The organism is Corynebacterium argentoratense DSM 44202, from assembly GCF_000590555.1.
Classification (GTDB): Bacteria; Actinomycetota; Actinomycetes; order Mycobacteriales; family Mycobacteriaceae; genus Corynebacterium; species Corynebacterium argentoratense.
On sequence record NC_022198.1, the window covers coordinates 861,889 to 977,231 of the forward strand.

Annotated in this window: 96 protein-coding genes, 1 tRNA gene, 3 rRNA genes and 5 pseudogenes (2 of these 105 only partly in view); 57 read left to right on the forward strand and 48 right to left on the reverse strand. The window is 59.0% G+C overall.

Features of this window, described 5'->3' with window-relative positions; genetic code table 11:
- The 10 genes from pheS to CARG_RS04255 form a co-directional block, all read left to right on the forward strand.
- On the forward strand, positions 1-340 hold the end of the coding sequence (gene pheS / locus CARG_RS04210) for a phenylalanine--tRNA ligase subunit alpha (protein WP_020976162.1). The gene continues 707 nt to the left of window position 1, outside the view; the window shows 340 of its 1,047 coding nt (coding positions 708-1,047); its start codon lies off the left edge, out of view; it ends in the stop codon at positions 338-340.
- 39 nt (positions 341-379) lie between these two features.
- A complete protein-coding gene (gene pheT / locus CARG_RS04215; protein WP_020976163.1) occupies positions 380-2,887 on the forward strand; it encodes a phenylalanine--tRNA ligase subunit beta in 2,508 nt (835 codons plus the stop codon).
- Between the two features lie 269 nt (positions 2,888-3,156).
- On the forward strand, positions 3,157-3,378 hold the full coding sequence (locus tag CARG_RS04220; RefSeq protein WP_020976164.1) for a hypothetical protein: 222 nt from the start codon (positions 3,157-3,159) through the stop codon (positions 3,376-3,378).
- 58 nt (positions 3,379-3,436) lie between these two features.
- Positions 3,437-4,507 carry an N-acetyl-gamma-glutamyl-phosphate reductase gene (gene argC / locus CARG_RS04225; RefSeq protein WP_041746975.1) on the forward strand — a complete coding sequence of 357 codons (1,071 nt, stop codon included), beginning with the start codon at positions 3,437-3,439 and terminating at the stop codon, positions 4,505-4,507.
- Between the two features lie 49 nt (positions 4,508-4,556).
- Entirely contained in the window at positions 4,557-5,741 is a 1,185-nt protein-coding gene (gene argJ / locus CARG_RS04230) for a bifunctional glutamate N-acetyltransferase/amino-acid acetyltransferase ArgJ (RefSeq protein WP_020976166.1), read from the forward strand.
- 72 nt (positions 5,742-5,813) lie between these two features.
- On the forward strand, positions 5,814-6,731 hold the full coding sequence (argB, locus tag CARG_RS04235; protein ID WP_020976167.1) for an acetylglutamate kinase: 918 nt from the start codon (positions 5,814-5,816) through the stop codon (positions 6,729-6,731).
- Complete coding sequence (locus CARG_RS04240) at positions 6,724-7,902, forward strand: acetylornithine transaminase (RefSeq protein WP_020976168.1); 1,179 nt, start codon at positions 6,724-6,726, stop codon at positions 7,900-7,902. The genes argB and CARG_RS04240 overlap by 8 nt, the downstream gene beginning before the upstream one ends.
- A gap of 10 nt (positions 7,903-7,912) precedes the next feature.
- Entirely contained in the window at positions 7,913-8,872 is a 960-nt protein-coding gene (argF, locus tag CARG_RS04245) for an ornithine carbamoyltransferase (RefSeq protein ID WP_020976169.1), read from the forward strand.
- Positions 8,869-9,354, forward strand: a complete 486-nt coding sequence (gene argR, locus CARG_RS04250) for an arginine repressor (RefSeq protein WP_020976170.1) — start codon at positions 8,869-8,871, stop codon at positions 9,352-9,354. The genes argF and argR overlap by 4 nt, the downstream gene beginning before the upstream one ends.
- 25 nt (positions 9,355-9,379) lie before the next feature.
- The gene (locus CARG_RS04255; RefSeq protein WP_020976171.1) at positions 9,380-9,682 is read left to right on the forward strand and encodes a putative quinol monooxygenase; all 303 of its coding nucleotides are present in this window, start codon (positions 9,380-9,382) and stop codon (positions 9,680-9,682) included.
- Between the two features lie 253 nt (positions 9,683-9,935).
- Here CARG_RS04255 and CARG_RS04260 read toward each other — a convergent pair whose 3' ends face one another.
- On the reverse strand, positions 9,936-11,099 hold the full coding sequence (locus tag CARG_RS04260; RefSeq protein ID WP_041746977.1) for a multidrug effflux MFS transporter: 1,164 nt from the start codon (positions 11,097-11,099) through the stop codon (positions 9,936-9,938).
- A gap of 294 nt (positions 11,100-11,393) precedes the next feature.
- Between CARG_RS04260 and CARG_RS04265 the strand changes: the two genes are divergently transcribed.
- Positions 11,394-12,590, forward strand: coding sequence for an argininosuccinate synthase (locus CARG_RS04265; RefSeq protein WP_020976173.1), 1,197 nt, complete (start codon positions 11,394-11,396; stop codon positions 12,588-12,590).
- A gap of 19 nt (positions 12,591-12,609) precedes the next feature.
- Complete coding sequence (argH, locus tag CARG_RS04270; RefSeq protein WP_020976174.1) at positions 12,610-14,067, forward strand: argininosuccinate lyase; 1,458 nt, start codon at positions 12,610-12,612, stop codon at positions 14,065-14,067.
- A 73-nt stretch (positions 14,068-14,140) separates the two neighbouring features.
- Here argH and CARG_RS04275 read toward each other — a convergent pair whose 3' ends face one another.
- Positions 14,141-15,307 (reverse strand): pyridoxal phosphate-dependent aminotransferase, encoded by a 1,167-nt coding sequence (locus tag CARG_RS04275; RefSeq protein ID WP_020976175.1) that lies wholly within the window; start codon positions 15,305-15,307, stop codon positions 14,141-14,143.
- An 81-nt stretch (positions 15,308-15,388) separates the two neighbouring features.
- Positions 15,389-15,736 carry a thiamine pyrophosphate-dependent enzyme gene (locus tag CARG_RS10445; RefSeq protein ID WP_020976176.1) on the reverse strand — a complete coding sequence of 116 codons (348 nt, stop codon included), beginning with the start codon at positions 15,734-15,736 and terminating at the stop codon, positions 15,389-15,391.
- On the opposite strand from CARG_RS10445, the pseudogene CARG_RS10725 reads away from it, so the two are divergent.
- The 26 genes and pseudogenes from CARG_RS10725 to CARG_RS04410 all read left to right on the forward strand — a co-directional run.
- Positions 15,702-15,863, forward strand: a pseudogene (locus CARG_RS10725) (arginase family protein); the annotation flags it as partial. The gene CARG_RS10445 and the pseudogene CARG_RS10725 sit on opposite strands and share 35 nt — an antisense overlap.
- The gene (locus tag CARG_RS04285; protein WP_081761601.1) at positions 15,820-16,398 is read left to right on the forward strand and encodes an aminotransferase class I/II-fold pyridoxal phosphate-dependent enzyme; all 579 of its coding nucleotides are present in this window, start codon (positions 15,820-15,822) and stop codon (positions 16,396-16,398) included. The pseudogene CARG_RS10725 and the gene CARG_RS04285, both read left to right, overlap by 44 nt.
- 32 nt (positions 16,399-16,430) lie before the next feature.
- Entirely contained in the window at positions 16,431-16,610 is a 180-nt protein-coding gene (locus CARG_RS04290) for a Trm112 family protein (RefSeq protein WP_020976178.1), read from the forward strand.
- A 37-nt stretch (positions 16,611-16,647) separates the two neighbouring features.
- Complete coding sequence (gene tyrS, locus CARG_RS04295) at positions 16,648-17,952, forward strand: tyrosine--tRNA ligase (RefSeq protein ID WP_020976179.1); 1,305 nt, start codon at positions 16,648-16,650, stop codon at positions 17,950-17,952.
- Positions 17,953-18,445: 493 nt separating this feature from the next.
- Positions 18,446-19,967, forward strand: a 16S ribosomal RNA gene (locus CARG_RS04300).
- Positions 19,968-20,296: 329 nt separating this feature from the next.
- Positions 20,297-23,387, forward strand: a 23S ribosomal RNA gene (locus tag CARG_RS04310).
- A 124-nt stretch (positions 23,388-23,511) separates the two neighbouring features.
- Positions 23,512-23,629: ribosomal RNA gene (gene rrf, locus CARG_RS04315) — 5S ribosomal RNA — on the forward strand.
- The 16S, 23S and 5S rRNA genes sit together here, the layout of an rRNA operon.
- Positions 23,630-23,832: 203 nt before the next feature.
- Positions 23,833-24,834, forward strand: coding sequence for a tetratricopeptide repeat protein (locus CARG_RS04325; RefSeq protein ID WP_407637011.1), 1,002 nt, complete (start codon positions 23,833-23,835; stop codon positions 24,832-24,834).
- A gap of 32 nt (positions 24,835-24,866) precedes the next feature.
- On the forward strand, positions 24,867-25,937 hold the full coding sequence (locus CARG_RS04330; RefSeq protein ID WP_020976183.1) for an HAD hydrolase-like protein: 1,071 nt from the start codon (positions 24,867-24,869) through the stop codon (positions 25,935-25,937).
- Positions 25,928-26,089: a hypothetical protein gene (locus tag CARG_RS10230; protein ID WP_020976184.1), complete on the forward strand. Its 162-nt coding sequence runs from the start codon at positions 25,928-25,930 to the stop codon at positions 26,087-26,089. Before CARG_RS04330 ends, CARG_RS10230 begins: the two co-directional genes overlap by 10 nt.
- Positions 26,073-26,885, forward strand: coding sequence for a TlyA family RNA methyltransferase (locus CARG_RS04335; RefSeq protein ID WP_020976185.1), 813 nt, complete (start codon positions 26,073-26,075; stop codon positions 26,883-26,885). Before CARG_RS10230 ends, CARG_RS04335 begins: the two co-directional genes overlap by 17 nt.
- Position 26,886: 1 nt before the next feature.
- On the forward strand, positions 26,887-27,804 hold the full coding sequence (locus CARG_RS04340) for an NAD kinase (RefSeq protein WP_020976186.1): 918 nt from the start codon (positions 26,887-26,889) through the stop codon (positions 27,802-27,804).
- A gap of 23 nt (positions 27,805-27,827) precedes the next feature.
- Positions 27,828-29,540: a DNA repair protein RecN gene (recN, locus tag CARG_RS04345; protein ID WP_041747409.1), complete on the forward strand. Its 1,713-nt coding sequence runs from the start codon at positions 27,828-27,830 to the stop codon at positions 29,538-29,540.
- Positions 29,541-29,578: 38 nt separating this feature from the next.
- The gene (gene steA, locus CARG_RS04350; RefSeq protein ID WP_144198661.1) at positions 29,579-30,787 is read left to right on the forward strand and encodes a putative cytokinetic ring protein SteA; all 1,209 of its coding nucleotides are present in this window, start codon (positions 29,579-29,581) and stop codon (positions 30,785-30,787) included.
- Between the two features lie 15 nt (positions 30,788-30,802).
- Positions 30,803-31,771: a copper transporter gene (locus tag CARG_RS04355; protein ID WP_020976189.1), complete on the forward strand. Its 969-nt coding sequence runs from the start codon at positions 30,803-30,805 to the stop codon at positions 31,769-31,771.
- A gap of 205 nt (positions 31,772-31,976) precedes the next feature.
- Positions 31,977-32,666, forward strand: a complete 690-nt coding sequence (locus CARG_RS04360) for an NUDIX domain-containing protein (RefSeq protein ID WP_020976190.1) — start codon at positions 31,977-31,979, stop codon at positions 32,664-32,666.
- A complete protein-coding gene (locus tag CARG_RS04365; protein WP_020976191.1) occupies positions 32,653-33,582 on the forward strand; it encodes a site-specific tyrosine recombinase XerD in 930 nt (309 codons plus the stop codon). Before CARG_RS04360 ends, CARG_RS04365 begins: the two co-directional genes overlap by 14 nt.
- 76 nt (positions 33,583-33,658) lie before the next feature.
- Positions 33,659-34,525, forward strand: coding sequence for a ParA family protein (locus CARG_RS04370; RefSeq protein WP_041747411.1), 867 nt, complete (start codon positions 33,659-33,661; stop codon positions 34,523-34,525).
- Positions 34,522-35,373, forward strand: coding sequence for a segregation and condensation protein A (locus CARG_RS04375; RefSeq protein ID WP_020976193.1), 852 nt, complete (start codon positions 34,522-34,524; stop codon positions 35,371-35,373). Before CARG_RS04370 ends, CARG_RS04375 begins: the two co-directional genes overlap by 4 nt.
- A 45-nt stretch (positions 35,374-35,418) precedes the next feature.
- Positions 35,419-36,339 (forward strand): sulfurtransferase, encoded by a 921-nt coding sequence (locus CARG_RS04380; RefSeq protein ID WP_020976194.1) that lies wholly within the window; start codon positions 35,419-35,421, stop codon positions 36,337-36,339.
- Positions 36,340-36,354: 15 nt separating this feature from the next.
- Positions 36,355-36,936: an SMC-Scp complex subunit ScpB gene (scpB, locus tag CARG_RS04385; RefSeq protein WP_020976195.1), complete on the forward strand. Its 582-nt coding sequence runs from the start codon at positions 36,355-36,357 to the stop codon at positions 36,934-36,936.
- A gap of 2 nt (positions 36,937-36,938) precedes the next feature.
- Positions 36,939-38,264, forward strand: a complete 1,326-nt coding sequence (locus CARG_RS04390) for an adenosylmethionine--8-amino-7-oxononanoate transaminase (RefSeq protein WP_020976196.1) — start codon at positions 36,939-36,941, stop codon at positions 38,262-38,264.
- Positions 38,265-38,266: 2 nt separating this feature from the next.
- Entirely contained in the window at positions 38,267-38,953 is a 687-nt protein-coding gene (bioD, locus tag CARG_RS04395; protein ID WP_020976197.1) for a dethiobiotin synthase, read from the forward strand.
- A 65-nt stretch (positions 38,954-39,018) separates the two neighbouring features.
- Positions 39,019-39,888 (forward strand): pseudouridine synthase, encoded by an 870-nt coding sequence (locus CARG_RS04400; RefSeq protein ID WP_020976198.1) that lies wholly within the window; start codon positions 39,019-39,021, stop codon positions 39,886-39,888.
- An 11-nt stretch (positions 39,889-39,899) separates the two neighbouring features.
- Positions 39,900-42,044, forward strand: coding sequence for a bifunctional cytidylate kinase/GTPase Der (der, locus tag CARG_RS04405; RefSeq protein ID WP_081761704.1), 2,145 nt, complete (start codon positions 39,900-39,902; stop codon positions 42,042-42,044).
- Between the two features lie 111 nt (positions 42,045-42,155).
- Positions 42,156-42,353: a hypothetical protein gene (locus tag CARG_RS04410; protein ID WP_144198550.1), complete on the forward strand. Its 198-nt coding sequence runs from the start codon at positions 42,156-42,158 to the stop codon at positions 42,351-42,353.
- 52 nt (positions 42,354-42,405) lie between these two features.
- On the opposite strand, the gene CARG_RS04415 is transcribed toward CARG_RS04410, so the two are convergent.
- Both CARG_RS04415 and CARG_RS04420 read right to left on the reverse strand, forming a co-directional pair.
- Positions 42,406-42,479 (reverse strand) — tRNA-Pro (locus CARG_RS04415).
- A gap of 83 nt (positions 42,480-42,562) precedes the next feature.
- Positions 42,563-43,348 (reverse strand): annotated as a pseudogene (locus CARG_RS04420) (alpha/beta hydrolase family protein); the annotation flags it as partial.
- A gap of 80 nt (positions 43,349-43,428) precedes the next feature.
- Here CARG_RS04420 and secA2 point away from each other — a divergent pair.
- The 4 genes from secA2 to CARG_RS04440 all read left to right on the forward strand — a co-directional run bounded on the left by secA2 (position 43,429) and on the right by CARG_RS04440 (position 47,686).
- The gene (gene secA2, locus CARG_RS04425) at positions 43,429-45,717 is read left to right on the forward strand and encodes an accessory Sec system translocase SecA2 (RefSeq protein WP_020976202.1); all 2,289 of its coding nucleotides are present in this window, start codon (positions 43,429-43,431) and stop codon (positions 45,715-45,717) included.
- Between the two features lie 120 nt (positions 45,718-45,837).
- Positions 45,838-46,254, forward strand: a complete 417-nt coding sequence (odhI, locus tag CARG_RS04430; RefSeq protein WP_020976203.1) for an oxoglutarate dehydrogenase inhibitor Odhl — start codon at positions 45,838-45,840, stop codon at positions 46,252-46,254.
- A gap of 4 nt (positions 46,255-46,258) precedes the next feature.
- Positions 46,259-46,999: a transcriptional regulator FtsR gene (ftsR, locus tag CARG_RS04435; protein ID WP_020976204.1), complete on the forward strand. Its 741-nt coding sequence runs from the start codon at positions 46,259-46,261 to the stop codon at positions 46,997-46,999.
- Between the two features lie 105 nt (positions 47,000-47,104).
- Positions 47,105-47,686, forward strand: coding sequence for a MerR family transcriptional regulator (locus tag CARG_RS04440; protein WP_390885321.1), 582 nt, complete (start codon positions 47,105-47,107; stop codon positions 47,684-47,686).
- Between the two features lie 90 nt (positions 47,687-47,776).
- Here CARG_RS04440 and CARG_RS04445 read toward each other — a convergent pair whose 3' ends face one another.
- The 6 genes from CARG_RS04445 to gndA are packed head-to-tail and all read right to left on the reverse strand — an operon-like array spanning position 47,777 to position 55,371.
- Positions 47,777-49,198 (reverse strand): hypothetical protein, encoded by a 1,422-nt coding sequence (locus CARG_RS04445; RefSeq protein WP_020976206.1) that lies wholly within the window; start codon positions 49,196-49,198, stop codon positions 47,777-47,779.
- A gap of 14 nt (positions 49,199-49,212) precedes the next feature.
- Positions 49,213-50,121, reverse strand: a complete 909-nt coding sequence (locus tag CARG_RS04450; RefSeq protein WP_052331898.1) for a hypothetical protein — start codon at positions 50,119-50,121, stop codon at positions 49,213-49,215.
- A 28-nt stretch (positions 50,122-50,149) separates the two neighbouring features.
- Positions 50,150-51,187 carry a hemolysin family protein gene (locus CARG_RS04455; protein ID WP_020976208.1) on the reverse strand — a complete coding sequence of 346 codons (1,038 nt, stop codon included), beginning with the start codon at positions 51,185-51,187 and terminating at the stop codon, positions 50,150-50,152.
- On the reverse strand, positions 51,184-52,575 hold the full coding sequence (locus tag CARG_RS04460; protein ID WP_020976209.1) for a hemolysin family protein: 1,392 nt from the start codon (positions 52,573-52,575) through the stop codon (positions 51,184-51,186). The genes CARG_RS04455 and CARG_RS04460 overlap by 4 nt, the downstream gene beginning before the upstream one ends.
- A gap of 46 nt (positions 52,576-52,621) precedes the next feature.
- The gene (locus tag CARG_RS04465) at positions 52,622-53,926 is read right to left on the reverse strand and encodes a DEAD/DEAH box helicase (protein ID WP_020976210.1); all 1,305 of its coding nucleotides are present in this window, start codon (positions 53,924-53,926) and stop codon (positions 52,622-52,624) included.
- The gene (gndA, locus tag CARG_RS04470) at positions 53,926-55,371 is read right to left on the reverse strand and encodes an NADP-dependent phosphogluconate dehydrogenase (RefSeq protein ID WP_020976211.1); all 1,446 of its coding nucleotides are present in this window, start codon (positions 55,369-55,371) and stop codon (positions 53,926-53,928) included. The genes CARG_RS04465 and gndA overlap by 1 nt, the downstream gene beginning before the upstream one ends.
- A 26-nt stretch (positions 55,372-55,397) precedes the next feature.
- On the opposite strand from gndA, the gene CARG_RS04475 reads away from it, so the two are divergent.
- Positions 55,398-55,913 (forward strand): PaaI family thioesterase, encoded by a 516-nt coding sequence (locus tag CARG_RS04475; RefSeq protein ID WP_020976212.1) that lies wholly within the window; start codon positions 55,398-55,400, stop codon positions 55,911-55,913.
- Here the strand turns inward: CARG_RS04475 and CARG_RS10065 are convergent.
- The 8 genes and pseudogenes from CARG_RS10065 to CARG_RS04510 form a co-directional block, all read right to left on the reverse strand.
- Complete coding sequence (locus tag CARG_RS10065; protein ID WP_268750376.1) at positions 55,910-56,644, reverse strand: YggS family pyridoxal phosphate-dependent enzyme; 735 nt, start codon at positions 56,642-56,644, stop codon at positions 55,910-55,912. The genes CARG_RS04475 and CARG_RS10065 overlap by 4 nt on opposite strands.
- A pseudogene (locus CARG_RS10455) lies at positions 56,618-57,250 on the reverse strand (thiamine phosphate synthase); the annotation flags it as partial. The gene CARG_RS10065 and the pseudogene CARG_RS10455, both read right to left, overlap by 27 nt.
- Positions 57,251-57,299: 49 nt before the next feature.
- A complete protein-coding gene (locus tag CARG_RS04485) occupies positions 57,300-58,043 on the reverse strand; it encodes a HesA/MoeB/ThiF family protein (RefSeq protein WP_020976214.1) in 744 nt (247 codons plus the stop codon).
- Positions 58,040-58,813 carry a thiazole synthase gene (locus tag CARG_RS04490; RefSeq protein ID WP_236620178.1) on the reverse strand — a complete coding sequence of 258 codons (774 nt, stop codon included), beginning with the start codon at positions 58,811-58,813 and terminating at the stop codon, positions 58,040-58,042. The genes CARG_RS04485 and CARG_RS04490 overlap by 4 nt, the downstream gene beginning before the upstream one ends.
- A gap of 44 nt (positions 58,814-58,857) precedes the next feature.
- Complete coding sequence (gene thiS / locus CARG_RS04495; RefSeq protein WP_020976216.1) at positions 58,858-59,085, reverse strand: sulfur carrier protein ThiS; 228 nt, start codon at positions 59,083-59,085, stop codon at positions 58,858-58,860.
- A 5-nt stretch (positions 59,086-59,090) separates the two neighbouring features.
- Positions 59,091-60,191, reverse strand: coding sequence for a glycine oxidase ThiO (thiO, locus tag CARG_RS04500; RefSeq protein ID WP_020976217.1), 1,101 nt, complete (start codon positions 60,189-60,191; stop codon positions 59,091-59,093).
- 2 nt (positions 60,192-60,193) lie between these two features.
- Complete coding sequence (locus tag CARG_RS04505; protein ID WP_020976218.1) at positions 60,194-61,807, reverse strand: bifunctional hydroxymethylpyrimidine kinase/phosphomethylpyrimidine kinase; 1,614 nt, start codon at positions 61,805-61,807, stop codon at positions 60,194-60,196.
- A gap of 112 nt (positions 61,808-61,919) precedes the next feature.
- Positions 61,920-63,356 carry an NAD(P)/FAD-dependent oxidoreductase gene (locus CARG_RS04510; protein WP_020976219.1) on the reverse strand — a complete coding sequence of 479 codons (1,437 nt, stop codon included), beginning with the start codon at positions 63,354-63,356 and terminating at the stop codon, positions 61,920-61,922.
- A 181-nt stretch (positions 63,357-63,537) separates the two neighbouring features.
- Here CARG_RS04510 and CARG_RS04515 point away from each other — a divergent pair, with 181 nt between their 5' ends.
- Positions 63,538-64,866, forward strand: a complete 1,329-nt coding sequence (locus tag CARG_RS04515) for a class I SAM-dependent methyltransferase (protein ID WP_041746981.1) — start codon at positions 63,538-63,540, stop codon at positions 64,864-64,866.
- On the opposite strand, the gene CARG_RS09840 is transcribed toward CARG_RS04515, so the two are convergent.
- The 5 genes from CARG_RS09840 to CARG_RS04540 form a co-directional block, all read right to left on the reverse strand.
- Positions 64,779-65,429, reverse strand: a complete 651-nt coding sequence (locus CARG_RS09840) for a DedA family protein (protein WP_081761606.1) — start codon at positions 65,427-65,429, stop codon at positions 64,779-64,781. The two genes, CARG_RS04515 and CARG_RS09840, sit on opposite strands and share 88 nt — an antisense overlap.
- Positions 65,430-65,443: 14 nt before the next feature.
- Entirely contained in the window at positions 65,444-68,386 is a 2,943-nt protein-coding gene (locus CARG_RS04525; protein ID WP_020976222.1) for an FAD-binding and (Fe-S)-binding domain-containing protein, read from the reverse strand.
- Between the two features lie 69 nt (positions 68,387-68,455).
- The gene (locus CARG_RS04530) at positions 68,456-69,853 is read right to left on the reverse strand and encodes an MFS transporter (RefSeq protein ID WP_020976223.1); all 1,398 of its coding nucleotides are present in this window, start codon (positions 69,851-69,853) and stop codon (positions 68,456-68,458) included.
- 253 nt (positions 69,854-70,106) lie between these two features.
- Complete coding sequence (locus CARG_RS04535) at positions 70,107-70,802, reverse strand: YceI family protein (RefSeq protein WP_020976224.1); 696 nt, start codon at positions 70,800-70,802, stop codon at positions 70,107-70,109.
- Positions 70,803-70,846: 44 nt separating this feature from the next.
- Positions 70,847-71,320 (reverse strand): hypothetical protein, encoded by a 474-nt coding sequence (locus CARG_RS04540; RefSeq protein WP_020976225.1) that lies wholly within the window; start codon positions 71,318-71,320, stop codon positions 70,847-70,849.
- 59 nt (positions 71,321-71,379) lie between these two features.
- Between CARG_RS04540 and CARG_RS04545 the strand changes: the two genes are divergently transcribed.
- Entirely contained in the window at positions 71,380-71,778 is a 399-nt protein-coding gene (locus CARG_RS04545) for an RNA polymerase-binding protein RbpA (RefSeq protein ID WP_020976226.1), read from the forward strand.
- A gap of 87 nt (positions 71,779-71,865) precedes the next feature.
- Here CARG_RS04545 and CARG_RS04550 read toward each other — a convergent pair whose 3' ends face one another.
- From CARG_RS04550 to cobN, 4 genes are all read right to left on the reverse strand, one after another.
- Positions 71,866-72,654, reverse strand: coding sequence for a polyprenol monophosphomannose synthase (locus CARG_RS04550; protein ID WP_020976227.1), 789 nt, complete (start codon positions 72,652-72,654; stop codon positions 71,866-71,868).
- Positions 72,655-72,749: 95 nt separating this feature from the next.
- Positions 72,750-74,342 (reverse strand): apolipoprotein N-acyltransferase, encoded by a 1,593-nt coding sequence (gene lnt, locus CARG_RS04555; protein ID WP_020976228.1) that lies wholly within the window; start codon positions 74,340-74,342, stop codon positions 72,750-72,752.
- On the reverse strand, positions 74,342-74,884 hold the full coding sequence (locus tag CARG_RS04560; RefSeq protein ID WP_020976229.1) for an FxsA family protein: 543 nt from the start codon (positions 74,882-74,884) through the stop codon (positions 74,342-74,344). Before CARG_RS04560 ends, lnt begins: the two co-directional genes overlap by 1 nt.
- A 57-nt stretch (positions 74,885-74,941) precedes the next feature.
- Positions 74,942-78,595, reverse strand: coding sequence for a cobaltochelatase subunit CobN (gene cobN / locus CARG_RS04565; protein WP_020976230.1), 3,654 nt, complete (start codon positions 78,593-78,595; stop codon positions 74,942-74,944).
- A 232-nt stretch (positions 78,596-78,827) separates the two neighbouring features.
- On the opposite strand from cobN, the gene CARG_RS04570 reads away from it, so the two are divergent.
- The 4 genes from CARG_RS04570 (at position 78,828) to CARG_RS04585 (ending at position 82,831) form a co-directional block, all read left to right on the forward strand.
- The gene (locus CARG_RS04570; RefSeq protein WP_020976231.1) at positions 78,828-80,102 is read left to right on the forward strand and encodes a nitrite/sulfite reductase; all 1,275 of its coding nucleotides are present in this window, start codon (positions 78,828-78,830) and stop codon (positions 80,100-80,102) included.
- A gap of 11 nt (positions 80,103-80,113) precedes the next feature.
- Entirely contained in the window at positions 80,114-80,800 is a 687-nt protein-coding gene (locus tag CARG_RS04575) for a precorrin-8X methylmutase (protein WP_020976232.1), read from the forward strand.
- A complete protein-coding gene (gene cobJ / locus CARG_RS04580; protein ID WP_020976233.1) occupies positions 80,801-82,420 on the forward strand; it encodes a precorrin-3B C(17)-methyltransferase in 1,620 nt (539 codons plus the stop codon). It abuts the gene before it with no gap.
- Between the two features lie 141 nt (positions 82,421-82,561).
- Positions 82,562-82,831, forward strand: coding sequence for a hypothetical protein (locus CARG_RS04585; RefSeq protein WP_020976234.1), 270 nt, complete (start codon positions 82,562-82,564; stop codon positions 82,829-82,831).
- A gap of 9 nt (positions 82,832-82,840) precedes the next feature.
- Here the strand turns inward: CARG_RS04585 and CARG_RS04590 are convergent, their stop codons facing one another.
- From CARG_RS04590 to CARG_RS04630, 10 genes and pseudogenes are all read right to left on the reverse strand, one after another.
- Positions 82,841-83,578, reverse strand: a complete 738-nt coding sequence (locus CARG_RS04590) for a cobalt-precorrin-6A reductase (RefSeq protein WP_041746983.1) — start codon at positions 83,576-83,578, stop codon at positions 82,841-82,843.
- 41 nt (positions 83,579-83,619) lie between these two features.
- A complete protein-coding gene (gene cobM, locus CARG_RS04595) occupies positions 83,620-84,393 on the reverse strand; it encodes a precorrin-4 C(11)-methyltransferase (protein WP_020976236.1) in 774 nt (257 codons plus the stop codon).
- Positions 84,394-84,423: 30 nt separating this feature from the next.
- The gene (cbiE, locus tag CARG_RS10730) at positions 84,424-85,755 is read right to left on the reverse strand and encodes a precorrin-6y C5,15-methyltransferase (decarboxylating) subunit CbiE (protein WP_407637015.1); all 1,332 of its coding nucleotides are present in this window, start codon (positions 85,753-85,755) and stop codon (positions 84,424-84,426) included.
- Positions 85,753-86,910, reverse strand: a pseudogene (locus tag CARG_RS10735) (M24 family metallopeptidase); the annotation flags it as partial. The gene cbiE and the pseudogene CARG_RS10735, both read right to left, overlap by 3 nt.
- Positions 86,911-86,938: 28 nt before the next feature.
- A complete protein-coding gene (locus CARG_RS04605) occupies positions 86,939-89,668 on the reverse strand; it encodes a DEAD/DEAH box helicase (protein WP_020976238.1) in 2,730 nt (909 codons plus the stop codon).
- Between the two features lie 5 nt (positions 89,669-89,673).
- Positions 89,674-90,540: a twin-arginine translocase subunit TatC gene (gene tatC / locus CARG_RS04610; protein WP_020976239.1), complete on the reverse strand. Its 867-nt coding sequence runs from the start codon at positions 90,538-90,540 to the stop codon at positions 89,674-89,676.
- Positions 90,541-90,558: 18 nt separating this feature from the next.
- On the reverse strand, positions 90,559-90,873 hold the full coding sequence (tatA, locus tag CARG_RS04615; RefSeq protein WP_020976240.1) for a Sec-independent protein translocase subunit TatA: 315 nt from the start codon (positions 90,871-90,873) through the stop codon (positions 90,559-90,561).
- 29 nt (positions 90,874-90,902) lie between these two features.
- Positions 90,903-92,984, reverse strand: a complete 2,082-nt coding sequence (locus CARG_RS09630; RefSeq protein WP_020976241.1) for a helix-turn-helix transcriptional regulator — start codon at positions 92,982-92,984, stop codon at positions 90,903-90,905.
- Entirely contained in the window at positions 92,977-94,386 is a 1,410-nt protein-coding gene (gene pafA / locus CARG_RS04625) for a Pup--protein ligase (RefSeq protein ID WP_020976242.1), read from the reverse strand. The genes CARG_RS09630 and pafA overlap by 8 nt, the downstream gene beginning before the upstream one ends.
- A 2-nt stretch (positions 94,387-94,388) precedes the next feature.
- Entirely contained in the window at positions 94,389-94,574 is a 186-nt protein-coding gene (locus CARG_RS04630; RefSeq protein WP_020976243.1) for a ubiquitin-like protein Pup, read from the reverse strand.
- Positions 94,575-94,687: 113 nt separating this feature from the next.
- On the opposite strand from CARG_RS04630, the gene CARG_RS04635 reads away from it, so the two are divergent.
- Positions 94,688-96,826: an HtaA domain-containing protein gene (locus tag CARG_RS04635; protein ID WP_020976244.1), complete on the forward strand. Its 2,139-nt coding sequence runs from the start codon at positions 94,688-94,690 to the stop codon at positions 96,824-96,826.
- Between the two features lie 75 nt (positions 96,827-96,901).
- Here CARG_RS04635 and dop read toward each other — a convergent pair whose 3' ends face one another.
- Both dop and arc read right to left on the reverse strand, forming a co-directional pair.
- On the reverse strand, positions 96,902-98,476 hold the full coding sequence (dop, locus tag CARG_RS04640) for a depupylase/deamidase Dop (RefSeq protein ID WP_020976245.1): 1,575 nt from the start codon (positions 98,474-98,476) through the stop codon (positions 96,902-96,904).
- 5 nt (positions 98,477-98,481) lie between these two features.
- Entirely contained in the window at positions 98,482-100,050 is a 1,569-nt protein-coding gene (arc, locus tag CARG_RS04645; RefSeq protein WP_041747440.1) for a proteasome ATPase, read from the reverse strand.
- 628 nt (positions 100,051-100,678) lie between these two features.
- On the opposite strand from arc, the gene CARG_RS04655 reads away from it, so the two are divergent.
- From CARG_RS04655 to CARG_RS04680, 6 genes are all read left to right on the forward strand, one after another.
- The gene (locus CARG_RS04655) at positions 100,679-101,959 is read left to right on the forward strand and encodes a glycerate kinase (protein ID WP_081761707.1); all 1,281 of its coding nucleotides are present in this window, start codon (positions 100,679-100,681) and stop codon (positions 101,957-101,959) included.
- Between the two features lie 90 nt (positions 101,960-102,049).
- Positions 102,050-103,153 (forward strand): Fe2+-enterobactin ABC transporter substrate-binding protein, encoded by a 1,104-nt coding sequence (gene fepB / locus CARG_RS04660; RefSeq protein ID WP_081761607.1) that lies wholly within the window; start codon positions 102,050-102,052, stop codon positions 103,151-103,153.
- A gap of 34 nt (positions 103,154-103,187) precedes the next feature.
- Positions 103,188-104,150, forward strand: a complete 963-nt coding sequence (locus CARG_RS04665) for a FecCD family ABC transporter permease (RefSeq protein ID WP_020976250.1) — start codon at positions 103,188-103,190, stop codon at positions 104,148-104,150.
- On the forward strand, positions 104,143-105,195 hold the full coding sequence (locus tag CARG_RS04670) for a FecCD family ABC transporter permease (RefSeq protein ID WP_020976251.1): 1,053 nt from the start codon (positions 104,143-104,145) through the stop codon (positions 105,193-105,195). The genes CARG_RS04665 and CARG_RS04670 overlap by 8 nt, the downstream gene beginning before the upstream one ends.
- Positions 105,192-105,995 (forward strand): ABC transporter ATP-binding protein, encoded by an 804-nt coding sequence (locus tag CARG_RS04675; protein ID WP_020976252.1) that lies wholly within the window; start codon positions 105,192-105,194, stop codon positions 105,993-105,995. Before CARG_RS04670 ends, CARG_RS04675 begins: the two co-directional genes overlap by 4 nt.
- Positions 105,992-107,254, forward strand: a complete 1,263-nt coding sequence (locus tag CARG_RS04680; protein WP_020976253.1) for an enterochelin esterase domain-containing protein — start codon at positions 105,992-105,994, stop codon at positions 107,252-107,254. Before CARG_RS04675 ends, CARG_RS04680 begins: the two co-directional genes overlap by 4 nt.
- Positions 107,255-107,305: 51 nt before the next feature.
- On the opposite strand, the gene CARG_RS04685 is transcribed toward CARG_RS04680, so the two are convergent.
- The 3 genes and pseudogenes from CARG_RS04685 to CARG_RS10235 all read right to left on the reverse strand — a co-directional run.
- The gene (locus tag CARG_RS04685) at positions 107,306-108,145 is read right to left on the reverse strand and encodes a tRNA (adenine-N1)-methyltransferase (protein WP_020976254.1); all 840 of its coding nucleotides are present in this window, start codon (positions 108,143-108,145) and stop codon (positions 107,306-107,308) included.
- A 6-nt stretch (positions 108,146-108,151) separates the two neighbouring features.
- Entirely contained in the window at positions 108,152-109,396 is a 1,245-nt protein-coding gene (locus CARG_RS04690; protein WP_020976255.1) for a M18 family aminopeptidase, read from the reverse strand.
- 355 nt (positions 109,397-109,751) lie between these two features.
- Positions 109,752-109,910: pseudogene (locus CARG_RS10235) on the reverse strand (DUF6161 domain-containing protein); the annotation flags it as partial.
- 90 nt (positions 109,911-110,000) lie between these two features.
- Here CARG_RS10235 and CARG_RS04695 point away from each other — a divergent pair.
- Positions 110,001-110,861 carry a RecB family exonuclease gene (locus tag CARG_RS04695; RefSeq protein WP_020976257.1) on the forward strand — a complete coding sequence of 287 codons (861 nt, stop codon included), beginning with the start codon at positions 110,001-110,003 and terminating at the stop codon, positions 110,859-110,861.
- Here CARG_RS04695 and CARG_RS04700 read toward each other — a convergent pair.
- The 5 genes from CARG_RS04700 to CARG_RS04720 all read right to left on the reverse strand — a co-directional run.
- Positions 110,858-112,168, reverse strand: coding sequence for an anaerobic C4-dicarboxylate transporter (locus CARG_RS04700; RefSeq protein ID WP_020976258.1), 1,311 nt, complete (start codon positions 112,166-112,168; stop codon positions 110,858-110,860). The genes CARG_RS04695 and CARG_RS04700 overlap by 4 nt on opposite strands.
- Positions 112,169-112,329: 161 nt before the next feature.
- The gene (aspA, locus tag CARG_RS04705) at positions 112,330-113,895 is read right to left on the reverse strand and encodes an aspartate ammonia-lyase (RefSeq protein WP_020976259.1); all 1,566 of its coding nucleotides are present in this window, start codon (positions 113,893-113,895) and stop codon (positions 112,330-112,332) included.
- Positions 113,896-114,059: 164 nt separating this feature from the next.
- The gene (hisG, locus tag CARG_RS04710) at positions 114,060-114,911 is read right to left on the reverse strand and encodes an ATP phosphoribosyltransferase (RefSeq protein ID WP_041747446.1); all 852 of its coding nucleotides are present in this window, start codon (positions 114,909-114,911) and stop codon (positions 114,060-114,062) included.
- Positions 114,912-115,021: 110 nt separating this feature from the next.
- Entirely contained in the window at positions 115,022-115,285 is a 264-nt protein-coding gene (locus tag CARG_RS04715) for a phosphoribosyl-ATP diphosphatase (RefSeq protein WP_020976261.1), read from the reverse strand.
- A 10-nt stretch (positions 115,286-115,295) separates the two neighbouring features.
- Positions 115,296-115,343, reverse strand: the 3' end of a protein-coding gene (locus CARG_RS04720; RefSeq protein WP_268750375.1) for an HAD family hydrolase. Its footprint extends 630 nt past the window's final position; the window shows 48 of its 678 coding nt (coding positions 631-678); the start codon falls outside the window, past its right edge; it ends in the stop codon at positions 115,296-115,298.

Sequence of the window (115,343 nt, forward strand, 5' to 3'; positions counted from 1 at the left end):
CCTGCGAGGCACCCTCGATCACCTAGCGAAGACCCTCTTTGGGCCCGATACCCACACCCGCATGCGCGCCAACTATTTCCCCTTCACCGAGCCTTCCGCTGAGGTTGACGTGTGGTTCCCGAACAAAAAAGGCGGCGCGGGATGGATTGAATGGGGCGGTTGTGGCATGGTCAACCCCAACGTTCTGCGCGCCGCAGGCATAGACCCAGAGGTGTACACCGGCTTCGCTTTCGGAATGGGACTCGAACGCACCCTCCAGTTCTGCAACGGACTGTCCGACATGCGCGACATGGTCGAAGGCGACGTCCGATTCACCCTTCCCTTCGGCATCCAGGCCTAGTAACAAGCCTTAACAACTCATCCCCACAAAGGAACCAACATGCTTATTTCTCGCCAATGGGTGCAGCGACTTCTGGACCGCACCAACCCCACGTGGACCGTCACCGACGAAGAACTTGACGCAGGGTACGTGCGTGTCGGATTTGAAACCGAAGGCTACGCCCCAATCGAAGAAACCACGGGGCCGCTTGTGATCGGCCGCATCGAGTCGATCGAAGAACTCACCGGCTTCAAAAAGCCCATTCGTCACTGCATGGTTAACGTCGGCGATGCCAACGGCACTGGCGAACTGCAGTCTATTGTGTGCGGTGCCCGAAACTTTGCTGAAGGTGATTTGGTCGTCGTCAGCCTGCCAGGTGCAGTCCTGCCCGGTAACTTCGCGATCGCTGCTCGGGAAACCTATGGTCGCATGTCCGCAGGCATGATTTGCTCGGCCGCAGAACTTGGCTTAACTGACAAGCAGACCAAGGGGATCATCACTTTGCCCGAGGGCATCGCCGACCCGGGGACGGATGCCAGGGAGATCGTGGGGCTTGAGGACACAGTTTTTGATGTCAACATCACCCCGGACCGTGGCTACGCGCTGTCGGCTCGTGGCTTGACCCGCGAGATCGCATCCGCCTTCGACCTTGTCTACAAGGATCCTGCGCAGGATGCACTCGAACTGTTTGACCTGCAGGCCCCGGAGGTCGATGGGGCCTTGGACCGAACGGTGAACGTACAGCCCGAAACGAAGGCACGGCGCTTTGGACTCCGTGCCGTGCGTGGGATCGACCCCAGTAAAGAATCGCCGCTGTGGATGCAACGCGAACTGCTGCTGTGTGGCCAGCGCCCGGTCAACGCCGCCACCGATGTCACGAACTACGTTATGTTGCTTCTGGGGCAACCGATGCACGCATTCGATGGTGACAAGATCAACGGCGATTTGAGCGTCCGGCTCGCACAAGAAGGGGAGAAGCTTCGCACTCTCGATGACGTTGAGCGCGAGCTTCACAGCGAGGACGTCGTGATTTGCGACGATTCAGGTATTCAGTCGCTCGCAGGTGTCATGGGAGGTTCCACCTCTGAGATCAGTGACACGACCTCGGCCGTGTACTTCGAGGCTGCGAACTGGGATCCAATTACCGTGGCGCGTACCTCGCGTCGTCACAAGCTCAGCTCTGAAGCATCACGGCGTTTCGAACGCGGAGTGGATCCGGCACTAATTGAGGTCGCACTGGATCTGGCCTGCGCCCTGCTGCTCGATATCGCCGGTGGCAGTGTTGACCGCGGTCGCCTCATCGTCGGGGACACTCCCGCTATGCCTAACATCAGCATGTCCGCCCAGCGCCCTGGTCAGATCGCTGGCGTTGACTACAGTGATGCGACCGTAGTGAGCCGTTTGGAAGAGGTCGGTTGCGCAGTCGAGGCATCTGACGGAATGCTCTCTGTCACTCCGCCGACCTGGCGACCGGACCTTAGGATGCCCGCAGATCTCGTCGAAGAGGTCGTGCGCCTTGAGGGGCTAGAGGATATTCCTTCGATCGTCCCCACTGCGCCTGCAGGGCGCGGCTTGTCAGCTTCTCAGCGTCGCCGCCGTGCTATCGGCCATGCTCTGGCCTACAACGGTTATGTCGAGGTGTTGCCCACCCCATTTATCGCCAATGACGTTTTTGATGTGTGGGGCCTGGATGCCGACGACGAACGGCGCAAGACGGTTCGGGTGCAAAACCCCCTGGATGCCGACTATGCGGTTCTGGGTACCACGCTGTTGCCGTCGTTGCTCGACGCTATCAAGCGCAATGTGGCGCGCGGGGAAAAAGACGTCACCCTGTTCGGGATCGAGCAGGTCACGATCGCGCGAGGTGAAGGCCGTTCGCCGATGCCTTCGACTGCTCAGCGTCCCTCCGATGAGGAGGTGGAGAACCTGCTGAACTCTTTGCCGCTGCAGCCTTTGCACGTCGCAACTGTGGCTTGTGGTTTGATCGACCATCATGGGCCGTGGGGCGAGGGGCGCGCCTACACTTATGCCGATGCTATCGAGTCTGCGCAGGTTGTAGCGCGAGCCTCTGATGTTCAGCTTGATGTGGTTGCTGCGGAGCAGCTGCCCTGGCACCCGGGTCGTTGTGCTGCGTTGAAGGTGGGCGATCAGGTGGTCGGCTATGCCGGCGAGCTGCATCCCCAGGTGCTTGAGCGTGCGGGCTTGCCGCAGCGTACCTGCGCGATGGAGCTTAATATTTCGGCCCTTCCTTTTGCTCCCTCGGCTCCGGCTCCGGTTTTGAGCGCTTTCCCGCTGTTGTTGCAAGACGTTGCTCTGGTGGTCGACGAGGACGTGCCGTCCGAGAAGGTGCGCCGTGTCTTGGAGGAGCACGCCGGCGAGTTGCTTGAAAAGGTCGAGCTGTTCGACGTGTATCGTTCCGAGTCTCTGGGTGAGGACAAGAAGTCCTTGGCTTTCGCTTTATCCTTTAGGGCTACCGATCGCACCCTCACTGATGACGAGTGCACCGAGGCGAAGATGGCTGCTGTCGAGGCCGCGCAAAAGGCGGTGGGTGCGCAGCTTCGCGCATAGTTTTTTAATGACGTCGCGGGGCGTGCTGTGGTGTTGAAAAGCGCTGCGCACGCCCCCTGGCGTCTTGAAGGGGGTGTGGTGCGGGGTGATACGTGGGGGTGTTGAATATGAAGATATTTTCAAAAACACTTTCTTTGCGGAGAGAATGTTGCTCCGGTAGCTAGCACTACTAGTGAACAGCTGTCACTTTGGTTAACAGCTGTAACTCTCTGAAAGGATTTTTTATCCGTACCTCCCGCACATTCCGTCGCACGATTGCCCTTGGTGGCATGAGCCTGCTCCTTGCGGGTTCTCTTGTGGCCTGTGGTGACAAGGATGCCGACAAGCCTGCGGATAAGCCTGCGGATAAGCCTGCTGATAAGCCCGCTGATAAGCCCGCTGAGGGGGGCGACGCTGGCCAGGGTGAGGGTGACAAGAAGCCTGTTGAAGGTGACAGTCCAGCTGAGGGGAAGCCGGAGGTTCCTGCAGAGGGAGCTAAGCCGGCCGAGTAAGGGGGGGGCAACGCCGACGATCGCTGCATAATTTGCAGAGCCGTGCATATTTGTTAGTATGGTGGGCATGATTACAGTAAGCGTCGTCGGCGTCACCGGATATGCAGGCGCAGAAATTCTGCGCCTTCTTCTATCTCACCCGCGCTACACCAGCGGCGAACTCACAATCGGGGCTCTCACCGCAGGATCAAACGCCGGCACCCCGTTGTCGGACCACCTGCCGCACCTGCCGCAGCTCGCAGACCGCATGGTCGAAGAAACATCCCCTGACGCCCTCGCCGACAGTGACGTCGTCTTTCTCGCCCTACCGCATGGGCACTCCGCAGCTATCGCCCGCGCACTCGGGCCAGAAACCATCGTGATCGACTGCGCTGCGGATCACCGCTTAAAAAATAAAACAGACTGGGATTCTTTTTACGGCGGGGCATACGCAGGCAGCGCGCCCTACGGAATCCCGGAAATGCCCGGGCATCGCGAAGACATCTCCAACGCGCGAGTTATTGCTGTCCCCGGATGCTTCCCCACAGGGGCCACACTCGCGGCACTACCCGCAGTAGCCGAACGCATCATCACCCCGGACATCCGCGTTGTGTCAATCACCGGAACCTCCGGCGGGGGCAAGAAACCCAACGTGGGTCTCCTGGGCGCCGAAACAATGAGCAACCTCAAGGCCTACAACACTGCGGGCAAGCACCGGCACAACCCCGAAATCATCCAAAACCTCTCAGAAGTCGCCGAAGAGCCCGTCACCTGCAGCTTTACGCCGGTGCTGGCGCCCCTGCCCCGAGGAATCCTCACCACGGTCACCGCCTCAGTGCATCCCCGGCTTGCCTACGGAGACTCCCACGACGTCATCAAGCAAGCACGCGCAGCTTACGAGAAACACTACGGGGCAGAACCCTTTGTCCACTTGCTGCCCGAAGGACAACAACCCCAAACACAAGCAGTGCAAGGGGCAAACACCTGCCACGTACAGGTCGAATACGACCCTGCGGCAGGGGTGGTCTTGATGACCTCCGCCATCGACAACCTCACCAAGGGAACTGCGGGGGCAGCAGTGCAATGCATGAACCTCGCCCTCGGATTCGAAGAAACCGCAGGGCTACCCATCAGCGGTCTGGCCCCCTAACCCCAACCGAACCCCTCAGCACCCAACGCGCAATACCAAGGAACACGGCATGAGCACACCCCAAGGCTTCTCTACATACGCGACCACCGCCGGCATCAAAGCCAGCGGCAACCCCGACATGGCCCTCATTATCAACAACGGTCCACGCTACGACGCAGCCGCAGTATTCAGCCGCAACAAAGTCGTCGCCTCACCGCTTAAACTCACCCGGAAACACGTAGCCGATGGTGTGCTTCGCGCGGTCTTGTTCAACTCCGGAAACGCCAACGCCTGCAACGGCGCACAAGGAGACGTCGATGCCGTCGCCTCAGTTGAGGCCGTCGCGCAGCAACTAGGGTGCGCAACCACCGACGTTGCCGCATGCTCCACGGGCCTCATCGGCGACGTCCTGCCCATGGATACCATCCACGCTGGCATCGACGCGATGTGCGCCGCAGCAACCGCAACTACGCCGACCGCAGGCGCCCAGTTGCACGTCAACGAAGGTCAAGACGCCGCAGCTCAAGCCATCATGACAACCGACACCGTGCCAAAACAAGCGCACAGTGACGGCGCGGGATTTCGAGTCTCAGGCATCGGCAAGGGGGTCGGCATGATGGCCCCGAGCCTCGCGACCATGCTGGTGACCGTCATGACCGACGCCGTGGCAACACCCGAGGCGCTGAGCAACGCGCTCAACAGCGCAGCCTTCACCACCTTCAACACCCTCGACATCGACGGCGCCACCAGCACCAACGACACCGTCATCGTCATGGCCTCCGGAGCTTCCGGGGTAGAGCCCAGCCAAGAAGAGCTCAACCGGACCATCCACGCAGTGTGCGCATCACTTGCCGATCAGATGCAGGCTGATGCTGAGGGAGTCACCAAGCGGGTGCGTGTAGAGGTCACTGGAACAACCACCGACGACATGGCAGTGGAAGCAGCCCGCACCGTCGCGCGCGACAACCTGTTCAAATGTGCAATGTTTGGTTCAGACCCCAACTGGGGTCGTGTGCTGGCAGCTGTTGGGATGGCGCCGGCTGACATGGACCCAGACAACATCAGCGTCAGCTTCAACGGTCATACCGTGTGTCGACATACCACCGGAACCCCCGACGCACGCGCCGTCGACCTGAGCGGTACCGACATCAGTGTCGTCATCGATCTTGGAACCGGTGGCAGCGGGCGGGGCTTCGTCCGCACTACCGACCTGTCCCACTCTTACGTGGAAATCAATTCGGCCTACTCGACCTAAACGTTCCAAACCCACACAGCAACCCAGGCTAGCGTATCTTCGCAGGCACAAGAGAAAGAACATCGCACACTAATGACTGACCTACCAGAAGCCCTCACCCCGCACATGCGGGCGACCGTCCTTGCGGAGGCGCTACCGTGGCTGCAACACCTGCGCGACAAAATCGTCGTCGTTAAGTACGGCGGCAACGCCATGGTCGATGAAGACCTCAAAGCAGCCTTCGCTGCAGACATGGTTTTTCTGCGCACCGTTGGGGCAAAGCCCGTGGTCGTGCATGGGGGAGGGCCTCAGATTTCCAGCATGCTTGAACGCGTGGGTCTCAAGGGCGAGTTCCTCGGAGGTTTCCGGGTAACCACCCCAGAGGTGATGGAAATCGTGCGCATGGTTTTGTTCGGCCAGGTCAACCGAGAACTCGTCGGCTTGATCAACTCGCACGGCCCCTACGCTGTAGGAACCAGCGGTGAAGACGCCGGCCTGTTTACTGCCACCAAACGGTTGGTGGAGGTCGAAGGCGAACTCACCGATATCGGCTTGGTTGGCGACATCGCCCACGTGGACGCAACCGCGCTCATGGACCTCATCGACGCTGGCCGGATCCCGGTGGTCTCGACTATCGCCCCGGATAATGCAGGCCAGGTGTACAACATCAACGCCGACACCGCGGCGGGTGCTCTAGCTGCTGCGATCGGTGCGGAGCGTTTGATCATCCTCACCAACGTCGAGGGGCTCTACACTGACTGGCCCGATAAATCCTCTCTGGTGTCCGAGCTGGACACCGCGCAGCTGGCCTCTATTCTTCCTAGCCTGGATTCCGGCATGATCCCGAAGATGGAGTCGTGCCTCGATGCTGTCAACGCAGGTGTTAAAGGTGCGCATGTTATCGACGGGCGTGTCGCTCACTCCGTGCTTCTTGAATTGTTGACGTCGGGCGGCATCGGCACCATGGTAACCCCCGCACCCCAAGGACAAAAGGACAACAACAATGCTTGATTCAACCGTGTGGCCCGACCATTTGATGAACAACTATGGCACCCCGCCCATCACCATCGACCACGGTGAGGGCTGCTACCTCGTCGACAGCAAAGGTCGTCGACACATCGACATGTTGGCAGGGATCGCAGTCAACGCCCTGGGGTACGGACACCCCGCCATTGTTGACGCCGTGAGCGCTCAGCTCGCACGCGGCAGCCATGTGTCCAATCTTTTCGCATCCGAACCACCTCTGGCACTCGCTAGCAAGCTGCGGGAGATCGTCGGCGAGGATTCTTCCCGTGTGTTCTTCTGCAACTCCGGCACCGAAGCGAACGAGGCCGCCTTTAAGCTAGCCAGGCTCACCGGAAGGCCTACGATTCTTGCCGCCGAGCACGGTTTTCACGGCCGCACCATGGGCTCGCTGGCACTGACGGGGCAGCCGGCAAAGCAAGCTCCCTTCGCGCCACTGCCCGGGGGCGTGGAGTACTACCCCTACGGCGACATAGACGCCCTTCGTCAGCGTGCGGACCTTGACCAGGTGGCCGCCATTTTCCTCGAACCCATTCAGGGTGAAACCGGCGTCATCCCAGCACCCGACGGTTTCCTCAAAGCCGTGCGCGAGCTCTGTGACGAGCACGGAATCCTCATGGTGTGCGATGAAGTGCAGACTGGCGTGGGGCGCACCGGAACATTCTTTGCCTACCAGCACGAACGCGGCGTCATTCCCGATATCATCACCATGGCCAAAGGTCTGGGCGGTGGACTACCCATCGGTGCAGTCATCGCCAGGGGAGCAGCAGCCGAACTATTCACCCCCGGCATCCATGGCACAACATTCGGCGGAAACCTTGCCGTCTGCGCCGCAGCACTTGTGGTCCTTGACGTGGTCAACACGCCAGAGTTCCTGGAATCCGTTCGCGACAAAGAACAACACCTACGCACTGCGCTGGAAGCCCTCGACGGCGTCGACCACGTGCGCGGCCGTGGACTCATGCTAGGAGTCGTGCTGAAGCAACCCTGCGCCAAGGAAGCAGTGACCGAAGGATTCAACCACGGAGTTATCCTCAACGCCCCCGCGGACAATGTCCTGCGACTCACACCCCCGCTGATCATCGATCAGCAACAGTGCGACGCAGCCATCGACGCAATCAGCACAACGCTGCAGACCGTGCAGTCAGCAACCAACTAGGAGAACAGCAGTGAGCACCTACAGCAACCTCCGGCACTTCCTCACGGACGATGACCTCACCCCACAAGAACAAACTGAGGTTCTGACCCTCGCGCGAGAACTCAAACAAGCCCCACTGTCCGCGCGCCCCTTGGAAGGCGGCCGAACAGTTGCCGTGCTATTCGACAAAACCTCCACCCGCACCCGCTTCAGCTTCGCCACCGCAATCTCCCACATGGGTGGCAGCGACATCACGGTAGACACCAGTGCTAGCCAAATGGGAAAAGGCGAAACCTACCAAGACACCGGGGCGGTGCTGTCCCGCTTCGTTGAAGCCATCGTCTGGCGTACCTACGCCCAAAGCAACCTAGAAGAGATGGCAGAAACCGCCACCGTACCCATCGTCAACGCGCTCACCGATGACTTCCACCCCTGCCAAATCCTCGCCGACCTGCAGACCTGCATTGAACACCTCTGCCCAGAACAAGGACCGGAAGGGCTGCGAGGACTCAAAGCTGTCTACCTCGGGGACGGAAACAACAACATGGCGAACAGCTATATGCTGGGCTTCGCCACAGCGGGAATGGACATCACCATTTGTGCACCCGAAGAATTCCAGCCGCAACAGCAATTCATCGACCGTGCACGGCAACGCGCCCAAGAAACCGGGGCTACTGTCACCGTGAGTGCAGATGTCGCCCAATCCGTAGCAGACGCACACGTCGTCATCACTGACACATGGGTATCAATGGGGATGGAAAACGATGGACTGGATCGCACCACCCCCTTCAAGCCCTACCAAGTCAACAGTGCCGTCATGGCGCAGGCCGACCCACAGGCGATCTTCCTGCACTGTTTGCCTGCATACCGTGGCAGCGAGGTAAGCGCCGATGTGATCGACGGGGACCAATCAGTTGTGTTTGATGAGGCTGAAAATCGCCTACATGCCCAGAAAGCCCTGTTGGTGTGGCTCATGGAGAAATCCCGATGAGCTCCAGTAGGGCTGCACGGCATCAGCACATCCTGAATCTGCTGGAACACCACGTTGTGCACAACCAGCAGCAACTGCAGTCATTGCTCGACGAAGCAGGGATGGCTGTCACTCAAGCGACTCTGTCCCGAGATCTCGACGAGCTGGGGATAATCAAAGTCAAACCCAGCGACGGCTCGGGTGCACGCTATGCCGTGCCACACAGTGATGCTCCCATAACTGAAGGCAGCAGCGGGCCCCGTGACAAGCTCCGTAAAGTTCTCGATGATCTACTGGTCAGTGCGGACTTCTCCGGAACTATGGCAGTGCTCAAGACCCCAGCCGGGGCCGCGCAATTCCTGGCCAGCTTCATCGACCGCGCTGCACTACATAACGCAGTGGGATGTATCGCAGGTGACGACACCATTTTTGTGCTAGCCCGCAGCCCCTATACAGGGGAGCAACTAGCTGAACAGCTGCGCACCGGTGAAGGACTCGAATAACCCCGACCGTGCTAGTGTGAGTTCTATGACAGTACGCGAAGTTGCTCAGTTCTTTATCAAAGAGGGATCCGAAGAAGACTTCAAGCAGGGGTGGGAGCGCGGCATCGTGCACATCCTCGAGTCCGAAGGTGTACACCGCGCTGAACTAACCCAGGGTGTAGAGACACCCACCTGGTTTGTCCTGCTTATCGAATGGGAGTCCCTCGACGCTCACCAAAAGTTCCGCGACTCCGAGAAGCTTGGGAAATGGCGCGGCGAAATCACCGAATACTTCGCCAAGCCCCCGCATGTGGAGCACGTGGTGCAGGTCGCAACACGCACTCCCTAAGCGCTATTCACCTTTAGGTTTTAGTTTTAATCGCCTCGAGGACCACTTCGCCGCCGCGTACGTTAACCCCCTGAGCCAAGTGCGGATTGGCATCAAGCGCGGCATCAACACCACCACATGTGCCGGCTCCACTCCGGCGATCCCGCCAAGTAGGACGCCGCGGGTCTGCAACAAGATTTGTGAGGCATGCTAAACAGACAAACGTCCAGCGATCTCACTCATTGGAGTGAGCAAAGGCAGGCCACCCACGACCTCAAGCAGTGCTGCGCCGGCAACCCAGCCAGGAACCACAAGCGACGATACAAGCACATGCCGAAGCGCATGCCCCCATGGCAACCGCGGCTGAAGAACCAACAGTGGTCAAGGGACTGACCAGGCCAGCGACCATGAACTGAGCAAAGCCCATCAATGCAGCTCCAGCTCCTGTACGCGGCGCGGCAGCGCTCTGGCCCAGGGCGGCGGAATTACCAAGAATGAAGCCCAACGTAGTGACCACGATGAATACCGTAGGAGCCAGAGTCCATAGCGAAGGCTGTGCGAGCGCGCAGCACAGAAGCAGCACACTGGCCGCCACCAACACCAATGAGGCGCGAAGCAAGAGCTGCTGGGGGCTGTGGGCTCGCAGCAGCCGGGCATTGAGGCCTGAACCGATGACTAAGCCAAAAGAATTCACGCCGAACAACAAGGAATAGGCCAGCTGGCTCATGCCTAACTGATCTTGAAAGACAAAGGGCGAGGCGCTGATGTAGGAAAATAAAGTGCCTAGACCGAAAGCGAAACTCAAGGTAACGGTGGTGAAAGCGGGAATCTTAAGCAAACCAACCATGCGGGTAATCGTCGTAGTTATTGGTTCTTGTTCCCTGCGTTCGGGCGTCAAAGTTTCTGGTACGAACAGTATTGCCGCCAACAGTTGAAGCGCATTGATAAAAGTCAACGCTATGAAAACTCCACGCCATCCCCCATGTGTGGCTAGTAGTCCGCCGGCCACGGGGGCGATGACGGGGGCGAGCCCCTGAATAGTCATCATGATGGAAAATGCGCGGGCGGCTTCGCTTCCATGGGTGATATCAGCAATCACGGATCGGGCGATGACAACGCATGCGCCGCTGCCGATGCCGAGTAAGATGCGGCCGCCGATGAGAACGGTAATAGTCGGAGCGAGCGCACAGAGAATCGAGGCGAAGACGGACAGGGCAGCACCCGACAGCAGTAGTGTTCGCCTTCCCAAACGGTCGGACAAGGGGCCGATGAATAGCTGCCCGAACCCCATCGCCATCATGAAACCACTGAGCGTGTAGGGCACCGCGGTGGTGCGGAGATCATCCGCGATGGCCGGGAACGTCGGCAAGTACATGTCGATCGCAAACGGTCCAGTGGCTGCTAGCAATGTCAAGCTGAGCAACATCGATCTGCTCATGCCACCTGGATGGGGTTGGCTGCTGTTGTGTGCTGTGGTGTTCGAGTCGTCTGTCACTACTGCCTCAAGGATCGGGAGTGATAAAAACCTGCGGGCTTTCTTGGAAGTGCTCACACATTAGCACGCGTGCGGTGGGAGTAGCGGCGAACAAGCTAAATGTATAATTTGCACTTACGTAAATATATGCGTTATTGTTCTGGGGGTAGATCGGCGGTAGCATGACTACCTAGCCGCAGCACGTGCAAACCCGCACAAACCTGCGTGAACAACTAATAAAAACTAGAGGAGCATCCCTTGAGCGCACGCGTCGTACTCGCATATTCCGGTGGCCTTGACACCTCCGTCGCCATCCCATACCTCGCCAAGATGACGGGCGGTGAGGTTATCGCCGTGTCTCTTGACCTTGGTCAGGGCGGCGAGGACATGGAGAGCGTTCGCCAGCGTGCCCTCGACTGTGGTGCAGTCGAATCCATCGTGATCGACGCCAAGGACGAATTCGCCAACGAATACTGCTTGCCGACCATCAAAGCGAACGGCATGTACATGAAGCAGTATCCCTTGGTTTCTGCAATTTCTCGCCCGCTCATTGTCAAGCACCTCGTGGAAGCAGCCAAGGAATTTGGCGGCACCCACGTCTCCCATGGCTGCACCGGAAAGGGCAATGACCAGGTGCGCTTCGAGGTTGGTTTCATGGACACCCATCCTGATCTCGAAATTATTGCTCCGGCTCGTGACTACGCCTGGACCCGCGACAAGGCCATCGCTTTCGCGGAAGAAATCAACCTCCCGATCGAGCAGTCTAAGAAGTCTCCGTTCTCCATTGACCAAAACGTGTGGGGTCGTGCAATCGAGACTGGCTTCCTTGAAGATCTCTGGAACCCCCCGACCAAGGATCTCTACGCTTACACCGAGGAGCCGACGCTGGGCAATGCCCCGGATGAGCTTGTCATCAGCTTCAAGGGCGGTAAGCCGGTTGCAATCGATAGCCGACCGGTAACGGTTCTGGAAGCAATCGAAGAGCTCAACCGCCGTGGTGGTGCCCAGGGCGTCGGTCGACTCGACATGGTCGAGGACCGCCTTGTCGGCATCAAGTCCCGTGAGGTTTACGAAGCCCCCGGCGCCATGGTCCTCATCGCCGCACACCAGGCTCTCGAAGACGTCACCATGGAGCGCGAGCTGGCACGATACAAGCGCCTGATCGACGCCCGTTGGTCTGAAGAGGTCTACGACGGTCTGTGGTTTGCCCCGCTGAAGCGTTCCCTCGACGCGTTCATCGAGTCCACTCAGGAGCACGTCACCGGCGACATCCGCTTGGTTTTGCACCAGGGGCGCATCACTGTCAATGGCCGCCGCTCCGAGGAGTCCCTCTACGACTTCAACCTGGCCACTTACGACACTGGCGACACCTTCGACCAGACGCTGGCCAAGGGCTTCGTGCAGCTGCACGGCCTGTCCTCCAAGATCGCGTGCAAGCGCGATCGCGAAGCTTAAGAACCTTTAAAGGACAACCATGTCGGAAGTGAACGCCGAAAACAATCCCGCCGCGCACGGCACAAACCAGGGTGCTCTGTGGGGTGGTCGATTCTCCGGCGGCCCCAGCGAGGCAATGTTTGCCCTGAGCGTGTCCACCCACTTTGACTGGGTGCTCGCCCCCTATGACGTCCTCGCGTCGAAGGCTCACGCGAAGGTGCTCAACAGGGCCGGTTTGCTCTCTGATGGCGACCTGGAGGCAATGCTCGACGGACTCACCACACTGGGCGAGCGCGTGGCTAGCGGCCAGTTCGTCCCGGAACCTACTGATGAGGATGTCCACGGCGCCATGGAGCGCGGACTCATCGACATTGTGGGCCCGGAGCTCGGTGGTCGTCTTCGCGCAGGTAGGTCCCGTAACGATCAGGTTGCGACACTGTTCCGCATGTGGGTTCGTGACGCCGTGCGTGACATCGCTGCCGATGTGAGCGACCTGGTGGATGCTCTGGCTGCTCAGGCAGCGGCGCATCCTGATGCGATCATGCCGGGAAAAACCCACTCGCAGGCGGCACAACCTGTGCTGTTGGCTCACCAACTCTTGGCCCACGCGCAGCCACTGCTGAGGGATATTGAGCGTCTTCGTGACCTGGATAAACGCCTGGCGGTCTCGCCCTATGGCTCGGGAGCTTTGGCTGGTTCCTCTCTGAAGTTGGATCCCGAGGCCATCGCAGCCGAATTGGGTTTTGACGCCGCGTGCGACAACTCGATCGACGGAACATCCTCGCGCGATTTCGCTTCAGAAACCGCCTTTGTTCTTGCTCAGATCGCGGTAGATATGTCGCGCTTGGCTGAAGAGATCATCTACTGGTGTACCCCCGAGTACGGCTATGTCACCTTGGATGATGCGTGGTCGACTGGGTCGTCGATTATGCCTCAGAAGAAAAATCCTGACGTCGCGGAGCTTACGCGCGGCAAGACGGGTCGCCTGATCGGCAACCTGGCTGGTTTGATGGCCACTTTGAAGGCCCAGCCGCTGGCTTACAACCGTGACCTGCAGGAAGACAAAGAACCGATCGTTGATTCAGTGGCGCAGCTCGGCCTGCTACTGCCGGCGATGACGGGACTCGTGTCCACGCTGGTGTTCCACACCGATCGCATGCACGAGCTAGCACCCGCAGGTTTTACGCTTGCTACTGACCTGGCAGAGTGGATGGTGCGCCAGGGAGTGCCCTTCCGGGAAGCCCACGAAGCTTCTGGTGCGTGCGTACGGTTGGCTGAAAGCCGCGGTTGCACCTTGAATGAGCTGACCGATGAGGATTTCGCCATGGTTGACCCCCGCCTGACGCCCTCAGTGAGGGAAGTGCTCACGGTAGAGGGCGCGGTGGCATCCAGGTCCACCCGCGGCGGCACCGCTGGACCTCGCGTCGCAGAGCAACGGCAGCGTGTTGAAGCGGCATCCGCCGAGCATCGACGCTGGGCCACGACACCCGTCCGCTAAATATAAAAAATCCCCCGATACGGCAGAAGTTCAGAAGTTCAGAAATTTCGCCACCGGGGGATTTTTTGTGTCTTTACAGTGTGGCAAGCCTTCTGATGGCTTCCTCCAACACGTCGTCCTTTTTACAGAAAGCAAAACGCACCAAATGCGAAAACCTGGATGCATCTTTAGAGGAGGCAAAAGCAGACACTGGAATGGCAACCACACCGGCATCCAACAGTGGGCCTAGGCAGAAATCCTCAGCCGACGCGACGTCATACTTATCCATCAGAGCGGACACATCAGCGACGATATAGTAGCCCCCCAAAGTATCCCAGGTGCTCATGCCCGCCTGCTCCAATGCGCTGCGCAGACGATCCCGCCGCACCTGCAGACTGTTGGCTAGATCCTCAGTCCAGTCTGACTCATTGTCTAGTGCGTAGGCGACAGCCAGCTGCACGGGGCTCACACCCACGAAAGACATAAACTGTTTCGCCGCAAGCACCCCATCGATGAGGTCCTTCGGAGCAAGAGCCCACCCCGTTTTCCACCCGGTGACGTTAAAACACTTCGCGGCGGAAGACACCGTGATCGTTCGTTCACGCATGCCAGACAAAGAGGCGATGGGGATGTGTGCCTCATCGAAGGCGAGCTTTTCGTACACCTCGTCGGACAAGACCAGAAGATCATGCTCGATAGCTACTCGAGCAATGGCATCAAGATCCCGAGCCCCGAGCATGGTGCCGGTGGGGTTGTGGGGACTGTTGATGATAATCATCGCTGTCTTGTCCGTGATTGCCGCGCGCAGGGCATCTTCATCGACCCCAAAGCGCGTGCCATGAGCTTCCAGCGCGACCGGAACGAACGAGGCACCAGCCAGAGCGACCGCCGCCGGGTAGGAATCAAAGTAGGGCTCGAGGGCGATGACTTCAGCCCCGGGCTCGACGAGCCCCAGAATTGACGCCGTTAGGCCCTCTGTCGCACCGACGGTGACGAGCACTTCGGTGTCGGGGTCGTATTCAGCGCCGTAGGAACGGAAGCGATCATCGGCGATGGCTTGCCGCAACTCAGGAAAACCGCGGCCGGGTGCGTATTGGTTATTTCCGGATGCGATTTCTTTTTGTGCGCGTTCAAGCATGGCTGCCGGGCCGTCAGCATCTGGAAAACCCTGACCCAGGTTGATGGCCTGGTGCTTAATCGCGAGTTGTGTCATTGTGGAGAAAATGGTTTCGCCTAGGTGTGATAACCGCTGGACAACCATCAGCAACCTCCGGAAATACGTAGATGAATTAACGAGGGCCCGTTGACGCGCAATGCCTGCGCGACGGTGTCTTGAAGGGTGTCAATGTTTTGCGGAAAATCCGCGCGCGCCGAAGGCCTCCGCTAACTTTACCCAGTCGGGTTGACAGAGGTTCACAGCGATGGGCTCTATGCCGCGTTCGATTTCGTTGTTGCAGATTTCGCCATATCCGCCGCTGTCGACGCAGATGATTGGCAGATCGAGGTTGTTTTCTACGGCCGTCATGATTTTTTGTATGGCGAACATGAGGGCGCCGTCGCCAAGGAGACAAATAACTGGTCGGTCGGGGGCCGCTACTTTTGCGCCGATCGCACGGCCTTCGTTGTCGAGGGCGTCGAAGACTTCCCGGAGGTCGCGTTTCGGCTTTGGCATTGTCACGAGCGCAGACATTCACAGGCTTGGCATAGACGAAGTGGGTGCCCTGCTGCGTGAACATATCGGTTCCAAACCGCTGTATATTTCCTTGGACATTGATGTACTGGACCCCGCTTATACCCCGGGAACCGGAACACCGGAGCCTGTGGTCGTATGCGCCGGAAAACCTGATTTACTTCGGAAGCTTCTCGAAGGTGTTTAGCCCCGGTGTTCGCGTGGGCTGGATGGTCGCGCCGAAGGATGTCCGCGGGTATGCACAGATTGAGTCGGAATTTGTGACAATTTGCGCATCCGTTTTGTCCCAACGAATCGTCGCCGAGTTCATGGGAGGTGATCTGTGGATGAAATACACCAGCCAGACAAGCAAGTTATGTAAGCAACGGCGTGACGCGGTGATCGAGGCGATCAGGAGCTACCTGCCTGAAGGCACAATTGCCACCGTTCCCGACGGAGGATTCTTCACCTGGGTGACGCTCCCATCGAAGGAGGGAGAAGTAGTCGACGTCGAGGAACTGCTGCACAAGGCGATTGACCGCGGGGTCGTATTTGTACCAGGCAGTGCTTTCTTCTCAGATCCGCACGACGGCGCCGGAACCCTGCGTATAGCCTTTTCTTACGGGGAGCTAGAAACCCTCGCGGAAGGCGTCCGCAGACTTAGACAAGCCCTCAAAGACTAAGCAGTGGGGGCAGGCGGGTAGCATTGCATACCATGACGATTGATCAGAAGCTACTTGACGTGTTGGCTTGCCCCCAAGACAAAGGGCCGCTGAGCTATGACGAAGCCCACCAGGTACTGGTCAATGATCGGCTCGGAATTGCCTATCGTATTGACGACGGTATCCCGGTGATGCTCGCAGACGAAGCAATCACCTGGCCCCCGACTGCCTAAAAAGTCAGCACTCTAGAGAAAGATGATGTTTTCCCTAATGTCTAACGACACCACTGCGCCAGCACACACGAACATTATTGATGAACTCAGCTGGCGTGGACTGATTAATCAATCCACTGACCTTGACGCTTTGCGTGAAGCTGCTGAGCAACCAATCACGCTGTATTGCGGATTCGATCCGACCGGCCCCTCGCTCCATGCCGGTCACCTCGTTCCACTGTTGATGCTTCGTCGATTCCAAAAAGCCGGTCACACCCCAATCGCCCTCGCCGGTGGTGCCACAGGAATGATCGGCGACCCTCGCGATGTGGGGGAGCGCAGCATGCTGTCGGAGGAGACAATCCAGGACAACATCGAGCGCATTAAAGTTCAGCTCGCGCGTTTCGTTGATTTCGGTTCCACTGGTGACGGTGGAGAGGGCAAGGCTGTATTAGTAAACAATGCGGATTGGACCCGCGGGTTGGATGTGATTTCTTTCCTCCGGGATGTGGGTAAGCATTTCTCTTTGAACACGATGCTGAACCGAGAGACGGTGAAGCGCCGTCTCGATAACGACGGTATTTCCTACACCGAGTTTTCCTACATGCTCTTGCAGTCGAATGACTACGTGCACCTGCACCGGGATTTTGGCTGTGATTTGCAGATCGGTGGCGGTGACCAGTGGGGCAATATCGTGTCGGGTGTGGATCTTGTCCGCCGCGTAACCGGCGACAGTGTACATGCGTTGACGGTGCCGTTGGTCACGGATTCCGAAGGTAACAAGTTCGGCAAGTCGACGGGCGGGGGCAAGCTGTGGCTAGACCCGGAGATGACAAGTCCGTACGCCTGGTACCAGTACTTCCTTAACGCTGCGGACGCGGATGTTATTAAGTACTTGCGTTGGTTCACCTTCCTCAGCAAGGAAGAGCTGGATGCGTTGGCCGCGGAAGTCGAGGAGCGCCCCTTTAAGCGTGAAGCTCAGCGTCGTTTGGCTAGAGAGATGACCAACTTGGTCCATGGCGTTGAAGCCACTGATGCGGTGGAGTTGGCGGCTCAGGCGCTGTTCGGTAAGGCGGATTTGGCTGAGCTCGATGAGAAGACGCTTGCTGCTGCTTTGGCTGAGGCTGGTGTTGTCGAGCTTGAGGCAGCCGGCTCCCGTTCGGTCGTAGATGTCGTTGTTGCTTCTGGCTTGTGCGCATCCAAGGGCGAAGCCCGACGCACCATCAAGGAGGGCGGCTGCTATGTCAATAATGAGCGTGTTGCTGATGAAGATGCCACGATCGATGACGCCGCGTTGTTGTCTGGCGGTTACGTAGTGTTGCGCAGGGGAAAGAAGAACTTCGCTGGGGCCCGCTTCGTGTAGCGAGTGTCTGTTGTGTTCTTCAGCGCCGGCTTGATACGCCGGCGCTTTTTTTATTTATAGGGCACAGTGTCGGTAATTTTTCACCTCTGGCCTGGGGGTTTGTGTGTTTGGTGTGGGGTGTGTAAATTTATCGGGGTCGCTACGGCAGCTGGTTGCACGGTTTTGTGCAGTTTGGTGGTTGTGGTGGTGTTGTTTGAGAACTCAATAGTGTGCCAATGTACTTTTTTAAGTGTTTTTTTCATGCGCCATGGCATTTTTCCGTCACACTGTGTTGTGGTGGTTGTGTTGTGGTGTTTGTTGTTTGTGTGTACCAGCAGCTTGCGCTTGGATGCCCTTTTTGTGGGTGTGTTTGTGTGGTTGGCTGTGTAAATATGAACTGTTTTGGTTGTGGTGGTTTTTCCTCGTCGGATGCGCCATGATCGTGTTTTTTGCCGGTTTTTACTGGTTGCTAGGTTTTGGCTCTGTCATTTTTTTGATGCTTTTGGGCTGATTTTTTATGGAGAGTTTGATCCTGGCTCAGGACGAACGCTGGCGGCGTGCTTAACACATGCAAGTCGAACGGAAAGGCCTAAGCTTGCTTGGGTACTCGAGTGGCGAACGGGTGAGTAACACGTGAGTGATCTGCCCTCAACTTCGGGATAAGCCTGGGAAACTGGGTCTAATACTGGATAGGACCATCCTTTAGTGTGTGATGGTGGAAAGTTTTTTCGGTTGGGGATGAGCTCGCGGCCTATCAGCTTGTTGGTGGGGTAATGGCCTACCAAGGCGTCGACGGGTAGCCGGCCTGAGAGGGTGTACGGCCACATTGGGACTGAGACACGGCCCAGACTCCTACGGGAGGCAGCAGTGGGGAATATTGCACAATGGGCGGAAGCCTGATGCAGCGACGCCGCGTGAGGGATGACGGCCTTCGGGTTGTAAACCTCTTTCGACAGGGACGAAGCTTTTGTGACGGTACCTGTATAAGAAGCACCGGCTAACTACGTGCCAGCAGCCGCGGTAATACGTAGGGTGCGAGCGTTGTCCGGAATTACTGGGCGTAAAGAGCTCGTAGGTGGTTTGTCGCGTCGTCTGTGAAATTCCGGGGCTTAACTCCGGGCGTGCAGGCGATACGGGCATAACTTGAGTGCTGTAGGGGAGACTGGAATTCCTGGTGTAGCGGTGAAATGCGCAGATATCAGGAGGAACACCGATGGCGAAGGCAGGTCTCTGGGCAGTAACTGACGCTGAGGAGCGAAAGCATGGGGAGCGAACAGGATTAGATACCCTGGTAGTCCATGCCGTAAACGGTGGGCGCTAGGTGTAGGGGACTTCCACGTCTTCTGTGCCGTAGCTAACGCATTAAGCGCCCCGCCTGGGGAGTACGGCCGCAAGGCTAAAACTCAAAGGAATTGACGGGGGCCCGCACAAGCGGCGGAGCATGTGGATTAATTCGATGCAACGCGAAGAACCTTACCTGGGCTTGACATATACAGGATCGCTGCAGAGATGTAGTTTCCCTTGTGGTCTGTATACAGGTGGTGCATGGTTGTCGTCAGCTCGTGTCGTGAGATGTTGGGTTAAGTCCCGCAACGAGCGCAACCCTTGTCTTATGTTGCCAGCACACTWTGGTGGGGACTCATGAGAGACTGCCGGGGTTAACTCGGAGGAAGGTGGGGATGACGTCAAATCATCATGCCCCTTATGTCCAGGGCTTCACACATGCTACAATGGTCGGTACAACGCGCTGCGAGCCTGTGAGGGTGAGCGAATCGCTGAAAGCCGGCCTCAGTTCGGATTGGGGTCTGCAACTCGACCCCATGAAGTCGGAGTCGCTAGTAATCGCAGATCAGCAACGCTGCGGTGAATACGTTCCCGGGCCTTGTACACACCGCCCGTCAAGTCACGAAAGTTGGTAACACCCGAAGCCAGTGGCCTAACCCTTGTGGAGGGAGCTGTCGAAGGTGGGATCGGCGATTGGGACTAAGTCGTAACAAGGTAGCCGTACCGGAAGGTGCGGCTGGATCACCTCCTTTCTAAGGAGTTTATTRTTTTTTGTGTGGAACACGCATTGTTTTTGGGTGGATGCACACCCTCACCAAGTGGTGGTGGGGTTGCAGCAGACGGTAAGGCATGGAAAGAAATTGTTTGGTGTTTCACACTGCTTWRAGAAAAGGGTGCGTTGGTGCATTGTTGGGTGTCTGGAACAGCACTTGTCGCTTTGTGTGTGGCGTGTTGTTTCTTGCTCCATGTGGGGTTGCTGGCCGTGATGGTGGTTGGTGATTGTGTGTGGGGTGTGTTGTTTGAGAACTGTATAGTGGACGCGAGCATCTTTATTTTTTGATTTTGCCTTGTAAGTGTTTTTTGTGTGTGTTGTAAGGGCACACGGTGGATGCCTTGGCAACTTAAGCCGATGAAGGACGTGGTAGGCCGCGATAGGCCTCGGGGAGCTGTCAAACGAGCGTTGATCCGAGGGTGTCCGAATGGGGAAACCCAGCTGTCGTTATGGGCGGTTACCCATCACTGAACGTGTATAGGTGGTGTGGAGGTTACGCGGGGAAGTGAAACATCTCAGTACCCGTAGGAAGAGAAAACAATTGTGATTCCGCTAGTAGTGGCGAGCGAACGTGGATGATGGCTAAACTGCGTGCGTGTGATACCCGGCAGGGGTTGCGTGCGTGGGGTTGTGGGAGCATAACGTCGAGGATCTGCCGGTTCTTGGTTACGTGATAGTCGCGCATGCTAGGTGAAGTGGATTGGAATGTCCCGCCGTAGACGGTGAGAGCCCGGTAGGTGAAAGTGTGTGTGTGGTAATGGTTGTGTTTCCCGAGTAGCAGCGGGCTCGTGGAATCTGCTGTGAATCTGCCGGGACCACCCGGTAAGCCTGAATACTTAAGTTGACCGATAGCGGATGAGTACCGTGAGGGAATGGTGAAAAGTACCCCGGGAGGGGAGTGAAATAGTACCTGAAACCGTGTGCTTACAATCCGTCAGAGCGCCCTTGTGTGGTGTGATGGCGTGCCTTTTGAAGAATGAGCCTGCGAGTCAGCGGCATGTCGCGAGGTTAACACGTGTGTGGTAGCCGTAGGGAAACCGAATCCTAATGAGGGTGAATGAGTGGCATGTCCTGGACCCGAAGCGAAGTGATCTACCCATGGCCAGTGTGAAGCAGCTGTAAGAGGTTGTGGAGGCGCGAACCCACTTAGGTTGAAAACTGAGGGGATGAGTTGTGGGTAGGGGTGAAAGGCCAATCAAACTTCGTGATAGCTGGTTCTCCCCGAAATGCATTTAGGTGCAGCGTCGTGTGTTTCTTGCCGGAGGTAGAGCTACTGGATGGTTTAGCGGGACCAACATCTTAGCGACATCAGCCAAACTCCGAATGCCGGTAAGTGAGAGCACGGCAGTGAGACTGCGGGGGATAAGCTTCGTAGTCGAGAGGGAAACAGCCCAGATCGCCGGCTAAGGCCCCTAAGCGTGTACTAAGTGGAAAAGGATGTGGGATCGCGAAGACAACCAGGAGGTTGGCTTAGAAGCAGCCATCCTTGAAAGAGTGCGTAATAGCTCACTGGTCGAGTGGTTCTGCGCCGACAATGTAGTGGGGCTCAAGTACACCGCCGAAGCCGCGGCRCTCAYAYKTTTGTGTGTGGGTGGGTAGGGGAGCGTCGTGCATAATGTGAAGCCGCCGAGTGATCGTTGTGGTGGAGTGTGTGCGAGTGAGAATGCAGGCATGAGTAGCGAATGATGAGTGAAAAACTCATCCGCCGGATGACCAAGGGTTCCTGGGTTAAGCTAATCTTCCCAGGGTGAGTCGGGACCTAAGGCGAGGCCGACAGGCGTAGTCGATGGACAACCAGTTGATATTCTGGTACCCGGATGGAAGCGCCCGTGGTGAATCAGTGATACTAACCGCCCTGAAGCCTGATGGCAGTCTTTTGGATTGTTGTTGGTGTGGATGCGTGGGATCTGATCTGGTAGTAGCCAAGCGATGGTGTGACACAGGAAGGTAGCCGAGCCACTGAGTGGATTGTGGTGTAAGCGTGTAGCCCGCATGGTAGGTAAATCCGCTGTGCATGGTGGGTGAGGCGTGATGCGTACCCCTTGTTGGGGGATGTTGGTGATCCTATGCTGTCGAGAAAAGCATCTAGCGATGTTTCCATCTGGCCCGTACCCCAAACCGACACAGGTGGTCAGGTAGAGAATACTAAGGCGATCGGGTGAACTGTGGTTAAGGAACTCGGCAAAATGCCCCCGTAACTTCGGGAGAAGGGGGACCACTGCTGGTGACAGACTGGTTTTGAGCTGGTGGTGGTCGCAGAGAATAGAGGGAAGCGACTGTTTACTAAAAACACAGGTCCATGCGAAGACGATAAGTCGATGTATATGGACTGACGCCTGCCCGGTGCTGGAAGGTTAAGAGGACCTGTTAGTCACTTTGGTGGCGAAGCGGAGAATTTAAGCCCCAGTAAACGGCGGTGGTAACTATAACCATCCTAAGGTAGCGAAATTCCTTGTCGGGTAAGTTCCGACCTGCACGAATGGCGTAACGACTTCCCTGCTGTCTCAACCACAGGCCCGGCGAAATTGCAGTACGAGTAAAGATGCTCGTTACGCGCGGCAGGACGAAAAGACCCCGGGACCTTCACTATAGCTTGGTATTGATATTCGGTTCGGTTTGTGTAGGATAGGTGGGAGACTGTGATCACATGACGCCAGTTSTGTGGGAGTCGTTGTTGAAATACCACTCTGGTCGTATTGGATATCTKAACCTCGGCCCATGATCTGGGTTAGGGACAGTGCCTGGTGGGTAGTTTAACTGGGGCGGTTGCCTCCTAAAGAGTAACGGAGGCGCCCAAAGGTTTCCTCAGCCTGGTTGGCAATCAGGTGGTGAGTGTAAGTGCACAAGGGAGCTTGACTGTGAGACTGACAGGTCGAGCAGGTACGAAAGTAGGGACTAGTGATCCGGCACTGGCTTGTGGAAGCGGTGTCGCTCAACGGATAAAAGGTACCCCGGGGATAACAGGCTGATCTTCCCCAAGAGTCCATATCGACGGGATGGTTTGGCACCTCGATGTCGGCTCGTCGCATCCTGGGGCTGGAGTAGGTCCCAAGGGTTGGGCTGTTCGCCCATTAAAGCGGCACGCGAGCTGGGTTTAGAACGTCGTGAGACAGTTCGGTCTCTATCCGCCGCGCGCGTAGAAACTTGAGAAAGGCTGTCCCTAGTACGAGAGGACCGGGACGGACGTACCTCTAGTGTGCCAGTTGTCACGCCCGTGGCATGGCTGGTTGGCTACGTACGGAAGGGATAACCGCTGAAAGCATCTAAGCGGGAAGCCTGTTTCGAGATAAGGTTTCATGAATCAGGTGCCCTCTAGACTAGGGGGTTGATAGGCCAGAGCTGGAAGCGTAGTAATGCGTGTTGAGGTGACTGGTACTAATGCGCCGAACACACCCAAAACACCCATCCGTTGATGATGGGGGGTTGCTTACAACGGTGTTTAGCTCGAATGTATTGAATGTTTGCGTCCACTATGCAGTGTCTGAAACAGCACACCTAGCATCGCCTTGTGGGGTGTTGGTTGTGTCGGTGGTTGATGGCGGTGAGGATACGCCCGGTCCCTTTCCGAACCCGGAAGCTAAGCTCACCTGCGCCGATGGTACTGCACACGGGAGTGTGTGGGAGAGTAGGTCGCCGCCGGCCTAAAACAAAAAACAATAATTATATACAGTCTTGATTGTTGGGAAGGCGTCACTTGTTTGTTCGGTGGCGTCTTCCCTTCTTTTTATGTGTGGCCATTACATGGGGTATTTCTCCGGTGGTGTTGGCTGGTTGGATTAGCGGTGTGTGGGGTTGGCGGGTAGCATTGGGGGGTTAGTTGACGGGTTGTTGCCGTTGTGGATTAGTTGGAAGGTGTGGGTATGGGCGAGGGCTTTGGTTCTGATCGTGGTCGGGGTCGTGGGGATTCTGGTCGTGGTGGGCGTCCTTGGGAGGGGCGTGGTGATCGTCGTGATCGTGCGTGGGGTGAGCGTGAGGATCGTCGTGGTGATGGGGCTGCGGGGCGTCGTGATGATAGGCGTGGTGGGCGTCGTGATGATGCTCGTGACGCTGGTCGTGGTGGGCGTTTTGACCGTCGTGGGGGTGGGCGACGTCAGCATGCGCAGCGTGGGGGTGCGGACCGTCCCGAGCGTCGTACTGGTCCGCAGCGGAGTGGGTTCCGTGAGGAGCGGATTATGAAGCGGCAGAATGATCCTGATATCCCGGGTGATATTTCGGCTAAGGATTTGGATCCGAGTGTGTTGCAGGATCTTCGTAGTTTGTCGAAGGATAATGCGGATACTGTTGCTCGTCATATGGTGATGGCTGCTATTTGGATGGAGGATGATCCTCAGTTGGCGTTGCGGCATGCGCGGGCGGCTAAGGATCGTGCGGGGCGTGTGTCTGTGGTTCGTGAGACCGCGGGTATCGCTGCGTATCATGCGGGTGAGTGGAAGGAGGCTTTGACTGAGCTTCGTGCCGCGCGTCGTATTAGTGGTGGTCCTGGGATGTTGGCTGTGATGGCTGATTGTGAGCGGGGGTTGGGGCATCCCGAGAAGGCTTTGGAGCTTGGGCGTACTGAGGATCTTAGTGGTTTGGATGATGATTCTCGGGTGGAGTTGGCTATTGTTTTGGCTGGTGCGCGTGCTGATATGGGGGATTTTGATTCGGCGGTCGTTGAGCTGAAGAGTGTTGGTTTGGAGGATACTCGTAGCGATATTACGTCTATGCGTTTGTTTTATGCGTTTGCTGATTGTTTGGTGCAGGCTGGTCGTGGGGATGAGGCTCGCGAGTGGTTTTTGCGTTCTGCGGAGTTAGATACTGAGGGTGTGTTGGATGCGCGTGAGCGTGCTGCGGATTTAGAGTCTTAGTTTTTCGGCTGAGTTGAAGGGTTTGTGTTTGTATGAGTGCTGCTGCTCTTTCGGATGCTCATGATGCGTTGTTGTTGGATTTGGATGGCACGGTGTGGGAGGGGGGTCGTGCTATTCTGGGTGCAGTTGAGGCGATTGTGGGTTCGGGGGTTGCGGCGCTGTATGTGACGAATAATGCTTCTCGTGCTCCGGGGGTGGTGGCGGAGATGTTGCGTGGGATTGGATTGGGGGCTGATTCACGCGACGTCATTACGTCTGCTGAGGCTGCTGTGGAGTTGGTGGCGTCTCGAATTCCTGCTGGTTCGCGGGTGCTTGTTTTGGGTTCTGATTCTTTTAAGGATATTGCTCGTTCTGCGGGTTTTGATGTGGTGGATTCGGCGGATGCTGAGCCTGCTGCTGTGTTGCACGGGCATAATCCGGCGACGGGTTGGGCTGAGTTGTCTGAGGCTGCTTTGGCTATTCGGGCTGGTGCTGTGTATGTGGCGTCTAATGTGGATTCGACGTTGCCGATGGAGCGCGGTTTGATGGTGGGGAATGGTTCGATGGTTGCGGCGGTGACGCATGCGACGGGGGTTGTTCCGGATAGTGCGGGTAAGCCTGCTGCGGCGATGTTTCATAGTGGTGTGCGGCGGGTGGGGGCTTCGGCACCGTTGGCGGTGGGGGATCGTTTGGATACGGATATTGCGGGTGCGGTGGCTGCTGGTATTCCGTCGTTGCATGTGTTGACGGGGGTGAGTGGTTTTTATGATTTGTGTGCTGCTTCTGCGGAGCAGCGGCCGGTGTATGTTGGTGCGGATATGAGTGCGCTTGGGTGTTCTGCGGGTGTGTTGTCGGTGGGGCAGCAGGGTGGTTTTTCTGCTGCTGTGGTTGCGCAGGATGCTTCGGGGCATCGGGTTGTTGAGTTGTCTTTTGATGCTGACGCCGCGGGAGTGTGGGCTGCGTCGGTTCCTGAGGCTCAGGTTGGTTCTGCTGTGAATGTTTCGCCGCAGTTGTGTGCGCTGCGTACGGTGTTGGCGGTGTTGTGGGAGAGTTCTGCTGCTACGAGTGTGGAAGTTCGCCCGGCTGATGATGCCAGTGCGCGTGCGTTGGAGGCATGGTGGTAGTTCCGCTTCCGCGGGATCCGCGGGCTGCGTTGGTTGACCCGGTGGTGGTGCGTGAGCAGTTTGATGCTTGCGTTGAGGCTGGCGACCTAGATCAGGCGCATGCTGTGTTGAGTGCGGCTTTGCAGGGGGAGCGTTATGATGCGCAGGGTTGATGTTGTGTTGGTGGAACGTGGGTTGTGTCGTTCGCGTGAGGCTGCGCGTAGTGCGGTTCTTGAGGGGCGTGTGCGTGTTGATGGTTTGGTGGTGCGTAAGCCTTCTGTGAAGGTGTTGTCGGGCGCTGACGTTTGTGTTGAGGGGCAGGAGGATGTGTGGGCGTCTCGGGGGGCGTTCAAGTTGTTGTCGGCTTTCGAGGTTTTTGAGCCTCAGGGTTTGAGTGTGCGTGGCCGTAGGGTGTTGGATGCTGGTGCGTCGACGGGGGGTTTTACAGATGTCGTGTTGTCTAAGGGCGCGCGTGAGGTGGTTGCTGTTGATGTTGGGCATGACCAGTTGATTCCTCGATTGGTGGGGGATCCTCGGGTGCTTAATTTGGAGGGCACTAATTTGCGGGGTATTACCCCGGAGCTGTGCGGTGGGGTGTGTGATGCGATGGTGGGGGATGTGTCGTTTATCAGTTTGCGTTTGGTGCTGCCTGCGATTGCTGAGTGTTTGGAGGTGGGGGCTGATGCGTTGCCGATGGTGAAGCCTCAGTTCGAGGTGGGCAAGGATCGCGTTGGGGCGGGTGGGGTTGTTCGTGATCCTGCGTTGCGGCATGAGGCGGTGATGGATGTGGTGCGTTGCGCTGTGTCTTTGGGTTTTGAGTGTCGTGGTGTTGTCGCGTCGGCTGTTCCTGGGCCTAGCGGGAATGTTGAGTTTTTCCTGTGGTTGCGCAAGGTCTCTGGTAGTGTGCAGGTCGATGTGGCGCAGATTGAGCGCCAGGTCGCGACTGCGATTGAGGAAGGCCCGCAATAGGATGAGTGTTGGACAAGCTGAGCGTGCTGTGTTGCTGGTTGCGCACACTGGGCGCCGCGCGAATTTAGAGTCTGCGGGCAAGGCTGCTGTTCTTCTTGACGCCGCGGGGATTGCGGTTCGAGTGTTGGATTCTGGGCATCCGGGGGTGTTGGAGCAGGATCCAGTGTTGTCGCGTTTTCAGCGGGTCGAGCATGAACCTAGTGCTACTGATGGGGTCGAGTTGGTGTTGGTGTTGGGGGGTGACGGTACTTTTTTGAGGGGCGCTGATCTTGCGCATCAGGCGGATTTGCCTGTTCTTGGAATCAACTTGGGTCATGTTGGTTTTTTGGCGGAGTGGGAAAGCGACAGCCTTGATGAGGCAATTTTGCGGGTGATTGCTGGTGATTACGATATTGAGGATCGTATGACCCTTGATGTTGTGGTCAGGGACGAGAATCGTCGTGTGTTGTCGACTGGGTGGGCGTTGAACGAGGTGTCGGTGGAAAACACGAATCGTCGTGGTGTGTTGGATGCGATTTTGGAGGTGGATGCCCGCCCTGTGAGCTCGTTTGGTTGCGATGGTGTGTTGGTGTCTACGCCTACAGGCTCTACCGCTTACGCTTTTTCTGCTGGTGGTCCTGTGGTGTGGCCTGAGCTTGATGCCATGGTGGTTGTCCCGAATAACGCGCATGCTTTGTTTGCTAAGCCGCTGATCGTGAGCCCCCACAGTCAGGTGGCTGTTGAGTCTTTGTCTGATGCGAGTGCGGCGATTGCGATTATGGATGGTTTCCGCACGGCGGATATGCCACCTGGTTCTCGCATCGAGGTGTGCCGTGGGAAGCGCCCCGTGCGGTGGGTTCGTTTGGACCATACACCGTTTACTGACCGTCTGGTGACTAAGTTCCGGTTGCCTGTGACAGGTTGGCGCGGTCCAGAATAAGACGCATGGGTACAATCGTGCCCATGCTCACTGAAATCACCATTGATAATCTTGGCGTGATCTCGCATGCGACTGCCGAGTTTTCGTCGGGCTTAAGTGTTGTCACTGGTGAGACCGGTGCTGGTAAGACAATGGTGGTCTCCAGTTTGCGTTTGTTGTGCGGCAGTCGAGCGGATGCTTCGAGGGTGCGTAGCGGGGCGGATCGTGCGGTTGTTGAGGGGAGGTTTTCGACCTCGGGGTTGGGCGACGCTGCGCGCGGCCGGGCAGAGGCTGTGGTTGAGGGGGCCGGTGGCGTTGCGGATGACAATGGGGAGTTTATTGCTCTTCGGACGGTGACCTCTGCGGGGCGTTCAAAGGCCCATTTGGGCGGACGGAGTGTTCCTGCGGCTGCGTTGAAGGAATTTTCGGAGCAGCTGATCACCGTCCATGGCCAGAATGACCAGTTGCGGCTGCTTGCTGCGGACCAGCAGCGCGCTGCGGTAGATGCACAGGTGGGGGATGTTTTCAACCGCTATGAGGCGGCGTGGTCGGAATACCGTCGTTTGGCGAAAGATCTTCAGGAACGGACGTTGAAGCGGCGGGAATTAGCGCAGGAGATCGATCGTTTGCGTTTCGCGATTGATGAAATTGACGCTGTGGCGCCGGCGTCTGGGGAAGACGCGGAACTGGTGGAGCTTATTCGCAGGCTTCAGGACGTCGATACGGTGCGTGAGCAGGCCGTGACTGCTCTGCATGCCATTGATGGCGCAGACGGTGGCGGGTTTGATGATTCTTCTCCGGCGTCTGATTTATTGGGCCAGGCAGCTGCGGCGTTGGCTGGTGATGACCCTGAGCTCGCGCAATTGTCGGAGCAACTGTCGGATATTACTTCGCAGTTGGGTGATATCAGCGTGGCCTTGGGGAGTTTTTTGTCGGGCTTGCCGAGTGACCCATCCGAACTGGATCGATTATTGCAGCGTCAGGGCGAGATTAAGTCTTTGACGCGTAAGTACGCCCCGGATTGCGAAGGCGTGGTGGCGTGGCGCGCAAAGGCTGCTCAACGGTTGGAAAAGATTGATGTGTCTAGTGATGCCTTGGACAAGCTGGAAAAGGAGGTCCAAAGCGCGCATAAAGAAGCGCTGGCCTTGGCTAAGCAGCTGAGCAAAGCCCGTCAGGGGGTCGCTGCGCGTTTGTCGAAGCAGGTGACTGCCGAGCTTGCGGGTTTGGCCATGGGCAAGTCTCGTTTCGAGGTTGCTGTGTCGACGGTGGAGCTTGGGCCCCATGGAATTGATGAGGTCGAGTTTCGTTTGGCGTCTATGCCGGGGGCTGAGGCGCGACCGCTTGCATCTTCGGCGTCGGGTGGTGAATTGTCACGAGTGATGCTGGCCCTGGAGCTTTTCCAAGGTGCGGACACTCGAGGCGCAACTTTGGTTTTCGATGAGGTCGATGCAGGTGTAGGAGGTGTCGCTGCGGTGGAAATTGGCCGTAGGTTGGCGCAGCTGGCGAAAAACAACCAGGTGATTGTGGTGACGCACTTGCCGCAGGTGGCGGCCTATGCGGATATGCATTTGCATGTGTCGAAGCATGTGGGGGATGACACTGTCACCTCGGGTGTGGAGGAGCTCTCCCGCGAACGGCGGATCGAGGAGCTATCTCGTATGCTTGCCGGCCTGGCGGATACCGAGACTGGGCGCGCGCACGCAGAGGAATTGTTGGACCGCGCGCAGCAGGAGTGCGCGGAAATGCGGGCGGGTTAGGGCGCGCCTCCGCCGTTTGTTGGATGGGGCGGACCACAATTGCGTACATGAGTCTGTTTTCCCGCAACTCCGATTTGCCGGGCCTCCATGCCACTGCCCGTGAATGCAGCCCCCACGCTAAGGGTTTGAAAAAGCTAAGCGAGGGTGAGATCGCGGTAGTCAACGCCCCGGATATCAGTCGAGCTTTCGCCGAGACCCTGGTCGCTGCACGTCCTGCGGCGGTGGTGAACACGGCGTCATTTAGCAGTGGGCGCGTGCCTAATGTGGGGCCGCAACTGTTGCTGGATGCTGGAATTACTCTTGTTGACGCCGCGGGAAGCGAGCTGTGGTCGCAGTTCAAGGATGGCAAAAAGGCTCGCTTAACCGACGACGGCCAATTGTTCTACGGCGAGAAGCTCATCGCCGGCGGCACCGTGTTGACTGTTGCTGATGCTGTGGCGAGTTTCGACGATGCCCAGCAGTCGCTGATCGACCACATGGAAGCCTTCTTTGGTAATACCATCCAGTTCATTCATTCTGAATCGCCGCTGTTGATCGATGGCCTGGGTATTCCGGACACGACGGTGGATATTGATGGCAAGAAAGTCATCATTGTGAGCCCGGGGGCCGGCCATGAGGAGGAGCTCAAGGGGCTCAAGTACTTCATCCGCGAGTATGAGCCGGTGATCATCGCGGTAGATTCGGCGGCAGACACGGTGGTGGAGCACGGTGTGACCCCTGATCTGATCGTGGGTAATCCTTCGGGTATCGGCTCCGAGGCGTTGCGTAGCGGTGCGCGGGTGGTGTTGCCCGCAGCCCCTGACGGGCACGCTGAGGGCTTGGAACGCATCCAGGACCTTGGTATTGGTGCGGTAACGTTCCCGGCCGCTAGTGATTCCGCAACTGACCTGGCTCTGCTTCTGGCGCAGTACCATGGGGCCGACATGATTGTTAGCTGCGGTGCCCCGGTGGATTTGGATGCCATGTTGCGCGGCGACCTGGAGGCGACCCCTTCAGCGTTGTTGTCCCGGATGAAGGTGGGCGGCAAGTTGGTCGATGCTCGCACCGTGGCCCATTTGTATTCGGTGCGTACGCCGGCGACTGTCAGCTGGTTGTGGGCGGCATTGGGGATCATTGTTGCTCTGGCGGTGATAATCCTTATTGCTGGTACAGCGGGTGACGGTAGTTTCGTTGATAATTTGATTGATACGTGGAATAACGTGGCCCTGTCTGTACAGGGTTGGTTCCGCAGTATGTTTGGCAAGTAGGAAGAGCTGTTGCAGATGGCTAAAAAGTCAAGGACGTCGCGCTCGGGGCTTGTTGCTGCCGCGGCATGTGGTGTGGCGGTGGGTACCGCTTTCGGTACTTTCGTGCTCTCACCGAATTTGCCGGGCGGGGCTTTGCAGGAAAGTCACGACGCTGTGGTTGCGTTGGAGCAGTCCGAGCAGGAGGCCCGCATTGCCAAGGCTCAGGCCTCGACTGCGGATAGTTATATCGAGGCTTCCAGTACGAAGTTTGTGGCTGACGCACTGAAGGATATTCCGGTTGTCGTGATGACGACCGATGATGCGGATGCTGATGACGTCGCGTCGGTTGATACCTTGCTGCAGGCGTCTGGTGCGTCTGTGGTGGGACGTATTGGTTTGACGGAGAAGTTCTTCCAACAGGATTCTGCTGAAGCTTTGAAGTCCATTGTGGCCAATACGTTGCCGGCTGGGGCGCAGTTGAGCGTTGATAATCTCGACCCTGGTACGCACGCTGGTGAGGCACTTGGTGCAGCGTTGCTGACCGATGCTGAGGGCAAGCCCATGGCGGATGAGCAGGAGCGTGCGCTGCTTCTTAATGCATTGCAGCAGGCGGGCTTTATGAACATTGAGGGTGCCAAGGACGCTGCTCGTGTTGCGATCATTATCACCGGTGAGCAGCAGCATGAGGACAATTCTGATGTGATTTCTCCTTATGCTGAAACCAATTTGGGTCGCTTGGCCTTGGGGATGAACGAGCGCGGGTCTGGAGTGGTGTTGGCGGGGCGGATCAATACGGCTGCTGATGGTGGTGCTATTGATGTCGTCCGCACTGCTCAGGAGCGTGATAGTGGATCGGCGCAGGGTGCAATCCGAGGTGTGTCCACTATTGACAGCGTCAATATGGTCTACGGGCAAATTGGTGTTATTTTGTCCGCCCGCGACCAGCTTCTTGGAAAGTTCGGCGCCTACGGTGCTGCTGAATCTGCAGAGGCCGCTGGCCCCTAAAACTTCCCGCTGTTGTGTTTGAAGGCTCGTCCCACGCTGCGGCGTTAGGTGGCGGGCCTTTGGCAGTGTTGGGCTGACGGTCCGTGGTTAATCAACGGGGCAAAAGGTCAACAAAATTCATTTTCGTCACAGGGGGAGTGGCATTCTCCCTCGGTAAAGGGCTCATTGCGGCTGCCGTTAAACAGCACGACTAGTCTTGGAAACCATGAGCCACGACTTTGAGTGCCTGGACAGCGAGCTACTTATCGATGCGCCGATTATCGCGGTGCGTCGGGATCGAGTGTCGATGCCGCAGGGGCGGATAGTATCCCGCGAGGTTGTTGAGCATTTTGGTGCTGTGGCTGTGGTGGCTTTAGACGGTGATCTGCACGACCCCTCTGTGGTGCTTATTCGCCAATTCCGAACGGCCGTGGGGCGTCGTTTGCTGGAGCTGCCGGCGGGGCTTCTGGATATCTATGGTGAAGATCCTTGGGTGTGTGCGCAGCGGGAACTTTATGAAGAAGCTGGGCTTAAGGCTGACACTTGGGACCTACTGCTCGATGCCGCAGCGTCGCCTGGTTTTTCCGACGAAGCCGTGCGGATTTTCTTGGCCCGGGGTGTGCACTTTGTCGGTCGGCCGGAAGCTCACGACGAAGAAGCGGACCTGGAGATCGTGACCATGCCGCTGCGCGAAGCAGTCCAGGCGGTCTTTGATGGGCGGGTAGATAATGCCTTCGCCAGCTTAGGTTTGCTGGCGGCCTGGCAGGCGGTGAACGCTCGCGCTGACGTTCAGCTGCGCGACGTCAGCACCCCGTTTGTTTTGCGGCCTACCGCGTTGGCGGCGCGTCGGCACGCGGAAGGCTTCGACGCCGACATGAAGAAGATTCCGGCTGAGGATCCACATGGCGAGGGCTAGTGACGGCCTCGCGGAGCAAATCGGGCGGTGGTTGACGCACCAGGCTATTGAGCGCGGACTGTCTCGCAACACCATGGACAGTTACAGGCGTGATTCTGCCCGCTATGTTGATTTTTTGCGCACCGTTGGGCGCACGTGTCTTGCCGACGTGTCCGAAACTGATGTTGAGGAGTATGTGAAGTTCTTGCGGCAGCAGGGCAAGTCCGTGGCGACGGCCAATCGGGCGTTGGTTGTTGTGCGCAGCATTCATGGTTTCGCGCTCAAGGAGGGCGACGTTGACGTGGACGTGGCGCGCGCTGTATCGCCGGCGAAGCTGCCGCAGCATTTGCCAGACACGTTGTCGATCGCCGAGGTAGCGCGCTTGATTGATGCGATCCCGGTGGGGCCAGCGGCGACGCCTGCGGATCTTCGCGACGCTGCATTGTTAGAGATGCTCTACGGTACTGGTGCGCGCATCAGCGAAATTGTTGCTTTGAATGTTGATGACGTCGCGGGGGTTATTGACGGCAGTGCGGATATCGTGTTGCTTCACGGTAAGGGGGATAAACAGCGTGTGGTGCCGATTGGCACTAAGGCGGTGGAGGCTGTGCAGAGTTATAGTGTAGCGGGGCGTGACCAACTAGCTAGGGGCAAGTCTCCAGCCTTGTTTTTGAATGCACGGGGTGGGAGGTTGTCGCGTCAAAGTGCGTGGGCCGTCATCCAGCGCTGGGTGGAGGCTGCGGGGATTGATAAAGAGGTTTCGCCCCACAGTTTGCGACATTCTTTTGCGACGCATCTGTTGGAGGGGGGTGCTGACGTGCGTGTTGTTCAGGAATTATTGGGGCACGCCTCAGTCGCGACAACGCAGATTTACACCCACGTGACGGCTGATAGCTTGCGTGCCGTGTGGAAGACCTCTCATCCGCGTGCGCGGTGATACTCTTGGAAGGGTTAGTGTTTACAGGGTGCAATCCGCACGGTAAATCAAGGAATGAGGGTTGACTGTGGCTAGTGTGTCTGAGGGACTCTTCGACAAGCCAAAGGCTGTCTACGGGCTCACCGGACGGCCGCTCCGGGACATTCCGGAACCCCCTGCTATCGACAGCCACGGCCCAGCCGTTATTTTGTCTATGTGTAACCAAAAAGGCGGCGTCGGAAAGACAACGTCCACAATCAACCTTGGTGCATGCCTGGCGGAGGTCGGACGCAAAGTCCTCCTCGTTGACCTTGATCCTCAGGGTGCCTTGTCGGCCGGGTTGGGGGTTCCTCATGAGGAACTCGACCTGACTGTATATAACCTCCTGGTGGACAATGAAACCTCGATCCACAACGCCATCCACCACACTTCCGTGTCTGGTCTGGATCTCGTGCCCGCCAACATCGACCTGTCCGCCGCGGAAATCCAGCTGGTCAATGAGGTCGGTCGTGAGCAAGCGCTTGCCCGCGCCCTGCGGCCAGTCATGCGCGATTATGACTTCATCATTTTGGACTGCCAGCCGTCTCTAGGTCTGCTGACTGTTAACGCGTTGACCTGTTCCCAGGGTGTCATCATTCCGATGGAATGTGAATACTTCTCGCTGCGAGGGTTGGCTCTGCTGACCGACACCGTGGAAAAAGTACGCGATCGGCTGAACTTTAATCTCGAAATCGTCGGCATTTTGGTGACGATGTTTGACCGCCGCACAAGCCACGCCCGCGAAGTTATGTCCAGGGTTGTTGAGGTCTTCGGCGAGCAAGTCTTCGACACCGTCATCACCCGCACCGTCAGATTCCCCGAAACCTCCGTTGCCGGGGAGCCCATCATCACATGGGCGCCGTCCTCCCAGGGGGCTCAGCAGTACCGTAACCTCGCCCGCGAGGTGATTGAGCGTACGGTGTGAGTCAGCAGCGCCCCGACGTGCCGGTGGTTCTACCGCCGATTAGCCCGGATGAACCCCAGCAGGAAATCCCGGGCTTCACCCTGTCGCTGACCAACTTTTCGGGCCCTTTTGACCTGCTACTGCAGTTGATCGGCGCCAAAAAGCTCGACATCACCGAGGTGGCGCTGTCGAAGGTTACCGATGAGTTCATCAACTACACCCGCGCATTGGGTGCGGTTGCCTCCCTGGATGAAATTACTGAGTTTGTGCTCATCGCCGCGACACTGCTGGATTTAAAAACGGCTCGATTGCTTCCTCGAGGTGAGGTTGATAGCGAAGAGGATCTAGAGCTTCTCGAAGCGCGGGATCTATTGTTTGCTAAGTTGCTGCAGTACAAAGCCTACAAACAGGTTGCGGACTTGTTCAGAGACTGGCAGCGTGACGCCCCGCGGCGTTATCCGCGCGCGGTCAGTTTGGAGGAGCGTTTCGCCTCCGCATTGCCTCCGGTTCACCTGGGCCTTGATGCATCGGGTTTTGCTGAGTTAGCGGCGACCGTCTTCCGGCCGAAGCCGCCGGAGCTGGTGGGCACGGATCATATTCATCAGGTCGCGGTGTCGGTGCCTGAGCAGGCTGGCAAAGTGTTAACCATCTTGAAGATGCTGGGGGCGGATACGTGGGCTTCGTTCGAGCGGTTGACCTCGGATTGTTCCGTGTCGATGGAGGTCGTTGGACGTTTTTTGGCGCTGCTTGAGTTGTATAAAGCCCAGGCGGTCAGCGTCGATCAGCCAGAACAGTTGGGACAGTTGAACGTGGCTTGGACCGGCATTGACGTTGATCCTGCGGTGGTTGCGGCTTCTAATTGGGAGTAGTTGGGGCGCCGGCAGCCTTGGCCTGTGTGCGGTAGAGTGGCACACATGGTTGATATGCAGCAGATCACAGTCCCTTCGCCTTTGGTATCTCCCGAATGGCTGCTTGAGTTGTTGTCGGATGAATCGATTCTCGATGCTCGATTGCCCGATGGCACCCGCGCTGTGGCCTTGTTGTGCGCGAGCATGGCGGGTAACAATCTTGATGCTGAGGCTATTGCCGGGTCTATTCATGCCGATCTGGAGGGGGATTTTTCTGATCCAGAGGATCCGCTTCCTCACACTCAGCCGGCAGATGTGCAGCGTGTGTTTGAGCGTTGCGGGGTGGGGCCCGACACGGCCGTGATCTGTTATGACACTCAAGGCGTTGTCACGAGTGCTCGCGTGTGGTGGTTGGGTCGTGCCGCTGGTTTGGACAACATTGCAGTGCTAGATGGCGGCACGCGTCACCTGCCCGAGCATGGCGTGGTGTCGTGGGTTGCTCTGCGTGATCTGCCCGCCCCTGGGGATGATGACGTCGCGGGGGATCTGTCGTCTGTTACGGCGCGGCCGCATCTGATCGTGGGGGACCGAGCAGTAGAGCAGGCTTTGGCCCGCAATGGGGTTGTGGTTGATGCCCGTTCCCAAGGGCGCTTTGCCGGTGTGGACAGCGAACCCCGGCCTCACCTTGTATCTGGGCACATTCCGGGTAGCGTGAACGTGCCCTTCACAGAGCTGTTCCGGGGTGGAAGGATGAAGCCTCAAGAAGAGGTAGCGGAGATCTTCCGCTCGGCCATCGAAGCCGAGAACACCACCGGCCCCGACGCTGCCGATTGGACCCAACAGCCCATCATTTTTAGTTGCGGCTCGGGTGTGACAGCCTGCGTCGATGCTCTGGGTGCAACCGTCGCCGGATGCTCCAATGCCTCGGTGTTTGATGGATCCTGGAGCCAATGGGGTGACCCCGCGTATGGCAAGCCGATCGCCTAAGTAGACTCGGAGGGTGTGAAAGACTCTGAGCCCTCTGAACAACAGGCGCCGCGCAGCGGGGTGCAGGCTCTGCGCCCCTACATTGAGTCGGTCCTACTGGTAACGGATGCTCCTGTGACAGTCGAACAGTTGGCTAGGGTGCTGGATGATGACGCCGCGACTATCGCCACGGTGTTGACGGAGATGTCAGCTGAGTTCACGCAGCAGGGTAGCGGCTTCGATCTGCGGGAAACTGCTGAAGGGTGGCGGCTGTACACCCGGCCAGAATATGCCGATGTGGTTGAGGCCTTCATTTTGGATGGCAACCATACTCGCTTGTCCCGAGCAGCACTGGAAACACTGGCGGTGGTCGCCTATCGCCAGCCAGTGACCCGTTCGCAGGTCTCTGCTGTGCGCGGCGTCAACGTTGACGGTGTGATGCGTACCCTGCAGCTACGCGGTTTGATTAAAGAAGTAGATGTGGATGCTTCCACCGGCGCGCACCTGTATGCCACCACAGAGATGTTGCTGGAGCAGCTAGGGATAGAGTCGCTGGATCAGCTGCCTGATTTGGCGCCGCTCTTGCCCGACGTGGAGTCCATTGAGGAGGAATACTAGAAATGGACTTGCGTACCCCCAGCCAGGTTGTTGCTGATGACCAGGCACACGTGTGGCACCCATATGCTCCAACCCCGGCCCCCATGGACCCCATAGTTGTTGATTCCACATCCGGGGTGTACCTGCATACGGCCGATGGGCGCACCCTGATCGATGGGATGAGCTCCTGGTGGGCGGCCTGCCATGGGCATGGCCACCCCGCTCTCAAGCAAGCGGCTCACGAACAGATTGACAGCATGAGCCACGTGATGTTCGGCGGGCTCACACACAAACCGGCGACTCGCCTAGCCAACCAGCTCCTGGATCTCACTTCTTCGCACAGCAATGGCGCTGCGGATGGCTTGTCTAAGGTGTTCTTTTCTGACTCGGGCTCCGTGTCCGTGGAAGTGGCTATTAAGATGGCGCTGCAATATCAGCGCGGGCAAGGCCACCCTGAAAGAAAAAAGCTGTTGACCTGGCGCTCTGGCTATCACGGGGATACGTTCGGCCCGATGAGCGTGTGTGATCCTGACGGTGGCATGCACTCACTGTGGGTGGGCACGTTGAGCCAGCAGAAGTTCGCGCCACCTCCACCTGTGCTGGGTAGCAGCCCGGAAGATATAGCGGACTACCTTGAGACGTTTGAGTCTCTGGTTGATTCTTCAGTCGCGGCTGTCATCATCGAACCGGTAGTGCAGGGTGCCGGGGGCATGCGCTTCCACGATCCAGCGGTGGTGCAAGGGGTCGAGCGCATCTGCCGCAGGCACGGTCTGCTGCTGATCGCCGATGAGATTGCCACCGCGTTCGGCCGCACCGGGCAGATGTTCTGCACCCTGGATAACGGCATCAACCCGGATATTTTGTGCGTGGGCAAAGCTCTCACAGGTGGGTTCATGTCGCTGGCAGCCACGTTGACTACGGACAATGTTGCGCAGTCTATTCAGGCCCCAGAGGGCGGCGGTGCCCTCATGCATGGGCCAACGTTCATGGGTAACCCCTTGGCCTGTGCTGTGGCTAGTGCCGCTGTGGAGTTGGCTGCCAGCGAGTATTGGGTTGAGCCGGTGCACAACATCGAGGCATGGCTGCGCAGCGGCCTGGATCCTTTGGCCGCGCATCCAGCGGTTGCAGATGTGCGCGTTCGCGGTGCGATCGGCGTCGTCGAATTGCGCAATGACGTCGCGATGCGTGAGGCTACAGACGCAGCAACTGCGCTGGGAGTGTGGTTGCGGCCTTTCGGGAAGCTGATCTACACCATGCCGCCGTTTGTGTGCACCGAGGAAGAAGTCCAGCGCATCACCACCGCAATCGGCGCGGCGGTTGACGCCACCTCCCAACAATCTAAGGATTAGTCATGGCCATTGTCGTTATTACCGGCACAAACACTGATGTGGGAAAAACTTTCGCCACAGCGCAACTAACCCGCCAACTACTAGGTGAGGGCAAGCGTGTGGCTGTGGTTAAACCTGCCCAAACCGGTGAACCGGTGGGCAGGGGGGACCTGGCTACCGTTCGCGAGGTCTTGGCGAACGATCCCGCGTTAGCTCAAGCACTTGCTCAACAGCAAGTGGAATTCTTCGAATACGCCCGCTACCCAGAGCCCCTAGCACCCAACCTTGCTGCTCGCCGCGCAGGCATGGAGCAGTTGGACCTTGCCGCTACCGCCGACAAACTTCGAGCCCTGGACACTGAGTACGACATCGTTCTGGTCGAAGGCGCAGGCGGGCTGTTGGTTCGCATTGCCGACAACTGGACCATCGCCGATCTCGCGCGTGACCTTGGTGCACCCATGCTCATCGTCACCTCTACCGGCCTCGGATCGCTCAACCTCGCCGAGCTTACTGTCGAAGCCGCACAACGCAGAGGAATCACCGTGCTTGGCCTACTCGGCGGAAGCGTGCCTGCCGACCCGGAGATCGCGACGTCATTAAACCTGGAAGAATTCCCCGTCGTTGCCGGCGTGCCGCTGCTGGGCTGCTACCCAAAGGGCGCTCAAGGCAACTGCGACGTCAATGTGGCACCACTGCTCCAGCTGGGATAAGCTAGCGGTACATAGCGTCGCGCCACCTTCGGCCGGCGCACACCCAATACAGTAAGGACACATAAGTGACCCCACCCGCTCGCCGAGACGGCACACCGGACAAGATCGATAAGATCTACGTTTCCAAAGCGAAACCCGCACGCCACCAACACCCACGTGGCGAACACACACCCTTCGATTACACCCTGGGCGGCAATAATGCCGAGGGCATCCGCCTGCAAAAAGTACTGGCAAAAGCAGGCGTGGCCTCCCGCCGCATGTCGGAAAAACTCATCGATGCCGGCCGCGTAGAAGTTGACGGCAAGATCGTCACCGAACAAGGCATGCGCATTGACCCCGACAAGTCCATCGTGCGCGTCGATGGCGTACGCGTACGCATCGACAACGACCTGCAGTACTTTGTTCTCAACAAGCCCCGCGGCGTCCAATGCACCATGAGCGACGACATGGGGCGACCCTGCGTCGGCGACATCGTCGGGGAAAAAGTAGACGCAGGCCAAAGGCTCTTCCACGTCGGACGCCTTGACGCCGCAACCGAAGGCCTCCTGCTGCTCACCAACGACGGTGAACTCGCCAACCGACTGATGCACCCGAAGTACGAGGTAGCGAAAACCTATCTGGCGACCGTCGTGGGCGAGGCTGACCGCAAACTGGTCAGGGCGCTCAAAAACGGCGTCGAGCTAGACGACGGACCGGCTAAGGCCGACTACGTCCAGATCGTCGACGTACACCAAGGCAAGTCCATTGTGCGCGTCGAATTGCACGAGGGGCGCAAGCACATCGTGCGCCGCATGCTCAAAGAAGCCGGCTACCCCGTTGAACGTCTGGTTCGAACCAAGATCCATACCGTTCAATTGGGCGAACAAACCCCGGGTGCACTGCGTGCCCTGAACAATGCCGAACTAACCTCTCTGTACAAGGCGGTGGGAATGTGAGTATCTCCAACATGCCAGGCGATGGGCTGATCATTGCAGTAGACGGTCCCTCAGGGACAGGAAAATCAAGCGCCTGCCGCGCCGTAGCTGAAGCACTCGATGCCCACTACCTCGATACCGGCGCCATGTACCGCGTCGCCACCCTCCACGTGCTGCGATCGGGGATCGACCCCTCCGACGTCGAGGCAGTAATCGAAGCGACTAAAAACCTGCCGCTCAGCGTCAACGACGACCCGCGTTCTACCGAAGTATTGCTCGGTGGGGAAGACGTCCAGGACGAGATCCGTGGGCCGGAAGTCACCGCTCATGTGTCCGCCGTTGCGGCAATTCCCGAAGTGCGCAACAACCTCGTTCAACTTCAACGCGACCTTGCAGATGGCGCCCACCGCTGCGTCGTTGAGGGACGCGACATCGGAACGGTGGTGCTCGCCGACGCTCCGCTGAAGCTGTTCTTGACAGCAAGCGCAGAAGTCCGCGCACGCCGCCGTTTCGACCAGGACACCGCAGCTGGACGCGACGTCATTTTTGAGGATGTTCTCGCCGATGTTGAACGACGCGACCATCTGGATTCCACCCGCGCAACCTCCCCATTGATTCCGGCGGAGGATGCTCACATTGTCGATACCTCCGAGATGACGCTGGATGAAGTCATCGACTTGATTATTGACGCCGCGGTCGATTCTGACCCAAGCATGGACGACGCTGATTTCGACGACGACGTCGCGCTTGCCTTCGATGGTGAAGATTCAAGCTCCCTCCTCGCAAGCGAAGACTTGAGTGAGGATCAGTGGCGCGCTCTGGAAGCCAACTTCGGTATCGAAGCTGACGATCCTATAGAGGAAGCGTTGCCGACTGTCGCGATCGTCGGACGGCCCAACGTTGGCAAATCCACCCTGGTGAACCGCTTCCTTGGACGGCGTGAAGCCGTCGTCGAGGACTTCCCCGGGGTGACCCGCGACAGGATTTCTTACCTAGCCGATTGGGGTGGGCACCGCTACTGGGTACAGGACACTGGCGGCTGGGATCCTGACGCCAAGGGCATTCACGCGGCTATCGCACGTCAAGCTGAAGTCGCCATGGATACCGCCGACGTCATCGTCTTCGTTGTTGACACCAAGGTGGGCGTGACCGAAACCGATGAAGTGATGGCTCGTAAATTGCAGCGTGCCGAGGTGCCGGTTATCGTCGTCGCCAACAAATTCGACTCCGATTCGCAGTACGGTGATGTGGCTGAGTTTTGGTCACTCGGCTTGGGGGAGCCCTGGCCAGTATCCGCGCAGCACGGCCGTGGCGGCGCTGACGTCCTTGATCAGGTGCTCGCTAGTTTCCCTGAGGAACCCCGCAACAAGTCCATTACCGAGGGGCCGCGCAGGGTCGCACTGGTGGGCAAGCCGAACGTGGGCAAGTCCTCGCTGCTGAACAAGATCACCGGCGAGGAACGCTCCGTCGTTGACAATGTTGCCGGCACTACCGTCGACCCAGTCGACTCCTTGGTGCAGCTTGATCAAAAATTGTGGAAGTTCGTCGACACCGCCGGTTTGCGCCGCAAGGTCAAAAATGCACAAGGCCACGAGTTCTATGCTTCACTGCGGACCCGTGCTGCTATTGACGCTGCGGAAGTGTGCGTGTTCCTTCTCGACGCGTCAGAGCCGGTCAGTGAGCAAGATCAGCGCGTGCTCAACATGGTTATTGAAGCGGGCAAAGCACTGGTCATTGCTTTTAACAAATGGGACCTCATGGACGAGGATCGCCGCGAACTGCTCGATCGAGAAATCGATTTGCAGCTCGCCCACATTAGCTGGGCTCGGCGGATCAACATTTCCGCTAAGACTGGCCGAGCACTGCAGCGGCTTGAACCTGCCATGATCGAAGCTTTGGAGAGCTGGGATCAGCGTGTCACGACGGGGCAGCTCAACAACTGGCTGCGTCAGGTGATCGCGCAGAACCCTCCGCCGATGCGTGGTGGCCGACTGCCACGTGTCCTGTTCGTTACCCAGGCGTCTACGCGCCCTCCTGTGATCGTGCTGTTCACCACGGGCTTCCTCGAGGCTGGCTACCGCAGGTACTTGGAGCGTAAGTTCCGCGAGACCTTTGGTTTCGAAGGCTCCCCGGTGCGCATTGCGGTGCGTGTGAGGGAAAAGCGCAAGCGGAAATAGTGCGCCGCGCACGCCCCCTGAGTCCCTCAGCAGAATGTGCGCAGAAATGATCTAGGAAGCCCTGTGTATTTTCACAGGGCTTTCACAGTTGCCGGGCTTAGCGTCAATGGCATGAATATGCACACTGCTTGCTATGTCACCGAAACCTTTGCCCGCAGCCGCCAGGCGATGCTTCGTGGCAGCGCGTCCGCCTACTGTGATGGTTGGGTTGACGCAGCCACCGATCTTCGTCGACGCGTCGATGAATTCTACGATCCTTATATCAATCTGGATCATGAACAATGCGATGCCCACGCGCTAGCTGCGTGAAGATAAAGAAAAACCCCGTGCAAACCTTTTGAAGGTGCACGGGGAATTTTTGTCGGACTGACAGGATTTGAACCTGCGACCCCTTGACCCCCAGTCAAGTGCGCTACCAAGCTGCGCCACAGTCCGCCATCGCTTTGTGCGACTGGGATAGATTACATGACTGTGGTCTAAAAAGCTAATCGGCAGGTCAGTTGATCTTTTTAAGACTCGATGTAACGCAGTGCCCAGGTGTGAATGACGCTGGCTGCGTACTGCGCAGTGCCGGTCCGCGTGCACAGGTGATCAGTCCGATCGAGTGCGACCAAGGACTTGGGGTACCTAGTGCTTAAGAAGATATTCTGGGCGTTATCAATGCCGACGGTTTGGTCAATCGGTGAGTGCAGAATCATTAGCGGAACTTTGACCTTATGCAGGTAGGCTTCCGGGTTGATCTCTGCGAGATCTTCGAGATAGTGCCGGGAAATAACGATGTCTCGTCCACCGAGGGTGACCGTGACTGCGCCGTTTTCGTCGACTTCGCTGATTTTGTCGGCGAAGTGCAACACCGCATGCGCGGGGTCGAAAGGCGCACCAATGGTTGCCACTGCTTTCAGGCCGGGCAGAGTGGGCGCGGCTTTGAGGGCCGCAGCGCCGCCCAGGGAGTGGCCGATGAGCAGTTGGGGGCGAACGTGGTAGTTTTCGGCAATCCAATCGCTGACAGCTTTGAGGTCGGCGACATTTTCACTGAAACTTGTCTTTTCGAAGTCGCCTTCCGATTGGCCTAGGCCTGGGTAGTCGAAGCGGAGGCAGGCGATGCCCTGTGCCGCTAAGTATTTGCATACGCGGGCGGCGGCTGGCGTGAAGCGGCTACCTGTGAAGCAGTGGGAGAAAATGGCCCACAGCTTGGGATGCTGCTCGCTGTCTTTGGGTTCGATGCTTGTGCCGTCTGGATAGTCGATAGTGGCAGCCATGGTCAGTCCGGTGCTGCTGGGGAGTTTTACACTCGTCGATCGCATTCCTCCAGACTAAAGCATGTATTGGTTGGTCGCACGCGGCTGTTAAGCTAGGCGACAGTAAAGACAGAAAGTGGTGCCCCATGGGTGGTTTTGGTTGGTTGTGGAACATGCTCGGTGATACTTCCGGGCGCAACCAAAAGCGCAGTATCGCGCTCGTGAAAAAGGCCGAATCTCTGCTAGACGACGTGGCTGCGTTACCTGATGAGCAACTGTCGGAGCGTGGCCGTGCCGCCGCACAGTCGGAGGATTATGCCGCCTTGTTAGCAGTGTTGTCGGTAGCCTCACAGCGATGGCTTGGCATGGTGCCTTTCGACGTACAATTGCAGGCTACGCTGCGACTTCTCGAGGGCGATGTGGTCCACATGGCCACTGGTGAGGGCAAGACTCTGGTGGGGGCGATGGCGGCTACCGGCTTCGCTTTGCGGGGCAAGCGCGTCCACTGCATCACAGTCAATGATTACTTGGCTCATCGTGACGCCCAGTGGATGCGTCCGTTGGTTGAATTCTTCGGTTTGTCTGTGGCAAGCATCGGCGAAAAAATGGACAGTGATTCTCGCCGCGATGCCTACCGTTGCGACGTTGTGTACGCTCCGGTGAGCGAAATCGGGTTCGATGTTCTGCGGGATCAGCTCATAGTCCGACCGGAGGATGCGGTGCAGCATGGTGCTGACGTCGCTATCGTCGACGAGGCTGACAGTGTGCTGGTTGACGAGGCGTTGGTTCCTTTGGTGCTGGCAGGAAGTGCACCGGGTGTTGCGCCGGCGGGACAGATTACAGAGATCGTGTCGCGGCTAACGGAATCGGAGCATTTCGAAGTCTCCGAGGACGGACGCACGGTGTTTCTGAACGACAGAGGCGCTGCCGTTGTGGAGCGCGAGTTGGGCATCTCCAGCTTGTATGACCAAGAGCACGTGGGCACCACCTTGGTTCAGGTCAATTTGGCTTTGCACGCCGAGCATCTGCTGCACCGGGATGTGCATTACATCGTTCGCGATGGCAAGGTACAGATCATCGACGCTTCCCGCGGGCGGGTTGCGGATCTGCAGCGCTGGCCCGATGGGGTGCATGCCGCGGTGGAGGCGAAGGAAGGCCTCGATGTTACTGAAGGTGGCCGGATCCTCGACACCATCACGTTGCAGGCGTTGATGGGGCGCTATCCCATGGTGTGTGGGATGACTGGCACGGCTGTGGAGGCAATTGACCAGCTTCGGCAGTTTTATGATCTCCGCGTATCTGTGATTGAGCGCAGCGCTCCGTTGCGCCGCTTCGATGAAGCCGACCGTATTTACGCAACCGTTGAAGACAAGACCGCCGCGATTGTTCAGGAGATCGCGCGGATTCACGCAACCGGTCAGCCAGTGCTGGTTGGAACTCATGACGTCGCGGAATCCGAGACGTTGGCAGAACGCTTGGGGGATCAAGGTATTGATGTTGTCGTCCTCAATGCGAAGAATGATGCCGAGGAAGCGCGGATCATCGCGGAAGCGGGCGATGTTGGAAAAGTAACCGTGTCCACTCAAATGGCCGGCCGTGGAACGGATATTCGCCTTGGTGGAGCGGACGAATCCCGTCGTGATGAGGTCGTTGAGCTTGGCGGTCTTGCTGTGATTGGTACTGGCCGCTACCGCACTCAACGGCTAGATAATCAGTTGCGTGGCCGTGCGGGGCGTCAGGGAGATCCCGGGCTATCGCTATTTTTCGTCTCCCTTGACGATGACGTGGTGCTGGCTGGTGGCGCGGGGGAGTCCGTCAAAGCGGATGTTGCCAGCGACGGTCGCATAGACAGTAAGCGCGTGGGTGACTTTGTGGCCCATTGTCAGCGTGTGACAGAGGGGCAGCTGCTGGAGATCCACTCGCAAACGTGGAAGTACAACAAGCTCATCTCGGATCAGCGCGCAATCATCGACGAGCGCAGGTTCGACCTCCTCCACACGGCCGTGGCTTGGGAGGAGTTGCGTGCGCACAACCCCCAGAGGGCGGGAGAGCTGGAAGCCAGCGGTGTGAGCGTTGAAACGTTGGAGCAAGCAGCGCGGGAGATTGTGCTCTATCACCTGGATTACGGCTGGTCGGAGCACCTAGCCCTGTTAGATGACGTGCGGGAATCTATTCACCTGAGGGCTATTGCTAAGGAAACCCCCATCGATGAGTTCCACCGCATCGCCGTACTGGAGTTCAAGGCTTTGCGGGAGAAGGCGGTCCGTGATGCCCGTGAGACATTCGCCACTATCGATATTGATGCTGAGGGGGCCCATCTAGACGATCTGGGACTCCATAGGCCCAGTGCTACCTGGACGTACATGGTGGGAGATAACCCTCTGCAAAGCAGCGGGAATAGTGTCATCAATGCGCTCACTTCGGCGTTCCGATGAGTCGTGGCCTGCGTTTACCCCATGGGGGTAGATCCGGACTCTACTGCTCACGGCGTTACCGCTATGATGGAACGAGTTAGAGATAAGTACCAGCGCGAAATCCGGGAGGAATTTTAGCCAATGAGTGACACAACCGGGATCCCCGAACCCCAGGTGGAAACAACGTCTGTTTTCCGCGCTGACCTCCTCAAGGAGATGGAATCCGGCGCCAGCGCGTCGGCCCAGATCGGCGCAGAGAACCTTCCTGAGGGGTCTGCACTATTGGTCGTGAAGCGTGGCCCCAATGCGGGTTCCCGCTTCCTGCTCGATCGGCCAACCACCACAGTTGGTCGCCACCCCGAGAGCGACATCTTCCTCGACGACGTGACGGTGTCCCGAAGGCACGCCGAATTCCGCATCAATGATGGGGCTTTCGAAGTAGTCGACGTCGGAAGCCTTAACGGAACTTACGTTAACCGTGAGCCGAAGAACTCCGCAGTGCTCTCGAGCGGCGATGAGGTTCAGATCGGTAAATTCCGCCTGGTGTTCCTGGTTTAGCATCATGGGTGCTGTGCAATCGACGGGTGGTGGATGGGCCGCCCGTAACAACGTTCCGGCCCAGTCCACTTCGGGTCGTAGTAAATCCATGTCGATTGGCGCGGTACTCAAGCTGATCAAGCCTGATTACCCGCAGATCACGCATTCTAAGATTCGCTACCTCGAATCTGAGGGTTTGCTGGAGCCGCAGAGAACCGCTACGGGATATCGCTCCTACACGATGGACGATGTGGAGCGGCTGCGTTTCATTCTGGACATGCAGCGTGACCGTTACCTGCCGTTGAAGGTCATCCGTTCCCAGTTGGAAGCGATCGACCGCGGTGAAGTTTCGGCGCTTCCCGCTAGCCAGGCCGATGAGGCTGCCCATCGGGGATCCGACCGCATGAAGCTGTCCGAGCTGGCTGCGCAGACAGCAATGAGCGAGGACGATCTGATGGGTTTGATCAACGCGGGTCTGATCACCCCCGATGCTGCGGGCCTGTTTTCCTCCAGTGATGTATCGGTGATTGCCGTCATTTCCCAGCTCGTAGAGTATGGGCTCGATGTGCGCCACCTGAAGTCGCTTAAAAACCATGCTCAGCGCCAGGTTGATTTGGTTACGCAGGTGGCAGGGCCAGTTGCGCGTGCTAAAGATGACGCAGCTCGCGGTAGGGCAGAAGAGATCGCCCGCCAAATGATGTCGCTTATTGTCTCGCTCAACGAGGATGTTTTCCACAGGGAACTCCTGAAAGAGTTCGGTAGCTAGCGCCCTACATGGGGGTAATTCCTCGCCACTTTTTGAACTTAATTGTTTGTGTCTTACACCGATGGCATTAACTCTTAAGTTAAAGTTGAGGTTCAAGGTTTGCGTGTGCAACAAGAAACTACAAGAGAGGCCACGAGCGTGACTGACAACAATCGCCCCGTGCAGGAGTCCCTATTCGACATCGGTCCGGACCAGACAGTGGGCTACCGCGTACCCATTGCATGCCAGGTCGCTGGAATTACCTACCGACAGCTCGACTACTGGGCACGCACCCAGCTCGTTGTTCCCTCCATCCGTAGCGCCCGCGGCTCAGGATCCCAACGCCTGTACTCTTTCCGCGACATCCTGGTGCTGAAGATCGTCAAGGGCTTACTAGACACCGGCATTTCGCTTCAAAATATTCGCCTCGCGGTCAGTAACCTCCGCGACCTTGGCGTTGACGACCTCGCCACCATCACCCTGGTCAGCGACGGCACCACCGTCTACGAATGCCGCAGCAATGAAGAAGTGATTGACCTCCTGGCCGGCGGCCAAGGCGTTTTCGGCATTGCGGTTCCGGGCATTATGAAGGAACTCACCGGCACCATCGCTGCCTTCCCCTCTGAGAGCATCACCCACGACGACACCGCAGTTGCAGACTTCCGCGACGAACTTGCTGCTCGACGCGCGCGACGTCAGGTTTCTTAGCAACCAGTCTCACGACAACGAAAGCAGCCACGACACACGCCGTGGCTGCTTTTTCATGCTTAGTCCACCCAGCCGAGTGCAGCGTGAACGCTATCGGCTATCTTGACTGCGGATAAAAGAGTCAAGCACCTTATCGTGAGCGCCTGGGCCCACATGCTGGGCGGCAACCGTTACGGCAGCGTCGTTAAACGCATCCAGCATCTGGCTAAAACTGTCGTCGTCATAGAAGCCGACGCTACCGGTGGTCACCAGATACACCTGACCGCCACCGTGATCCGCCGTTGCTTGCATTGCGTTGATTAGCGCTGGCCGCGTTTGGGGAAGACCCCCGGTCTGAAAACCATCCAAGGTGGCATCAATCAAGGACAGGTCATCCGTGAACGCAACGTTGTTGCGCCACCCTTGCGTTACCCCAGGATTCAATGGGCTGGAGTAATTCCACAAAGCCACCTTGTGACCATTGGACACCACCTCCGCGGCTCGCTTCTTCAAAGCCTCGACCTGAGCCGGTAGAAACTCCGCCATAGCAGTGGAGGTGTCTAGGAGGAGCAACGTGTCCTGATGAGCAGGGGCCGAGGCGCCAGTGTCGGAACTCTCACTAGCGTCAGCTGAGGAACCATCCTGCTGCTGTCCTCCGCCCAGAGCCAGAGCTCTCGACAAAGCCGTGCCACTATCCAAGTCCACGATGCTCTGCTTTTCCCCAGCGCTTAATTGCACCGGAACCTGCGACAAGACATAGCCCTGAATAGCAGACGCCACACGCGCTTGTTCCTCACTAATCCCACCGCCGGCATTGAGCGCCACGGAATAGAAAGGCACCACAGTGTCTGCAACCTGGTGGAAGTCAAAACCATCGGGCAGCTTATCGTCCTCATCGGCAAGAATGTATGAGGTGTCGCTGCTCGGTTCCTCCGGGAACATCAAGGGCATAGAGCCATCTGCGACAGCACCCAACGCGGCGTCAATAGTATCTGTCGACTCCCGTACCAACACCGCAGCCAAACGTGGGCCCAAAGAAAAAGAACCATTGTACGCAGTCGAATCTGGTGCAACGTCTGCCCAGGTCTTTGGCACCTTGGCACCCTGCCGAACACCGACACCCACCCGGCTTGCAGCAACCACAGCCCACTCAGTCTGCGCAGGGGACATACCGCGCTGATCCAAGTCGTAGTTAATCGTGGAAGTGTTGCCAGTGGTGATCAGCAAAGCACCCGGGGTAGACCTGGTCAACTCAATGCAGTAATCCTTAACAACCGGGTTAGCTTTAACAAAACCATCAAGGATGTCATCGACCGAATGAGGAGCATCCGGGCTAACCTCCACGGGTACTTTCAGCTGCCCCTGAATGCAATCAGAGACAGCGCGCTCGTCAGCGGCACGACTACGCGCACCATTCCACAGATAAAACGACGTGGAGAACACCGCAACAACGACGACCGTTGCGATCAACGCGAGGATGAGTTGCGGTGCAACCTTCTTTTTCGGGCTTAAGCCGGTGGAATGACGACCCATAGTTAATTACGCTATCAGCTGTCTTTAAGGAAAGTGCCAAATACCCCCGCGGCGCAGTCACTCAAACGCTTGCGCAACACCTCTGCGCGCCGTGTAAAGTCCCTTTGCCTAGCAACATACTCAGCTTTGCCCTCCGGAGTTTCAATCGCAACGACCCCAAAACCAAGAGGTCGACAATCGTAAGGACTCGCCTCCATATCCAGAATGCGCACATCCCGAGCCAGACGGAAAGTCTCCAGCCAAGTCTCGCCATCCACCGCCGGCCCAAGCTTGGTAGCCCACTTGTACAGATCCATCGTGGCGTGCAAACATCCCGGATGCTCAAGGACAGGTTGTGTTTCACGAGTCGGTTGAAAAGCATTAAGAGGTCGCGCGGCCTCCGTGAAAAAACGAAACGCGTCATAGTGGCTACACCGAATCGAATGGGTATCTACCACCTCATTAGTTGCCTGCTCGCTGAGACGCAACGGCATATCATGCCGCGGTGTGCCCTGATAGACCATCGCCCACTCGTGCAGACCAAAACAATCAAAACGTGCTGGAGTGTCTCGGGTGAGTAAATCGTGAATGAACGCGACCAACACACGGCGTTGCTGGAGCATCTCTTGGGCATCAAACATGACGATGCGCCCGGCCGTTTCATGCTCAACCTGCTTGTAGAAACGCCACGCCGAATGTGGCGGAGTGCGATCGTTGGCGTCCAGGGCCACACCCAGGCCCGGATGCCAACGCGACAACTGGCCTGGGGTCGTCGGATAATAATCGAAGAGAAAATCAAAAATGGGGTGCTTGATGCCACGGGTGCGACGCTCAAGGTGGTCATGCGTCAGCTCTGCTACACGCTGTTGATGCGCATGCATACGCTGCTCCCACTGCTGGTAATCAAGTACCTCTAGCGGATCAGACACTGGACAAGGCGGCATTGTTGTTGACTCCCTAGCGGGGCGGATCTTAGCTCTCGTGAGTCCAGTCGCGCACGGTGCCGACGAACTCTTCAATGAGGTCTTCAAGAGTGACGATTCCCAGCAACAGCCCGGAATCGCGAACCTGCGCCATATGAGCGTTGCGTCGACGCATCGTGCGCATAGCATCATCGAGTGACTGCTCTGCGGCGATGGTGGTCAGCGGTCGAATGGCCGACTGGGGCACGCGCTCGTCCGGAGTAGCCTCGCGGGCAACCATGCGGTCGAGGACGTCCTTAACGTGGATATACCCGATAAACGTCGTTCCGGCCTCATTGATAACGGGGAAGCGTGAGAATCCTGTAGCGTTCACTGCCTCATTGAGCTCACCCAAGGTGGGTGCCATAGAGAAGGTATTGACCTCCGATAGCGGAATGAGAACCTCACGCACATTGCGAGCATCTGAATGCAGAGCCATGTTTAAGCGAGCGTGCTCTTCGGCATCAAGCAATCCCTCAGAGCGCGATTCTGTAATCATGGTTGCAAGTTGCTCAGGATCCACGATCGAATCCAGTTCATCGCGCTGCTGGATACCGAACGCCTTTAACGTATGACCCGCGATCCAGTTCATCGCGATGATAAAGGGCCTGGTGATCTTCACGAACAACAAATGGGTTGGGACCAACAGCATTGCCACGGTCTCGGGGCCAGCCAGGGCAATATTTTTGGGCACCATTTCGCCGAGGATGATGTGTAAGAATGTTACTAACAGCAAAGCGATGCCGAAGCTTAAGGGATGCAGCATGCCATCCGGCAAGCCCAGAGCATGCGCCGGGGCTTCGATAAGGTGAGCGATGGCAGGCTCGCCAACTTTACCGAGAATCAACGAAGCGATCGTGATACCCAACTGAGCGGCAGCGAGCATCATCGATAGCTGCTCCGAAGCCTTAATGACGGTGCGGGCCCGACCCTTTCCTTGGGCTACAAGCGCTTCCAGGCGGTCGCGGCGAGACGAAATAAGCGAGAATTCAGCCGCGACGAAGAACGCATTAACCAACAGCAACAGTGGGACCATGAGCAGGATCATTGGTAATCCTTCACATAGTCATGGGCTTCGTCTTCACTCATGGGCGTCAAAACGCACTTATCGATGCGACGCCCATCCATCAGCGTTACTCGGGCAATCCAGCGCCCCTGAATGCCGGACTCAAACTCGTCCATGCTGTCGCGGTCCGTTTCTGGCAACAGCACAACGTCCCCTGCCTTAGGGATGCGACCGAGGCTCGCCATAATCAAACCTCCCAGGGTTTCATACGGCCCCTCGGGGGCGTAATAGCCGACCTTCTCACTGAGCTCATCAACACGGACAAGGCCGGCAATTTCCCAGCTGGCACCGACGCGGAGAAAATCGCGTTCCGCCTCGGCATCATCATGTTCGTCGTAGACCTCTCCGAGGATTTCCTCCACCACGTCTTCGATGGTGACAATGCCGGCTGTGCCACCGTACTCGTCGGCAACTAGGGCCATCTGGCTACCGGCCTTACGCACAACGGCGAGCACCGCGTCCCCATCCAAACTCGCTGGCACCTGTGGGACAGGGCGCGCAAACTGCACAGCAGGGGTGCGGCTACGGCTGGCCTTCGCCACGCCGAAAGCATCCTTGACGTGAACAACGCCGATTGTTGCGTCGAGGTCCCCATCGATCACCGGGAAACGAGAGTGGCCAGTGTCCAAGGCGAGCTCCAGAAGATCCTGAACGCTGGCGGCGGCATCAAGTGTTTCGATTTTCGCACGCGGCGTCATGAAATCTTCGGCAGATTCCTCACCGAACTTCAGGCTCCGATCCAGCATGGCTGCCTTGGCCTTATCCAACCCACCATGCTTGGCAGAATTGCGCACCAAGGCACCCAACTCTTGAGCACTTCGGGCGCTGGCTAGCTCCTCTGCAGGCTCTATACCTAGCTTGCGAACCAACGCATTAGCAGCGGCATTAAGCAGACGCACAAAACCAGCGAACACCACGTTGAACAAGTGCACGGGCCGGACAGTCAGGCGGGCGGCCGCAAGTGGATCCGTGATAGCCATGTTCTTGGGAACAAGCTCGCCGTAGACCATGGACAACAACGTGGCAATGATCAACGCTAGGACAAGGGCAACCGGACGTGCAGCCTGATCACTCAGCCCACTGAGCTCCAACACGGGGGTGAAGAATCGGCTAAGAACCGGCTCGGCAAGGTAACCGGTCGCTAGGGTAGTGATAGTGATACCCAGCTGTGCGCCGGACAGCTCGAAGGACAGGTTGTTGTGGGCCTTCTGGATTGCCAGGGCGGTGCTGTCGCCGGTGTCGCGGACGTGATTATCAATCTGCGAGCGCTCGAGGCCGGTCAGGGCAAATTCGATCGCGACAAAAAAGCCAGTAGCAGCGGTCAACGCTACGAAGCCTACAAGCGCGAGAATGCTTAGAAAAATGTCCATGGTGAAACAACAACCACTTTGAAAAGTGAACAGGTCGGGGAGCCTGTCATCGTGGTTTCTTGCTCCTTCTGCGGCTAGTGCTGCGCTGGCTGTTGCGGTCGCGGGTACCACCGCGTCGTCTCTGTTGCTGTTCCTTGGGCTGATCCGCCGCAATGCTGCGCTGCGGACGTCCTGTGCTGCTGGTAGGTTGCGGACCGAGCTTGTCGATCAGCTTATTTAATGACGCCGCGTCGATGTCGGCAGCGTTCACGCCCGCGCTACGCAGCAACGCAGTGACCGCTTCGACTTGATCGTCCATAACAAGGGTGGCGACGATACCGGCAGTGCCGGCTCGGGCCGTGCGCCCCGCGCGGTGGAGGTAGGACTTCTTTTCCGCGGGGGGATCAATGTGTACCACCAGGGACACGTCAGAAATATCAATCCCTCGAGCCGCAACATCCGTGGCGACGAGGACAGTGGCACGACCGGAGCTGAAATCTTCAATGGCCCTGGTGCGGGTGTTTTGTCCTTTGTCACCGTGGAGGGCGACAGCGTTGACCCCATTGCGGGTGATTTTTTTCAGCTGTCGATCAACCGCATGCTTGGTGCGCATGAACATGATGACTTTTGCACCACGAGCGGAGGCATCGATAGCTAGCTGTTCGACGGCAGCATTACGTGAGGGGCGATCCCCCACGCGGATGGTGACATGTTCCATGGTGTCAACGGAGGCCTCAACCGCAGCGGTGGAATGCTCCACCGGATTGTGCATGAACTCCTTAACCAGTTTCCCGACATCCCCGTCGAGGGTGGCGGAAAACAACAGCCGCTGCCCCTGGGAGGGGGTTAAGCGCAATAGTTTGCGCACTTGGGGGAGGAACCCCATGTCGGCCATCTGGTCGGCTTCGTCAAGCGCGACGATGCTGACTTGATCCAGCCTGAGGATTTTTTGGTCGATGAGGTCCTGAGCCCTACCGGGCGTGGCCACCAGAATGTCCACGGGGGAGGCCAATGCGGTGATATGACGTTTGATGTTGACACCGCCGACAACCTCCAGCACCCGCAGGCCCATCGCAGCCGCAGGATCATCCAACCGCTGCTTTACCTGCGCTGCTAATTCACGGGTGGGCACGACGATGAGCCCCCGCGGAGCCCCGGGGCGGGACACCCCGGATCCGGCCAAGCGGGCAATCATGGGAAGGCCGAAAGTAAAGGTCTTGCCCGACCCCGTGGGGCCTCGGCCCAGCACGTCGCGCCCCTCGAGGGCATCAGGTATAGCAGCAGCTTGAATATCGAAAGCGTCCTTGATGCCAAGGGCGCTCAGGCTATGACATACCGCGACTGGTAGACCGAGTTCAGAAAAAGTAGTCACTAGGACGTCTCGACCTCACTGCGGTCGCCGCTCCACAAAGTGTGGAAATGTCCTTGCGTATCCACACGCTCATAGGTGTGCGCGCCAAAGAAATCGCGCTGGCCCTGAATCAGCGCGGCCGGCAGTCGCTCCGCGCGAAGACCGTCGTAGTAGGACAAGGAGGACGCAAATACCGGAATCGGCAGGCCACGCTCGGTGGCTGCGACCACGATGCGGCGCCAAGAGTCCACCAGGTTAGTCATCTCACCATTAAAGTACGGATCGAGCAGCAGAGACTCTAGATCACCGTTCGCATTGTAGGCATCGACGATGCGGTTGAGGAACTTCGCGCGGATGATGCAACCACCGCGCCAAATGGTAGCGAGGTCACGCGGGTCAACATCCCAACCGTGCTCTGCAGAACCAGCCTTGATTTCGTCAAAGCCCTGCGCGTAGGCCACCAACTTAGAGGCATAGAGTGCTCGGCGAACATCTTCGATGAAGGCGTCGCGATCAGGCACTGCGCGGGTATCGAGTGTGCCCGAGGGGAGGTTACCGATGGTCGCTTCCCGCATAGTCCGGGCACCAGACAGTGCACGTGCAAACACGGCTTCACCAATACCAGTGACCGGAATGCCCAGGTCCAGGGCCGCCTTCACGGTCCACCGACCGGTGCCTTTTTGCCCCGCGGCGTCAACAATCACATCAACCAGAGGCTTACCCGTACGTTGGTCTACTTGATCCAGAACCTCGGCGGTGATTTCCACTAGATAAGAGTCAAGATCGCCGGCATTCCACTCGCGGAACACGGCGGCGATTTCCTTAGGCTCTAGGCCGGCGGCGTAGCGAAGCAGGTGGTAGGCCTCGCCAATGACCTGCATGTCCGCGTACTCGATACCGTTGTGGACCATCTTCACGAAGTGACCGGCACCGTCGGGGCCGATATGGGTGCAGCAGGGGGTGCCGTCGACTTGCGCCGCAATAGACTCCAGCAGCGGCCCCAAGGATTCATAGGATTCAGCGGGGCCACCAGGCATGATCGACGGGCCGTTGAGGGCGCCTTCTTCACCGCCGGAGATACCAGCGCCGACGAAGTGAATGCCGCGCTCTGACATCGCCGCTTCGCGACGGATCGTGTCAGTGTAGAGGGAATTGCCGCCATCGATGATGATGTCTCCGGGCTCCATCGCGTCTGCGAGCTGCTCGATCACGGCGTCAGTGGCTTTACCGGCCTGCACCATGATCAAGGCCCGGCGCGGGCGTTCCAAGGACGCCACGAAAGCCTCAATACTGTCGGAGGCAACGAATGCGCCTTCGGAGCTGTGTTCCGCCATGAAGCGTTCAGTTTTGTCGAAGCTGCGGTTGTACACTGCGACGGTGTGTCCGTGACGTGCGAAGTTACGGGCAATATTAGAGCCCATAACTGCAAGTCCGACAACACCGATCTGCGCAAGTTGGTCAGTCATGCGTCCAATCCTAGTAGGGTGGTCGTGTGAAAGAGAATAAGGCGGATAAAGGCAGCGAAAACCTCTCCGAGATGCTTGGGGTGCTAGCTCGGTGTGCAGCCCCGGGGGCCAAGCCTGCCACTGTAGCTGAGTTGGATGTTCTTAACGCCGGATTTGCTGGGCCGGAACAGTGGTTGGGGTTGCGCTACACATCGATTAGTAGTGAGCGGGTGGAAGCATCGATGGTGGTGCAGCAGTGTCACATGCAGCCGTGGGGTGACGTGCATGGTGGTGTGTACGCGATGTGCGCTGAGTCTGTGGCCTCTATCCTTGCGACGATGGGGGCGATTGCCGCTTCTAAGACTCATGCCGTGGGGGTGACTAATTCCACCGAATTTCTCACACCCGTTCGTTCTGGTGTGCTTGATGTTGTCGCCACACCGGTGCGCCAGGGTTATGTTTCTTCACTTATTGACGTCGCGATGTTCCAGCGTGACAAGCTTGTTGCGGTGTCGCGGGTGCGGACTATTCAAAAGCCCACGCAGCAGGCGCACGGCCGCTAAGAAGGCCGTGGTGTGGGGCGGGAGCCGAAAATCGCGCTGCCGATCCTCACACAGGTTGCGCCGTGGGCAAGCGCGAGATCAAAGTCATCACTCATCCCCATGGACAGCTCTTGGACCTCGGAGTACCCCTGATCGAGTAGTGATTGTTGCAGCGACTGCATGCGCTGGAAACAGGCCGCTGTTGCAGCATCACCAGCAAGAGCTCGGTTGGCAGCCACCGTCATCATTCCGATGACCTCCAAGCGGTCGAATTCACGCAGTGCATCCAGCAGGGGTGCGACGTCAGCAGGAAAGACACCAGATTTTTGGGTCTCGCCGCTGCTATTAACCTGAATCATAACTTTCAACGTGCGCCCGAAGCGCTCCAACTGCTTATTGAGCTCCGCGGCAAGCTCGAGGCTGTCGAGAGCTTGGAATTCATCAGCCCACTGAGCGACATACTTAGCTTTGTTGCGCTGGAGCTGGCCAATGGCAACCCAGTGGGGGTGTCTATCTTGCTCGGCGCAATCTTGGGCTTTATCGCGTAGCTCCTGCGGGCGATTTTCCCCAAAGCACTCCATGCCTGCATCCATGGCAGCGACGAGCACATCGCTGGGGTAGGTCTTAGACACCGGCAGAACACGCACCTGCGACGCCCGAGGCCCCGCGGCGTCATTAATTTTTTTCTTTATAGCAGCCAGTTGATGACGCAGATGCCCAACGCGGAAGTCATGAACGGCCTGGCGAGTGATAGCTTCGGGATCCTCAGCCTGCATCAGAGAACGAACCATCGCGCACCCTGCGACGCCCATGCCCGCCAGGGCTTCAACATCGTTCGGGGTGACATCGCCGATAGCAACGATCGGAAGATCAGTGGCGGCCACCAAAGGGCCATAACCCTCCAAACCCAGGGGGCTGCGGCCGGAATCTTTTGTCGGGGTCGGGCGGAAAGGACCCGCACCCACATAATCCAACACCCCCGGGTGCTGCGAGTGGAAAGCCTGCGCCTGTTGCACCAACTCTAATGTGCCCGTGGTCAAACCAATGATCGCATCGGGACCCAACAACGCACGAGCCGCGAGGGGATCAATATCGGATTGGCCAATATGGACACCGTGGACTTCAGCTCCCCGGAAACGCGCAGCATAGGCGACGTCCACACGGTCATCGACCAGGACCCGAGCTGAAGGATTAGCCTCGTGCACTGCATCAGCCACCCGCACCACCAGGTCGGTGTACGCCCGGGCATCACAGTTTTTCAGACGCACCTGAATCATCCCCGCACCACCACGGGCGCACGCCGCTGCAGTGTCCACAGTGTGGGCGTCATCGCCGGAAGTCACCAGGTACACAGACAAAGCGGAGGGATCGAAACGGGGTGTCGAAAAAGAAGTCACGGTATAGACCCTATCTGGACGAGATAGAAAAACGCTTGAAGGAACCCCGGCTGCCGTCGTAGCGCAATAAACCCGGAGCAGGTGAGGTCCCGGACACGACTTTGATGGCCTCTGCTGCCATGAGGCTGCCGATCACACCGGTGGTCGAGGATAAAACGCCGCGTTGAGCGGGATCCGCAGGTGTGCTCGGGGGTTCAGGATAAAGGTCACGAAGGCACGGGCCAACTCGACCGTCTGGATCTATCCAATTGAACACTGCCACTTGGCCTTCGTGTCCCAAAACAGCACCCAATACCAGAGGAATGCCAAGCTCAGCGGTGATATCGCCGGCTAGGAAACGCGTATCAAAATTATCTGATCCGTCGATCACGAGATCGACGCCGGCACACAGGTCCGCTGCACGGTCGGCGGAAAAACGACCCACCGAGCGCAGCGTGCACTCTGGCGCCAAGCCGGATAAACGTTCAACAGCCAGCTCAGCCTTCGGCCGCCCAATATCGTGGACGCGGTACAAGGTCTGACGCTGCAGATTGGAAACGTCGACCGTGTCGGTTTCGCAAATATCAATGGCTCCGATGCCAGCCGCAGTCAATGCAAGCAAACAAGGGGATCCGAGGCCCCCAGCGCCAATCATTAACACTTTTGACGCGTGCAGACGGCGTTGTGCCTCGTCACCAATGAGCACGCGGTTGCGCTCGGTTCGGGCGTACTCTGCCTCACTAAGACCACTGGTGGGGGAGGAAGCGTCCGTCATGAAAGGACCTCATCAGCCCACGCGCGCCCTTCCATCGGCGAGGATGCTACAGCATGCACACGTTTGGGGATGCGTCCAGCACTGCGAGCGAGCAGGCCGGCTTCCACAGATTTCCGCATCGCCCGAGCCATGTCCACAGGGTGAGCACATCGTGTCACTGCGCTGGCAAGAAGAACGGCGTCGCAACCGAGCTCCATCGCTAGGGCCGCATCGGAGGCCGTGCCCAGTCCGGCGTCAAGGATCACCGGTAGCTCTGGGTGCTCGGAAGCAATGAGTTCGATGTTGTGCGGGTTGAGAACGCCCAAGCCAGTTCCAATCGGCGCGCCAGCAGGCATGATAGCTGCCGCGCCGGCGCTGGCTAGACGACGGGCAACGATGGGATCATCATTGGTGTAAGCCAACACTTTGAATCCATCCATTGAGAGGCGTTCGCAGGCATCGACGAGCTCGAGCACATCGGGTAACAGAGTGTCGTCGTCCGCGATGACCTCTAGCTTCACCCAATCGGTGCCGAGTGCTTCGCGCGCGAGTTTTGCCGTGAGCACAGCATCGCGTGAGGTATGACAGCCAGCTGTATTGGGTAGAACATCGACTCCAAGACGAGACAGCATGGAAAACAGGCTCTCTGCTTGGCTTGGCTGGTAGCGACGCAAGGCGACGGTCGCGATTTGCGCACCGGAAGCAACCAAAGCGTCTTCCATAATGTCCATGCTTGTCATGCCGCCGGTGCCCAAGAGGAGGCGAGAATGATACTCTCGGCCGGCTAACATCCACGTGTCTGCTGCTGGGCCGGTTGAGGGGGAATTCATGAACACTAGCCTCCTTGAACAGCGCTGAGGATTTCGACCTCGTCGCCGTTGCTTAGCGCGCGATCCCAATCTGTGCGGCTGACAACGTCATCACCCACGGCTACTGCCACGCCTTCCGGGTGCTCACTGTTGACGTAGGCCCGCACGAGGGCACCGACGGTAGTAGATGCGGGAAGTTCAACGGCTTCACCATTGACAGTGATGGCTATTGTTGCGGTTCTTGCTTCACTCATAATGCTTACTTTAACTGCCCGCATAGTTCCAGTGCCCGCACGTCCGCAGCGTCCAGCTCAGAATCCGTCCCTAGCAGCAGAGCAGAGCCCAGTTGAGCGCCGAGCGCGGAAAGCAAAATGCCGTGTCGGAAATATCCGGTCGAGACGACGGTGCCGCTGGGGGCGTGTCGGAAAATGTAGGGCATATCGTGGGGAGTGCCTGGGCGAGCACCGCATCCGACCTCGGTGATGTCGCAGTCCCTCACGGATGGCACAATGCGGGCAGCATCGCGCAGCAGATCTAGGACGCCACCGGCCTGGGGGAGATCCCGTCCGTCTTCTCGGCTTGTCGCGCCGATGACGAGTTCGCCACTCGTCCTGGGAACCACGTAGACGGGTCGGTCGTTGACGAAGCCACGGACCACGCGCTGGAGGATGGGGCGGTGAATAGCTGGAACATCAAGGCGCATGATCTCGCCGAATACCGGACGCAGAGGCAGTTCGAGACCCAGGGACGAGAGGATGGAGCTAGCGCCCAAACCCGCGCAGACGATGGAACTCGGGCCGAGGTCTTCATCGGTAGCCGGTCGCGACTCGAAGTCCACAACGCCGCTTGATTTCAGAGCATCAATGAGCGCAGAGCACCACTGTCGAGGGTTGATTTGGAAATCATCGGGGATACTCACCACGCCGCTGATGTTAGGGCTGAGCGCTGGTTCAAGACGCCGCGCTTCGCTGAGCGTCAGCATGTCGGCACGGCGGGTAAAAGAGTGCTGATAGTTCAACAGGTCGTGAAGGTGCTGGCGGTCTGCGGCATCGGCTGCAGCGACGAACGTGCCTTCGGTGTTGTAACCGGTGTCGACGTTGGTGTTTTTTTGTACCGAATCCACGAGTTTTGGATAGAGCTCCATGGAACGAACCATCAGTTCCACCAGCTCATCCTGCTCGAACTGCATTTCTGCGGTAGGGGCGAGCATACCGGCAGCCCAGTGGGACGCCCCAGAGATGGGCGCCGGATCAATAATGCTGATGCGAGCGGTTGGCTGGGCGCGGTGCAGCATCCACGCCGTGGACAGGCCAATGATTCCCGCGCCAATTACCTTGTAGGCGGGGGCGGTGCTAGGCACGTTTAAACACCTCGGTGAAAAACTCGGAGGGATTGATCGAAGAACTCACGTTCGTAGATGCACGCCGTGAGATACGCAGATGTCGCCTCGTGGCGTTGCTCTGGGCTGGCTTGCTCCAGTGCATATTCGACTCGTTCAATCGCCATACGCACATCTTGGGTGAAGTCGTCACCAGAGTACATATCCAACCATGCGGCGTAGGGATGTTGAGGATGGTTGCGGCTGCTCAAATGCGTGCCGACTTCGGCGTACAACCAGTAGCAGGGGAGGGTAGCCGCTGCGGCCACCGCGTAGTCACAGGTAGCGGCGGTCGCCACGAGGAAGTTCGTGTAGCCGAGCGTTACATGAGAGGGGCCTTGCGTCGTTGGGCGGGTGGCCAGCCACTGGCGGTGCAGTTCTGCCTCCGCGACCAGACAGTTGTGCGCGTCCTGGGCCCATGCTGCTTGGTCATCGGGGCGTCGTGCTGAAGATGCAACCATGGCTAGCGCGCGGGAGTACTGGTTGAGATACAGCGCGTCCTGTGCGAGATAGAAGCTGAATGATTCCTCCGACAGCGTGCCCTCCCCAAGGGCCGTGACGAAGGGATCGGAGATGATTGCTTCCCACACCGCCTTGGACAGATCCCACAGACGCTGCGTGTGGGGGCCTGCGGCTGCAATGCTGTTGGGAACGGACTGTCCAGCGCTGGAACCGAAGCGCTCATCGTCGACATCGATAGTGCTGAGATCCAGAGAGTAGTCAAGATGCGGCCACGGTGTGCACTCTGCAGCCTCGGCAAGTCGCCGTGCCCGAGCGCTGTGGTCGACAGGGCCATGGCCTTGTCCCACCTTCAGTGCGCTACCTCCAACGATGGCTTCCCTTAGCCATGCTGTGGACCAGCGCAAGGCAGCTTCAGCGTCTTCCCCGGAAGCAAGGCGCGTAGCCAAGGCAGAAGAAAGGGAACAGCCAGTTCCGTGGGTGCAGGTGGTATCCACCCGCGGGCTGTGCACGATCACAGGATCCTTGGCACGCGACACCACGACGTTGCCCGCATCCGCAGAATCAAGGTGGCCGCCCTTGACGATCACTGTAGTACCGTGCGCGTTGGCAAAAGCCTGGGCCTGTTCGATGGCTTCGTCCAAGGTGGCTGCGGGCGAATTACCCGTCAGCACAGCTAGTTCGGGAATGTTGGGGGTGATTACGTCCACAGTAGCTGCGAACTCGGATAGTGCTTGTTCAGCATCGGGGCTCAGCAGGCGGTCGCCGGAGGTAGCCACCATCACCGGATCCAGCACAACTACAGGCACAGGGTGAGCCTGCAGATACCCGCGAACCGCGTCGATGGTTTCGCAGTCGCCCAGCATTCCGATTTTGACGCCGTCCACCGCGACGTCATCAAAAACAGCGTCGAGCTGCTCAATCAAAAAGGACACCGGGGGCGCATACACCTGGCGAACACCGCAGGTATTTTGCGCAACCAGCGCGGTCGTCGCTGCCATAGCGTAGCCGCCGGCAGCGGAAATAGATTTGATATCGGCGTGGATGCCGGCGCCGCCACTCGGGTCGGTACCGGCGATGGACAGGACGCGAGCGATGGGAGCGCCGGTTTGTGGGGTTTGTGGTTGCACTGGATTCACGACAGCGAGCTTAGTAGCGGCATCGTAGTGGTGCAGTAGTGGTAATGAAAAAGCGGCCCACCCGCATGGGATGGACCGCTCAGCACACCCCCATTGAGGGGTAAGGGTGGGGTTAGTCCTTGTTCAGAATCTTCTTGAGCGCGAAGCGACGGTTGTCCTTCACCTCAATCGGAGCGTCAGCACCCGGGCTGCTCAGCTCATCAAGCAACGCAATAGCGTTGCGTGCATGCAACTGCTGGCGGGTGGTGGTCAGCTGCCAACGGTTGCGGGACAGCACGTTGAGGCCCCACGACACAGCAGAGACTAGACGGTTGCGGAAGCCCACGAGGAACATCAAGTGAACCGCTAGCCACAGGACCCAACCGATAAAACCGGTGACCTCGACCTTGCCCAACTTCACCACAGCAGAGAATCGAGACACGGTCGCCATGGAGCCCTTGTCGAAGTATTCGAACTTCTCGCGCTCTTCGACGGAGCGGCCCTCGGCCTCTTCTGCAATATTTTCGGCCACGTACTCGCCCGTTTGAATAGCGACCTGAGCCACACCGGGCAGACGGTCGAGGCTCATCATGTCGCCAATGATGAAGACGTTGGACTTGTCTCCGACAGAGCAGTCGGGATTGACCGGAACACGGCCGGCACGGTCAACCTCAACACCGCACTGATCGGCCACGAGCTTGCCCAGCGGAGAAGCCTGGACACCGGCAGACCAAATCTTGCAGAAGCTGTCGATGGTTTCGACAGAATCATCCTTGGTGGACTTGAACGTCACGGAGCTGTCGGTCACATCAGTAACAATGCTGTTGAGCTTGACGGTGACGCCGAGCTTCTCAAGCTGTCGCTGAGCGTTACGGCCGAGACGCTTACCGAACGGCGGGAGCACTTGGGGTGCACCATCGAGGAGGATGATCTTCGCAGAGGAAGGATCAAAGTTGGAGTACTCGCCTTTGAGAGTACGGTGAGCCATTTCGGCTAGCTGACCAGCGAGCTCAACACCGGTGGGTCCGGCGCCAACGACGACGAAGGTCAGGAGCTTCTCGCGCTGTGCAGGATCGTTGCACAGTTCTGCGCGTTCGAAAGCGCCGATGATTCGGGCACGGATTTCCAGGGCGTCATCAATGGACTTCATGCCCGGCGCGAACTGTGCGAAGTGGTCATTGCCGAAGTAGGACTGGTTTGCACCGGCGGCGAGAATGAGGGAGTCGTAGGAGTAGCTGCGGGTGAAGTCACCGAGCTGGGTGGTGACGACCTGCTTGTCGACGTCGATGTCGACGACTTCGCCCTTCACCACGTGTGCGTTGTCCTGCTTTTTGAGGATTTGGCGGGTGGAGGGGGCAATTTCACCGGCGGAGAGGATGCCGGTTGCTACCTGGTAGAGCAGAGGTTGGAATAGGTGGTGGTTGGTGCGGTCGATGAGGGTGACATCAACGTCGGCGTCGGCCAGGCGATGAGTCGCGAACAGGCCTCCGAAACCGGAGCCGATGACGACGACGTGGTGGCGTCCGCCGTCGGGGCGGGTCGCTTCGATGGGTGCCTGATTGTCGCTCATAGGTTGAGTGTGCTCCTTTTAAACAAAGTGTGTGAGTCCCCGGTGGTTTGGTTTCCAGATGGACCTCAGGGGTGCGTGTATGTATCGTAACGACCTCGCGTGCAAAAATCACACTGGAGGCTGTGGGCTGCTCCGGGTGTCGACCGGGTTGTGGCTGGGATTGGCATTAGCCTGGTGGGTTATGAGTCTTCGAGGGTCTGCGCGCGGTGCACGGTTTTCGCATGTGCAGTTCGTTGATGCTGAGGATTGGCCTGAGATTGTGGGGGTTCCTTCTGGGTGGCGGATGAGGCGTCGCGCCTTGAAAGCTGAGGCTGCTTTTGCTGCCGCGTGCTCTGACGCGGGCTTGTTGCTTGACGATGATGGTTCGCGCCCTGCGGATCTTGTGGTTGAGCATGATGCTTTGTTTGCACGTATTGCTGCGCGTGGGTGGTTGGGTTTGGCTGAGGGCTTTATGGCGGGGGAGTTCGTTGCGCCGGATTTGGTGTTTGTTTTGAAGCGTTTGATTGCGGGTGGGTATAGGCCGCTGGGGCGTCGCGAGGGGCGTGGGTTCGCTGTGGGGCCGGCGGTGGTTGATATTCCGCGTGAGCTTGCTGTGTTGAGTAGTCCTCGTGGGGTGGAGGTTCCGCAGCTGCATGGGGGAATGTTCGCTTCGGGTGTGTCGACTACTTCGCGTGTTGACGTCGCGGGGGTTGCGGTCGATCGCACGGTTATGGGTGCGCCGGTGGGGGTGTGCCGTGAGGATTTGGTGGATGCGCAGGCTCGCACGTTGGAGTTTTTGCTGGATGCGGGGCGTGTTGGTCGGGGGTCGCGGGTTGTGCATATGCCTGCGACGCATGCCGGTGTGGCGGCGTATGCGGTGGACCGTGGTTTTAGCGTGGATGCGCTGTGTGCAAGTGATGAGAGCGCCGACGATGTGGCGAATTACCGTTTGTCGTTGCCGCCAGCGTCGCGGCGTCGGGTATCGGTAGAGGATATTTCCGGGGCATATCCTGGCCCTAGTGTGTGGCAGCCTGGGTGGCGTGGGGGTTTTGACGCCGCGGTGAGCGTGGATGTGTTCGACAAGTTGGGTGCGGATCGGGCGAAGTATGTGGCTTCTATTGATTCGATGGTGGCTCGTGGCGGTCGGGCGGTGTTGTCGACGTTAGTGAGCCGTGCGGCGGCGGCGCATGGTGCGTCGCGCAGTGCAGTGCATCCGGCGTTGTCGGTGATTGCTCAGTACTTGTGGCCGGGTTTTCAGCCACCGACTATTGAGCAGATACACGAGGTAGTGTCGGAGCATTCGTCGCTTAGTGTGGTTGCTGAGGCGCACTATGGTGCGCATGTGGAGCTCAGCGTCAGACTGCAGCGCGAATTTTTTGAGGGGTGCCTACGGGAGGCTGCCGCGGCCGGCTATGACGCGGTGTTTCGGCGCTTGTGGTTTTTCTATTTGTGTGTGCTTGAGGCTTGCTTGAGTGCAGGGGAGTTGGACGCCGCGGTTTTGACGTTGGCGCGCCGCAGTCGCCAAAGCTGAATGGACATAGGGACAGCAACGGTGAGTAATCCTGCGGCGATAAACCAGTGCATGTAGCGTTCTACCAGGGGTATTTCGCCGAGGAAGTATCCAAGGGTAGGAAGCGTGGTACCCCATGCGATGCTGCCGATGATGGAATAGAGGGTGAAGGCTTTGCGATTCATTCGGGAGAATCCAGCCATGACAGGGGTGACGGTGCGCACGACAGCGATGAACCGCGCGAGCAGTACTGTGGCGGGCCCGAAGCGATCAAAAAAGTGGTTGGTTTTGTCGATGTATTCCGGGCCGATCCATTGGGCGACGCGGGTGCGCATAATCGCTGGGCCGACACGTTTGCCGATGGTGTAGCCGACTTGGTCACCGATAATGGCGCTGATGGGAATTCCAAGCATCAACGCCCATAGTGGAGCAAAAGGTTCGGGTGCTGACGCCATGATGCCGGCAGTAAACAGCAGGGTGTCCCCAGGGAAGATGAAGCCTATGAGCAGGCCCGTCTCCATGAAAACTATGGCGTATATTCCCGCGAGCCCGAAGGTCGACAGCAGGGTGGAAACCTCAAACACTTCCGTGTCAACCTTTAGGGGCTTACCACCGGGCGAGAGGCCCGCTCAAGCACAGTAGCGATGGATTCGTAGGGAAGGTCGAGAGTCATCTCAAGTCCCATCTCGCAGGTGCGGTTGTCCGATACATAGGCATCGAATTCTACGCCTTCGAGGGAGCGGGCTTGTTCTCGGGTCGCAGATTCCACTAGCTCAGGGTGGAGTAGTCCACGATCACCAGCGGTTCCGCAGCATGTTGCACCTTCGGGAACGACCACCTCATTGGCTACTTTGTCGAGGATGGACACCATGGTTTCCGTCAAACCCATGTGCTCGACTGAACAGTTGGGGTGAACCGCCACACGTTGCACCGGTTGCGTCAGGGGAAGATAGTCCATGACCTCTTGATCAAGCCACTCGATGGTGTCGAGGATGCGTACGGCCGCGAACTGCTGCTTGAGGTCGCCGTCGAGTGCTTTTGGTACTTCCGCTAATAAACCGTGCGTGCAGGACGCAGCGTCGACGACGACGGGCAAAGTCCCATTGTCGGTCCAAGAGATGAGATCCTGGGCGATTTCTTGGGCTTTCTCTTTGAAGCCCTCGGTGTAGCCCTTCGATGACCAAGGTGTGCCACAGCACGAGCCAGCAACATCACCTGGAATCCACACTGGGCGACCCGATCGGCGCCCCAGAGCGACGATAGCCTCGGGTACTTCCACGCGGTCAGCTGGTGCGTGAGCAGATATACCAAAAATTCGGTTGATACACGCGGGGAAGTAGACCGCAGTCGCGCCCGAACGGTCCGTGTCGGGCAGACGGGAAGCCGCCGCAGGCAGATCGCCAGGGACCGTCGGGAGAAGATCGTTGTTGATCAGGCTGCGCGCAGCATTAGCGACGGTCGCGAGAGTTTTGGACCCGGTCAGCTGCTGAACAGCATAAGCGGCCTTCACGGCTCCGCGTGCGGCCTTTTCCAACGTGGCGTAGTTTTTCGCCGCGTTAATGCCAGCCTTCTGAGCGCTGTCACTGTGCTCGTGAGCACGCATGTCCTTCATCACCTTGCCGGTGTTAATGCTCACAGGGCAGGGGATTGCGCACGTGCCGTCGGCCGCGCACATATCCACGGCATCATATTGAAACTCTTCCTGCAGCTGGTGCAGAACCTTGGAGCCTTCCGGCTGACGCGCCATTTCGCGACGCAAAACAATGCGCTGACGCGGCGTCACCGTGACATGGCGTGAAGGGCACACCGGTTCGCAGAAACCGCACTCGACGCAGGCGTTAATTTCTTTTTCAACCTTCGGGAAAGACTTGAAGTTCTTCAGGTGGATGTCCTCGGTGCGGGTCAGTTTGACCTCGGGTGCGAGGATGCCGTGGGGATCGATGAGGTTTTTGAGCTCCCACATGATATTCCAGGCGACATCGCCCCATTCGCGCCGAACATACGGGGCCATGTTGACACCGGTACCGTGCTCTGCCTTGAGCGAACCGTGGTACTTGTCGATCACCAGCTCGGCCAGATCGTCGATAAAGTTGGCGTAGTGCTCGACCTCTTCGGGTTCCGTCAGCCGGGGGAACATTGAAAAGTGGAGGTTGCCGAACGCCGCGTGGCCCATGACCAGCGGGGGATAGTCGTATTCGGTGAGCAAATTGAGAAGGTCGGCGCTAGCATCACCGATGTCTTCGGGAGCAAAACACACGTCTTCCGTGATGTAGGTGCTTCCATCCGGGCGGCCAGCACCAAACAGGCCGAACAGGCCACTGCGGATCTGCCAGGCCCCGCGCATACCTTTTTCGGTCTTGTCGAACACGGTGGGTTCCAAGAGCTCTGCGTCGGCGAGTACTGATTGGGTGCGTGCGATGGCCTCGTCGAGTTCTTCGTCGGTGGCGCCACCAACCTCGAGCAAGAGGGCGGCTGCGTCATCGCCAAGATCGGACCAGTGCTGCTTGGCGGCCGGGAAGTTGCCGACCGCATCGCGCAATACCGGAGCTACGAGTAGCTCGCAGGCTTCAGCTCCAGCCTGAACGAGGGCGTGGACGTATGACGCCGCGTCACGCAAGCTCGGCAGCATCACCCAGGCCACAGCCTTGTGGCGGGGCAGCTTGACGGTGCGGATGACAGATTCGGTGATCGCGCCGAAAATGCCCTCCGAAGACACCAACAGCCGCATGAGCATACGGGTGGGGGAGTCTTCGTCGAGGAAGGCATCAAGGCGCAAACCGTTGGTGTTGCGGATGGTGAATTTCTTGCGGAGAAACGCGCTGAGCTCAGCGTCGCTCCGAATGCGTTCGGCGATATCCACCAGGCCCTGGTATAGCTGCGGTTCGGCGGCCTTAAGGTCGGCGTCCGCAGTGGGGGAGGTGGTGTCCACAATGGTGCCTGAAGGCAACACGAAGGTGGCATCTTCGAGTGTGTGGTAAGAATCGCGGTCGACGGAACAGCGCATGCCGCCGGAGTTGTCGGCCAAGACACCACCGATTGTGCACACAGAGGTGGAACCGGGGTCTGCACCAATCATGTAGCCGTGGCGGCTCAACACTGCCTGTGCATCACCGAGGATGACCCCCGGCCGCGACCACAGGCGCTCGCCGCCGTCGAGGACCCGCATGCCGCCGAAATGGGTTTTGAGATCCATCAGGATGTCATCAGTGATGGACTGACCGTTAAGAGAGGTGCCTGCAGAACGGAACACGATGTGTCGGCCATTGTCATTAGCCCACTGCACGACGGCGGCGATGTCTCGGGCATCGCGAGGACGGACAACCACCTGAGGGATAAGCCGGTAGGCGCTCGCATCTGAGGCGTAGCGCACCAAGTCGGAAATGCGGTGCAGCACATTGTCGGCGCCCACAAGGTCTGAGAGAGCCTTAACCGTCGCGGCGTCAGTACCCTTGAAGCGATCCTCCGGGACAGCATCTAATTGGGGAGTGGAACCCGCCGGTCGGCCGATGTGACGTGGAGATGGAGTGCCTAGCTTTTTCACACTGTGCAGTTTAAATGATGGTGGCGCGGCGCACAGGCGAGTATCACCTGAGCACCGCTTCCGGGAGCCCTAAATTTCGGTCATGTCAGCACCGCGAGTCTCGGGCATTAAGCGAATAGCGATCAGAGAAATGATGCAGACGATCACCAGGTAGTAACCGACGGAGGCGACGCCGTAGGTCTTGTTCAGGTAGGTGGCCACAAACGGGGCGATAGCGGCACCGAGGATCGAACTGACGTTATATGCAATGCCCGAACCGGTGTAGCGAACGTTGGTGGGGAAGAGTTCGGGGAGAACCGCAGACATCGGGCCGAAGATCAAACCCATGATGAACATGCCGATGAGCAAGAACATTAAGACGCTGAACTCTGTAGCGCGGTCGGTGCCCAGGAACAGTGGGAAGGACAGACCGAAAGCGATCATGATCACTGACACCGCGGTGAGGGTGGTTTTACGGCCACGGGTATCTGCGAGGCGGCCGGCAAGGGGGATGCCAACGAGGAAGGCGAAGATGGTGACAAGCTGGATTTTAAGGAAGTCGATGTAGGGGATTCCGAGACCAACGCCGGCCTCTTTGTTACCGATGCCGAAGGACAGGATCCAGGTCGTGATCAGGTAGAACATCGTGTAGCACGAAACCATCACGAAGGTGCCGATGACCAGAGGCGTTGCGGAGGTTTTGAAGACGGTGGCCAGGGGCATGCGGACCTTCTTGCCACTGTTGACCGCAGTAGTGAACACGGGGGTTTCTTCAAGCTTGAAGCGGACATACAACCCGACGATGACCATTACGGCGGACAGCAGGAAGGGGATGCGCCAACCCCACTCCATAAAAGCACCGGTGGTTTCACCGTTGGTGTGGCCAAGCGAGCTCACCAGAACGAGGAACAGGCCATTGGCGGCTAGGAATCCGAAGGGTGCGCCTAGTTGTGGCCACATAGCGGCCCATGCGCGCTTTCCGTGGTCGGCTGTTTCTGTGGCTAGCAGTGCTGCGCCAGACCATTCACCGCCAAGGCCCAAGCCTTGGCAGAAACGCATTAAAGCCAGTAAGGCGGGGGCGGCGAGGCCGATGGTGCCGTAGGTCGGCAGGCAGCCGATGAGGAAGGTGGCGATACCCATGGTGAGCAGTGAGCCGACGAGGGTTGCTTTGCGGCCGATGCGGTCACCAAAATGTCCGAACATGACGGAGCCCAGCGGGCGGCCGAGGAATGCTAGCCCGAATGTTGCGAAGCTAGCCAAGAGGCCGACGGTCGGGTCTTCATTTTTGGGGAAGAACATGAATGGGAAGACCGCGACGGCTGCGGTGGCGTAGGCGTAGAAATCGTAGAACTCGATCGTGGTGCCGATCGTCGAGGCAATGATGATGCGCCGCTTGGTTGTCGCGTCTAGTGGGGTTCGCTTGTTTGCGTGTGGCTGCTGTTGGGTTGCCGCCTCAGTCGGTGTGGTTGTGGTGTGATTCGTTGACATGGTGGACGATGGTAGCAAGAAAAGTCCACAATGTGAAAACCTTGTCCTGTGTTGCGGGAATTAGCTGTTGTTTAAGTGTCGTGTGGCGGCTGAGGGTGGGTGTCGCTGGATGCTGGACCTCTGGTGGGGAGGGGGTTGATAATTCTTGAAATGACATAATGTACATTATCGGCTAAATAGATGAAATGGTGTTATGCACGGCGTTTGCTCCCAACCGCCGTGCCCCTAGGCCTTCTCATGTGGCGCCTCGCCGCTACACCTTCTCTAGGGTCAGCCTGATGTTGAGCTCGCCCTGTTCGTCGATCACTGCGGCCACAAACTCTGGTGTCTGAACGTCAAAGTCCAAACGGTTGATCGGCACGGTCCCGCCGATGATCACTCGATTACCCGTGCGCAAAATGTCCAACGGTGCATCGACGTTCTTGCTCACCCCGTGGAGCGTCAGCACGCCCGGCACTGTAACGTGTCCCACAGTTCCATCTTCTGTGATGCCGTCAATCGACACGGGCTTATCGACGGCAAAAACTGCTTCGGGATAATCCTCGGTGTGTAAAATCCCCCGGCGCACATTGATATCTCGCTTTTCGACATCCGTTTCGAGTGTGTCCATTGCGACCACGATTTTGGCTTGGGTCAGCTGTGTGCCCGTTACCGTCACTGTGCCTGTTACGTCATGTGTGGAGCCCGAGGTGTCTTTATCTTCACCGGGCAAAATTTCATGGAAGGTGTAACCCACCGAGGTCATATTCGCGCCGCTGCCGTGGATGACTTCCCACGTGCCCTCCATGTCGGTGCTCGCGGGCAGCGCGCCGTCGGTGTGGATCTCCCCCGTCTTGATGCCTGTGCTTGTCAGCGCCTTGTAGACGACTGGGCCGACGCTCGCGAATGCCAACAATACGATGGCGACGATGGTCAGGACAACGAAGGGTGAACGGGACACAGGCTTCATAAGCAACTAGTTTAAACCCCCGTTCGGACAACAGAGGCCTTGACCTAGCGTTGGGCGTGGTGTTCAGCGGAATGCGCCAGCCGGATAAGCTCTTTGGCTAGCACGGTGAGCTCATCGGTGTCGGCGCCGTCTTCGATGGCTGTAAGAATGTCCTCTGCGCCGCAGCGAAGCTCAAACAAGGCGTCGCCTAATGCCCGCGATGCACCAACAGTGGCGTGGGCTGTGACCGCCGTGGCCTGTTGGGCGTCTGCGGCGGCCTGCGGCTGTCCGGTGGCGGGATCAGTGCCCGTGGCATCCTTGCGCACGATGAGGAGGTTTCGGCGCTCGTAGGCGCGTTGTTTACAGGAGTTACTGCAGTATTTCTTTCTGCGGCTCGCAGCTGGATCGAGCTCTTTGCCGCACCATTGGCAAAAGGCCGGTGCGCTGCTTGCCTGGCTACTGCGCTTCTTGGGCGATGACGTCGGCTGGGTTGCGGTCGCAGCGGACGTGTCTGCGGCGGTGGGTTCGGGCGTGCTCACACACCGCACTATAGCGCACGGTGGTACAGTGGTCACTTGTTGTTTAAGGAGGAGACACTTTGGCAGATCGAGTTCTTCGCGGTAGCCGCATGGGCGCCGTGAGTTATGAAACAGACCGCGATCATGATTTGGCCCCCCGCCAGATGGTTCGCTACCGCACCGATAACGGCGAAATTTTCGAGGTGCCTTTCGCTGATGACGCTGAAATTCCCAGCGAATGGTCGTGCAAGAACGGCATGACAGGCACCCTCATGGAGGGCGAAGGCCTAGAAGCCAAGCCGGTGAAGCCTCCGCGTACCCACTGGGATATGCTGCGTGAACGCCGCAGCATTGAAGAGCTCGATGAGCTCCTGGAGGAGCGCATCGAAAATCTACGCAAGCGCCGCCGTAATGCAGCCCGCCTGCTGAAGCAGCAGCAAGAGGAAGCCACCGCAGCGCAGGTGGAAGCTTCGAAGTAGCTAGAAGAAGTAGCTTGAAACAGAAAAGTTCCCTCACGGCCTGGTGTCTGTGAGGGAACTTTTTTATGCTGCTCAGTGGTGTAAACGCTAGATGTTGTGCTTCTTGCGGAAACGTTGCAGTTCGTAGGTGGCGATCTTCTTGGTTTCTTTGAACGCTTCGGAGATTTGCTCGCCACGGTGGGCAGCACCCCACTTGGTGACCTCCAACAAAGAATCCTTGACGAAGCTTCCGTCTAGCTTGGATTCGCCGATTTCGCGTTCCGTGAAGGTGATCGGCACCTCGCGTACGTCGTAGCCACCGTGGACTGCACGCCAGGCCAAATCCACCTGGAAGATGTAGCCGGCGTTGGATAGCTCGTCGAGGTCCAGAGCCTCAAGAAGCTCACGCCGGTAGGCACGGTAGCCGGCAGTCATGTCGGACAGGCCGGCCCCTAGAGCGAGGGAGATGTAGATGTTGCCGCCCTTGGACAGCACCCAGCGCTTCTTCGGCCAGTTGACGACCTTGCCGCCGGGAATGTAGCGGGAACCGATGACCAGATCAGCGCCGTTATCGATTTCCTCCAGCAACAGGTGCAATTGTTCGGGTGCGTGGGAGCCGTCTGCGTCCATTTCGCACAGGACGTCGTAGCCTTTTTCGAGACCCCATTGGAAGCCGGCGACGTAGGCGCCGCACAGTCCCCCTTTGCCCTCGCGGTGGAGCACGTGGATGTGCTCATCGCTTTCTGCCATGCGGTCGGCGCGTTCCCCGGTGCCGTCGGGGCTGTTGTCATCGACGATGAGGACGTCAACCTTGGGGGCTGCCTTGCGCACGCGCCCGGTAATGAGCGGGAGGTTTTCCAGCTCGTTGTAGGTCGGGATGATGACGAGAGTCTTCACTGTAGTCCTTGGCTCCTTATTATCCGTTGGTGTTTTCGGTTGTGTGCTGAAGGCACATATAGGGCCAGGGGGCTGCCTGACCCTGTCGTTTCCTGTCAGTCTGCGTCAGCTCTTCGAGCTGCGAGGAGCGCTGCGATAGCGCTTAGCCAGCCGAAAACCATCGTTAGGTATTCGACCACATTGCCATAGCGTGCCGCAAACGTCACAGTCGTGCGCAACGGCACGGAATCGATGAGCGTCGCGGCTTCAAAAATCCCGGATTGCTGCGTGACCTGGCCATTTGGAAGGATGATTGCGCTGGAACCGGAGGTTGCAGCAACAATGACAGAGCGGTCTAATTCACGCGCTCGCAGCCGTGACATGGCCAGTTGCTGGTAGGTCATGTCGGTGAAACCGAAGGTCGCGTTGTTGGTGGGGGTGGTGAGGATTTCTGCACCGGCTTTTACGGCGTCTCTTCCTGCAGCATCGAATGCGACCTCGTAGCAGGTCGATACTCCCACTCCAAGTTGGTGGCCGTTGTGATTGATGTGTACTACACCGTTGCCGTCGCCGGGCACGAAGTTTCCGGCCTGGTCGACGTATGAGGAAAAGAGGCGGAAAAAACTGCGGTAGGGCATGTACTCGCCGAAAGGCTGGAGGTATTTCTTGTAGTGCCTCTCCCCTGGCCCGGTGGTTGGGTCGAACACAACGACGGTGTTGTGGTCTTCGGGGTCACGCGTGAGTGTGCCGACCAGTGTAGGGGCGTTCGCGTGGTTGACTGCGCGCGTAATGGAAGCCATTGCGGTGGGGTCGCTGAAGGGGTTGACGTCCGAGGCATTTTCAGGCCAAACCACCAGGTCGACGGGCTGGTCTATGCCTTCGGTTTGTTTCACATGGTTGTTTAATACGGCGCGTCGCTGGGCGTTGAAGTCCAGCCCCATGCGCGGCACGTTGCCTTGCACCGCCGCTACCTTCAGCACATCGTCTGATGTTTCGGCCGCTTGCGCTGAGCTGTCTTGGTCGATGGTTAGCCATGCGCCGCTGCCAACTACTGCTAGCAGGCTGGCCAAGCTCACGGCTGTGGGCGCAATTATTGATGACTTCGCGGGCCGTGCGCTGGGCTGTCCACGCAGGCGCAATGCGGCGCTAACGAGGACAAACAGTGCGGCGCTGCACGCAACCGTGGCGGTGGTGACCAGGGATGGCCCGCCTAGTGCAGCGAACCCGACGAGGGGGCCATCGACTTGTCCCCAACTGATGCGCCCCCATGCGAAACCACCAAAAGGCCATGTAGAGCGCAGCCACTCCGTTGCACAAAACATCAATGCGAACGCGGCCAGGGCCCAATAGCGTCGCCTGTACGCTAGTGACGTCGCGGCGGCTGCGAACAATCCGATGGGGATGCTGTAGAGCGATTCGGTGATAGCGAGCGCAATATAGGGCATCTTGCCTACGAACACGCCGATCCATGGCAGGAGAAATAAATACAGCGTCAGCCCGTGAATGAGTCCGACAAGAGCCCCCACGCGTAGACGGGGGCGGTCATCACATCCCCAGGGTGCGGCGGCAACAAGTAGGAGGGTGATCCCGATGATTCCTAGGCGCCAGTGGCTATGCGGCGCGTAGGACATAAACACCATCCAGCCGGATAATGCCGCCAGCAGGCCACGCGCAGCGGAGATGGCGACACCGGTGCTACGCGACGTCATTATTTATCGTTGCTACCTGTGTCTGTGCCGAAGTCTTCCGGGGTGATGGTGCGCGACCACTGGGAGATGTCCTCATCCGAGGGGGCGGAGCCATCTGCGGGACTGCCGTCTTCGTTGATGACGAAGGTTCCATAACTGACGGGAGCGCCACCGGACGCACGCATCGATACAGTCTCGAAGGCCCTACCGCCGAATTCCTCAAGGCGGCGACGCAGTTGGCGGGCAAGAAGCTGCCTAACCAGAACACGCGTTGGGGCGATGATCAGCAGCAGACCAGCGATGGTTGTAACGAAGCCCGGCAGAGCAACCCCGAAAGCGCCGGTAGCAACAAGACCGAGATCGCCGGCAGCAGCACCCGGTTTTTCCCTTCCAGCCTGCAGCTTGCGCGCGATCGAACGCATCTCTACTGCGGCGAGCATCAGGCCACCGAAGAAAAACGCGATGAGAGCGACCAGGGCCCAACCGGTGCCGATGAGTTTGGAAACACCGTAGAAGGCGAGCGCCTCAATCAGCAGATAAGGAATAACAACTACTAAAGGCATGCCCGCCAGTCTACTTGCCTAACCATGCACAGCGGTGACAGCACCAAGGGTTGATCGCTAGGAGCGTTCCTCCAGTTCACCCTCCATATCAAGGAAGGTCTGACGCAGAGTGTCCAAGGCTTCCTGGGTGGGCTCCTCCCACAAGCCGCGGTCGGCAGCCTCCAGCAAACGTTCGGAGATGTCCTTAAGCGCCCACGGATTGGACTGCTCGAAAAACTCGCGGTTGACCGGGTCTGCCACATAGGTGTCGGTCAGGGTCTCGTACATCCAATCGTCCATCAGACCGGTGGTCGCGTCGTAACCGAACAGGTAGTCAACGGTGGCGGACATTTCGAATGCGCCCTTGTAGCCGTGGCGGCGCATAGCCTCAATCCACCGGGGGTTGACCACGCGAGCGCGGAACACACGGCGGGATTCCTCGTGCAGGCTACGGGTCTTGACGGTTTCCTGGCGGGTGGAGTCACCGATGTAGGCCTCGGGGTCCTTACCCGTCAGTGCACGCACGGTGGCGACCATGCCTCCGTGGTACTGGAAGTAATCATCAGAGTCCGCGATGTCATGTTCCTTGGAATCCATGTTCTTCGCAGCGACCTGGATGCGCTTGTAGGCCTGTCGCATTTTTTCGGCGCCTTCGACACCTTGGATGCCGCGGCCATAAATGTAGCCGCCCCAGGTTGTGTAGACCTCAGCCAAGTCGGCGTCATCACGCCAGTTGCCCGACTCGATCAGCTCGAGTAGGCCAGCGCCATAGGTGCCGGGCTTGGAGCCGAAAATTCGGGAGACGTGGCCCTCGGGTAGCTCTCCCCCACCCTGTTCGGCAGATTCCTCCGCGGCGTGGGCCTTGACGAAATTCTGCTCGGCTGGTTCGTCCGCGTGCGCGGCCATTTGCACGGCGTCATCAAGAAGGGACAACACGTGCGGGAAGGCATCGCGGAAGAAGCCCGATACACGAACGGTGGTGTCGATGCGGGGCCTGCCCAGTTCCTCCAACGGGATGAGCTCTAGGGAGGTCACGCGCCGGGAGGCTTCGTCCCACAGGGGGCGGACACCCAGCAGGGCGAAGACTTCGGCGATGTCGTCGCCGGATGTGCGCATGGCGGAGGTACCCCACACGGATAGGCCGACAGAGGTGGGGTATGCGCCGTCGTGTTCGGATTGGTAGCGCTCGATGAGGGAATCTGCAAGCAGCTGGCCGGTTTCCCACGCCAGTCGGCTGGGCAGAGCCTTGGGGTCGACGGAGTAGAAGTTGCGACCGGTGGGCAGGACGTTCATCAAACCGCGCATGGGGGAACCAGACGGACCCGCCTCGATGAAGCCACCATTGAGCGCGTGCAGGATCTGGGTGATTTCTCGCGGAGTTTGGGCCAGGCGGGGCACAATTTCGGTGCAGGCGAATTGAAGGATTGCGCGGACGGTGTCCACATTGGCGCTGTCAGGCAGAGTTGCATTATTGATGACGCCGTCGATGGCGTCAGCATTCCACTCTGCCGCATCTAGTGCGACGAGTAGATCGCGAGCATAGTTTTCAACTTCGTCGACTCGGGTTCGGCTTTCGTCGCCTTGTTCGCTCAACCCTAAGGCTTCGCGCAGACCGACGACGGCCATTTCGCCGCCCCAGAGTTGGCGGGCGCGCAGCATCGCCAGGATGAGGTCGATGCGGACGTCTTCCGAGATTTCCTCGCCGAGGATGTGCAGTCCGCCCCGGATCGCGACGTCCTTAATCTCGCACAACCAGCCGTCAATGTGCATGAGCATGTCGTCGAAGACGTCTTCGGCGGGGCGTTCTTCCCAGCCGAGGTCTTTGTCCATTTGGGCGGCGGTGAGCAGCGTCCAAATCTCTTGGCGGATGGCGGGGAGTTTGGCGGGGTCCATCGCCGCGATATTGGCGTGCTCGTCTAGTAGCTGCTCCAGGCGGGTGATATCCCCGTAGGTTTCGGCGCGTGCCATGGGGGGAATCATGTGGTCGACGAGTACGGCGTGTGCGCGACGTTTTGCCTGGGTGCCTTCACCGGGGTCGTTGACGAGGAAGGGGTAGATCAAAGGCAGGTCGGCTACCGCTTGGTCCGTGTAGCACTCGCTCGACAAGCCCACTGCCTTACCGGGCAGCCATTCCATGTTGCCGTGCTTACCCATGTGGACGATCGCGTCCGCCCCAAAAATTTCACGCAACCAGAAGTAGGTTCCCAGGTAGTGGTGGTTGGCGGGAAGATCAGGGTCGTGATAGATGCCCACTGGGTTATCACCGAAACCACGTGGCGGCTGCACCATGACCACGACGTTGCCGAACACCAGGCCGGCGACGTAGATCTCTTGGGTCTCGGGATTGACGTAGTGTGTGCCGGGGGCCGCACCCCAGTGCTCCGTCATTTCTTCCTGCATGACTGCAGGAAGAGTGTTAAAGAAAGCCTTGTAATCCTCGGCGCTGACCTTCAGCGGGTTGGAAGCCAATACCTCCTCGGTCAACCAGTTCGGGTCGTGGCCGCCTGCGTCGATGATGGCGTGCATAAAGGTGTCGCCATCCATGAGCGCCGGGTCATCGTTATAACCAGGAATCGCGGAGGTGTCGCCCAGGTCGTATCCGGCGTCATGCAGCGCTTTGAGCACGCGCAACGTCGATGCCGGGGTATCCAAGCCCACAGCGTTGCCGATGCGGGCGTGCTTGGTGGGGTATGCCGACAGCATGACGACGATCTTCTTGTCTTCATTGCGCAGGTGCCGCAGGCGGGCGTGCCTGTACGCGATCGACGCTAGCCGTGAGCAGCGCTCGAGGTCCGGAACATAAGAGATCAACCCGTCGGAGTCGTACTCTTTGAAGCTGAACGGAATGGTGATGATGCGCCCGTCGAACTCCGGCACCGCAACTTGGGTGGCGACGTCCAAAGGGCTCAGGCCGTCGTCATTATCCTCCCAGTCGGCTCGGGGATTGGTTAGCGCGAGACCCTGAATGATCGGCACATCAAGTTCCGCGAGCTGCTTGACATCCCAGGCCTCATCGTCGCCACCGGCACCCACCCCGGTTGGTTTAGTTCCACCGGCAGCTAGCACGGTGGTGATCAACGCATCCATGGTGCGAAGCTCATCAAGCAGATCATCCGGAGCCTGACGCAGCGACGCGGAGAAAATCGGCACCGGGGTGGCGCCACGTGCAGCAATAGCGTCGCACAGGGCCCGAATGTAATCGGTGTTACCGGCCAAATGATGCGCGCGGTAATACAGAACAGCAATCCGTGGTGACGCTCCCCCAACCACGGTGCGAACCGATTCGGGCTGATAATCCAGGTGCCCCCAGAAAGGCATGCGAGAAGGCTGCTCGAAACCAAAACCAGTCAACAAAATCGTGTCAGACAGAAAGTTATGCAGATTGACCAGGTTCGCTTCCCCACCCTCAGCCAGGTAAGTATGCGCCGTCGTCACCACGCCAGCGGGAACAGTAGATAATTCCGTCAGCTCCGCATCCACAGCGAGCTCGCCCGAGACCAAAATGACCGGCTTGCCACTGGCCAACACGTGATCCACGCCGGATTCCCATGCCCTGCGACCGCCCAACAGACGCACGATCACGATGTCCGCGGCATCAAGATGCTCATCCAGCTTGTCTAAACGTCCACTAAAGCGGTTGGCGTTGGCGTAGGAAAACTCCACCCCCTCGTGGCGGGAGGCTGCCTTGGCCGTCAACAGGTCGGTGTCAGAGGTGGTGAGTAGAAGAATCACGAGAAACTGCCTTTCTGGGAAAACGCGCCCAGGGTAACGTTGGAGACATTCATCACGACCCACAGGGGCCGATGTGCGCACGCGGGGGTGGTCTGACTATGACAGTGGCGCGACCGTGCCGGATTTGCACCGGATTCACCCACCCTGCGCGGTGGACAATATCCCCCAAAGGGGCTTCTGACAGCCTACCCCAGCTCATGGTGAGCCCGCCGTATCGATAGGGTTAAACACTATGTCTGTAGCTGATTCTTATCACCTTGGCGACCGCACTCGCTCCGACGGGTGCCCGGGCGCTCTGAGCATGCACAAAGCCAAGGATGGACGCATCGGCCGCGTGCGCGCGCCGGGCGGTCGGGTTACCTCGCGGCAGTGGGAAGCCCTCGCACACATGGCGGAAACTTTCGGCGACGGTCACATCCACCTCACGACCCGCGGCAACATCCAGATCCGCGGTATCTCCGAAGGCGACATGGACGCATTCGCTGAAGCGTGCGAAGCCGGCGGGTTTCTGCCCAGCCGCGAGCACGACAAAGTACGCAACATCATCTCCTCCCCCATGGCGCACAGCCGTTACGCCGAATGCGACGTCGCGTGGATAGTCGCGGAACTCGATGACGCGCTGATTGCGTCCCGCGACGTCATTGGTCTATCCGGCCGCACCTTGTTCGGTATCGATTCGGGTGAGGGGGACATTATGGCCCAGCAGCCCGACTTCGGTGTCGTATTGTCCACAACCAACCCCAAGGTCGCCCAGATCATCGTGGGTGGTTGCCCTATCGGCCTATTCGTCTCACATGATGACGCCGCGAGGGCTCTGGTCGCAGCCGCCTCACGCTGGCAGGAGATCCGCGGCACCGCCTGGCGCGTGCAAGAAAAACCGGAGGTGTTGCCCGACCTGATCGACACGATTGCCTCCGCTGTGGAGTGCCTCGATATCGACCATGTCACCCACGATCATGCGAGCACCATTGCCCCACCCCAACGGGGCGCCTTCCTGGATGATCCTCGTCCGATCGGGTGGCTGCCCCACCCCGAAACCGGCGAAGTATCCCTGGGGTGCTCACTGGCGTTCGCACACATGTCGGCTGATGTCGCGCGGATACTCGCCGCAGTCGACCGACCCATCGTCGTCACCCCCTGGCATAGCCTGGTTATACACGACCTACCCGAAGCCATCGCCGAACGCCTGGTGGAAATGCTCGCACCCCGCGGTGTGCTCTTCGACCAACAGTCCCCCTGGGTGCAGGTCAGCGCATGCCCGGGTATCGCAACATGCGAAAAATCCCATTCGGACACCAGAGCGGATGCCGTCAGCTTCATCCGCTCCATGGTCGACGGAACAGACGAGCACACACCCGACGCACCACGTGGAAACAACAACCTGCGGGTGCACTTTTCTGGCTGTGTGCGCCGCTGCGGCCACCCACAAGGCGCCTACGTGGACTACCTCGCCACCGGCGACGGCGAATACGAGGTAACCGAAGTGACCAGCCCAACCCCCGTGTAGCGTAGAAATCTATGAACCACAACAGCTCCGAGCAGTTCGGCCCCCACAACTACATCACTGACGGGGCAGAAATCTACCGCCGCTCGTTCGCAATGATCCGCGAGGAAAGCAACTTAAGCGGATTCGACCCAGCGCAGCAAACCGTCGCCGTCCGCATGATCCACGCAGCGGGCCAGACCGACCTCGCCGGAGACATCGAATTCTCCCCCAACCTGGTGCCGGCCGCGCGCCGGGCCCTGGAACAGGGTGCCCCGATTATTAGTGACGTCAATATGGTCGCGAGTGGCGTTACACGCAAGCGTTTGCCAGCCGACAACCCCGTGGTGTGTTTGCTTAAAGACCCGCGTACCCCTGAGTTGGCGGCGCAGCTGGGCACGACGCGCACGGCTGCCGCAATGCAGTTGGCCGGGGACATGCTCGATGGTGCTGTGGTGGCCATTGGTAACGCCCCCACTGCCCTGTTCCATCTGCTTAATTGGTTTGCGGATGCGGATGCCCGGGGTATTGCGCGGCCGCGTCCTGCCGCAGTACTGGGTATTCCGGTGGGGTTTGTCGGCGCTGAGGAATCAAAGCAGGCCTTGAGCGATGTCGCCGCCGACCTTGGGTTGGAGTTTGTGACGGTTCATGGCCGCAGGGGCGGTTCGGCGATCACCTGTGCTGCTCTTAACGCACTCGCGGCGGAAAAGGAGATTATGTAAATGACGCACTCCGCACACACCCCGGCAGGTTCGGCTGCTTCCCGCACAGCACCCTTCGGTAGTGATGACGCCGCGTGGGATCTGCCGGGCACGCTCATTGGGGTTTCCGTCGGCCCGGGGGATCCGGAACTGCTGACACTCAAAGCTGTGCGTGCCATCGAGCAAGCGGATGTGGTGGTGTACCACTCCAAGAAGGGGCGTCCTTCTGCTGCCGCAATCCCGGCCAAGGACTTGCTCGGGGCGGGACGTCAGCGCGGCCAACACCACGTGCACTTGGAGTACCCCGTCACCACGGGATCAACCGACCATCCCGGCGGCTACGCAGGGGCGCTCGCAGAGTTCTATGTTGACGCCGAGCGCACCATCGAGCAGTTCCTAGCCGAAGGTAAAACCGTCGCTGTCCTGGCCCTCGGTGACGCCCTGCTTTACAGCTCCTATCAGCACATTCACCGCATGTTTGAAGCGCGGTGCAACTGCGAAGTCATCCCCGGGATTAGCTCTATCGCTGGGGCTACCGCGGTTGTCGCTAAACCGTTGACCGAAGATGACGAAACGCTGGTCGTCGTATCCGGCACCTTGGAAGAAGCAGAACTACGCCGCAGGCTCACCAACGCCGATTGCGCCGTGGTGATGAAGCTCGGCCGCACGTTTAACAAAGTGCGCTGCGCACTAGAACACGCAGGTATGCTCGATCGGGCTGTGCTGGTGACTCGGGTGGGCATGGACGGCCAAAGCGCCCAGCCGGTGCGAGAGGTCGACGCATCAACCGTGCCCTATTTCAGTGTCGTCATTGTTCCTTCCGTACTTGCGCAACAGGACAAGATTCGTGCGAGCGTGCCCAAACGCGACGTCATTGATAGTGCAGCTGAAACGACTGGAGAGGTTGTGGTGGTGGGCCTGGGACCAGGCGCGCAACGATGGACTACACCCGAAGTCCAACACGAGCTGGAACAAGCCACCGACCTTGTCGGTTACTCGACCTACATCAATCGCGTTCCGCAACGCCCCGGCCAGCGGCGTCATTTGTCCGATAATAAGGTCGAGGCAGAACGCGCAGCCTTCGCACTAGACATGGCTAAACGTGGCCGCAGGGTAGCCGTCGTGTCCTCCGGCGACCCGGGTGTGTTCGCTATGGCCGCAGCCGTGCTCGAGACCGCTGACGATGATCTGTGGCGCGAAGTACCCGTGCGCATCATTCCCGGTATGACAGCCGCACAAGCCGTAGCCAGCCGCGCGGGTGCGCCCCTCGGGCACGACTTCGGCATGATTTCTCTCTCTAACAGGCTCAAACCCTGGGAGCAGATTGAAAAACGCATCCGTGCCCTGGCCGGCGCCGACATGGCTTTTGCTGTGTACAACCCGGCGTCGAAGGAACGACGGGAACACATCGAACGCCTCAAAGAGATCGTCTCCGAATACCAGGGGCCCAACACCCCGGTCATCGTGGCGCGCGCAGTGGGCTCTGAACAGGAAAAAGTAACGATCACGACACTCAAAGCGTTTGACCCTACAGTTGTCGACATGCGGACGATGGTCATCATCGGTGCATCGACTACCCGCGCCTACGACGGCCCCCAGGGGCCTCGCGTGTACACATCACGCACGTACGGGTTGAGCTAACACCGCATAATCGGCACCCCTCATGCCGGGGACAGCACTACGCAAGGCTTCGCATAGTGGCAACCAATCCGGCATACTAAGACAGCAACATCGTTTTGCGGGGCATCGTGACCCCGCACCCTTTGAAAGGTGATGAAACACATGCGCGTAAACCGACGCATCACTGCGGCTATCGTCGCAACCGGTCTGGCTACCTCGCTCGCCACGGCCCCCTCTTATGTTGCGCAGGCAGCAGACACCGGCAGCAGCGACATCAGCACCTCCAGCGAGGGTTTGTTCGACTCCGGTAACAAGGGCGAGCACAGCGAACTGATGCAGACCCTGATCACCATCGGATTGGTACTTGAAGGCATCGGCATCCTCATCGGCCCGGCACCTGCATTTATCAAGCACATCCTCGGAATCCGCTAAAGCGGTCTTTTAAAGCAGCGCCTCACAGGTGTCGTAAGCTTCTTTCGCCGTAGCGACAATGGCGCTGTGCCCCTTAGGGAGAGCGGGTCGATCGACCACGATGACATCCACTCCCAGTTCTCGGGCGGCCACCAACTTGTTGTAGGTAGGCCCGCCCGAGTTTTTTGTCACCACGACATCAATCTGGTTGTCGATCAGAAGCTTCTTCTCGGAGTCAAGGTCGAAAGGCCCACGGCTGAGAAGAATGCGATGGCGCGACGGCAGCTCCACACTGGGCTCCTCCACACACCTGATGACATACAGCGCGTGAGGATCCTGGGCGAAAGGAGCCAACTGTTGACGCCCAATAGCCAGAAACACGTGACCGTACCGGCAGGCACGCTGGGCAGCCTCGTGCATCGAGGACACGTGGGTCCACCTGTCCCCCGGCTGCTCCTCCCACTGCGGACGCTGCAGCCGAACCAGCGGAACACCCGTTGCCCTACACGCTTCCGCCGCAGATAGGCTGATTTTCTCTGCGAAAGGATGGGTGGCATCAACCACCACGTCAACACCATTGTCGACGATCCAGCGGGCAAGACCCGCAGGCCCACCGAACCCGCCGATGCGCACTTGGCCGACGGGCAAACGCGGCGTCGACACCCTGCCTGCCAACGATGATGTCACCGTCCATCCGGCGTCACGCAGCAATCGGGCTAAGTCGCGAGACTCCCCCGTGCCACCCAAAATAAGCGCTGTTGGCTGCATGACCCGAGCCGGCCCCCGGCGCGGCCGCGTGTTCCCGACGCCTACTGCACACATGGGATGGTTCGGCCGTGCTCGTCGCGGGGGCGGTCATCGGAATAGAGGTAACTATCGGGAAAACCCGATGCCCCCAAAACCTGCCCCACAATGATGATCGCTGTGCGGGTGATGCCAGCGTCGATGGTTTGCTGCGCGATAGTCTGCAGCGTGCCGCGAATGATCTGCTCCTCCGGGCGAGAAGCGAACGCCACCACAGCCGCCGGGCAATCCACGCCGTAGTTATCCACCAACTCCGAGACCACACGCTCGATGTCGTGCGCCGCCAGATGAATGCACAGCGTGGCTTTGGAAGCACCAAGGGTGGCTAAATCTTCCCCCTCCGGCATGGCGGACGCCCGCCCACTGACCCGGGTGAGGATGACCGTCTGCCCCACCGTAGGCACCGTCAATTCGTGACCCAGGACTGCCGCAGCCGCAGAAAAAGACGCCACACCGGGGACGATCTCGTAATCGATCCCCAATGCAGTAAGGCGGCGTGCCTGTTCCGCGAGAGCCGAATACACACTTGGATCCCCGGATTGTAGACGTGCGACATCGTGCCCCGCGGCGTCAGCACGCGCAATAATCTCCGTAATCTCGTCCAGCGGCATCCGGGCGGTGTTGATGACCTCGGCGTCTTCGGGGCAGCCCTCCAGCACTTCCGGGGGGACGATGCTGCCGGCGTACAGGCACACGCGACAGGAGCGAATCAGTCGGTCCGCACGCAGGGTGAGCAGGTCAGCGGCGCCGGGGCCGGCTCCAATAAAAAATACTGTCATGAGTGGGCGAGTCCTTTGTAAACGAGCGTGCTAGGAAGAGATGTTTTTGGTGGCGCGCCATTGCGTAATGGGCAGTGCCGGTTTGAGTGCGGTAAAGCTACCGATCTGTTTTTCGTTCGAGACTTCGAAGCGGTGCATGCTGCCACCGTAGCGTGCTTGGAGGGCGAAGAGGTGTTGTTCGCTTTGCACGGTCACAGCGTTGATGACGATCCGCCCGCCGGGTTTCAACCTGAGCCAGGCTTGTTCGAAGCTTGCTTCGAGGCCTCCGCCGATGAAGATGACGTCGGGGTCGGGGGCGTCGCAGAAGCAGTCCGGGGCGGTGCCTAGGATGCTGAGCGGCACCCCGAGGTGTGCTGCGTTGCGTTCGATTCGTGCGCGTCGCTCGGCGTTGCTTTCAAAACACCATGCGCGCTGCTTGAGGCCTCGGAGTGCACCGGGGTTACGGGATTGAGCGCGTTGCCATTCGATGGCGATCGAGCCTGAACCTCCACCGACGTCCCATAGCGTTTCCCCCGGTTGGGGTGCCAGCGCTCCCAGGGTGATGGCGCGGATATCCTGCTTGGTTAGCTGCCCATCGGACTCGAATGCTTCATCGGGGAGTCCAGGTGTGAGTGTTGACGTCGCGGGGCGCGCTGTGGTCGTGTCGATGGCGAGGATGTGCAGGTTGTCTGCGACTGGCGGAGCGGTGGCGTCTCCGCGGGTGATGGCGCGCTGGGGCGTGCCGAGGTTGCTCAGCGCAGTGATCGTGATGTTGGCGGGGTCGATGCTGTCGGATGAGAGGTGGTGGAGGTAGCTTGCAACTGTTGCCGGGGTGGAGCTATCACGGCCTAACACCAGTACACGCGGGGACTGTTCGATGGCTAGGCCGATGGAGTTAATGTCGGCGGACATGAGGCTGACCACAGGTGTGGAATCGAGAGCCCAGCCGAGTTCTGAGCAAGCAAGAGAGGCGCTGCTCGGTGCCGGATGTACATGTGCATCGACGCCGTGGCGCCTGAGTGTGCTGGCGATCCCGTGGTAGTTTGGGTCGCCACTGGCTAGAACCACCACCTGTTGTCCACGGTATCGATCGATGAGCTCGGGCAATGCCGGAACCAGCGGACTGGGCCATGGCTGGGTGACCACGGCGTCGGACAGTTCGTCTGCGACGTGGCTGAGCATGTCCAGTTGGCGCTGCCCACCGAGGACAACAGTGGCCTGGCCCAGCAGCGTGCGGATGTGCGCGGCGTCAAGATCCCGACCGTCATGGACGCCGACGATTGCCCAGCTGGCGGATGCTGCGGATGCTTCTGTGTGTGCGTTGGGTACGATGGTTGCCTTGGTGCTACTGTCCCCGCCGCTGTGCTTGTCGTTGCCGGGCACGAGGCTGCGCGGTTGGTTGTTGAAGGTGTCGCACCCATCGGCGGTCACGCACGCAATGTCTTCGATGCGTGCCCCCCACCGGTCGGTGTAAAACCCGGGTTCGATGGAGAAAGTCATGCCCTCGCGCAGCACCAGATCGTTTCCGGCGATGATGAAGGGCTCTTCGTGGGTGCTCAGCCCGATACCGTGCCCGGTGCGGTGGGTGAAGTACTCCCCCAGACCGGCTTCGGTGAGTACCTGTCGGGCCGCAGCGTCTACCTGCGCTGCCGTGACGCCGGGGCGCACTATGGCCCTAGCTGCTGCTTGTGCACGTTCAAGCACTGCGTAGGCCGCGAGAAATTCAGGATCAACGCAGCTATCAACGCCGCTATCGCCAGCGACATAGTAGGTGCGGGTGCAATCGGAGTGGTAGCCGCCGGCAAAGGTGCCCCCGATGTCGATGACTACCGGGTCGCCTGCTTGCAGCACGCGGTCGGAGAAGCTGTGGTGGGGGTTACCGCCGTTGGGTCCGCTTCCGACGATGATGAAGTCCACGCTGTCGTGCTCGGCCAAGATGAGCTTTTCTAGTTCTGCCGCGACCTCTGCTTCGGTGCGGCCGGCAATCAAAAGCGCGGGTACGTGGGCGTGCACTGCGTCGATAGCTTGGCCGGCGGCACGCAGTGCGCCCAGCTCCGAGGCGTCTTTGACCATAAACATCTCGGCAAGAGTGTGTGTCGCAAGCACCCATTGTGGTGCGCTGTAGCCCGTGAGTTGCTGGATCCCGGTTGTCAGGGCGACGATGTGGTCGGCCGTCAGCGATGAACTCACCGCGATGTCGAGCGGGGTGTCGGTCTCTGCTGCCTGGGCATGAGCGCCGGCTACAAGGTGACCGATGGCGATAGCGTAGGGGTCTTCGCCGTCTTTCCATGAGCGCACATCTGCGACTTCAGACAGCGCTGGATCGATCGTGGTTGCGCTGCCCAAATCCACCGTAGGGACGATCAGCAGTGGCTTGCGATGAGGGTGGTTTGAGTCGGGGATGACCAGAGCGGAGAATCGTTCGTGGGTGGATAGGCCGATGCCGAGGTATTCCAGCTCCGGGCCGCCTGCGATGATCAGCGGCTGCGTGCTGCGGGTGTGCTGGATTCGGTGGAGCCGATCCGGATAAACATGCATGCTCTTAATGCTACTGTGATCGGCTTGCCTACAGTGCGACGACGCCGCGTCGGATGGCGTCTACTGCTTGTCGTGCGGGCTCGCGCAGGCTGTCGAAGGCCGCCATTTGTTCAAGCAGGTCAACAACGCGCAGTGCTTGACGCACGAAGTCGCCGGCGGTCATCTCCGCTCCACATTCTGCGGCAGCTTGGAGGCAATAATCCAAGGGGGCACCTGCGGTCCACTGGTGCATGGCCAGAGCGAATGATGGTTCGGGTTCGCGAGTGGGTTTCAAGCCGAGGCGCTGTTCGTCGTAGACGAGCTCCTCCCAGATACGGAACACATGGGAGATGGCGGTGTTGATCGCCGGAGTTGCAGCCTGTGCCCTTCCGCGGGTCTCGCGTCGTTTTTCAAATACGCAGACGCTGGCCAGTGCGGCCAATTCGGCAGGGTCGAGGGGATCGAAAATCCCGCGACGGATGCATTGGACGATCAGCAGATCGGATTCGCTGTGAATCCGGGCGAGCATGTGGCCCTCTTCGGTGACGATCGGGCCGGCGTCCTCCCCGGCTGCTCCAGTTGGCGAATCTTCGTCATGTTCCGGGTAGCTGACGTAGCCCCAGTGCTCGAGCAGCTCAAGGATCGCATCGAACGTGCGGCCAAGTCCGTTGTGGGCTTCGGAGACCTGCTCTTCAAGCCAGGCGACTTCCCTATCGGCCTTCGCGGCTTTTTGTGCTGCGCGTAGTGCTGGTTCCAGGCCGGGCATGTTGTGCACTGGGTGCGCGCGCAAGGCCTCTCTGAGGGCCGTTAGTTTGGCAGACTTTGGGGCCTTAAGCTTGTTGAGTTTGGGCCGTGGGTATTTAGTTCGCGCGAAGTGTTTGATGATGGAGCCTTTGCGGCGCCGCGGGTTGTTCAGCACTTCCGGTGCGACGCTCATGGCGCCGACGATCCGCGGGGCGATGGGGAAATGCTCCGCGACGACCGATCCGACCCATCCGTCTTCGGTGATGATCATGATCTCGGGGTCGCGCTGGGAACGTGGGCGGCGAACAACAACGCCAAGCATGCTGCCTTTTTTGACCGGCAGGGCGATGACGTCGCCGATGTCCGCGTGGGAGAGGATCTTTGCGGCTTCTGCCTTGCGAGAGCGCGCAGAGTCTTTGGCCAGGGTGCGCTCCATAGTGGAGATCTCTTGGCGCAGTTGCGCGTAGGCCTCCAATTGCTCGACCGTGGGGGCCTGCGCATCGCCTTGGTAATGTGCATCATCCTCGGCTTGGCTGGATGCACGGCGAAGCAAACGTTCGAACTCCGCTTGCGCGCGCGCCTTTTTCGCCTTAGCCTGCTCGATTCTGCGGGCCTTGTCGACCACGCTGCCGTCGATTTGGTACTGGGCGAAGGATTGCTCGATAAGCCCGCGGGCATGAACATATCCAATCGTGTTGATCAGGTTGACGCTCATGTTGTAGCCGGGGGTGAACGTCGATTCCAGCGGATAGGTGCGTGTGGATGCTAGACCTGCGACGGAGGTGGGATCTTGGCGGGGATGCCACATCACCACAGCATTGCCGATGGTGTCGATTCCACGACGACCCGCACGGCCGGTTAGCTGCGTGTACTGGGCTGGTGTGAGCTCCACGTGGGAATCACCGTTGAATTTGGTGAGTTTTTCGATGACGACGGTGCGCGCCGGCATGTTGATACCCAACGCGAGGGTCTCGGTTGCGAAAACAACCTTGACTAGTCCGCGCACAAAGAGCTTTTCCACGATGTGTTTGAATGCCGGAAGCATGCCTGCGTGGTGGGCGGCGAAGCCCCGCATGAGTGCCTGCCGCAGTCGTGGAAAGTTGAGAACCTTGAGATCCGCGGTGTCAATATCCTCGATACCTTCGTCGATGATCGTCGCGATCTGTGCTGCTTCTTCCTTGCTTGTCAGGGAGATTTTTGAACGCAGGCAATCGAAAAGAGCATCATCGCAGCCGGCGCGGGAGAAGATGAAGTCGATGGCCGGCAGCATGCCCATCTCCCCCAGCACACGGATCATCGCGGGGCGGTTAACCCGGGAGGAACCGTGGAGGCTGCGCAATTGTGGGTTGGGTTCCCCCTTGGAAAACATGGGGTAGATTTTCTGCCCGGCCATCATCCATTGATCCAGCGGCACGGGTCGGTTGTCAGTGACGACCACGCGGGTGTCGCCGCGGACAGTGCGCAGCCAGTCGCCGAACTCCTCTGAGTTGCTGACTGTGGCTGACAGCCCGATGATCTGCACGGTGTCGGGAAGGTTGAGGATGACTTCCTCCCAGACCGCACCGCGCGAGGGGTCCGCGAGGTAGTGGATTTCGTCCATCACCACGAAGCCAAGGCGCTCGAGGGTGGGTGAGCCCGCATAGAGCATGTTGCGCAGGACTTCGGTGGTCATGACGACAATGTCGGCGTCGGGGTTGATGGAGACGTCCCCGGTGAGCAACCCAACCTCGCCGTAGGCTTGGAGGTCGTGAAATTTTTGGTTGCTCAGAGCCTTGATGGGCGTGGTGTAGATGCAGCGTACGCCTTGTTCTTTGGCAAGTGCGACGGCGAATTCTCCGACGATGGTTTTGCCGGCGCCGGTGGGGGCACAGACGAGCACGCCGCGGCCCTCTTCAAGCGCCTGACAGCCTTCAATTTGGAACGGGTCGAGTTCAAAACTGAGGGACTGTTGGAAGCGTTGAAAAGCCGTGGATTGGCTAGACCCCACGGATCGGTTGTCGTGATCGTTGGGGTCTGTGTGGGCGGTGATGCTCATAGACCTTAGGTTGCGTCGAAGTTGATGTCGGAGGGTGCTTCGATTGTTGACGCCGCGTCGTCGTCGGTGTCCATCCATTCTGGGCGGTTGTCAGCGCGTCTGCGGTCGTTGAATCGGCAGAATTGCAGTGATACTTCCATCAGTATTGACAGTGCGACGCCGAGGCCGAACAAGCCGAACGGGTCCTGGCCTGGGGTAATGAATGCTGCGAGTACGAAGATCGCGAGGATCATCACGCGGCGCTTGCCTTTGAGCATGCTGTAGCGCAGCACCCCAACCAAGTTGAGCATGACAACTACGAGAGGCAACTCGAAGCTGAACCCAAACAGGATGAGCATTTGGAGCAGGAAGTTGAAGTATTCCCGACCGGTGAGTGCCGCGACTTGGGTTTCCTCGCCGATTCCGGTGAGGAAGTTCAGGCCTAGGGGGATGCAGACGTAGGCGAGGATGGTGCCTGCGACGAACAGCACCACGCCGAGGCTGATGAACAGCAGCGTGAAGCGGCGTTCTTTTTTCTCAAGCCCTGGTGTGACGAAGCCCCAGAATTGGCCGAGCCACACGGGGCAGGACAGTACGGTGCCGGCTAGTGCGCCCACTTTGAGGCGCAGGAGGAACATTTCGAAGGGGGACGTTGCCAGCAGGCGGCATTCGTCTTCGGGGCCAAAACTGAGGCGTTTTGCGGGGTCGATATCGCAGTAGGGCGTGCGAAGGAGTTCACCGAGGGACGGGATGGGGCCGACGTTGGTGCCGTACCAGATGTATCCGAGGACGGTTCCTGCGGCGAGCGCGATGAGCGACACTATGAGGCGCGCACGAAACTCCTGGATGTGCTCCAGGAGTGGCATGTTGCCTTCGGGGTTTTTCTTAGCCACGGGGCAAAACGTCTGGGTTTATGCCTGACCCTGCGGGGGCTGGGGGTTGACCGGGTTAGTGGTGGGTTGAACGGGCTGCTCCACGGGTTGTGCCTGTTGAACGGGTTGGCCTTGCTGCATTGGCTGGGGCTGTTGCACGGGCTGCTGCAGCTGGGCGGGGTGGGAGGCGGGAAGTTGGTTGGGGTTGTTGTCCTCGCTCATTTCCTTTATTTCGGATTTGAAGATGCGCATGGAACGTCCAACGGAGCGTGCAGCTTCGGGAAGTTTCGTGGATCCGAACAGAAGGATCACTAGGAAAAGAATGCCAATTACTTCGGGCCAGCCGATGCTCATGTGTACTCCAAGGGGTTTATCTGGGGTTGCTACGTGAGGTTCACGTTGCCTTCGAAGCCTCTAGTGTACGCCTTTAGTGCGGTGTGGGCATGTTCTAGGACTTGGCGTCGTGCGGTGTCGGGTGCGTAGACGCGGGCCTGTCCCCCGCTGCGCAGAATAAAGCGGGTGAGCCATTGTTGTTCTGTGTAGTTTATGCGCGCGCAGTGCAGCGTGCTGCCGTCTGGGGCGCTGGTGGTTTGCCCGGTGAGGTTCATGGGCACAAAGTCTGCGATCCATGTGTAGGAGTCCTCGATGAGGCAGTGCGCGATGGTGGGCCATAGCTGCTCGCTGTGCTCGAATCCGAAGGGCCGTGCGGGGTCGAAGGCGGTTGTAGCACCAATGACGCCGCGGTCGATTGGGTTGGCACCCACCTGCGCGTGTGACATGCGGGAGATGCGGAACGTCCGGGTGTCCGCGACGTCATAATCCCATGCGCGAACGTAGGCTGCCCCGTCGACTGCGAACAGGTGTAGTGGGGCGAGTCGGCGGGCAGTGGTGGTGTCTTTGGATGCTGAATAGTAGTCGCATTCGAGGTCATAGCCGGTGTCGAGGGCGTCGCGGACGATGTTGAGTGTGGCGAGGTCTCGGGCGTCGTCGGCGTCGTTCGTGGATGACCCCCGGCGGTCGAGGATGGTCGCCAAGGGTTGTTCCCAGTCGGCGACGGCGCGGATTTTTGTGGCTGCGCTGCGTATTGCGGCTGTGTCTCCGCTGAGTTCGGACAGTTGGTCGAGCGCTAGTAGCAGTGCTGCTGCTTCTGTTCGGGTGAGTCTCAGGGGCCGGTTCATTCCTTGGTCGTCTGTGATGGTCACGCGGCGGAATGTTGGTTGTTCCATGTCGATGAGTTCGACGGGGCCCGGGCCGCAGCACCAGAGCCGTTCGAGGCCTGTGACGACTTGTTGTGGTGTCATGCCGAGGTCGCGGGCCGCTTCGAAAGCGGTGGCTTGGGGGTGCGCATCGAAGTAAGGCAGCAGGCTGAGCATGCGGACGATGTCGGAGAGCCTCTCCCCCACTTTTGATTGTTGCGGTGCGCGCGCTTCTAGTGATGACGCCGCGTTTGTACAGGGGGCGTCGAGGGGTTCGGCGTGGGCGTCGGCGACGGCTTGGAGCATGGTGCGCATGTGCTCGCGCAATTCGGGTGGGTCGATGATTTCGACGCTGGTGCAGTACGCGAGGGCTTGTTCGCACAGCCATACGCGGTCCGCGCCGCGTACCGTCCAGGTGGAAAAACCTTCGGGGCTGTGATCGTCGGCTTTGTTGCTGCGCTGTGCCCAGCGGGTGAGATCGGCGGCTGTACCGTCGCGCACCACGAGTGTTGCATCGACGATGCTCATGTGTGTTCTCAAGGTCGAATCGACGATCCACGCGAGTTTTGCGGAGGGATCGATGGCGACTCCCGGTGGGGTGAAACCTTCGGCGGCATCGAGCGTATGGGTGATGGGGCCCTCGATTGTTACGTCGGTGACCCGGGTGGCGCGGAAACTACGGGGTGCGTCGCGGTCGAGGTCGAAGCCCACCATGTAGAGCCTTTGTCTGTGGCTCACCAGGCCCCAAGGATCGAGCCGGCGGCGGCTGCCACGGTGGTCGAAGCTAATTGAGTTAGCGCTGCGTGTTGCCTGGAGGAAACGGTCGAGTGTTGTGGGGCTGAGTTTTCCGGCATCGCCCATCGCCCCGACCCCGGGCTGTGCGTCGGCACGGGCGGCGCCGGCGGAGGCAAGTTTGGTCCAGCCGGAACGCGCGAAGGCTGACAGTTCTCCCGCCACTCCCATCCCGCCGGCCAGGGCTAGAACGCGGGCTTCTTCGGGGCTGAGCTCTAGCGGTGGTAGCTCGTAGGAATCCTTGTGCACGCTGTAGAGGGTTCCTTGAGCACTGCTGCGACTATCGATGGGAACACCGATTTTAAGCAGCACGTTTCGGTCCCGCTTGAACATTTTCTGGAAGGCCTCGTCGCTTTTGCCCTGGTAGCCGGCCACGTTGCGGCGCACCCAGTCGGCGCTGACATACTGGCCGTTTGCGCCTAGCAGAGCAAAAGTCAGATTAGTGAGGCGTTCGGCGAAACGATCTTGTTCAGCCATGTGACTCCGGCGCACGCATGTAGTCAATCAGAGCGTCGACATCGGCGTTGTCGTTGGCGAAGGGATCGCCCAGTTCAATACCTTTGGGCTCAGGCCGTGTGACCTTGAGGCGCATCCATTCAACGCCCACCGCGGCGTCATACTCTACGGCAGCGTGCAGGAAACGGCTACGTAAATGGGCGCGCGTGGTTATGGGGCCGTAGGTTTTCGCCCTGTCGACCTCATGCGGGTCGGTGAGTCGACGGATTCTCCCCTTAGATTCGAGCACCCTGGCCAGGCCCCTGCCAGGGCGGATGTCGTGGTAGCGCAGGTCGATCTGCTTGAGCTGGGGATGGGTGAAGTCCTCTGGATGTAGACCCAGCTTGTTCTGGTATGCACGGATCACGCTGAGTTTGATTACCCAATCAATCTCGGTGTCGATGGTGCTGTAGTCGCCACTGTCGATCGCATCGAGGGTGCGCCCCCACAGATCCAAGCAGTAGGCGTAAAGGGGCTCAGGCGAGTGCGTCTGATGCTCACGTGATGCAACCTGCACGCCTTGTGCGTTGTCGTTGAAGAAGGCGCGCGCGGCGTCATAGTAATAACGCTGAACCTCGAGTCCGAGACGCGGGTTGCGTGCGATATCTTTGATTGCGCCGTTATCTAGCTCAAAGTTGCGGGGTGACCAGCCGGATTCGAGCATCTCCAGCACCATCAGAGTGGAGCAGATCTTCAGGGCGGTCGTGGGCTCAGCCATCGTGGAATCGCCGACGATCACGTGCAAACGCCGGTAGAGATGCGAGTCAGCGTGGGGTTCGTCGCGGGTGTTGATCATTGGCCGCGAACGGGTGGTTGCCGAGGAAACCCCATCCCACACGTGGTCTGCGCGCTGGGACAACAGGTATTCATAGGTGTGCTCGCCGCGCGCGCCCGGCAGAGGGGTGCTAATCATGCCGGCGCCGGCAATCAGCTGGCGGGTTACCAGGAACGGCAGCAGCGTTGTGCCCAGGGTTTTGAGTACGTGCATGCGGCTGACGAGGTAGTTTTCATGGCAGCCATAAGAGTTGCCAACAGAGTCAACGTTGTTTCGAAACAGCAGCACCTGGCCGTCTAGGCCGCCGGCGTGCAGCCGCTGTTCCGCCTCCAATGAGAGGTCGTTGAAGAGCTCGTCGCCGGCGCGATCATAGACCAGCAACTGGGCGACGCTGTCGCACTCAGGGGTGGCGTACTCGGGGTGGCTGCCGACGTCGAGGTAGAGGCGCGCCCCGTTGAGCGCGAAAATATTGGAGCTCGCATGCTGCTCCACAACCGGTCGGAAGAGTGTGCGTGCTACCTCGTCTGGCCCCATACGGGCGCTTGTGGGGTCGGCAGGGGTGTGGAGAATTCCGTATTCGGTCTCCACACCCATGATGCGCCGGTGCATGGCTACTGGCCGCCTTTTTGCACGAAGGAACGGACAAACTCCTCAGCGTTGGTCTCGAGGAGATCGTCGATGTCGTCCAAGATGTCGTCCACACCTTGGGTGGAAAAATTAGCCTGGACCTGACCTGCAGTGGCCTCGGCGTCGTCACCGTTGGGCAGGCCGCCGCCGTGGATCTGTTTGGTGCTCATAGTGTCGTATCCTAGGACGCCCCCGAAGTGTGTGGCGCCCAACACGCCCCAAATGGGGGCTTAAATGAGTATTGGCTACGCTTTTTATCTTAGGCTGGGTTATAGTGCTGCCTGTGAAAAAATTTGCTTTGTTAACAGGCCTTTCTCTGGCCCTCACAACCGGCGCTCCCCTTCTGGCCCCGACCGTCATCATGCCGGCTGCCTACGCCGATCAGACTGAGACCATTGGTATCACCCCTACCGATGGTGCCAAGCAGGAATACGACGCTGACCACCTGGCGCTCGAATGGGGAATCCGCTCCAGCTTTAATAACTACGTCGGCGGATCCACCCATATTTTCGATGGTGCCAAGGCATCGGGTAAGAGCTACCTGTGGCCCTACTTGGGTACCGATAAGAATGAGGATGGCTCCGTCAGTATTAATTACGGCGGCACCGTGAACTTCATGAAGTATTGCGCGGATCCGGAAGATCCTCAGCGAGGTGCCTGCCAGTTGGACTTGACCTTGTCCAACCCCACCATCAAGACAGTTCCGGGGACCGGCAAGGGCATGCTGTCGGTGGTCGTCCACACTATCGACTACGCCACTAAGCAGTGGAGTGGCCCGGAGCGCATTGACTTCGCGGTGGTGGATTTTGACGCCGGTCGATTCAACCAGGGCAAGACTGCCGACGCTGAGCTCGGGGAGGTCACCTCGTGGCGCGGTGTGGCGGGTGCACTGACCGCGGCCGGTAACCAGGCATTCTCCAATTTCTATGCCGAGCATGGTTTCGTTAACTCCCTGAGCTTCAGCTACCCGGGCAAGGATGCTCTGGAGGGGACCCCGGACGGCTACACCGTCTCCACGGTTGCTGACACCACCATTGACTTCAACGGTGCGAAGAAAATCTTGCAGCTCAAAGATGGAAACCTTTTTGTTGTGACCAGCGACTGGGGCACCACTAAGGGGGTCGTCGCATCTCCGGACCTTCGCACTATCTCCGAAGGCTTCGACGTGCCCTTTGATAGCTCCAATAATGTCGTCGTTGATACCTCAAGCGGCGACGTCATCTGGATCAAGGATGGCACGGTGTATGCCGCGCCTGTCAGTAGCGCTGGGGTTGGAGCAGCGCGTGAGCTCGCCTCTTACCCCGGTACCGCGACTGCCTTTGCTAGTACTCCGGCCGGAACCTACGGGATTCTCAGCCTTGATGGTAGCGATGCGAAGTTCACCACCGTGACCTCTTCTGGTGAGGCCACCACTGTTGATCTTCCAAAATCCACCGACGTGTACGCCAAATACAAGTTGAACGGCAACTACTGGGATCAGGTGTACGGCACCACCTTCGGTGGTTCCAATATTGGCATGCAGGGCTTGAACGACGGGACGTTTATCTTCGTCTATGACCACAATCTGACCTACGGCGACGGCGAAGCCAAGCGCGGCGCCACCCCGCTGCACATTTCACCTGCCAAGGAATCCGTGGCGGAACGAGTGTCACCTATCGAAGCTTTTGAGCCCGCATTCGAAGAGAATAATTCTATTCGCTCGGTGGTGGTCGACGACAACCGCATCGTCATGTACAACCAGTACGGCACTGCTTATGAAAAGAACAACAGTCGGATCGTTTTCGGCCACTACGCAGACGGTAAATTTACCCTTGATGCAGGTCCCGGCCCCTTTGGTGACATTGCCCAGGTCGCCGGCGTCGGATTCCTCGAGGACGGTAACGCCGTGATTGCAGCTCAGGAGAAGAGCACGCTGTACACGGTCGATCCCTCCACCGGCACTGTGGTGGCTAAAGCCGCACTCGGTGACCGTATGAAGGACACCGCCAAGCACGAAAGTAATACTGTGCTCGTCGGCAAAGATGCATCTGTCTACGTGCTGGACACCTTTGTGCCTCCGAACTCTTACGATGACCTCACCGGCATCAAGCGCTTGGTGGTCACCAAGCCCGGCGAGCAGAAGGACGCATCCGTCCCCGTCGTGACCATGGGTGACATCGTTGAATGGGACAATCCTCCGGCGGAGCCCCCCGCAGACCCGAAGCCCCCTGCGGATCCCAAGCCTCCGGTAGACAAGGAGCCTCCAACCGGTGGTTCTAGCTCTGCTACTCCCGGAAGCATCTGGGAGAAGCTCCTCGGAGTCGTTGCTATCGCTGGCGGCCTAGCAACTATCTTCGGTCTGATCAGCACGGTGCTTAAAACCTTCGCTCCGGACCTGCACACTAAGGTTGCCGCGATGATCGCCGCAGCAACCAAACGCTAGGCACAATCCGCCGGGAGATTTCTTGCGGGTACCACCCCGGCGGGCGCTAGTCGCCCGCTACCTCGCACCGCCTTGTTAGACCGCGCGCTGTCGAATCCAGTCAGCTGCGCGTTCCGACAAGGCGGTGCTGTCGTCTGTGGGGGTCTCCCCCATCACCTCAGCACGCGTGCCGCAGCACAGAGATGTGAGAGAGACGGTTTTCTCGACAGCATCAACCCCCGCGGCGTCATCACCCGAAGACGAGCCTTTCAACCTAGACACATCGACGACGACGTTGTCCCAATTGGCCGCCACGACAGCATCGCCGAAACACCGCAGCACGGTTCCGCGAATCCACGCGCGCGTATCCGCAGGGGGCTCCGCCATGGCGCGGGCAATATCGTCAGCGGTGACCAGCGTGCGCATCAATCCTTTGCGCACCAACGCATAGTACAAGCCCTTGGACTCGTCGATGTCGCTGTACTGCAGATCAATTAAAGCAACCTTGGGATCATCCATAGCTAGGCCGCGGTCAACATAACGGCGAATCAGCGCTAACTTCGCCGTCCAATCCAGCATGTCGGACGTGCTCAACGGATCTACAGCCAGCTTGGCGCAGACCTCGTCCCACAAATCCAGGACCCGGCGATCGTGAACATCCAGGGTCTCCCCCAGCGTCTGCTCCACCCTGTCGCGGTACACCGCCAGAATCTCCAAAGCCGTGAGCCTACGGCCGTCCGCCAACTCCAAGGACGCGCGGCAGTCGAGATCCCTCGACACAACCTTGACCGCCGCCACCGGATCCGCCAACGCGACGTCATCAAAACGTGCGCCCTGCTCGATCGCAGACAGCACCAGCTTGGTCATGCCGAGCTTCAACACATTCGACACCTGCGACATGTTGGCATCACCAATGATGACGTGCAGACGACCGATTGCTTCGGGATCGCCATGAGGTTCGTCGCGAGTATTGATAATGCCCCGGTTGAGGGTGGTTTCCAGCGACACAGTCGTTTCGATATAGTCCGCACGCTGGCTGATCTGAAAACCTGCCTCCTGGGAACGCTCGCCCAAACCGACGCGGCCGGCGCCGATCACCACCTGCCGGCAGACGAAAAATGGGATTAATGACGCCGCGAGATCATCGAACTCCACCGCGTTACGGTCGTAGCAATAATTCTCGTGAGTGCCATAGGACGCCCCCTTACCATCCACATTGTTCTTGTAGATCTTTAGCGGCGGGCACGGCGGATGCCCCTCCAACACAGAATGATTGCGCTCGCTATGCGCGGCGACCTCCCGCACGGCGTCGTGCATGATCCGATCCCCCGCGGCGTCATACAACATAGCGTCGAAGGCATTGGTTGTTTCCGGTGCGGAGTACTCCGGGTGCGCGTGGTCAACATAGAAGCGGGCCCCATTGGTCAGAACTAGATTGGCAACGCCCAGCGCATGCGGGTCGATGACGGGTGCTGAGTGGTAACGGCGCAGGTCAAAGCCGCGAGTATCGCGCAGGGGTGATTCTGAGGCGAAGTCCCAGCGAGTGCGGGCATGCTGATGCTTCAGTGAATATGCGACGATCGCGTGGGTACTGGTGGCGATGGGGCTGGCATAAGGGTCGGTGGGGGTCGCGATGCCGTACTCGGTTTCGGTGCCGATAAAACCAACCATTGTTTCTACGCTTCCTTCGTGTTGAGGGGCAGAACCCTAGCGTGAACGACCTTTTTGCCGTGGCGCCCACTAATTCGGGACCACGTATCGGGATCCGAGGTGTTGGGAAGGTCCTCATTTTCCTCCACTTCGGCCAGGGTGGCATCAATCAGATGCTGAGCGGAAAGGCCCCCCTCGCCTACTGCCGTGGAGCTAATGATCTGTTTAATCGCCAACTTCTTCGCGCGGTCGACGATGTTTGCGATCATCGCGCCGGAGACAAAATCACTGGTATTCAGTACCTCTGTGCTGCCGTCGACCAGCGTGAGTTCCACGAACGGACGCGGAGTGAACAGCGTGTCAACCGCGGCGTCAATAAGCTCAGTCTGAGGTGCGGCAAGGGGGATGGCGCCGGTGATGTAGCGGGCGAAAATGTCACGTGCCGCCTGCCGGTCGGGGCGCTGGACACGGATTTTGACGTCCAAACGACCTGGGCGCAAGATCGCCGGATCGATCAACTCTTCCCGGTTAGTAGCGCCGATAACGATGACGTTGCCGAGCTCCTCCACACCGTCAAGCTCCGCCAGCAACTGCGGGACCACAGTCGTCTCCATGTCGGAGCTGACGCCGGAGCCGCGGGTGCGGAAGATCGACTCCATCTCGTCGAAAAAGACGACCACTGCCTGCCCATCGCGGGCGAGCTCTCGGGCGCGTTCAAAGATCGCCCGGATCATCCTTTCGGTTTCGCCGACGTATTTGTTCAGCAGCTCCGGGCCTTTAACGTTGATGAAGCGCGTGCGGCCGCCCCCACGGCTGGACAGGGAATTCGCCACTGCCTTGGCGATCAGAGTTTTGCCACACCCGGGAGGCCCGTACAGCAGCACACCGCGGGGCGGGGTCAGTTCGAAACGCTCATATAATTCGGGGTGGGTGTAGGGCAGCTCGATGGCATCGTGGATGGTGTCGATTTGTTGCCCCAGTCCCCCGATGTCCGCGTAGGTGACGTTGGGGACTTCTTCGAGGGCAAGAGTGCCGATGTCCGCGCGCGGTAGAACTTCGAAGGCGTAGCCGGCTTTGGTGTCGACCAGAAGATTGTCTCCCGCAGCGACCCCCGCGGCGTCACCACTCGGAGTTTTTGTTGTGGTGTTGGTGTTGATTAATGACGTCGCGAGGCGCACGACGTGTTCGTTACCGGCACTGTCGACGACGATTGCGCGCCCACCGGGGATGACGTCTTTGCATTGCGCGACCGCTCCGGAGGTGGTGTAGCCGCAGACTTCGACGATTTGGCTGCCTTCGCCGAGGCGAACGAGTTTTCCGGCGTCGAGTTCGGCTTTGTCGATGGTGGGGCTGACGGTGAGGCGCATCTGGCGGTTGGAGGTGAAGACTTCCGCATTGATGCCGTCGGCGCTGGTTTCCAGGAAGGTGCCGTAGACGCTGGGTGGAGCGGCGAGGGCCTCGAGTTCTTCGGTGAGTACGGCGAGTTTGTCGCGGGATGCTTTGAGCATGGCGACGAGTTTGGTGTTTTGGGTTTCGAGTTGGGTGAGGCGGTGGCGGAGGTTGTTGGCGTCGAGGGCGGCGCCGGTGGTGGGGATGCCAGTAGTGGAGGGGTTGCGTTGCTGCTGGGGCTCGCTGCTCATGGGTATCTAGTTTAGTGGGAGGCGGCTAGGCGGGGGTGGGTGGTAACGGTGCTCTACTTTTTGGCCGCGTTGCTGCTTGCCTAGTTCTTTTATGAAATGACTCTAGAGACGCTCTTTAGGGGGTGGACACTGATCGGTGGCTGTCGCTGGGGGCTGCCTTCTGTGGGCGCGGGGCTGAGTGCGTTGGCGGCGGCAAACCAGCTCGCCCCGACGGACAGTCCAATCATTTGGGTAATCACCGTAATAGTCTCACGTGGTGTCCCGATCAGCGGTGAAGGGTCGGCGCCAAGTAGCTTCATGGCAACAACAGCAGCAAGGATGCAGATCAAAACGGTAATGATGGTGTAGGCAGCTGACCAAAGTGTGAGATGCACCAGTGTGGCTAGTGACACGATGCTTCTGCGTGGTTCTACGAGGACGCACATATTCCAGAAGCCTTTGGGTTTTTGGCTGAGTACGGCCATTATTGCCCATATCATCACAAAGAAATATCCGAATTGTGCTAGACCGCTGGCAGGGATCCGCGGGTTGGGGTTTGATTCTGTCCGCACCGCACGGATCCACCGCGACTATTGTGAAGCGCATGGCCATCGACCACACCACAGAAGTTCCACATAGCTCCGCCGGACGTAATGCCCGCACCGTGGTTGTCTGCCCGGACAGCTTCAAAGGAAGCCTGAACAGTGATGACGTCGCGCACGCCATAGCCGCAGGTTGGCGCCAGGTCTGCCCGGAGGACACGCTGATCCTCTCCCCTATGGCTGACGGCGGGGAGGGCACTCGCCGCGCTTTTAACACCGCGCGTCCGGAGGCGAAGGTGGTGGAATTAGCGGAGCTATGCGGTATCGAGCTGTATGAAGAGCTGGACCCTTGGCATGCCGGTACTGCCCCGTTCGGGGATGCGTTGCGCGAAGCGATTCTCGCCACCCATCAGGAGTTCCAGGCAAGTGTGGCGGGAAGAAAGCGCGATCAGCATGAACAGGATGCGACCGAGAATGCTCAACAGAAGCTAGGTCCTTCAGAAGGCTCCCGCCCCATTGTTTACGTCGGCATTGGCTCGAGTGCGTCGACTGATTGCGGTGCGGGCATGTTGCAGGCGCTGGGGGTGAGTATTAAGGATGCGAAGGGGCAGCCCATCGCCGCGGGGCTCGAAGGGGTCGCGTCGGCGGCATCGATCGACCTCTCCCCTGCCGCTGACGTCCTCGGCGCTTTGCGCGACGTCGATATTCACGTGATCACCGATGTGACTGCCCCACTGCTTGGCCCGCGGGGTGCTGTGCAGGCGTTTGGTTCGCAGAAGGGATTAAAGCCGGTGGATTTTGATCACGCCGAAGCCGCTATCGAACGCTTTGCTGATTTGCTGCTTGAGGCTTTCACTAAACATCCACCCGCCTGTCCCAACGTCCATCGACACGCCCGTCCCGATGCCGGCGCTAAGGCTTGCGATGTGGACCTCTCGATCACCACTCCCGGGGTTGGCGCAGCGGGTGGTGTGGGTTTCGCGTTGAAGGCCCTCGGGGCGGGGCTGCTTCCGGGTGCTGGCCATGTTGCGGAGGCCATCGGGCTGGAGGAGCAGATTGCCCGTGCTGACCTGGTGATTACTGGAGAGGGTGCGTTCGACGCGACGTCATTGCAGGGTAAGGTGCCTGCGGCGGTGAAGCAGATTGCGGACGGCCATGGTGTGCCGTGCGCGTTGGTTGCGGGGGCGATCAGGGATGATGACGCCGCGGGGGTGTTTCGTGCAGTGATGAACTTGAGCGAGTTGGCGGGTAGTGCCCAGGAGTCGATGGCGGATACTGCCCGGTGGTGCGAGGAAGCTGGTTCCCGCTTGGCACGATGCTGCGAGGTCACAATTTATGTCTAGCTAAATCAAACTTTAGGTTGACATTAAAAGTGATTGAAGTTAGCCTTGTCATTCGGTCCACCACTCGAACACGACGAAAGGCAACTTCGCATGAAGCATCAATCTTCCCTCCCGAAATCAACCTGCTTTGGCCGGTCGCAGACTCGATCAGGCTCGACTAGTGCAACCACCCCTCGGGCAGTCGGCGTGCATTCGCGACGATTGGCAGCTCTGGGTCTTGCCGGCATTTTGAGCCTCGGCCTGGTTGCTTGCTCCGAGGAATCGGGTTCCTCCAGTTCCGGCAAAGCCGCCACAAATACCAGCAGCTCTAGCGCAGCCGCTGGTGCAGACGAGATGCGCACGGTGACTGACGCTCGCGGGACTGTGGAGATTCCGGCTAAGCCGAAGCGCATCGTATCGACCTCGGTGGTGCTGACCGGCACGTTGCTTTCTCTGGATGCCCCGGTGATCGGCACCAGCGGTTCGAAGCCGAACACCCCGGGTTTCGACGAGCATGGTTGGTTTGATCAGTGGGCCAACATTGCTGATGAGCGCGGCGTTGAGCCGTTGTTTGATTCCGGCAATTTGGATGTCGAGAAGATCATTGCGGAGGACCCGGACCTGATCGTGGTTTCTGCAACCGGTGGCGACAGCTTCGCTGAGCAGTATGACCAGCTAGCTGCGGTGGCACCGACTGTGGTTGTTGATTACAACAGTCATGGTTGGGAGGAAGTAACCACCACGCTGGGCGATCTGCTCAACTTGCAGGATAAGGCAGCACAGGTGATTAAGGACTTCGATTCGAAGGTTGCGGATGCGAAGAAGTCCATTACTCCGCCTGCTGAGCCGGTGGATATTGCTGTGTACTCCGGCAATAAAGGTCTGAATGTGGGCTTGCCTACGGCACCTCAGGCGAAAATCCTGGAGGAGGTCGGCGTTAAGGTTGCTGACACTGGTGTGACTGCAGAGAAGGGGCGCACTGACTTCGCGTTTACTTCCGAGGAGCAGGCGAATCAGGCGTTGACGGCGGAGCAGATTCTGCTGGTGGGTAATGATCAGTCTGATGTTGACGCACTGTTGGCTGATCAGCGTTTCCAGAATATTCCGGCGGTCAAGAATAAGCAGGTGTATGCGCTGGGTGATCCTTCCTTCAAGTTGGACTACTACGCTGCTCTGGACATGCTCAATCATGTCGTTGACATTTACAAGAAGTAGGCTTTTCCGGCTGAGCGCCGCCCTGTGTTGTGCAGTGGCGGCGCTTGTCGCGTTGGCCGTTGTGTCGCTGTTTGTTGGATCGGGTGACGTCGCCCCCTCCGCAGTGTTTGAGGTGTTGCGTGGGCGTAGCTCGGGCTCGGCTGATGAAACCATTGTGTTGGGGTTGCGTGCTCCGCGGATTTGGGTGGCCTTGTTGGCGGGTGCTGCTTTGGGTATGGCTGGTGCGTTGACTCAGACGCTTACTCGTAATCCTTTGGCTGAGCCGGGGATTTTGGGTATTAATTCGGGTGCTGCCCTGGCGGTGGTGGCAGCGATGTCGTTGGTTCCCGACCTTCCACCGGTGCCTTTGGTGGTGGCGGCGATGCTGGGTTCTTTGGTGGCGGGTTCTGTGGTGTTGCTGTTGGGTGGTGTGTGGCGGGGCCGTCATGATGTTGTGCGGCTGGTTCTGTCGGGTGCCGCTTTCACAGCGGTGACTGCCGCACTGACTAATTATGTGTTGGTGACGAACCCACAGGTGTTTACGCAGTTTCGTTATTGGGATGCTGGTGCTGTGCAGGCCCGGCCAGGCGCATTGCTGGTGGTCACGGGGGTGTTGTCGGCATGCGCGGTGGTGGTACTGGTGCTTATTGGAAAGCAGGTTAATGCGCTGTCCTTGGGGGAAGAGATGGCGGGCTCGTTGGGGATTAATCCTCGCAGGGTTTATATTGCGGCCGGGTTGTGTGCTGTGGTGCTGGCGGCATGCGCGACGTCATTAGTTGGTCCGGTTGGTTTTTTGGGCTTGATGGCTCCGCTGATGGTTCGGTGGCTGACGGGACCTAGGATTGTGCCGCTGATGGTTGGCTGCGCCCTAACGGGTGCGCTGGTGTTGCTTGCTGCGGATGTGTGGGGGCGTGTGGTGTTGCCGCCGAGGGAGGTTCAGGCATCGATTATGTGTGCGCTGCTGGGTGGTCCGGTGTTTGTTGCGATTGCTCGGAAGGTGCGTGGTATTGGTGGCTAGTCGGGTGCAGACCCGCGCGTTCGGTATGCAGCGCGTGGTTGATGTTCGGGGCGTGACGGTGTTGTGGCATCCTCGCGCGGTGTTTGCGTGCCTGGTGCTTGGTGCGGTGATTGTTGGTTGTGCGCTGCTTTTGCTTACCCAGGGGTCGATGAAGTTGTCTGTTACGGAGGTGGGCCAGGCGTTGGCGCACCCGGGTGCGGATAGTCGTGATCGCTTGGTGGTGTGGGGTATTCGCTTGCCGATGATCGTCACGGGACTGGCAACGGGCATGGCGTTGGGTGCTGCGGGGATGTTGTTTCAGACGTTGAGCCGTAACGCCTTGGGTTCGCCGGAGATCATCGGGCTGGTTAGCGGCGCGGCGTTCGGGGCGGTGGTTGGCATTACGTTTCTGCAGACCACAGGGTGGCGCACTTCGTTGGCGGCGGTGGCGGGGTGTGCGCTGGCGGCAGGGTTGGCGTACGCGTTGGCGCCTCGCGGGTCGGGGTTTATTAACCGTTTGGTGCTGATTGGGTTGGGGCTGTCTGCTTGTTATGGGGCTGCTACTACCCTGCTGCTCACGCGGATTGACCCGGATATTGCTATCGCTGGGCAGGTGTGGTTGGTGGGGACGTTGAATGCCCGCCAGTGGACGCATGCGGTTCCGGCTGTGGCTGCTGTGGTGGTGTGTCTTCCGGTTGCGTGGGTGTTGGTGCGGCATCTGCGTGTGATGGAGCTTGGTGATGCTTTGTGCGCGGGGCTTGGCGTGCGGATTCCCCGGGTGACTGCTGCTGTGACGGTAGTGGGTGTGGTGCTTACTGGCGCCGCGATTGCTAGTACGGGGCCGATTTCTTTTATTTCTTTGGCTGCTCCCCAGATTGCGCGCCGGTTGACGGGCCAGCAGGTTGTGCCTGTGACGACTGCCGCGCTGACTGGTGCGGTGTTGTTGTTGGTGCCCCAGTGCATTGTTCACTTGGCACCCGCGGGGTATCAGGCGCCGGTGGGCGTGGCAACCAGCGTGGTCGGTGGGCTTTATTTGATCTTTTTTATCCTCAGGAGCAAGAGATGACGAATACGACTGTGGGCCTACGTGCAGAGGATGTCCGCCTGGCGTATGGCGAGCGCGTGGTAATCGATGGGGTCAGCGTGGCTATCCCCCAGGGTGCGTTTACGGTGATTATCGGCCCTAATGCGTGTGGTAAGTCGACGTTGCTTCGTGCGTTGGCGCGCTTACTGCCGCCTGAGCGTGGGCGGGTGTTGTTGGATGGTCGCGATATTCATTCGTTGTCGACGAAGGTTGTGGCGCGCCGGGTTGGGTTTTTGCCGCAGCAGCAGACGGCACCGGGGGATCTGCGGGTGCGTGATTTGGTGATGAGCGGCCGATTTCCTCATCAGTCATTTTTTTCGCGCATTAGTAATGATGACGTCGCGTGCGTTCAGCGCGCAATGGAGCTGACTGGTGTGCTGGATTTGCAGGAGCGCAAGGTTGAGGAGTTGTCTGGCGGTCAGCGCCAGCGCGCGTGGTTGGCGACTGCGATTGCGCAGGATACTGAGATTTTGTTGTTGGATGAGCCAACGACGTATTTGGACTTGGTGCACCAGTTGGAGGTGTTGAGGTTGTGCGCCAGTATTCAGAAGGAGGGTCGTACGGTGGTGGCGGTCTTGCATGATCTTAATTTGGCGGCGCGGTGTGCTGATCATGTGATTGTGATGAGTGCCGGTGAGGTGATTGGCCAGGGTACACCGCGGGAGGTGTATACGGAGCAGATGTTGGAGCGGGCTTTTGGTTTGGATTGTCGGATTATTGATGATCCGGAGACTGGTACGCCGTTGGTGATTCCTGCGGCGTCGACCACCGCGACGTCATGACTGCGAGGGTGGTGGTTCCGCAGTGGTGGGCTGAGGCGCTTGCGCAGCCGTCGATGGAGGTTGCGCGGCATTTGTATGCGTTGGAGCCTTGGGGTGGGGCGCCCCCTCCGAGTGTGCGGAGTTTTAGTGATGGCATCGCGTACGCCACGCTGAGCGTGTTGGCTTGGCGTCCCGGTGCGCAGCAGGTGTTGTTGCATGTGTCGAATGCGACGGATGCGCATAGGGAGGATTTTCGTCCGTGGTTGATGCAGCGTTTGCCGGGGACTCCTTTGTTCGCGTTGACGGTGGAGGTGCCGGCGGATGCGATTGTGTCCTATCGGATTGCTGATGTGACGGGGCTGCCCTATGACATTGGCGGCACGAGGGCTGGCTGGAAGAAGGTGCATGAGCTGGGTGTGCCTGATGAGCACAATTCCCATCGCATTCGGACGCCATTGGGTGGGGATGCGAGTGTCTGGTACGGGCCTGATGCGCCGTGGAATGGCTGGGCAGCAACTGAGGCGGAGCAAGCGGTAGTTGATCCGGCTGCAGAAGCCCACTGTCCCTGGGTTGTGGTGGAAAGGGGCGGGCTGCGTTTTGATGTGTTGCCGGGTGATGAGCGCGTGGTGGTGCTCTATGATGGACAATTCTTGCGCTCGCACAGGCTGGATCGGGCGATGGCCGCGGAGGGGCTTGGGCACACGGTGGTGCTTGTGGATTGCGGAACCTTTGATCAGCGGCGCGACATTCTGACGGTGCCTGATCGTGCAGCGCAGGTTACTCGCGAGGCGTTGGCTGCTGCTCGCGAGGTCAACCGGAGTTGGCAGGTGCACGATTATGCATGCGAACAGACCTGCGAACAGGCGTACGTGATCGCCGGGCAGTCATATGGCGCGCTTGCGGTGGCGACACTGTGTGCGCACTACCCCGGTTTGACGCGTGCGGGGCTGGCACAGTCGGGCTCCTATTGGTTTGATCCTGCAGAAGACCCGAGCGCCCGTGGAAGCACCCAGGGACACCCCGGCAGCTGCGAAGGCCTACTGCTGCGTCAACTGCGGCAGGGGCTGGGTGAGGTCGATACTCCGATGATCATCCAGGTGGGCTCGGAGGAAGGCGGCATGCGGTCGCTGTCGCAGGCGTATTTCGAGGTTCTACAGTCGCGCCGGGCTCCGCACGTGATCTATCGGGAGGTTCGGGGTGGCCATGATTATGCCTGGTGGCGCCACGGAATTATCGACGCACTGAAGCAGTTCGATGCCTTTTTCGCCGACCAGCATTAGTACCTGCGGCACTAGTGGCGGCAGGTTTTTTCGCGCGACGCCAGCGGCAGCCTACTTGCGCGCGCGGCGCTGTGGGCGGGGTGCCACTACCCCGTCGGCGAGGCGGCGTGCCCACACGAGGAAGGCGGTGTGTGCGTTCATGCGATGTTCGGGGCGGGTGGCTAGGCCTTCGACCTTCCATTCGCGCACGAGGGATTCCCAGGCGCGGGGTTCGGTGAAGCACTTCTTTTCGCGGATGCCTTCCATGACTTTCATCAGCTGGGGTACGGTGGCGACGTAGGTCATGAAGACGCCGCCGGGTACGAGGATCTCGGCGACGGTGTCTAGGCATTCCCAGGGTTCGAGCATGTCGAGGATGACGCGGTCGACGGGTTTGCCGTCTAGGTCCTTCAATCCGACTTGGGTGAGGTCACCCAGGCGCAGGTCCCAGTTGTCGGGGTGCCCGCCGAGGTATTCGGAGACGTTCTTTTCGGCGTATTCGAGGTGGTCTTCGCGGATTTCGTAGGAGATCAGTTCGCCGTGTTCACCAATCATCCGCAGCAGGCTCATCGACAGGGCTCCGGAGCCAGCGCCTGCCTCGAGTACGCGGGCACCTGGGAAGATGTCACCTTCGACGAGGATTTGGGCGGAGTCTTTGGGGTAGATCACTGCGGCGCCGCGTGGCATGGACAGTACGTGGTCGACCATGAGGTGGCGGAAGCATAGGTATTGTCCACCGGTTTGGGAGACGACTACGGTGCCCTCGTCGGCGCCGATAATGTCATCGTGGGCGATGCCGCCTTTGTGGGTGAAGAACGTCTCCCCCGGCTCGAGGGTGATGGTGAAGTGTCGCCGTTTAGCGTCGGTGAGTTGTACGCGGTCGCCGGGTTGGAAAGGTCCTGAATAAGCCATGGGTGGTTAGTCTAGCGTGTAGTAGGCGGCGAGCACCTCTGTGAAGTCTTTGAGGTCACTGTAGGCGCACATTTCGCGTGCGGAGTGCATGCTCAGCAGTGGAATGCCGACGTCGACGGTGAGGATGCCTAGGCGTGTCGCTGTGATGGGGCCGATGGTGGAGCCGCAGGGTACGTCGTTGTTTCCGACGAATTGTTGCACTGCGACGCCTGCTTTTTCGGAGGCTCGTAGCCAGATGTCGTTGCTGCGTGCGTCGGATGCGTAGCGCTGGTTGGCGTTGACCTTAAGGACGGGGCCTGCGCCGAGCACGGGGTGCGTGTTGGGGTCGTGCTTGGAGGCGAAGTTGGGGTGGACGCTGTGTGCTGCGTCTGCTGAGATGCAGCTGGAGCGGGCAAACATGGCGTAGAGGTCGTCCTCCCCTGCCCCGAGTGCGTAGGCGGTGCGTTTGAGTACGTCTTCGAGGATGGGGCCTGCGGCGCCGTAGCGGCTGGAGGATCCAATTTCTTCGTGGTCGAAGGCTGCCAGCACTAATACATCTTTAATTGATGACGTCGCGTTGCTGTCTGCGACCACGTCCAGTAGCGCCTCCAGGCTGGGATAGACGCTGGAGAGGTTGTCTAGGCGGCCGGCGGCGAGGAACTCGTTTTTGATGCCGAATGCGCGGGGAGGCTGGGTGTCTGCGGTGATGAGGTCGTGTGTGCGGACACCGTCCAGCAGCGTGGCTAGCTCCGGGGATTCGACTAGTCCGTAGATGGGCTGCATGTGTTGCTGGCGTTCCAGCTTGAGCTCGTCCTGGCGGTAGAGATGGATGGCTAGGTGGGGTACGCGGAGTACGGGGCCGGTGGCGACGAGTCGTCGGTTGCCGTCGGCGTCGATGATTTGGCCGGCTAGTTGCAGTTCGCGGTCGAGCCAGCTGGCGAGGATGGGTCCGCCGTAGATTTCGACGGGTGCTTGGTGGAAGCCTTCTTTGTCGAAGCTGATGGTGGGCTTGAGTTTGAGGCCGGGCGAGTCGGTGTGGGAGCCGATGATCCGGAATCCTGACGTCGCGGGGCTTGCGTTTTCGGGTACCCACCAGGCCATGAGTGCTCCGCCGCGGACCATGTAGTGGCCGCCGGGGGTTGCTTGCCATGTGTCGGTTTCGTCTTGTCGCGTGAATCCAGCGGTGTTTAGGATGGCGGCGATGTTTTCGGCCGCGTGGTAGGAGCTGGGGCTGGAGGCGATGAACTCTTCGATGCTAGGCAATGCAGTCATGCGTTCAAGTGTAGTCCCCTACTCCCCCTAGTATGAGGTGGCGTTTGACGAGGAGCTCGGTGCAAGTTATATCGGGGGCAATCGTTCGGCCCGGCCTTGCCCCTCTCGGGGCGGGGTACGGGCTGGATTTCTATTCAGAAGTGTCCGCCTTGAGAAACATGAAGCGAGCTAGCTCCCTTGAGGAATAGCTATCGAATCTTGTGCAGCGTGGGATGGTAGTGGTTGAGCCATCTGACAGGCAATGGCTGAACAACGTAAGTCTTTAAAAGCTGGGGAACCCTGAGGTTGTGCTCGAGGGGTCCAGAACTCTTAAACCATTGGATCGAAAAGCGGGGGTACCCGTCAGGTGCCATCGTCATGCCCTCTTGAAAGCGATCGCAGCCAATGTCTCCAGATCTTTATTGTCGCTGCGTTTGGCCAGGCCGGTATCCACTGAGGAGAACAAGGAGTTGAGGATCAGCGCGCGTTCTTCGTCTTTGAGCGCCTGTTCTTTTTCCATTAAGGAAAGGTAGAAGTAGGTCGAAGTAGGTCATAGTGCTCCACTTCCGAGGCCCGTGTCACCACGGGCCTTCGTGCTGCTGCACAGCCAGTAGAATGATCAACCATGCCTAGCGCCGACAGTGCCCCCACCGACGAACCCACTAACAGCAGCACCCCTGCGCTCACCAAAAAACGTAAGCGCGCGCCCCTAGCCCTGTCGCCATCGCGCTGCGGCGACTACCTCCAGTGCCCGTTGCTGTTTCGCTTCCGCGCACTCGACCGCCTCCCCGAACCCAAAACCGTCGCCCAAGTAAAAGGCACCCTGGTGCACGCCGTGCTAGAGGAAATGCATAAGCTGCCACGCGAGCAGCGCCTCTACCCCGCCGCCGTCAAACAGCTCAAACCCACCTGGGCCGACATGTGCGCTAAGGACAAAGACCTCCTCGAGCTGGTACCAGAGGAGGAACTCTACGATTTTTTGGTGGAATGCCGAAGCCTCCTGCGTGGCTACTTCGAGATGGAAAACCCCCAAGGCTTCGACGCCTACGCCACAGAAATGTACGTCGACACCGTGCTGCCCAATGGTGTACCTGTGCGTGGCTTCATAGACCGCGTCGACGTCGCGCCGACCGGACAGGTCCGGGTGGTCGACTATAAGACGGGCAAGAAGCCTCTCCCCCGCTACTCCGACCAAGCGAAGTTCCAAATGCGTTTCTACGCGCTGGTCTACTGGCGTCTCTACGGCCGCATTCCCGACCAACTGCGGTTGATGTACTTAAAGGTCATGGACTCCATGTTCCTGGCGCCTTCTAAGGAGGAACTCGAGTACTTCGAGCGTGACCTGGCCGACCTGTGGGCGAAGATCCAAGCAGACATCGAAGCCGGACAATTTAAGACGAAAACCTCCAAACTCTGCGGCTGGTGCCCTCACCAGAGCCTATGCCCCGAATTCGGTGGAACACCCCCAGAATTTGTGCGCCCCTAGAGCACGACGGAGCCGATGGCGAAGCCAAACACCACGGCCAGGGCGATACACATCGTGCCGGGGATGATGAAGCTGTGGTTAAACACGTACTTGCCGATGCGGGTAGAGCCGGTGTCGTCCATTTCGACCGCAGCCAAGAGCGTCGGGTAGGTCGGCAGGACGAAGAGGCTGGACACCGCGGCGAAGGAAGCGACGACGGTCAACGGCGACACACCGAGCGCGAGCGCCGCCGGCATGAGCGCCTTGGCGGTAGCCGCCTGCGAGTACAGCAAGGCCGCCGCTGCGAACACCACGACCGCGAGCATCCACGGCTGGGTCTGCATGACGGAGCCCGCAGACTCCTTAATCCAGTCGATGTGGGCATTGATGATCGTCGTCCCCAGCCACGCGACACCCATGACACACACGCAGGCTGACATGCCGGCCTTGAAGACCTGAGTATCCAAGATGTCCGCAGCATGCAACTTGCAGGACACTACGATCGCGGTGGCGGTGGCCAACATGAGGCTCATGATTGCTTCGTTACGCGGCAGCGTTGGGTCGGAAATCAGCCCCACCTGTTCCGAGATGGCGGTGGCGTAGGCCATCACGATGACGATGGCGCCGAGGAAGAGTCCGACGCTCAACTTGGCCTCCCTGGTGGGCGTGTAGTTCGACGCGCTCGTGGGTTCTTTCACTCGGCCGGCTACTAGGCGCTGCTGGTAGATCGGATCATCCTCAAGGTTCTTGCCCAGGTGGTTAGCGACGAACGCAGTGGGGAAGATTGCAAGGAAGGTCGCAGGAATGACTACTGCAAGTAGTTGGAGGTAGCCGACGCCGTGGGGCTCAAGGATGGAGGCCAAAAACACGACTGCTGCGGAGATCGGCGAGGCAGTGATCGCCATTTGAGAGGCGACGACCGCGACCGACAGCGGGCGCGAGGGGCGCACGTTGCCTTCCTTGGCGACCTCCGCGATCACCGGCAGGGTGGAAAAGGCGGTGTGCCCGGTGCCTGCGAGGACAGTCATCAAATAGGTGACGACTGGTGCAAGGTAGGTGACGTGCTTGGGGTTTTTGCGTAGGAGTTTTTCTGCGACGGCGACCAGATAATCCATGCCGCCGGCCTTCTGCATCGCGGCGATGGCGGCGATCACCGACATGATGATGCCGATGACGTCGAAGGGAATATCTTCGCGGCTGACGGGGACACCTGTCAGCCCTAGGAGGAGCACGCCGAGGCCACCGGCGAATCCGATGGCGATACTACCTAGGCGAGCGCCGATGACGATTGCTGCTAGAACAATTGCGATATGTAGGGCTGTGAGCATTTGTGCTGGTGTAATCCTTGAAGATAGGAGGCGGTGAACAAAAAGCCGCGCTGGTCAACGCGTGGACTGAACTACCCTACGTTGGACAGCGCGGCCGGGTTAAAAACCCAGTGTGGGGGCTGAGAATTGCTGACCCACACTGGTGGTGTTGGTGCTTGGGCCTAATCGAGGTAGAGCTGCCCGCGGAACATCGGGTGCATGAGGTTCTCGGGGCTCAAAACCTGGTCGAGAGTTTCCTCATCCATCAAGCCCTTTTCCAAAACAAGTTCGCGAACCGACTTGCCCGTCGCTGCGGCCTCCTTGCCGATGAGGTCGCCATTGTGGTGGCCGATGAAGGGGTTGAGGTAGGTGACGATACCGATGGAGTTGTCGACGTACGCGCGGCAGACATCAGCGTTGGCGGTGATGCCCTCGACGCACTTTTCGCGCAGAGCTTCCGCGGCGTTGCCGAGGATGCGGATGGACTGGAACAGGGCCTCGCCGATGACGGGCTCCATGACGTTGAGCTGCAGCTGGCCGGCTTCCGCAGCCATGGTGACGGTCAGGTCGTTACCGAAGACCTTGAAGCACACCTGGTTGACCACTTCGGGGATAACTGGGTTAACCTTCGCCGGCATGATGGAGGACCCTGCCTGGCGGGGCGGGAGGTTGATCTCTCCCAAGCCTGCACGCGGCCCGGAGGACAGCAGGCGCAGGTCGTTGCAGATCTTCGACAGCTTCATTGCCGCACGCTTGATCGCGCCGTGGGCCAGCACGTAGGCGCCGGTGTCGGAGGTGGCTTCGATCAGGTCACGAGCAGACTTGATTTCCAGGCCGGTGACCTCGGACAGCGCTGCGGTGACCTGGTGGCGGTAGCCCGAAGGGGTGTTCACGCCGGTGCCGATAGCGGTGGCACCCAGGTTGACCTCAAGAAGACGCGCGGAAGCATCGCGCAACACCGATTGCTCTTCAGCCAGGTTGTGTGCGAAAGCATGGAACTCCTCGCCCAGGGTCATCGGAACGGCGTCCTGCAGCTGGGTGCGGCCCATCTTCAAGATGTCCACGAATTCGGTCCCCTTGGCCTGGAATGCTTGCTGCAGCAGGTCGATCTTTGCGATGAGTTCTTCCATCGCCGCGTAGACACCCAGTCGGAAGCCCGTGGGGTAAGCGTCGTTGGTGGACTGGCTCATGTTGACGTCATCGTTGGGGTTGATGATGTCGTAGCGTCCCTTGTCATAGCCGAGGTGCTCCAGTGCGAGGTTTGCAACAACCTCGTTGGTGTTCATGTTGAGGGAGGTTCCGGCACCGCCCTGGAACACATCAATCGGGAACTGATCCATGCAGCGACCCTTGTCGAGAATCTCGTCGCAGGCCCACACGATGGCGTCGCACTTTTCTTTCGGCAGGGTGTGCAGGCGTCGGTTGGCCAGTGCGGTGGCCTTCTTGACTGCAACCATGCCGCGGATGAATTCCGGTACGTGGTTGATGGTGGTGCGGGAAATCTGGAAGTTTTCTACCGCGCGGAGGGTGTGGACACCGTAGTAGGCGTCGTTGGGAACTTCCATCTCCCCGAGCAAGTCGACTTCCATGCGGTAGCCGTCGCGGGCCTTGGACTTCGATGCGGCGGGGCCTGTAGTGGCGGGGGTCTGCTTGGACTCAGTCTTGGTGGTCGAGGTGTCAGCGGCCGCGTTGGAGGTGTCCGCGGCGTTGTCGGCTGCGGTGTTTTTCTTGCTGTTTTTGGTAGCCATGCCACGAGCTTAAACGCCATCGGGCGGCTATGCCAGGGGTTGGGGAAACAAAAGACCCACTTTGAAAGTATTTCACCCCCAAAGGTGGGCCTATCGACAGGGTTTGACTATAATTGTGATTCAGCTAGCAGCCCTGAGTGTAACCCCGCACGCCAAGCACAGGGCTACCCGCCCAAACGCGCAATGCGGATTTCGGTCGCAAGAATAGCCTTCGCCCCAAGATCCAGCAGACGGTCCATCACATCATTAGCCTCCGCACGCGGAACCATCGCACGCACAGCAACCCACTGTTCATCCGCAAGCGGCGCAACAGTCGGAGCGGACACACCGGGGGTGATCTTCGCGGCGTCATCAAGCTTCGTGCGCGGCACATTGTAATCAAGCATCAGGTAATTCTGAGCGTGCAAAATACCCTCGATGCGGTTGAGCAAGACGCGCATCTCCGTGGTCATCTCAATGCCACGGCGCCCCACCACCACAGCCTCAGAGGACACCAGTGCCTCACCGAAAGGCTCCAACCCTTGCTTCTCCAACGTGCGTCCGGTGGAGACCACATCGGCAATAACATCGGCCACCCCCAGCTTGATGGAAATCTCCACCGCACCATCCAGCCACACCACCGTCGCATCCAACCCGCGGGCAGCTAGATCCTTCTTCACCAAATTTGGATATGACGTCGCGATGCGTGCGCCGCCCAAACGCTCAACGGTCCAACCACTATTCTTTGGCGCGGCGTAACGGAACGTCGACGCCCCGAAGCCCAAGGACAACACCTCTTCAACCTCAGCCAAAGAATCCCCCGCCAAGTCGCGGCCAGTAATACCGAGATCAAGGTGGCCGTTGGCAACATAGATAGCGATGTCCTTGGGGCGGAGGAAGAAAAACTCCACCCCATTAGCCTTATCGACCACGGTGAGGGCCTTCGAATCACCGCGACCGCGGTACCCTGCCTCACGGAGAATCTCCATAGCCGCATCGGACAGGGAACCCTTGTTGGGCACAGCTACTTTGAGCATTTCAGACACGAGAAGTCCTTTTCGTTGTTAACACTTCGCCAACGCACAGCCATTTCCGAGCACGAGGGCATCAAACGGCGCGCCACACACCGGCGACGCAGCCACAAAAATCAGAGGTACTTGTAAATGTCGTCGAGTTCGATACCCCGAGCCAACATGAGGGTCTGAGTCCAGTACATCAACTGCGAGATTTCCTCGGCCATTTCCTCATCAGACTGGTACTCCGCAGCGATCCAGACCTCGCCAGCTTCCTCGATAACCTTTTTGCCGATATGGTGAACGCCCTTGTTCACGGCCTGCACTGTGCCGGAATCAGACTCGTTGTTAGCGACCTTTGCCTTGAGTTCCTCAAAGAGGCTATCGAAGTTCTTCACCCGAACAAGTCTAGACGACCCACTTCTCAATGTCGGCAGGGGTAACCCCAACCCACGT

Excerpts from the sequence above, each read along its gene's own strand:
- pheT (WP_020976163.1), top strand. The coding sequence starts at position 380 with ATGCTTATTTCTCGCCAATGGGTGCAGCGACTTCTGGACCGCACCAAC.
- CARG_RS04220 (WP_020976164.1), top strand. The coding sequence starts at position 3,157 with ATGAGCCTGCTCCTTGCGGGTTCTCTTGTGGCCTGTGGTGACAAGGAT.
- argC (WP_041746975.1), top strand. The coding sequence starts at position 3,437 with ATGGTGGGCATGATTACAGTAAGCGTCGTCGGCGTCACCGGATATGCA.
- argJ (WP_020976166.1), top strand. The coding sequence starts at position 4,557 with ATGAGCACACCCCAAGGCTTCTCTACATACGCGACCACCGCCGGCATC.
- argB (WP_020976167.1), top strand. The coding sequence starts at position 5,814 with ATGACTGACCTACCAGAAGCCCTCACCCCGCACATGCGGGCGACCGTC.
- CARG_RS04240 (WP_020976168.1), top strand. The coding sequence starts at position 6,724 with ATGCTTGATTCAACCGTGTGGCCCGACCATTTGATGAACAACTATGGC.
- argR (WP_020976170.1), top strand. The coding sequence starts at position 8,869 with ATGAGCTCCAGTAGGGCTGCACGGCATCAGCACATCCTGAATCTGCTG.
- CARG_RS04255 (WP_020976171.1), top strand. The coding sequence starts at position 9,380 with ATGACAGTACGCGAAGTTGCTCAGTTCTTTATCAAAGAGGGATCCGAA.
- CARG_RS04260 (WP_041746977.1), bottom strand. The coding sequence starts at position 11,099 with ATGAGCAGATCGATGTTGCTCAGCTTGACATTGCTAGCAGCCACTGGA.
- argH (WP_020976174.1), top strand. The coding sequence starts at position 12,610 with ATGTCGGAAGTGAACGCCGAAAACAATCCCGCCGCGCACGGCACAAAC.
- CARG_RS04275 (WP_020976175.1), bottom strand. The coding sequence starts at position 15,307 with ATGGTTGTCCAGCGGTTATCACACCTAGGCGAAACCATTTTCTCCACA.
- CARG_RS10445 (WP_020976176.1), bottom strand. The coding sequence starts at position 15,736 with ATGTCTGCGCTCGTGACAATGCCAAAGCCGAAACGCGACCTCCGGGAA.
- CARG_RS04285 (WP_081761601.1), top strand. The coding sequence starts at position 15,820 with ATGTACTGGACCCCGCTTATACCCCGGGAACCGGAACACCGGAGCCTG.
- CARG_RS04290 (WP_020976178.1), top strand. The coding sequence starts at position 16,431 with ATGACGATTGATCAGAAGCTACTTGACGTGTTGGCTTGCCCCCAAGAC.
- tyrS (WP_020976179.1), top strand. The coding sequence starts at position 16,648 with ATGTCTAACGACACCACTGCGCCAGCACACACGAACATTATTGATGAA.
- CARG_RS04330 (WP_020976183.1), top strand. The coding sequence starts at position 24,867 with ATGAGTGCTGCTGCTCTTTCGGATGCTCATGATGCGTTGTTGTTGGAT.
- CARG_RS10230 (WP_020976184.1), top strand. The coding sequence starts at position 25,928 with ATGGTGGTAGTTCCGCTTCCGCGGGATCCGCGGGCTGCGTTGGTTGAC.
- CARG_RS04335 (WP_020976185.1), top strand. The coding sequence starts at position 26,073 with ATGATGCGCAGGGTTGATGTTGTGTTGGTGGAACGTGGGTTGTGTCGT.
- CARG_RS04340 (WP_020976186.1), top strand. The coding sequence starts at position 26,887 with ATGAGTGTTGGACAAGCTGAGCGTGCTGTGTTGCTGGTTGCGCACACT.
- recN (WP_041747409.1), top strand. The coding sequence starts at position 27,828 with ATGCTCACTGAAATCACCATTGATAATCTTGGCGTGATCTCGCATGCG.
- CARG_RS04355 (WP_020976189.1), top strand. The coding sequence starts at position 30,803 with ATGGCTAAAAAGTCAAGGACGTCGCGCTCGGGGCTTGTTGCTGCCGCG.
- CARG_RS04360 (WP_020976190.1), top strand. The coding sequence starts at position 31,977 with ATGAGCCACGACTTTGAGTGCCTGGACAGCGAGCTACTTATCGATGCG.
- CARG_RS04365 (WP_020976191.1), top strand. The coding sequence starts at position 32,653 with ATGGCGAGGGCTAGTGACGGCCTCGCGGAGCAAATCGGGCGGTGGTTG.
- CARG_RS04380 (WP_020976194.1), top strand. The coding sequence starts at position 35,419 with ATGGTTGATATGCAGCAGATCACAGTCCCTTCGCCTTTGGTATCTCCC.
- CARG_RS04390 (WP_020976196.1), top strand. The coding sequence starts at position 36,939 with ATGGACTTGCGTACCCCCAGCCAGGTTGTTGCTGATGACCAGGCACAC.
- bioD (WP_020976197.1), top strand. The coding sequence starts at position 38,267 with ATGGCCATTGTCGTTATTACCGGCACAAACACTGATGTGGGAAAAACT.
- der (WP_081761704.1), top strand. The coding sequence starts at position 39,900 with ATGCCAGGCGATGGGCTGATCATTGCAGTAGACGGTCCCTCAGGGACA.
- CARG_RS04410 (WP_144198550.1), top strand. The coding sequence starts at position 42,156 with ATGAATATGCACACTGCTTGCTATGTCACCGAAACCTTTGCCCGCAGC.
- secA2 (WP_020976202.1), top strand. The coding sequence starts at position 43,429 with ATGGGTGGTTTTGGTTGGTTGTGGAACATGCTCGGTGATACTTCCGGG.
- odhI (WP_020976203.1), top strand. The coding sequence starts at position 45,838 with ATGAGTGACACAACCGGGATCCCCGAACCCCAGGTGGAAACAACGTCT.
- ftsR (WP_020976204.1), top strand. The coding sequence starts at position 46,259 with ATGGGTGCTGTGCAATCGACGGGTGGTGGATGGGCCGCCCGTAACAAC.
- CARG_RS04445 (WP_020976206.1), bottom strand. The coding sequence starts at position 49,198 with ATGGGTCGTCATTCCACCGGCTTAAGCCCGAAAAAGAAGGTTGCACCG.
- CARG_RS04450 (WP_052331898.1), bottom strand. The coding sequence starts at position 50,121 with ATGCCGCCTTGTCCAGTGTCTGATCCGCTAGAGGTACTTGATTACCAG.
- CARG_RS04455 (WP_020976208.1), bottom strand. The coding sequence starts at position 51,187 with ATGATCCTGCTCATGGTCCCACTGTTGCTGTTGGTTAATGCGTTCTTC.
- CARG_RS04460 (WP_020976209.1), bottom strand. The coding sequence starts at position 52,575 with ATGGACATTTTTCTAAGCATTCTCGCGCTTGTAGGCTTCGTAGCGTTG.
- gndA (WP_020976211.1), bottom strand. The coding sequence starts at position 55,371 with ATGACTGACCAACTTGCGCAGATCGGTGTTGTCGGACTTGCAGTTATG.
- CARG_RS04485 (WP_020976214.1), bottom strand. The coding sequence starts at position 58,043 with ATGACGGACGCTTCCTCCCCCACCAGTGGTCTTAGTGAGGCAGAGTAC.
- CARG_RS04490 (WP_236620178.1), bottom strand. The coding sequence starts at position 58,813 with ATGTTAGCCGGCCGAGAGTATCATTCTCGCCTCCTCTTGGGCACCGGC.
- thiS (WP_020976216.1), bottom strand. The coding sequence starts at position 59,085 with ATGAGTGAAGCAAGAACCGCAACAATAGCCATCACTGTCAATGGTGAA.
- CARG_RS04510 (WP_020976219.1), bottom strand. The coding sequence starts at position 63,356 with ATGAGCGACAATCAGGCACCCATCGAAGCGACCCGCCCCGACGGCGGA.
- CARG_RS04515 (WP_041746981.1), top strand. The coding sequence starts at position 63,538 with ATGAGTCTTCGAGGGTCTGCGCGCGGTGCACGGTTTTCGCATGTGCAG.
- CARG_RS04530 (WP_020976223.1), bottom strand. The coding sequence starts at position 69,853 with ATGTCAACGAATCACACCACAACCACACCGACTGAGGCGGCAACCCAA.
- CARG_RS04535 (WP_020976224.1), bottom strand. The coding sequence starts at position 70,802 with ATGAAGCCTGTGTCCCGTTCACCCTTCGTTGTCCTGACCATCGTCGCC.
- lnt (WP_020976228.1), bottom strand. The coding sequence starts at position 74,342 with ATGACGTCGCGTAGCACCGGTGTCGCCATCTCCGCTGCGCGTGGCCTG.
- CARG_RS04560 (WP_020976229.1), bottom strand. The coding sequence starts at position 74,884 with ATGCCTTTAGTAGTTGTTATTCCTTATCTGCTGATTGAGGCGCTCGCC.
- CARG_RS04570 (WP_020976231.1), top strand. The coding sequence starts at position 78,828 with ATGTCTGTAGCTGATTCTTATCACCTTGGCGACCGCACTCGCTCCGAC.
- CARG_RS04575 (WP_020976232.1), top strand. The coding sequence starts at position 80,114 with ATGAACCACAACAGCTCCGAGCAGTTCGGCCCCCACAACTACATCACT.
- cobJ (WP_020976233.1), top strand. The coding sequence starts at position 80,801 with ATGACGCACTCCGCACACACCCCGGCAGGTTCGGCTGCTTCCCGCACA.
- CARG_RS04585 (WP_020976234.1), top strand. The coding sequence starts at position 82,562 with ATGCGCGTAAACCGACGCATCACTGCGGCTATCGTCGCAACCGGTCTG.
- CARG_RS04590 (WP_041746983.1), bottom strand. The coding sequence starts at position 83,578 with ATGCAGCCAACAGCGCTTATTTTGGGTGGCACGGGGGAGTCTCGCGAC.
- cobM (WP_020976236.1), bottom strand. The coding sequence starts at position 84,393 with ATGACAGTATTTTTTATTGGAGCCGGCCCCGGCGCCGCTGACCTGCTC.
- CARG_RS04605 (WP_020976238.1), bottom strand. The coding sequence starts at position 89,668 with ATGAGCATCACCGCCCACACAGACCCCAACGATCACGACAACCGATCC.
- tatA (WP_020976240.1), bottom strand. The coding sequence starts at position 90,873 with ATGAGCATCGGCTGGCCCGAAGTAATTGGCATTCTTTTCCTAGTGATC.
- CARG_RS09630 (WP_020976241.1), bottom strand. The coding sequence starts at position 92,984 with ATGGCTGAACAAGATCGTTTCGCCGAACGCCTCACTAATCTGACTTTT.
- pafA (WP_020976242.1), bottom strand. The coding sequence starts at position 94,386 with ATGCACCGGCGCATCATGGGTGTGGAGACCGAATACGGAATTCTCCAC.
- CARG_RS04630 (WP_020976243.1), bottom strand. The coding sequence starts at position 94,574 with ATGAGCACCAAACAGATCCACGGCGGCGGCCTGCCCAACGGTGACGAC.
- dop (WP_020976245.1), bottom strand. The coding sequence starts at position 98,476 with ATGGTTGGTTTTATCGGCACCGAAACCGAGTACGGCATCGCGACCCCC.
- CARG_RS04655 (WP_081761707.1), top strand. The coding sequence starts at position 100,679 with ATGGCCATCGACCACACCACAGAAGTTCCACATAGCTCCGCCGGACGT.
- fepB (WP_081761607.1), top strand. The coding sequence starts at position 102,050 with ATGAAGCATCAATCTTCCCTCCCGAAATCAACCTGCTTTGGCCGGTCG.
- CARG_RS04675 (WP_020976252.1), top strand. The coding sequence starts at position 105,192 with ATGACGAATACGACTGTGGGCCTACGTGCAGAGGATGTCCGCCTGGCG.
- CARG_RS04680 (WP_020976253.1), top strand. The coding sequence starts at position 105,992 with ATGACTGCGAGGGTGGTGGTTCCGCAGTGGTGGGCTGAGGCGCTTGCG.
- CARG_RS04685 (WP_020976254.1), bottom strand. The coding sequence starts at position 108,145 with ATGGCTTATTCAGGACCTTTCCAACCCGGCGACCGCGTACAACTCACC.
- CARG_RS04690 (WP_020976255.1), bottom strand. The coding sequence starts at position 109,396 with ATGACTGCATTGCCTAGCATCGAAGAGTTCATCGCCTCCAGCCCCAGC.
- CARG_RS04695 (WP_020976257.1), top strand. The coding sequence starts at position 110,001 with ATGCCTAGCGCCGACAGTGCCCCCACCGACGAACCCACTAACAGCAGC.
- CARG_RS04700 (WP_020976258.1), bottom strand. The coding sequence starts at position 112,168 with ATGCTCACAGCCCTACATATCGCAATTGTTCTAGCAGCAATCGTCATC.
- aspA (WP_020976259.1), bottom strand. The coding sequence starts at position 113,895 with ATGGCTACCAAAAACAGCAAGAAAAACACCGCAGCCGACAACGCCGCG.
- hisG (WP_041747446.1), bottom strand. The coding sequence starts at position 114,911 with ATGCTCAAAGTAGCTGTGCCCAACAAGGGTTCCCTGTCCGATGCGGCT.